This window comes from Paenibacillus sepulcri, from assembly GCF_042647105.1.
GTDB classification, from domain to species: Bacteria; Bacillota; Bacilli; order Paenibacillales; family Paenibacillaceae; genus Paenibacillus_Z; species Paenibacillus_Z sepulcri.
On record NZ_JBHRUP010000001.1, the window covers coordinates 6,937,204 to 7,052,546 of the forward strand.

The following is a 115,343-nucleotide window of genomic DNA, read 5'->3' on the forward strand; positions in this document are numbered from 1 at the left end:
ATTTTATTCCTAGGAAGGGGGAACCGAAAGATGGAATACTCAACTTTCGGAAGACACGTTGCTGTTGACACATGGGGTGTGGATTTTGACCTGCTCAACAACGCGGAATTTTTACAAGCCCAAATGGTGGAGGCTGCTGAAAGCTGCGGCGCTACCGTACTCTCTGTGCAAGGAAAACAATTTGAGCCACAAGGCGCAACCGTTCTTGTACTGCTGTCTGAAAGTCATCTCTCCATTCACACGTATCCTGAGAAAGGTTTTGCTGCTCTCGACTGTTATACGTGCGGAGAAACAGTGGATCCGCAGCTTGCGATCGACTACATGCTGTCTGTTTTGAAACCAACAACGACTCATGCCAAGAAATTGATTCGTGGAATGGGCGAATTGAAGGTTGTAGAACCGGATTTGAAGCAAGTCGAGCTTGTGTAACATTTTCATATGACTTGATCAATGACCACGGAGCTTTCGTGGTCATTTTTAATGCGGTTTTTAATCATGATGCATTCAAACAATTTTCATAATTGCAGGAGTACAGGTTGTCGAACTATGCTATAATAATTGATGATTAAGACGATAATAACTGTAAAGAAAGGCAGGTGAACGCGCATGCACATATTGGTTGTTGGCCTTAATTACCGTACGGCTCCAGTCGAAGTCAGAGAAAAATTTACTTTTACAGACGAGGACCTTCCGGAGGCCCTTAAACAATTACAGCAGACGAACAGCGTCATGGAATGTGTCATTGTTGCGACCTGCAATCGTACTGAATTGTATGCTGTAGTCGATCGTCCGCATTTATGCGGTCATTACATCCGTCATTTTATGGAACAATGGTTTGACATGCCGAGACAACAATTTACGAACGATCTATATATGTATGAAGATGAACGTGCGATTGAGCATTTGTTCCGAGTCACATGCGGACTTGATTCCATGGTGATTGGGGAAACTCAAATTCTGGGTCAGGTGAAGAGTGCTTTTCTGCTTGCCCAGCAGCAGAAGACGACGGGCACGATGTTTAACATGCTGTTCAAACAAGCGGTGACACTGGCCAAAAAGGCGCATTCCGAGACATCAATCGGAGAGGCGGCCGTCTCGGTCAGTTATGCGGCTGTTGAATTGGGCAAACGAATTTTCGGACAATTCAGCGGCAAGACAGTCATGATTATCGGTGCTGGCAAGATGAGCGAACTGACTGCCAAGCATTTGTATGCTAATGGAGTCAGCAGAGTTTTTGTCGTGAACCGGACGTATGATCGTGCTGTAGAGCTTGCGGACAAGTTTAACGGGATTCCCCTATCCTTGACGGATGCGATTCATCGTCTTCATGAGACGGATATTGTCATCAGTTCAACAGGATCCAACGGTTATGTCCTGTCGAGGGCACAGGTGGCGGCCGCCATCAAATCACGCAAGGCGCGTCCCCTTTTTATGATTGATATTGCTGTGCCGCGTGATCTGGATCCTGCAATCGCAGCAGTTGAAAATGTGTTTTTGTATGATATCGATGATCTGGAAGGCATTGTAGAGAGCAATCTGGAGCAGCGCCGTACAGAAGCAGCCAAGATTGAGACCTTCATAGCTGAGGAATTGGATGTATACCGCCAGTGGTACAAGACGCTAGGCGTTGCGCCGCTCATTCGCGCTCTGCAGGACAAAGCAGCGGTTATTCACGAAGAGACCATGGAGAGCCTGACCAACAAGCTCCCTGACCTGGGCGAACGCGAGAAGAAAATTATCCGCAAGCTGACGAAAAGCATAGTGAACCAAATGATGCACGATCCGATTGTCCGTATTAAAGAGATGGCTTCCGAGAAGCATGCTGATGATGCGATGGATTTGTTTGTGAAATTATTCGCATTGGAAGAGGAAATCGCAGAGGCCAAGCTTGAGGAACGCAGATCCACCAAACACCGTGAGGCTGTCTCTTCATCAGAGGGCGCTCATATCTCGTCACTCGGAAAAAATCCTGGAGCGCAGACAGCCTCACGTACAATCGCTGCTGCGACCACTTAATTTTTATATCGAGCGATTGGGATTCAAGTGAACTTGACAGGCGGCGAATAGCCGCCATTTCCTTATCCGGCGATCTCAAGCCGTACTTGTGGAGGCGCCCATGGTTACACAAAATTGGTTATATGATGCAATGCTTTATATCTATGCCCTGAGCCTGCTGTTTTACTTCTCGGATTTCGTTGACCGGAACCGGAGGGCGAAACGAGTGGGAACAGGGCTACTTACTTTCGTTTGGGTGCTGCAGGCGGTATTTCTGGTTCAGCGGATTGCTTCGCATCTGGATATGACCTTTATGAGCCTGTTTGAATATTTATTGCTGTTCTCCTGGCTGCTGGTGACGATATCGCTCGTTATCAGTCAATTTTTCCGGATTGAATTTATTGTTTTCTTCGCGAATGTAATCGGCTTCGCGGTACTGACGCTTAATTTGTTCGGTATCGGCTCAGGAGCATCGCTGGCCCCTTGGGAGCTCGCTAGAGAACTGCTGGTGGTTCATGTCAGCCTGATGATCTGTGCCTTCGCCGCGCTTACGATAAGCGCTATTTTCTCAGGTATGTATTTGTTCCTGCATGGCAGATTGAAAGGAAAGAGGTGGACCAAGAGCGTTCAGCGGCTGCCCAGTTTGGATGTTATGGACCGCTTCATGTTCAGGGCGTCGTTAATCGGTACGCCGCTGCTTACATTGTCTTTGGCGGTTGCGGTTACATCGATTTTGACGGAGGGCAGATATACTCTGCTGCTTGATCCCAAGGTGCTTACATCCTTCGTTGCATTGGCACTCTATATTGCCAACATATTGAGGCATCGATGGTTCAACGGGACAGTCTGGAACAGCGCCCGCTTTAATTTGATCAGCTTTGGCGTTCTGCTGCTTAATCTGTTAATGAATAAGGCCTCTTCTTTTCACGGCTGGTCATAGATTCCTTAAGCCGTATACGCTAAGGAAAGTAGGTTGAACAATTTTGGCTGATTTTTATCCAATGATGGTGAATCTCAAAGAGAAGCTCTGCGTTGTAATCGGAGGGGGAGCTGTCGCGGAGCGCAAGGTGCTGGGACTGCTGGAAGCCGGAGCGGACAGGCTTGTGGTCGTGAGCCCCCTGCTTACTGAGGAGCTTCAACGATTGGCAGAGTTGAGGTCTATCCGGCATAAGCGGAGGGAATACAAGGAAGAGGATTTAGCCGATGCTTTTCTTGTATTCGCAGCTACCGGCAATCGGGCTGTCAATCATTCCATCTCCTTGTCTGCAGCGGGCAGCGGGGTATTGTGCAATGTGGCGGACAAAGCCGAAGAAGGGGCATTTATTACTCCTGCGGTCGTCCGCAGAGGCGATCTGCTGCTGGCTGTGACGAGCGGAGGGGCGAGCCCCTCCCTGATAGCCCGCATCAAGCGGGAGCTGGAAATGAACTATGGGAAAGAGCTGGGAACTGCACTTCCGAAACTGGGCCTTTTGCGTAAACAAACTCTTGAGAAGGAGCCTGATGAGAAACGAAGGCATGCCATTTTAAAGCTTGCGGCGCAGGAGATACTTGCTTATTCGAGAGGAGAATCATCTGCGGCAGAACGCTCTGGTTCTACGGAGGAAGAGATCGGAAGCTGGTTGAACCGGCTTCAGGATATAGCGGAGAAGGAGCATGAGGGATGACATATATCATTGACGGAAAGCGGACTATTGTGGTCGGAACACGGCAAAGCGCGCTGGCTTTGACCCAAACGGGCCAGGTAATCGATCAGCTGCAATCATTATGCGCTCTGCATCAATTGGATTATTCTTTTGAGGTGCGCAAAATTATTACGAAAGGCGACCGCATTCTGGATGTCACGCTGTCCAAGGTGGGTGGAAAAGGTTTGTTTGTGAAAGAAATTGAACAAGCCTTGTTCGACGGGGAGATTGATATTGCCGTTCACAGCATGAAGGATATGCCCTTCGAGCTGCCTGAGGGGCTTATCAATGGCGCCACGCCCAAGCGGGTCGATCCAAGGGATTGTCTGATCAGCAAAAACAATTTCTCGCTGGAGCAGCTTCCACATGGAGCAAAGGTCGGCACCAGCAGTTTAAGACGATCCTGCCAGCTTAAGCACGCCCGTCCCGATCTGCAAATTGAATCAATCAGAGGCAATATTGATTCACGAATCCGCAAGCTCGAGACAGAAGGCTTCGATGCCATCGTTCTGGCGGCTGCGGGGATCAAGAGAATGGGCTGGGAGGACAGGGTATCCTCTTACGTGCCTGCAGAGCTGTCTGTTCCCGCAGTGGGTCAGGGGGCGCTTGGCATTGAGTGCCGCGAGGATGACAAGGAAGTTCGTGATCTGCTCGATTTATTTAATGACCCTATGACGTCATTAGCCGTACGTGCAGAGCGCAGCTTTCTTGGCGCACTGAACGGGGGCTGTCAAATTCCGATCGGAGCCTATGCGACGATTATCGATCAGCAGGAAGCGCAGCAGACTCCTGTTCTTGCGCTTACAGGTATTGTCGGTTCACCGGATGGCGCGATACTGCTGAAAGAAACCATTCATGGGAGTGATCCCGAGAAGCTGGGCAAGGAAGTCGCGGATGCGCTCATAGAGAGAGGTGCAGACCGTATTTTGGCCGAATATGGGGGATGAACGGCATGGAGAAGGCGACAGGGAAGGTTTTTCTCGTAGGAGCAGGTCCCGGAGATCCGAAGCTGATTACAATCCGGGGCATGGAATGTTTGCAGGCATGTGATGTCGTGGTGTACGACCGGTTAGCCAGCCCCCGTTTGCTGAAATATCTTAAGGCAGGCACAAAGAAAGTATATGTGGGAAAGCTTCCCGACCGTCATACGATGAAGCAGGAGGATATCAATCAGCTTCTTGTCGATCTGGCGCTTGAAGGGAAGATTGTCACCAGACTCAAAGGCGGAGACCCCACGATCTTCGGTCGTGTCGGGGAAGAAGCGGAGCTGCTGCAGCAAAATGGCGTTGAGTTCGAAATCATTCCCGGCATTACATCGGCGATTGCCGTACCTGCCTATGCGGGAATCCCTGTTACACACCGGGATCTGGCTTCATCCTTATCTATTATAACGGGGCATGAAAGCCCTGATAAGCTTGACCAGTCGATTTATTGGGATAAAGTGACGAATGCGACAGGCACACTTATTTTTCTTATGGGAGTTGCCAAGATCGGCTATATTGCCGACCAACTCATGAAGCACGGCAAGCCTCCTGAGACTCCTGTGGCGCTGATCCGATGGGGCACCCGGGTCGAACAGCAGACCATCACCGGAACTTTGGAAACGATAGAAGCTGTTGTGAGAGCAGCAGATTTCAAGCCTCCTGCGGTTATTGTCGTAGGTGATGTTGTCCGGCAGCGGGACAAGCTTCAGTGGTATGAACGCAAGCCCTTGTTTGGAACAAGGGTGCTGGTGACAAGAGCGAGAGCGCAAAGCAGCGACCTGGCGGACCGTATTGAGGAATTGGGCGGGGAGCCCTGCGAATTTCCGGTCATTCAGACGCGTGAGCAGAGTTCTGCTGCCGCGGTGCGGGAGGTAGAATCGGCGCTGCTTGCCGAAGAGCGATACGACTGGCTGATGTTCACAAGCGTGAACGGGGTCGAGTATTTTTTTAGCTGGCTGAAAAGATTGGGTATAGATATCCGGCAATTCCATCAGGCCCGAATTGCCGCCGTCGGGCCCAAAACAGCAGAAGCTTTGGAGAAACGCGGTCTGATCGTAGAGTCGCTTCCTGTAAAATTTCAGGCAGAGGGCTTGCTGGACAGCTTGCATGAGGGCTTGCTGCCAGGTCAGCGGGTGCTTCTGCCGCGCGGCGATCTGGCCAGGGAAGTGCTTCCGCGGGAGCTTGCCTTGCGCGGGCTCGTAACTGTGGAAATTGATGTCTACGAAACTGTAATTGAAGATGACCAGGATGAAGATGTTTTGCAGCTGCTGATCAAACGCAAGGTGGATGTCATTACTTTTGCCAGCTCATCAACGGTAACGAATTTAATAACGGTTATGCAGCGCATGGGAGTGGACAATCCGGTAGATCTGCTTCAGAGTGCGGATATTGCCTGCATCGGACCGCTTACGGCCAAGACAGCCGCGGAATCGGGACTGGTCGTGACCATTCAGCCGGAGGATGCGACAATTGACGGTCTCATCGAGGCTATCGCGGCATCGCGCTTAGCCAAACGGGTTCCTGGCGAGTAAGCTTGAAGCCGGGGGACACCGAGTCTTGTTGGCGGCTCGCCAAACCATGAAATGAAGAACTTTGCCATAAACGCCTAAGGAGGTATTATTATGACTTTTCCGATTACGAGACATCGCCGTTTGCGCCGTTCTGCGGGACTGCGCAATATGGTCCGCGAGACGCAGCTGACAGTGAATGATTTTATTTATCCGATTTTTGTTACGTACGGTCAAAATATTAAAGAGGAAATTCCTTCCATGCCTGGTGTTTACCATTTATCACTGGATCAGCTTCAACTGGAAATCGATGCCGTTGTAGCTTCCGGCATACAGTCCATTCTCCTGTTTGGCGTTCCCGAACATAAGGACGCTGTCGGCTCATCCGCCTATGAGCCGGATGGAATTGTCCAGCAGGCCATACGCAGCGTCAAATCCCGAGCACCTCATCTGGTCGTTGTGGCAGACACCTGCCTGTGTCAATTTACAGATCACGGTCACTGCGGCTGCATCCTGCATAATCAGTCGACTGGCGCAGCTGAAGTGGATAATGATGCTTCGCTCGAGCTTTTGGTGAAAACGGCTGTTTCCCAGGCTCAAGCCGGAGCCGATATCATCGCTCCATCCAATATGATGGACGGATTTGTGAGTGCCATTCGGGACGGGCTGGACGAAGCCGGTTTCGAAATGATTCCCATCATGTCCTACTCTGTGAAATATGCCTCGGCCTATTACGGGCCTTTTCGTGAAGCGGCTCATTCAACTCCGCAGTTCGGGGACCGCAAAACCTATCAGATGGATCCGGCAAATGGGCGCGAGGCGCTGCGAGAAGCGGAATCCGATGTTATCGAAGGTGCGGATATGCTGATGGTGAAGCCTGCGCTTGCCTATCTGGATATTCTCCGCCAGCTGAAGGATCATTTTGATTTGCCGGTTGTGGCTTACAATGTAAGTGCGGAATATTCCATGGTTAAGGCCGCAGCTCTCAACGGCTGGATCGACGAGAAGGCGATTGTGCTTGAGACATTAACCGGTATGAAGCGGGCCGGAGCGGATCTGATCATTACCTATCATGCCCTGGATGCTGCACGCTGGCTCAAAGAATAGACGCAATCATACTCTATCGTGAAAATGATAGGATTGCGAACAAATAACAGGTGGTGTGTCGAATTTGAGCGAAAATAATCGGTTTCGCAGGGATGAGCGTTCCAAGGCGGCTTTTGAACAAGCGAAGGTTGTCATTCCCGGAGGTGTAAATTCGCCGGTCAGGGCTTTTCGGTCCGTTGGGCTTACGCCGGTCTATATGGAACGCGGTGAAGGCTATCGCGTCTTTGATATTGACGGGAACAGCTATATCGACTATGTAGGCTCCTGGGGGCCGCTGATCATGGGTCACGCCCATCCGGAAGTCATAGAGGCCATCAAGCGGACGGCTGAGAAGGGGACCAGCTTCGGTGCGCCAACCGAGCTGGAAACCAGAATGGCGGAGCTGGTATGCGAGCGCGTTCCATCAGTTGAAGTGGTGCGTATGGTGAATTCCGGCACAGAGGCGACCATGAGCGCTCTGCGTCTGGCAAGAGGCTACACGAAGCGGAGCAAAATTTTAAAATTCGAAGGCTCTTATCATGGTCATGCCGACAGCCTTCTGATCAAAGCAGGCTCCGGTGTCGCCACGCTGGGTCTGCCTGACAGTCCTGGCGTGCCGGAAAGCGTGGCTTCCCAAACCATTACAGTACCCTATAATGATCTGGATTCGGTAAGGCTCGCTTTCGAGAAGTTTGGCGAGCAAATTGCCTGCATCATTGTTGAACCGATCGCCGGCAATATGGGGGTGGTTCCTCCTCTGCCGGGTTTCCTTGAAGGGCTGCGCGAGGTGACGGAGCAGTATGGGAGCCTGCTTATTTTTGATGAGGTCATGACCGGATTCCGCGTCCACTATCATTGCGCGCAGGGCTTGTACGGCATCACTCCGGATTTGACCTGCCTGGGAAAAGTGATCGGCGGCGGGCTTCCGGTTGGCGCTTATGGCGGCAGACGCGAGTTGATGGAGCTGATGGCCCCGAGCGGCCCAATCTATCAAGCCGGCACATTGTCGGGCAACCCGCTCGCGATGGCGGCGGGATATACGACACTTAGCCTGCTCACGCCGGAGAGATATGAGCATATGGAACGGATGTCGGTCAGATTGCAGGATGGTTTTGAATCCAATGCGCTCAAACATGGAATCGCTTGTACGATTAATCGTGTTGGATCCATGTTGTGCCCATTTTTCACCGACAAGCACATCATCGACTATGACACGGCTAAAACCGCTGATTCGGAACGGTTTAAGGCTTATTTTGGAGCGATGCTGGATTTGGGAGTCAGCGTTGCGCCTTCCCAGTTCGAAGGCATGTTTGTTTCTGCCATCCATGATGAGAATGCCATTGATGCCACGATTGATGCTCATGATGAAGCGCTGCGGCGTTTATAGGAGCGATGGGGCTAATGGATGAATGGACGCAAGGCAGGAGCATCAGACGAAGCGGGGAGTGGCTGGAGCTGCCGGTTCCCGTTCTGGCTGAATGGTCTGAAGAAAAGCAATTGAATATTCCTGTATTGAAGGCCGGGAGCCATCCGCATGCTGTGCGGCAGTGGCTGCTGGCTCTTGCTTTCTTTCCGGACAAATGGGTGAACCGGCTGTTTTCGGTTGGCGGCATTCAGCTGGAAGGCGATGTTGTCCGATTGCATGCCTTTGTACCGGCAAATGTTGAAGCCGATCCACTTTACCGCCTTGCCCAAAAACAGCTCATCGTGAAGACTCATGGGGAAGCCGCTGTCCTGTTTGAGGATGACTGGTGTCTTGTAATGGACAAACCAGCCGGAATGCCGGTCCATGCTTCGGCTCCCGGTCAGCGAGGCACGCTGGACGAGGCCGCTGCCTGTCATTGTCTAAGAGCAGGCGACCCCATGCCGGTCAAGCATATCCATCGCCTGGATGATGATACATCGGGACCTGTGCTGTATGCCAAAAATGACCTCGCCCAGCTGCGTCTGGATGAGTCCATGCGGATTAAACAGATTGGACGCCAGTATGCTGCGCTTGTCCAGGGCTGCATGGGAAATCAACGCGGTACAATAGCTGCACCAATCGGGAAGGACCGCCATCATAAGGCCCGCAGGCGCGTTTCGCCTGCAGGCGATGAGGCTGTCACGCATTATGAGGTACTGGAGACCTTCAAGGAGGCCACCTGGGTACGCCTGACGCTGGAAACAGGACGTACGCATCAAATCCGTGTCCATCTAAGCCATATCGGTCATCCGCTTATCGGCGATGTTCTGTATGGCGGCAGCAGCCGGCTTCTTCCCCATCAGGCGCTGCGGGGCGAGGAACTGGTATTTCAGCATCCTTTTTCCCATTGCACAATCACCGTTCGCTCACCGGAGCCCCCTTGGTTCCGGAATGTCGTCAATCAATTGGGTACTCCATTGAAAATGTAGTCATGCCCGCCTACCCCTCGCCATATAGATAAATAGGGAAGATAGCTATAACCAAGCTATGAGAGGGGAAAGGAGGACGACTAGCGTGTCCAATCCATCGAGCGGTTTACGCTTTGACGTTTACGAACGTGTTCATTTGCCGGATGATGTGGCTGCAATAGACGAGCTCGAAGAGATCGAGCTTGTTCCCCGTATCCAGATTGTTCAGCAGGGTGAACAAGTGCTGCTAAAGGGGCATCTGCTGCTGTCAGGAGTATATCGGGCGCCTGACGGGCTTGAGGGAGATCAAGCGCTGGAGCATATGATTCCAGTGGAAATCACGCTTCCTATGAACCGCATTAACAGACTCGATGACATCGCGGTGGAAATTGATAACTTCGATGTCGATCTGCTATCCGCCAGAACGCTCAATGTAACAGGCGTATTGTCCCTGCTTGGCATTGAAATCGAGCAGAAGCAGGAGCAGGAAGAATGGCGTGAGGAACCTTTTACCGTCGTTCATAAAAGGGAAGATGAAGAACAGCTGCCTTCATGGGGCGCTCCCGTATCACAGCCTTCGCCACCGCGGGTGCAGGAGCCGCCAGCTGGTTTCGACGGCTGGGGCGCTCCCGTATCACAGCCTTCGCCACCGGGAGTGCAGGAGCCGCCAGCTGGTTTCGACGGCTGGGCAGCTCCCGCATCACAGCCTTCGCCACCGCGGGTGCAGGAGCCGCCAGCTGGCTTCGACGGCTGGGCAGCTCCTGTTACGCAAGGATTCAGGGAACCGGCAAACCGCGAGATCGCCGAGCGGGAGGCCGCGAACCGCGAAGCGGCTCTGCGGGAACAGCTTCAGCGTGAAACAGAGGAAGCCGGCAGGGAACAGCGCCGACTGGAAGCCGAGCAGCGGGATGCATTAGCCTTCCAGAAGCTGCGTCAAGCGGATGCCGAGCGGGAAGCGGCTGCACTGCGCGCTGCCCAGCTGGAGGAGGAAGAACGGGAGAGGGCTCTTGAAGAAGAGCGGGAAGACGCCCGCCGCGAAGCTGCCGAATGGGAAGCCTACAGGCTAGAGGCGCTCAGACAGCAGCAGCTTGAAGAGGAAGAGGAAATACTTAATCTCTCCGAGCTGGAAGCGGAAGAGCCTGAGGGTTCTAATCGGGAATCACAGCGTACCGACCAGCAGTTTTCAACATTCCACCCGGCAGCCGAAGAGCAGCCTCCTGACCCGTCTGTTTTTGCAGCGGACAGCCCATTGGGCGCTCAGCCAATCCAGATTGATCCCGTCGCGGCAGAACCTGAGCCTGCTCCCAAGGAAATGCGCGTTGCTTTGGGGATCAAGCCTTCTGATGAAGCGTCCGGACAGCCAGCAGGCAATGTCGGTTTTCGTTCTCTTTTGCAGTCCAGCCTGAGGGAGCAGGAAGCAAGAGCGGTTGCGAAGCAGGATGCGCAAAAGGCGGCGGAAGCGGCAAGTCAGCCAAACGGCGATGAGATCGAATGGAAGAATCTGTTCTTCGGAAGAAGCGCGGACGATCAATCGTTCCGCAGATTGCGCATGTGTATCGTACAGCGCGAAGAAACTCTGGAGACGATAGCGAGCCGCTATCAAATGCAGCCCCGCGAAATCGCTCTCTATAACCGTTTGTCCGACCACAGCATCAATGAAGGCCAGGTTTTATATATTCCATAGCTTCAAACCATGAATCCCTTTGCAGCGGCAATCCGCTCCAGAGGGATTTTTTGCTGTGAACGGCCATAATGGGCCGCCCGTATCCCGCTTTAGGATTGACGAGTGCAAATCATAACGTGTATGATAGAAAAAATAAGGCAATACTTTTAAGTAATAATAACATTGAAGGGGAAGAGTGGCATCAATGCCTTCAGAGAGCGGAACCGGATGGCTGTGAGGTTCTGCAGGATGTTTGCTGCAACTGGTCGCCCCTGAGTTGCTTGGATGAGCGGATTCGTCCGTTAGTTCCAGCCGGTCGCAGCCGTTATCTGTTCGAGGTGTCGCATCAGGGGGAAACCGCTGGTCGAAACAAAGGTGGTACCGCGGAAGCATAACCTTTCGTCCTTTGCAATAAAGGGGCGGAAGGTTTATTTTTATTTGGAAAATAATTGCTCCTTTCATTTCCATTTACAATGTTTAACCATGTTCATATTCACAACCGGAGCAGCGGCCTTCAAGCCGTTACTCAAGTTCCGGTTTGCAAACATAATGGAGGTAAGTAGCCATGTCTGAAAAACAAATGACGACAGAGATGCCGACGACGTATGATCCGAAGGCCTCAGAAGCCAAATGGTACGAATATTGGATGCAGGGAAAATATTTTGAAGCTGGCAAGCGTCCTGATGCTCCGACGTATACCATTGTTATCCCGCCGCCCAATGTAACGGGGATGCTGCATATTGGGCATGCACTGGATTTTACACTCCAGGACATTATGATCCGCACGAAACGGATGCAGGGCTTTGACGCGCTCTGGCTGCCGGGCAGCGACCATGCCGGGATTGCGACACAAACCAAAGTGGAGCAGAAGCTGCGCGAGGAGGGTGTGTCCCGATACGATCTCGGGCGCGAGAAGTTTCTGGAGAAGGTCTGGGAGTGGAAGGAATTATACGCACAGACCATTCATGAGCAGTGGGGCAAAATGGGCTTCTCGCTGGATTATTCGCGCGAACGCTTTACGCTTGATGAAGGACTTTCACGAGCTGTGCGCGAGGTATTCGTAAGACTGTATGAGAAGAAGCTGATCTACCGGGGCAAAAAGATCATCAACTGGGATCCCGTCGCGCGCACAGCGCTTTCGGATATTGAGGTTGAATATAAAGAAGTGAACGGGCATCTCTACCATTTGCAATATCCGCTGAAGGATAAGGGCGGCTTCCTGACCGTTGCTACAACCCGTCCGGAGACGATGCTTGGCGATACCGCTGTTGCTGTTCATCCCGAGGATGACCGCTACAAGCATTTGATTGGGCAGGTGATCGTTCTGCCGATTATCGGCAGGGAAATCCCGATTATCGCTGATGATTATGTAGAGAAGGATTTTGGTTCCGGCGCGGTCAAAATAACGCCTGCCCATGATCCGAATGACTTTGAGGTCGGCCTGCGCCACCAGCTCCCGCAAATTGTTGTCATGGATGAGAGCGGCGTGATGAACGACGAGGCAGGCCCCTACAAGGGAATGGACCGTTCGGAATGCCGCAAGCGCATTGTGGCTGATCTTCAGGCTCAGGGCGTCTGCATAAAAATTGAGGATCATGTCCATCAGGTAGGACACAGCGAGCGCAGCGGCGCCGTTATCGAGCCTTATTTGTCCACGCAATGGTTCGTTTCGATGAAACCCCTTGCAAAGGCGGCGATTGAGGCTCAGCGTGCGGGCAGCGGTGTCCGTTTTGTTCCTGACCGGTTTGAGAAAATTTATCTGCAGTGGATCGAAAATGTCCGTGACTGGTGCATATCCCGCCAATTGTGGTGGGGGCACCGCATACCGGCGTGGTATTGTGAGGATTGCGGAGAACTGCTTGTAGCAAGAGAAGATATTAAAGTTTGCGACAAATGCGGGGGCTCCTCGCTGCGGCAGGATGAGGATGTCCTGGACACCTGGTTCAGCTCGGCGTTATGGCCGTTCTCGACGCTTGGCTGGCCGGAGCAGACCGAGGATCTGAAGCGTTTCTATCCAACCGACGTGCTGGTGACCGGTTATGATATTATTTATTTCTGGGTCGCCCGCATGATCTTTACCGCATTGGAATTCACGGACCAGAAACCGTTCAAGGATGTTCTGATGCATGGTCTTGTTCGCGATGAGAATGGCAGCAAGATGTCCAAATCCAAGGGCAACGGCGTCGATCCGCTCGAAGTGATCGAAAAATACGGCGCTGACGCGATGCGCTTCATGATCTCGACGAGCAGTACGCCTGGTCAGGATTTGCGTTTTCGCTGGGAGAGAGTGGAACAGGCGCGTAATTTCGCGAACAAGATCTGGAACGCGTCCCGTTTTGCGCTGATGAATCTGGAAGGGGTAACGGCTTCAGATATCGATATCAGCGGGAAGCTCGGAACAGCAGATCGCTGGATTCTGCACCGGTTAAATGAAACCTCACGCGATGTTACACGTCTTATAGATAGCTATGAGTTCGGTGAAACCGGAAGATTGCTGACGAATTTCATCTGGGACGACTTATGCGATTGGTACATTGAGTTTGCGAAGCTGAACCTGTACGGCAGCGATCCGGAAGCGAAGCGGGCCACGCAGTCTGTTCTTGCATACGTGCTCGACCGGACGCAGCGGCTGATTCATCCGTTCATGCCTTTCATCAGTGAAGAGATATGGCAGCATCTGCCCCATGAAGGCGAGACGATCACGCTGGCTGCCTGGCCGACATATGATTCGGCGCTGGAAGCGCCTGGAGCCGTTCGCGAGATGGAGCTTCTGATGGAGATTATCCGATCGGTCCGCAATATTCGCGCAGAGGTCAATGTGCCAATGAGCAAGAAAGTCGAGCTGCTCATCAAGCCATCCGGTGAAGCGGAAGCGGGCATTCTCAGCCGCAACGAAGAATTCGTCAGTCGTTTCTGCGGGACATCCTTGCTTGAAATCAGTCTTTCCCAGGAGGCGCCAGATAAAGCAATGACGGCGGTTATTACTGGAGCGGAGCTGTATTTGCCGCTGGCCGGGCTGATTGATATCGACCAGGAGATTGTACGTTTGGAGAAGGAAATTCAGAATTTGACTGGCGAAGTTGAAAGGGTCGAGAAGAAACTGGGCAATGAAGGCTTCGTAGCCAAAGCGCCTGCCAAGGTCATTGATGAAGAACGGGCCAAAATGGCCGATTATGCGGATAAACGGGAAAAAGTGAAAGCAAGACTCGCGGAGCTGCGCGGATAACGATCGTTAACGCCGCTATAGCAGCCTGCGAGCAATTGCTTAGGTTAATGAGGAAGAAGGAAGAACTTTTATGACAGATCAGCTTCTTAAGTCCGCTGACGGCGGACTTGCAACTTATCAGGAAGCACGGGATTGGATAGAAGGATTAGTTGCGTTCGGCATTCGGCCGGGAATGGAACGCATCGAGCTGTTGATGGAACGCTTCGGCCACCCGGAGCGCCGCTTGAAGTTTATTCATGTTGCCGGTACGAACGGCAAGGGCTCCGTCTGTGCTTACCTTACCAGCGTGCTGATTCACTCCGGTTATGATGTGGGGACCTACACGTCTCCTTTCATCACCAAATTCACCAACCGGTTTCAATATAATGGTGTCGATATCCCGGAGGAAACGCTGCTGATGCTGTCCAACAGGCTTAAGCCGCATGTCGAGGAGATTGCGGAATCGGAGCTTGGATCGCCCTCAATGTTCGAGGTTTCAACGGCATTGGCTATACTGTATTATGCGACAGTGGCTTATCCGGATTTTGTAGTTTGGGAGACGGGGCTTGGGGGAAGGCTTGATGTAACGAATATTGTCAATCCCATCGTCTCCATCATCACAAATGTGGGACATGATCATATGGATATTCTGGGTGATACCATTGAAGAGGTCGCCCGGGAGAAAGCAGGGATTATCAAGCCCGGAGTTCCCGTAATAAGCGCCGTCAGTCAGCCGGAGGTCATCGAAATCATCGCTTCCAGGGCCAAGGCTGCAAACAGCACCTTGTATCTGCTCGGTGAGAAATTCAGTGAAACCACACTCAATGTGAAGGAAGACGAGCAGCATTTTCGTTTCAACGGGTTGTTCCGCTCCATTGACGATTTGATGATTACGCTGAATGGTGCGCATCAGCGCGCCAATGCTGCGGTAGCTGTCATGGCGCTGGAGGTTATGCGTCAATACTATGCGCTTGTTATGGATGATGAAGATCTCCGGCAGGGATTGCGCAAGGCAGCCTGGCCCGGACGGCTGGAGATGGTGCTCCAATCTCCCCGACTGCTGGTTGACGGCGCGCACAATCCCGAGGGCGCAGAAACGCTCGCGGACGCACTCCGCAATACGTATACGTATAACCGTCTTCATCTTATGATCGGGATGCTGGCGAACAAGAATCATCCTGACACAATACGGCATATACTACCTCTAGTGGATACGCTCGTGGTAACTGAGCCTGATTTTCGCAAGGCGATGTCGGCCGAAGCATTGGCAAATATCGTTCGGGAGATGAGGGAGAAAATCGGCCGCCCTTTCGAGCTCATCGTGGAACCGAATTGGAAGCAGGCGCTCGCGCGGCTTCAGAAGTTGACCGGTGAAGCCGATTTGGCGGTTGTAACCGGAACGCTCTATTTGATTGCAGACGTCCGCTCTCAATTGCTCTACAATATGGATTCTGAAAAAGGTTGGTGAACCGTCTTTGAATACGGCAGAACACGTTCATTTCATCGGTATCGGCGGTTATGGTATGAGCGCTATCGCTCGGGTCATGCTGGAAATGGGGTACAAGGTGTCAGGTTCCGACGTCGCAGGGCAGGAACTCACCGAGAAGCTTGCGGCTAATGGAGCGCATATCTATATTGGCCATGAGCGGGAGCATGTGAGAGGCGCGGACCTTGTTGTTTACTCTACCGCTTTGTCCCGCGACAATGTGGAGCGCAAAGAAGCAGAGGATTTGAACATTCCGATCCTGCATCGCGCACAAATGCTGGCGAGACTGATGAATAACGGCAAAGGCGTCGCAGTTGCGGGCGCTCATGGCAAAACGACGACTTCATCGATGATCGCACTTGTTATGGAAACATGCGGACTTGATCCCACTTATATTATCGGGGGAGAGATCATTAATGTAGGCACCAATGCAAAGGCCGGAAAGGGAGAGTTTGTAGTAGCGGAGGCCGATGAGAGCGACGGCTCTTTCCTGCAATATCATCCTGCGATTGCTATTGTGACCAACGTTGAGCCTGACCATTTGGAGAACTACGACGGCGATTTCACCAAGCTGAAGGCCGCTTATGTGCAGTTCCTAAGCCAGGTTAAGGAAGACGGGAAAGCGATTATTTGCATTGACGATGAAAACCTTCTGGATATGCTGCCGAATCTGGAAGCCGGTCCGCTTGGCGGATCCGGGATCATCACATATGCGATCGAAAGAGACGACGCCGTATACACAGCAGCGAATATTGAACTCGGCGACCGTAAAGCCTCCTTCGAGTTGACGAAGCATGGCAATAAGCTGGGCAGTATCAACCTGTCCGTTCCGGGGCGGCATAATGTCTACAACGCGATGGCAACTATCATTACTTGTCTGGAGGCAGGTGTGCCTTTCGACGAAATAGCCGCGGCTATCGTCGATTTTCGCGGAGCCAAACGCCGTTTTCAGGTTCTCGGCGAGGTTAATGATATTCTCGTCATTGATGATTACGCCCATCATCCCACTGAGATCCAGGCGACCATCAGTGCGGCAAAATCAACTGGAAAGCGAATTATCGCCGTATTCCAGCCGCAGCGCTATACGAGGACCTTCTTTCTGTTTGAGCAATTCAGCAGGGCTTTCATGGAGGCGGATGAGGTCATTATTACAGACATCTACTCTCCTGCCGGCGAATTGCAGATCGAAGGCGTTCATTCTAAAAAATTGGTCGAGCTCATCGTCAAAAACAGCAATGCGAACACCGCCTATCTGCCAACTAAAGAAGAGGTGCTTGCCGAGCTGTCCGAAAGAGTGTCACCAGGTGACCTTGTCATTACTATGGGTGCCGGAGACATTTGGAAGGTTGCCGATGGACTCGCAAGACTGCTTCGATCAAGGCATCCCTAAGTCCTCTGTGGGACGACAAGTACCTCTTGGCCCTCTGGACATCCGATTCAATTTCGGATGCTGCCAGAGGGCTATTTTTATTTGGGGATGCCTCTCCCCAAATGTTCCCCGGATTCCATTTCCATGGAGTGGAGATGCCCCCTAAATCCCCCGGAGGGGGACCCCAAAGGGTCCCGGCCCTCTGGACACCCGGGTGGGATAACGTTGGCGGGGCGGCGAAGCGGGCAAGCTGCTACGAGGTAGCCACGTTTTTCGTCCCTGACGGGACCCACTCCTACTTTTAGTGCTGATGGCCCCCTAAATCCCCCGGAGGGGGGACCCCAAAGGGTTCCGGCCCTCTGGACACCCGGGTAGGATAACGTTGGCGGAGCGGCGAAGCGGATTAGCTGCTGCGAGGTGGCCTCGTTTTTCGTCCCTGACGGGACCCACTCCTACTTTTAGTGCTGATGGCCCCCTAAATCCCCCGGAGGGGAACCCCAAAGGGTCCCGGCCCTCTGGACACCCGGGTGGGATAACGTTGGCGGAGCGGCGAGCGGACTAGCTGCTACGAGGTGGCGTCGTTTTTCGTCCCTGACGGGACCCACTCTTACTTCTTCTGCGCTTGGGGCACCAGATGTCCCTTCGGGACTGGAATAACGTTTGAGAATCACAGACTCATTTACTCCATTTACGATTACATTCTTCCGATCTTATTTTAATCCCCGATTTAAGAATCCGAGATAATTACAATTCAAATATCAAGGTAAATTCCTCATCAATATGAACCAAATCTTATCAGGGACGAAGTCCATCAGCGGCTTGGGAGCGCATCATGGAAGTGTGCTCCGGGAAGGGGCGAAAACGATCACTGATTGCTGTAACATAAGAGCGTCTCTGCAGCTACGTTCGTTATTCAGGGACGAAGTCCACAGGCGGCTTGGGAGCGCATCATGGAAGTGTGCCCCGGGAAGGGGCGAAAACGATCCCTGCTTGCTGTAACATAAGAGCGTCTCTGCAGCTGCGTTCGTTATTCAGGGACGAAAGTCCACAGGCGACTCGGGAGCGCTACATGGAAGTGTGTCCCGAGAGGGACGAAAACGATCATAGCAGTCAGCGGCATACTAGCGATTCTCTATAACGCCCACGTTAGTCAATTCCGGGTGTCCAGAGGGTCGGAAGACCCTTGGGGTCCCTCCTCAGGAGGGATTTAGGGAGGGGTACTTGTCATAAGTCTCTTAATCTCTTCATACACTATTACTAGAGAAGAGGGAGAAGGAACACAAAGACATTGCTGAAAATAGGGACAAGGAACACAAAGACTTTGTTGAAAACAGGGACAAGGAACACAAAGACATTGTTGAAAATAGGGACAGGATTCACAAAGATATTTGCCTAAGTACCATAGGAAGCGTACTAGAGAATGCGGACAAGGAGAGAGTGATATGAATTCAAAAGCACGCATTACGTACCGTTTTGACAAGCAAAACGGAGCTCGTGAGCAGCGGGAGCCGGATCCGGATTTGCAGGAACGCCCGAACAAGTCCAATGTCGTGCCGATTTTTCAGGAAGAACTTCAATTTTCATCCGATAAGGGAACATGGAACAGCCCGTTCCAAAATGATGCGCATGCGTTGGAGCAGTTGATTCGCGAGACGGATCGTCAAACGGTCAAGGGAGCATCTCAGCCTTCAGCCACGCCTCAGGACTCCAGGAATACAGTAAAACCTGCCGAGCCCGCCCATGCTGACCCGCCACAAACAGTAAAACCTTTAGAAGCGAAGCTTTCGTCCTGGGAGGATGCCTATATGGCATCAACTCCCGTCTATGACGCTCACGATAGTCTGTATCATATGCCGGCAGCGGAGGAGCCGTTCAACGGGAGACCGAAAACAATTCAAGCGCATCAGCCTGAAATTGATCTTGCGGATCTGGACGAGCACGAAAGGAATCCTTCAGTTTCACAGGGCAACCTCAGCTCGTTCAAGACGGCTGCAAATTACCGCCATGGCCGGAATCCATCCTGGTACAAGGTATTTGCATCCGTGACCGGAGCGGTTGTGACCGGAGGATTGTTTGGTTATTTTATATTGGCCCTTTTTGCGGGAGGTCCGCCGTCGACGGAGGATCCTGGGGCCGGAGCGACTGTGCCGACTGTTGAGGTTGGTGCGGGCGCGAACGCCGCAGATAATAAGGACAGTCAAGTCGCGGCGGTTAATTCAAATGGGAGCAACAGCACTTCTGGAAATCAGAGCGGGGCAGCGGCTGGATCATCCAATATCAAAGTCGATATACCTGAAAGCTCCTATTACATGCTGCAGTATGGAGTTTTCAGCAATCAAGAAGGATTGGATGCGGCAGTTCAGGAACTGACGGCAAAAGGGTTGGCGGCTGCATCTTATGCGGATGGTGAAGACTATCGGGTATATGTGGGCATGGCTGCGGATCGAAACGAGGCGCTTGCGCTTGGCCAAACGTTAACCGGAATGGAAGTTTATATCAAACAAATCGATGTACCCGCACTCTCCTCCATACCCTATACCGGCAAGCCTGCAGAAATTGAAGGTTTTTTCAAACAAACGGGCGAGCTTATTCGTCAAATGGATGAGAGCACATTAGAAAAGCTTAATGATGCCTCCACGGGTGAGGCGAGCAGATGGAGCGAGCTTCATCAGCAGTGGGTAAAATCAGCTTCGCTTGTAGAGAAGGGTGTGACAGATGCACAGCAAAAAACGGCGCTGCTCAAGGTTATTCAGCAGGTGAACGCGGCGTCCGCTGCAGCTGGCGAATATGCAAAGAAGCCTTCTGATGCGCATCTGTGGTCAATGCAAAACGCGCTCATGGAAGCGGTGTTTGCCCAAAAAGCCTGGTTTGCTGCTATCGATGGATTGTAAAGCGTTTCGCTGGAGCGTATAATAGAGCAAACGTGTCAAAAAATGGCGAGGGACGATGGAAGATGAAGAAAAATGGATGGATTCTGCTGTTATTCATCTTAATCGGTTTACTGGCGGGCACTTTGGTGGCGCGCTGGCTTACTCCCGTCTCTGGACTATCGTTTCTAACCAAAACCTCCGAAGTTAAGTGGTCGCCAGCTGCAGATTTACTTGTGCTGAGCTACGATTTCACAATCCGCTTAAAGGTAAGCCTGCTCAGTATCATCGGGCTTGTTGCAGCCGTCTGGCTGTACCGCAAAATGTGACAACGCATCAGTAATTAATAGGAGTGCTACTCAAATGGATGCATCCCTTCCTACAAAACAAGTTCGCCAGCTCGTGCTGGCTTCATCATCTCCACGCCGGCGGGATTTGGTCGCATCGCTCGACCTGTCCTTGCCGGTTCTCATTTTGTCGACCGATGCGGATGAACAAACACCTCCGGATTGGTCGCCATCCCGTATTGTCGAGCAGCTCGCACTGCGCAAAGCAAGAGCGGCTGTTCCCATGCTCGGCGGCCATGACGCGGACCGGTCTCTTATTATTGGAGCGGATACGATAGTCGTAGTGGACGGGGACGTTCTGGGGAAGCCTGTCGATGAGCAGGACGCGCTCAGGATGCTGACCAGACTTCAGGGACGGGAACACCATGTTTACACAGGTGTCGCCTGCCTGGAGACTTCCTCAGGGAGGGAGCTTGTCCGTTACCGGATGACCAGGGTTGCCATGAAACCGCTTGATCAGGACCGGATGAAGCGTTATGTGGCGACCGGAGAACCACTGGATAAAGCGGGAAGCTACGCCATACAAGGTCTGGGCGCGACGCTGGTAGACAGGTTGGACGGCTGCTATTTCAATGTCGTGGGCTTGCCGTTATCCCTGCTGTCCGAAATGCTGTCTGCTTTTGGCGTAGAAGTCATTTGATTCAAGCATGATTTGTCAATTCATCCAAGAAGGCAGGAACAGGACATGGAGGCGCAGCAATATGTGCTGAGGGATGTCCCTAACGAAGACCGACCAAGAGAACGCCTGATGACAGTTGGGGCCGAAGCATTAAGTCATGCCGAATTACTGGCTATTTTGTTACGAACGGGAACCAAGAGTGAATCTGCTGTGCTGCTCGCTTCGCGTATTCTGAAAGAATGCGGCAGCTTGTATGGCCTGGTTGACATGAGCATTGATGAACTCACGGCCATTCGCGGTATTGGACCGGCCAAGGCCGTTCAGCTGCGTGCAGGCATTGAACTGGGCAGGCGCCTTGCGCGCAGCCAGCAGAATGAGACTCTGACGATTCGCAAGCCCTCCGATGCGGCTAATTTCATGATGGAGGAACTCCGGTATTTGAAAAAGGAGCACTTCGTCTGTTTATTTTTGAATACCAAAAACCATGTCATCCATCGCGAGACCCTCTCTGTTGGAACCTTGAATGCGTCGCTTGTGCACCCGCGTGAAGTCTTTCGGGCGGCCATTAAGTGCAGCAGCGCATCTATAATATGTTTACATAACCATCCAAGCGGCGACCCTACGCCGAGCCCTGAGGACATTACTTTGACACGCAGGCTGGTGGAGGCGGGCGAACTGGTCGGCATCGATGTGCTTGACCATTTGGTAATAGGTGACAATCGGTTTATCAGTTTGAAGGAGCAAGGTTGTATGTAATATAATATGAGGGATTGCCTTAAGAAGAGAAAGGAAGATTATCATGTTTGGTGGTACAAAGGATTTAGGGATTGACCTGGGAACGGCAAATACGCTTGTATATGTAAAAGGAAAAGGTATTGTCGTAAGAGAACCCTCAGTTGTAGCTCTTCGTACGGATACAAAAACCATTGAAGCTGTTGGCGAGCAAGCCAAAAAAATGATCGGCCGCACACCGGGCAACATCCGGGCGATCCGTCCGATGAAAGACGGCGTTATCGCTGACTTTGAAACAACAGCTACAATGATTAAATATTTTATTCGCCAGGCTCAGAAGCAGCGTTCTTTTTTTCCGCGCCATCCGAATGTCATGGTTTGCGTGCCATCTGGCATTACAGCAGTGGAACAGCGGGCTGTCAAGGAAGCAACGGAGCAGGCGGGAGCCAAGGAAGCTTTCACAATTGAAGAACCTTTCGCAGCGGCTATCGGGGCCGATCTTCCGGTATGGGAGCCTACTGGCAGCATGGTCGTCGATATTGGCGGCGGTACGACCGAAGTGGCGGTTATTTCCCTTGGAGGTATTGTAACAAGCCGTTCGATCCGGATTGCCGGCGATGAAATGGATGAAGCAGTTATCCAATATATCAAGCGCATGTATAACCTCATGATCGGGGAACGGACAGCGGAGCAGCTCAAGATGGAGATCGGTTCGGCGCTGCCGATGGACAAGCCCGAAACCATAGAAATTCGCGGCCGCGACCTTGTGTCCGGACTGCCTAAGACCTTGCCGATTTCCTCCGGTGAAATCACGGAAGCGCTCATGGATACCGTGAATTCGATCGTTGAAGCGGTTAAAGTTACCTTGGAGAAGTGTCCGCCGGAGCTGTCCTCCGATATTATGGATCGTGGAATTGTACTGACCGGAGGAGGCGCGCTGCTGCGCAACCTCGATAAATTGTTGGCCCGTGAAACGGGGATGCCTGTTATTGTTGCGGAGAATCCGCTTGATTGCGTTGCAATAGGAACTGGACGTGCGCTTGATAATATTGATTTATTCAAAACGCGGGGCGGCCCGGTTTCTCGTTCCAAACGATAAAGTCCGGATGGGGAAAACGGATGAGTGGAATGGACGGGTGATAAGAATTGTTTAATTGGATGCGCAATCGACGCATGTTTGTTCTGATGATCATATTTATTATTTTTGTAGCCGTTATGGGCTTTTCGATCGGTGAGCGCAAGAAGCTCACTTGGCCGGAAAATTTTATCCTCGATTCCAGCGCATTTGTACAGGAATGGTTTTACAGGCCCGCAGGCTATATCGCGGGCTTGTTTGAAGATTTATCCAAGCTGCATGACGTATACAAGGAAAATGAAATTCTCCGCGGAATTGCGGCGAATTATGCCAGGGACAGCATCCATTTTAACCAGGTTGAACAAGAAAATGAATCATTGAAAGAGGATTTGAATTTTACCGAGCGGCAGAAGGGCCTGAATAACTATCAATATTTGATTGCGCAGGTTGTATCTGCGAGCAATGATCCTTACGACAAGACGATCCGGATTGATTTGGGTTCCCGGGACGGGATTAAAACAAATATGGTTGTCGTCACGACCAAAGGCCTCGTCGGTCTGGTGAACCGCGTTGATCCATTTTATTCCTCAGTGATGCCGATAACGGATTTGGATGCGAATTCGCTGGATGCCAGTACGAAGCAAATTCCCGCCACGGCACTGAACAAGAAGGATTCCTTTGGCATGATCGAAAGTTACGGTAAGGATACGGGCAAGCTGACGATGAGCAAAATTCCCGAAAAAGATCCCATTGCAAAAGGCGACACGATCATCACTTCCGGGCTTGCCAATGTGTTTCCAAAAGGTTTGATTATCGGAACTGTGGATTCCGTTCAGGTAGGGGATTTTGGTCTGACCCAGACGGCAACGATTACGCCTGCAGCGGATTTTAATCATTTGACGGAAGTATTCGTGGTGAAAATTCCGGATACCGGAGCAGAAACGCAATGAGCATACAACGGATTATCCTTGTGATGCTGCTTTTCTTTATTTCGGAGGGGACGATTTTTTACTGGATTCTGCCGGATGGTCTAGTGGGGCGGGTAGTTCCTCATTTCACACTGGCTTTTGTGCTTTTTGCAGCGATGTACCGGGGCCGCCATTCCGCAGTTATTCTTGGCTTGTCCTTTGGATTGCTGCAGGATCTGGCTTTTTATGGACGAATTATTGGAGTTGAGTCCTTTACGTTCGGGCTTGTGGGATACTTGTCTGGTCTGCTGCTGGAAAATAAAAGAAGTACCCTTCTGATGGCCTTATCCATGGTCGGTTTGTTTACTTTTATAAATGATACGGTTGTCCATTTTATTTACCGCGTCTTCAGACTAACCAGCCTGTCCTATGAATGGGCGATTTTTGATCACATTCTGCCGAGTCTTTTTCTTCAGCTGTTATTTTCCCTGCTCATGTATGTGCCTGCAAGGCGGTGGTTCGAGGGCAGCCTGAAAAAGAATAAAGAAGATGACGATGAAAAATAAGCCCAGGCAGGAATCGGGAGGTCCGAAAAAGAATCGTAATAAGTAGAGAAGGAGGGACGAGCGTGACCGATAAGCAGCATATTACGATCAAAGGCGTTAAAGAAGGATTGGTTTTTCTTCTTGACGACCATTGCGAATTTTCCGTGCTTCTTCAAGAACTGCAGTACAAATTGGAAAAGTCGCATCAACAGCTGCTGACCGGTCCGATCGTTCATGTTCATGTGAAGCTGGGTGCCCGCCTGGCGAACGAGGAGGAGAAGGATCAAATAAGGTCCGTTATCCGCCAGCAAGGCAATCTTATCGTGCAGTCGGTTGAAAGTGATATGCCGGAAGCACCCAGAATTGATGAGGGCAACAATATACGCGTCATGACCGGGATTATCCGCTCCGGGCAAACCGTGGAGCATCATGGCGATTTGCTGCTGATGGGAGATCTGAATCCCGGAGGCTCGCTGCTGTGCACAGGGGATATTTATGTGCTTGGCGCTCTTCGCGGACTCGCCCATGCAGGAACCGGCGGCAAAACGGATGCTATTATTGCAGCTTCTCTGCTCAGACCTACTCAGCTTCGTATTAATGAAGTGATCAGCCGGCCGCCGGATGAGTGGATGACAGGTGATGCAACGATGGAATTCGCTTATTTGAATGAAGGCGCCATGAAGATTGACAAGATGTCGCAGCTGCATCGTTTACGCAGTCATTCTTTTGTTTTTAAGGTATAGGTTTATTGGATTCATTCATGAAGCGAAGAACAATCTTGTTATACCGCCAGGCTTTTAAAAGTCCCAATACTATTCAGGTTTTGGGTCTTAGCGGAGTATATGCTCTGGTACAACGTTACTTAGACTGCCAATTGGAGCCTGGCTTAGCGGTTTGAGGCTTCGATGGTTGCAGCGGGGGAGTGTTAAGCTTGGGAGAAGCGATAGTGGTTACATCAGGGAAAGGCGGAGTCGGAAAAACAACGACCTCGGCCAATTTAGGGACGGCGCTGGCTTTATTGGGCAAAAAAGTTTGCATGGTGGATACCGACATCGGTCTGCGTAATCTGGATGTGGTGATGGGGCTTGAGAACCGGATCATTTATGATTTGATCGATGTTTCCGAAGGCCGCTGCCGATTGAATCAGGCGCTCGTTAAGGACAAACGTTTCGATGAACTCTATATGCTGCCGGCTGCTCAGACCAAGGACAAGAACGATATTACACCCGAGCAGGTAAAAGATATTGTATTGGAGCTGAAGAAGGAGTTCGAGTATGTCGTGATTGATTGTCCTGCAGGGATCGAGCAGGGATTCCGCAATGCCATTTCGGGCGCTGACCGCGCGATTATCATCACCACGCCGGAGAATGCCGCTGTCCGGGATGCGGACAGGGTGATTGGACTTCTTGAACAAAACAAGGTCCCCTCCAAACTGATCATTAACCGGATCCGCGCCAATATGGTGCGGTCGGGTGAAATGCTGGATATCGATGAAATCTGCCAGGTGCTCGCAATCGACTTGCTGGGGATCGTTCCGGACGACGAGAACGTAATACGATCGGCCAATGCGGGTGAACCTACCGTCATGGATCCTTCCTCGCGTGCTGCTATTGCCTATCGCAATATCGCCCGCCGGATGTTAGGCGACATGGTGCCGCTAATGCCGCTTGAGGAAAAGTCGGGAGTCATAAAGCGTTTCCGCAAGTTTCTTGGAATAGGTTGATTGCAAGTGATTGAGCAATCTCTAACCGTTGAGCCGGAGTGAATTGTTCATCCCCCCGGCTCTCTTGGAAGCCGTTCAGCAAAGCTGAACGGTTTATTTGTGTCCGCTGCCCAGTTTTGCCAACAACATAAACAAGCCCGTCTTCTCATATAAATAAGCGAACAAGCTTGATGAGATGGAGGGATTGGCCGTGGATACAAACAATGGTATCCGTCAGCGCCGCCAGGAGCGGATCCGTCGGATAATGAAGCAAAAGCAGAAGCAGGAACAAGCTGTCATGATACCGGTACGCAGCTTCAAGGATGATCAGCCATCACCCGTTATGCCGCTGCCTTTCGAAGAGAAGAACTTTCCGCTCACTGTGCAAATCCCGGAGCAGGGACTTGATCCTGAGCAAATGTGGAAGGCGCAGGCCAATCCATGGGAAAGAACGGGATGGGAGCGTACGCCTCAAAAGGGCATCCGGAACCGGCCGGTTCCGGATGCCCCCGGAGGCGAGCGCCCTCCAGGCAAACCGTTCATCGTCCAGGGACTTTTCATTCAGAGTGCTATCGCCGCTGCGCTTTTCGTTATCGTATTCGCCATGTCCCATCTGGAGACTCCTGCAGCGAAGAAGGGACAGGAAATAGTTACGGCAGCCCTCACGGAACAAATCGATTTCAACCAGGCTGCAACCTGGTACAATCGGATGTTTGCCGGTGCGCCTTCCTTTATTCCGCTGTTCAACGGCGGGGATCAGGGAGAGTCGCAGCTGGCCGAGGGGGAGGTGGCGCTGCCTGTCGTCGCACCGCTTCCAAAGGGAGTAATTATCCGCTCCTTTGCGGAAACCTTAAGCGGAGTCGAGCTTGCCGGCAGCTCCGCGGCTCCGGTACTGACGGCTGAAACAGGCCGGGTTCTGCTTGTATCCGAAGAGAAGGAGACGGGCAAGACCATTGTTGTCCAGCATGCCAACGGACGGATGACGGTCTACGGACGGCTTGGTCAGGTGAAGGTGGCTGTTAATGACTGGGTGGAAGCCGGGGAGTCGCTTGGGGAGCTGCCTGCTGCCCAAGAAGGTGAGCAAAGCTTGTTATTTTTTGCGGTGAAGGAGAAAGGCCGGTACGTCGATCCCGCTGACGTCATCCCGTTTGATTAAGCTGTACGGGATTGCGTGGTCGGTTCATCCGCTTTTTGTACTTGTCATGCTGGCTTCCATTGCAACAGGTTATTTTGTAGAGCTTATCACTCTGTTCGCTATCGTGCTGGTCCATGAAATCGGACATGTCGTTACGGCCAGAGGCTTTGGGTGGACAGTCCGTGAAGTGAAGCTGCTTCCCTTTGGAGGCGTTGCTGAAATCGAAGAAGGGGCCAACCTTCCGGCAAGGGAAGAGGCGATTGTCGCAATTGCCGGTCCGCTGCAGAATGTCTGGATGGGGGTCTTGGCGTGGTTTATGGGTTTCTTAGGCTGGTGGAGCCATGATTGGGCCATTTATGTGATGCAGGCGAATATGATGATCGGGCTTTTTAATTTACTGCCCATTCTGCCCCTTGACGGAGGCAAGCTGCTGCAGGCAGCCCTGAGCAGAATTCAGCCATTTCATCGTACGCTTGTCTGGGGGTCGAGAATTAGTCTGCTCCTCAGCAGCTGCATGATAATAGTTTCGGTTGTTCCCGTATTTCGTCATCCGGGCGGCGGGATTCAGGCGAACTTGCTGGCGGTGGGATTTTTTTTGCTGCTGACGAACTGGACAGCCTATCGGCATATCCCTTTTTTGTTTATCCGCTTTCTGACACATCGGGCGGCAGCCTCTTCAAGATCACTTGAGCATGGGAGCTGGGCGCTTCCCATTATTATCTCAAGGCATCATACAATCGCTTCCGCTTTGCGTTTGTTTAAACGCGACAGCTACCACTTGATTGTCGTCATGGAAGAGCAGGGAAGCATTGTCGCGGTGCTGCCGGAACAGCGGCTGGTGAACGGTTTCCTGGCAGAGGGAAAGGCAGACCGTGCAGTTTTGGAGCTTTTCATGTAAAATATAACCCAGAACACCTACTGGGCAGGTGATAAATCAAGATGAAGCTGATGCTAGTGCATAGTGAAAAGGATAGACTGCAAATCGCAATCGTCGATAAAGGCCGTTTATTGGAATTTTATATGGAAACCAGAGAGATGGACAGCCAACTTGTCGGGAGTATATTTAAAGGAAGAATTGTGAACGTCCTTCCAGGCATGCAGGCGGCGTTTGTGGATATAGGACTTGTCAAGAACGCATTTCTATATATTGACGATGTGCTTCATCCCCATCTGGACCAGCAGCCGAAGGAGAAGCCGACGATCGCTCAGCTTCTGCGGGTCGGTCAGGAGATTCTGGTGCAGGTTGTCAAGGAGCCTCTCGGCGGTAAAGGGGCGCGCGTAACCACACATTTCTCGCTGCCGGGGAGATTTCTCGTGTATATGCCTCATGCCGCCTATGTCGGAGTATCCAAAAAAGTGAAGATGGAGCAGGAGCGGACAAGGCTGCGTTCATTTGGTGAACGTTTCCGCCATTCTGATGAAGGAATTATTCTGCGCACCGCGGCCGAGGGCGAGGCCAGTGACGCGCTGCAGACGGATGTGCAGTTCCTGCGGGAGCTGTGGCAGGGGATCGAGGCCCGTTCGGAGGATACTCCGGTACCCGCGGAGCTTCACCGCGAGGCAGGTCTTGCCCACCGGCTGGTGAGAGATCTGCTTACTGTGGAATTGGACGAGGTTTGGATTGACGATCAGGAATTTTACACCGAGACGGAAGCTTTAATCAGGCAAATGGCGCCTACCATGCAATCCCGGCTGCGGTTCTATGATCAGTCTCACTCCAGTCATTCTTCTGTGGGGCTCATGAACCGCTATCAGGTGAATCATCAGCTGCAGGAGGCATTCGAGCGCCGTATCCGTCTGAGCAGCGGAGGAGATCTGGTCTGGGACGAAACGGAGGCTTTTACCGTGATTGATGTCAATACCGGTAAATTTGTCGGTTCGCGCGATTTGGAAGATACGGTGTTCCAGACGAATATGGAAGCGGCCGAGCAGATTGCCAGATTGCTGCGGCTGCGTGATGTAGGCGGCATTATTATCATTGATTTTATTGATATGGAGCAGGAATCGCACCGTGAACAGATCGCACACCGGCTGGAGAGTTTGCTCAAGCTTGACCGCACCAAATGCCAGGTTGTCGGCTGGACCCGTCTTGGACTGCTGGAGCTGACCCGCAAGAAGGTTCGTGACCATGTCATGAATCAATTGCTGGAGGTCTGTCCGGTTTGCAAGGGCAGGGGCAGAGTGAATATGTCCAGGCCATCAGGTGGCAAGTAAATAAACAGGCAGTTTGATAGCTGGAATGGAATTATATTGTTGCTATTGTGACTTATCCTGTGATAATATATTATGGTGCCTGTAGGAGTGGGATTTTTCCCCTGCAGTCATTTACCGCACAGAACAGGTTGACAAGCCCGGCCGGTTATTGAATCGGAAGGCACCTGCATCAGGCGAGTCTTCGAAAATAAGGAGGTGCACTACATGTTCGCGATTATTGAAACGGGTGGTAAACAATACAAGGTTCAAGAAGGCGATGTTCTTTACATCGAGAAATTGAACGCCGGTGATGGCGAGAGCGTAACGTTCGACCGCGTACTGGCTGTTTCCAATAAAGATGGTCTCGTAACCGGAACTCCCGTTGTTGCTGGAGCTTCTGTTACAGCTACAGTTGAGAGACACGGCAAAGGTCAAAAAATTATCGTTTACAAATACAAGGCGAAGAAAAACTACCGTCGTAAGCAAGGTCATCGTCAGCCGTATACGAAAGTAACGATTGGCTCGATCAAGGCTTAAGTGAGGGCGCAGGGATGATTACGATCACTATTTTGCGGCATTCCGCCGAGAATTCACGTATCGTATCATTTGCGATTGAAGGACATGCGAAGTTTAAGAATCCAGGCAAAGATATCATTTGCGCCGGGGTATCGGCCATTTCGGTCGGTACAGTCAACGCGATTGAGGAGCTTGCGGGCCTGGAGCTTCCAGCTTCCATGGACAATGGGTGGCTGCAGTCTGATATTCCGGAGCAGAGCGATCCCGTTATGAACGAAAGGGTACAGCTGCTGCTGGAATCGATGATTGTTATGCTCAGCACAATCGTAACCTCTTACGGAAAGTACGTTCAGATTCGTCAACTAACTCGGTAACAAAGGAGGGTACAACCATGTTGAAACTGAATCTTCAGTTATTCGCATCGAAGAAGGGTGTAGGTTCCACAAGAAATGGTCGTGACAGCCAATCGAAACGTTTGGGCGCCAAACGCGCAGACGGTCAATTGGTAACGGCGGGCAGCATCTTGTTCCGTCAACGCGGAACCAAAATCCATCCGGGCAATAATGTCGGGATCGGAAAAGATGACACATTATTCGCATTAATCGAAGGCGTTGTGAAGTTTGAACGCTGGGGACGTGTACGTAAGAAAGTTAGCGTATACTCGGTCGAGGCTGCTCCGGTAGCTGCGGCAGTCGAAGCGCAATAATCAAGCTCGCCCCGGTCTGCACGCAGGCCGGGGCTTCCTTTTTTTCCTTAGGCGGCGCCTGGAAGCATATGCTATACTGGTAATGGCTAGGAGAGAACAGGAAAGTAGGATCGGTCCATGAATCGCTTTAACAGGAACAAGTATTATGCAGCCGCGTCATTGATTATCCCAACCGCTGCCGTTCTCGCATGGCGGTTTGAGCCTTGGTTTTTAGCGGGTTTCGTTGTTTGGTTCGTGGCGGCCGGAGCGGTCTGGGCATGGTGTGTACGAAAAGAATTTGCGTTACGGGAAGCCCGGATGATTCATGTACAGCAGACATTATCAATAACAACTTTGAATCATCATCGTCATGACTGGATGAATGATTTGCAGGTTTTATACGGCTATATCAGGATGCAGAAGGCCGAGAAGGCCGTTCAATGTGTGGAGCAAATAAGAGAACGAATGATGACTGAGAGCAAGATCGCCAAGCTCGGCGTTCCATCGCTTGTCACTTTTCTGCAGTCCTTTCGAACGCTGACGAATGCGGTGGAGCTGGATATTGATATTGAGGGTGACCTTAATTTCATGGAATTGGGTATTGACGGTCATCGCGCGGCACAGACTATGCAGGACATTATTGATGCGTACCGGCTCGCGGTTAAACCGGATTCCGGAGATGCGGCTAAGCTGCTGGTCGATCTATCGCTGAACGAGAATACAATGACCGCATCGTTTCATTATGACGGCGGAATGAAGGATACAAACGAATGGAAGCATAAATGTAAACGGGCGATGACAGATTCGCCGCTGAGGGCAGCCGGAGCGGATATAGAACCGGACAATTTGGTGCTCCATGTGGAGCTTGTGAAATAAACGGAGGCTGGGGCATGTTTGTCGACAAAGCAAAGATTTTTGTAAAAGGCGGGGACGGCGGTAACGGTATCGTATCCTACCGCCGGGAGAAATATGTTCCCGAGGGCGGACCGGCCGGCGGAGACGGAGGCCGGGGAGCCGATGTGATTTTTCGCGTGGATGAAGGGCTTCGGACGCTGATGGACTTCCGGTATCAGAAGCATTTCAAGGCGGAGAAGGGCGAACGCGGCAAAGTAAAAAGCATGCATGGAGCCAATGCCGAGCACATGATTGTCCGGATACCGCCAGGCACGATTATTATTAATGACGATACCCAGGAAATTATCGCCGATATGACCCAGCACGGCCAGCAGGTCGTTGTAGCGCGCGGCGGACGTGGCGGACGGGGAAACTGCCGGTTTGCCACCGTAAGCAATCCGGCTCCGGATTTTGCCGAGAACGGAGAAGAAGGCCAGGAGCGCTGGATCGTTCTCGAGTTGAAGGTAATGGCGGATGTTGGACTGGTCGGATTTCCGAGTGTAGGCAAGTCTACGCTGCTCTCGGTCGTTTCGGGGGCGAAGCCGAAGATCGGCGCGTACCATTTTACAACGCTTTCACCGAATCTTGGTGTGGTCGAAGTCGGCGACGGCAGGAGCTTCGTCATGGCGGATCTGCCGGGTTTGATTGAGGGAGCTCATGAAGGTGTGGGACTGGGCCATGATTTTCTGAGACATGTGGAGCGGACGCGTGTTATTGTGCACGTGGTCGATATGTCTGGATCCGAAGGAAGAGATCCATTCGAGGACTGGAATAAGATCAATGAAGAGCTGGCTCTGTATAATCCGCTGCTGGCCAAACGTCCTCAAATCATTGCCGCCAACAAGATGGACATGCCGGATTCACAGGAGCAGCTGGAGCTGTTCCGAGAACAGTTGAGCGGGCTGGACGGCGAGATGGAGTACGAGATCGTTCCGATGTCTTCTCTGACCAAGCAGGGCGTGCAGGAACTGCTCTACAAAGCCGCGGATCTGCTTGAAACTGTACCGGAAATGCCGCTTATCGAAGAGGTCAAGGATGTAGCAGAGCGTAAAGTATATACGCTGGAGCAGCAGGAAGACGAGTCCTTTACCGTCGGCAAGGAAAACGAAGGCTTCTATGTCGAGAGCGCAGCAATCGAGAAATTTATGAGGCGCGTCAATTTGAACACGCATGATGCCGTCATGCGGTTCGCCCGCACACTGCGGAAAATGGGAGTCGACGCCGAGCTGCGTAAAATCGGAGCGAAGGACGGCGACACCGTTCGGATCGGGGATTTCTCATTCGAGTTCTTCGAAGGCAGCGATTATTTCTACGAATAAACGCTTCTCCCGCACTGGCTGATTTGGCATAGAAATGAAGTGGGACAGGAATAAGACGGACCCGGATAATATGCCGGGTCCGTCTTATTTTTGTTGGAAATACAAGAAAATTTAAATTCAGGTCTATACTATGCCAACGTTTCTAGGGGAAGAAGCGTTGTCCCTGAGGACGGCAAAGTTGTTTCTTCTTGTTTAAGAAGACACATACGGGAGCATTAAGCCTCAGGCTTCCCTCTTCTGTCAAATCAGGTATAATAGAAATATTGTGTTCATGGAATTGCCTATTGCCGCTTCGGTGGATATTCGATATAATGTCCACTATAGAAGAACAGATGTCTTTCTTAGGAGGACGGTTAGTGGCGGAACGATATTTTATCGTCCGAGAGGACATTTTGCCTGAGGCGATTGTCAAAACGATTCAGGTCAAAGAGATGCTCCAGCGCGGCGAGGCCGCTACTGTCCATGAAGCGACAGAGCGTGCCGGGCTGAGCAGAAGCGCCTTCTATAAGTACAAGGATGGCGTTCATATGCTGAATCAGCTCGAACGTGAACGGATCGTCACGATCTCCATGGATTTGGATCACCGATCCGGTGTCTTGTCCAAAGTGCTTGGTCTTGTTGCAAGCTCGGAGGGCAATGTGCTGACGATTCACCAGAGCATTCCGCTTCAAGGATTAGCCAATGTAGTAATTTCTGTCGATACTTCGCAGATGGGCGGGACGCTGACGGAGCTTATGACAGCCATTCATGAACAGGATGGCGTCCGCAAAGCGTCGGTCATCGGACAAGGATAGAACGAGTTGATGGAGGAGAAATCATGAAACCGGTAAAAGTGGGACTGCTTGGTCTTGGAACGGTTGGAACGGGTGTTGTTCGGATCGTCGAGGGACATCAGGAGGATTTGCAGAGCCAGGTGGGTTCGCCGATCGTTATTGATAAAATATTGGTGCAAAATGTGAATAAGAGCCGCGCGGTGAATATTGATCCGGGCAAGCTTACAGAGGATCCCTGGGATATTATTCATGATCCGGATATTTCCGTTATTGTCGAGGTCATGGGCGGGATTGAACTGACCAAAGGTTATATTCTCGAAGCATTGGCGAGGGGCAAGCATGTCATTACGGCCAATAAGGATCTGATGGCTCTGCATGGCCCCGAGATTCTGGCCAAAGCGCAGGAGCATGGATGCGATGTGCTCTATGAAGCCAGCGTCGCCGGAGGCATACCGATCATCCGCACGCTCGTCGAGGGTTTTTCTTCTGACCGGATCACAAAAATTATGGGGATTGTCAACGGAACGACCAACTTCATCCTGACCAAAATGACGCAGGAGGGCACTGCGTATACCGAAGCGCTGGCTGAAGCCCAGCAGCTTGGCTATGCCGAAGCGGATCCGACATCAGATGTCGAAGGGCTGGATGCGGCCCGCAAAATGACCATTCTTTCGACACTTGGCTTTCGTGCGAATATTGCACTGGAAGATGTGGATGTGAAGGGAATTTCATCGGTCAGCCGCGAGGATATTTTATATGCGGGCCGGCTTGGATATGTGGTGAAGCTGCTTGGAATTGCAGAGAGCCAGGATGACTTTATCAGCGTCAGCGTGCAGCCGACAATGGTGAAGCATACCCATCCGCTTGCTTCGGTCAATGGCGTCTTTAACGCGGTTTATGTATTTGGCGAAGCCGTCGGCGAAACCATGTTTTATGGCGCCGGAGCAGGAGAACTGCCGACGGCTACATCGATTGTGGCTGATCTGGTGGCTGTCATCAAGAATTTGAAGCTCGGTGTCAACGGCAAACAGGCGCTGCTCTCCTATAAGCAGAAGAAGCTCAAGACCGATGAGCAGATTGCATCGAAGTATTTTATGCTGCTGCATGTCGATGACCGCGCAGGCGTTCTGGCGAAGATCACGCAAGCCTTTGCAGAATGCGAGGTCAGTCTGGAATCGGTGCTTCAGCAGCCCAATGCAAGCATACCCGAAGCGGAAATCATCATTATTACGCATGATGCCAGCAAAGCGGCAGTTCTGAAGGTGCTGGAATCCTTTGAAAGTATGGATGTGGTTAAGACCATCAGGAGCGTTTACCGTGTAGAAGGCTGAGTCAGGCATTTAAGCAAGGAAACTAACTTTGCCGCCCAGGGGGCATCAAAGCCGTTTCTCTATGTATAACCCTTTTTGAAGGAGTATTGACACGCATGAGATACCTTCGTTTGCTTCAGAACGGCAAAGAATATTTGCCTGTAGTCTCGGATTGGGATGTGGTGTACGATGACTGATCGCAAAATAATCGTTAAGGTTCCTGCCAGCACGGCCAATTTGGGTCCAGGTTTCGACACGCTGGGCATGGCGCTTTCCCTCTATTCCTGGCTGGAGATGTCATTGCCCCGAAGCGGCAAGACGGTCATTGAACTGCATGGCGAGGGCTTGGATGGCATTCCGCTGGATAAGTCCAATCTGATTTACAAAGTAGCACAGCTGGTATTCGCAGAGGCAGACATTGAGATTCCGGAGCTGCACATCGCCATGTACAGCGATATTCCGCTTACCAGAGGACTTGGGAGCAGCGCTTCGGCTATCGTCGGAGCCTTGACGGCGGCCAACGCCCTGGTTGGCTTCCCGCTGACGGACGACCGGCTGTTCCAGATCGCGACGAAGCTGGAAGGGCATCCCGATAATGTCGGGGCTTCGCTTTTTGGCGGCATTGTTGTCTCGGCCTGGGACGGAGAGCGGGCGGAGAAGGTTCGCCTTGATCCGCATGGAGATCTTGAGGTCCTGGTAGCCATCCCGGCGTTTCATCTAGCAACGGAAAAAGCCCGTCATGCGCTGCCCGCGCACATACCGCATGCAGATGCAGTCTTCAATGTCGGCAGCAGCTCGCTGCTCGTCGCCGCATTGGCAAGCGGGAAGCTGGAGCTGATCAAGCATGCGATGCGGGACCGGCTGCATCAGCCTTACCGGGCCGCACTAATTCCGGGAATGCAGGAAATACTGATTAAGGCAACAGAGTACGGTGCTCTTGGAGCTGCTCTTAGCGGGGCGGGGCCGACACTGCTGACTCTTGTTGATACTAACAGTCTGCGCAAGGCGGAACTGGAGCAGTTTCTCATTCAGACACTCGGCAGGGCAGGAATCAAGGCGGAGACGATGTGGCTTAAGCCATGTGCGACTGGCCCTGAAATAACCATTCTGCAGGGTGAAGAGAGCGGCGGCTCGCTGCTGGAGCGGATTAAAGGAGAAGTAAGAGCATGATACGAGTTGCGTGTTTGACACAAGGATCAACATCGGATGAGGCGGCGAGATATCTGTTCTCCGGCGTCGAGGTTGATTACAAGTACTTTCGGATTATTGGAGATGTTTTTCTTGCCACAGCCGACGGGACAACCGACTACAGCATTATTCCAATAGAAAATACGATTGACGGCTCCGTAAGCCTACATACCGATTGGCTGATTGATGAGGTGAATCTGCCGATTCAGGCTGAGTGGGTATATCCTTCCATCCAGAATCTGATCGGGCCGCTGGCAGAGCTCTCCGGCGCAGACGGAGTCCTGGATTACAACCGGATTACCAAGGTAATGAGCCATCCTGTTGCCATGGCGCAGTGCCTGCAGTACCTGCGCAAGCATCTTCCGCATGCGGAACTGGAGCATGTGGGAAGCACGGCTGAAGCGGTAAGCATCGTAAGGGAAAATCCGCTAAGCGGATGGGCGGCTATCGGTCAGACGACGGCAGCATGGAACAACGGGCTTGATGTGCTTGAGCGGGGCGTAACCGATCATGACAACAATTTTACACGATTTCTTCTTATAGGCCCGGAGCCGTTGACCAGCAGACAATCGCAGGCATATAAAACAAGTATATTAATTACGCTGCCCGAGGATTATCCTGGTGCGCTTCATCAGGTGCTGTCGGCTTTCGCGTGGCGCAAAATCAATCTTTCCCGCATCGAGTCGCGCCCGACGAAAAAAAAGCTGGGCAATTATTATTTTCTGATCGATATCGAAATGTCATTGGATACCGTGTTGCTTCCATCCGCAATCAGCGAGATTGAGGCAATTGGCTGTCAGGTCCGCACGCTGGGCAGCTATCCCAGTTTCACATATGAAGGCTAATATTCCTGGAGGTGCACACACGCATATGGCAGAGCAAGTTATTTATTTGAATGGAGAATTCGTTACTAAGGAAAATGCAAAGGTATCGGTTTACGATCATGGCTTTCTTTATGGCGATGGAATATTTGAAGGGATTCGCATATATAACGGCAATATTTTCAAATGCAAGGAGCATCTTGACAGGCTGTACGACTCGGCAAAATCCATAATGCTGGATATTCCCCTTTCCTATGAGGAAATGGAACAAGCCTTGGTCGAGACAATCCGGCGCAATGAGTTCCGCGACGGGTATATCCGGCTGGTTGTGTCCCGCGGACCCGGCAATCTGGGGCTTGATCCGAACCGCTGCCCGACCGCATGGGTAATCATCATCGTCGAACAGCTGGCCATTTACCCGCCTGAAGCATACCGCGACGGCCTTGTCTCTGTATCGGTATCGCAGCGCCGCAACATCCCGGATGCGCTCAATCCGAAGATCAAATCGCTCAATTACCTCAATAATATTCTGGTTAAAATCCAGGCTAATCTTGCAGGCGTAGGCGAGGCAATCATGCTGAATGCCCAAGGCTATGTGGCGGAAGGTTCAAGCGACAATATTTTTATTATTAAGAAAGGTGTCGTGTACACGCCGCCCTGCTATGTCGGAGCGCTTGAAGGCATCACCCGCGCAGCCATTATCGAGCTGTGCGATAAACTGGGCTATAAGCTTAAGGAAGAGCCGTTCACGCTTCATGACGTATTTGTGGCCGACGAGGTGTTTTTCACAGGGACGGCTGCTGAAGTTATCGCTGTGCGCGAGGTGGACGGCAGAACGATCGGCTCCGGCAAAGCGGGCCCAATCACAACACATTTGCTTGAAGAATTCCGTAAGATTGTTGAAGTGGATGGCGTAAAAGTATACGAGTAATCATGGTTTTATTAGGGCCTGCTGCGGGATTTTGTCCCGCGACGGGCCAATTTTTTTTTGCTAAAGAGTGTGGCAGCCGCCTATCTCTCGCATAGGATGTAGGGATTGGTGGATGGGCGTTCGCCGCTGCCCATAAACTACAGACCGTGACAGGAGGTAAGTGGCAAGTGAAAATTCATATTGTGAAAAAAGGCGATTCATTATATATGATCGCTCAAAAGTATGGCGTGTCTTTGGAAGACATTGTTGAGCTTAATCCATCCATAACAAACGTAGATATGATTGATGTGGGAATGAAGATTAAAATCCCGGCATCGAAGCCGGAAGACATGGAAATCATGCATCAGCATGAGGTTAAACAAGGGGATACACTTTGGAAGCTGTCCAAAGCCTGGGGCGTTCCGCTGAGCGATATGATTAAAGCCAATCCTCAGCTCAAAAACCCGAACGTTCTGCTGACGGGTGAGATTGTCAACATTCCCAAGACCAGCACTCCGGGTCAAATGCCGCATATGCACGATGAGCATCATGAGGATGCAGGCCATCATCCGCTTCATCCATCTTCGGTGATGCAAGGCGTACAGGGTTTGATGGGGAAGATGTCCACGGCACCCTTCATCGGCAAAAAGCCGACTGGGCAAAAGCCGAGCACGATGCCTGTTCCAACTCCTGTCCCGACACCGGTTCCCATGCCCCTTCCAGAGCCTGCTCCTGCTCCAATGCCTGTTGTGCCAGTGATGGAGAAGCCGAAAACGTACCCGATCCATGTCGAATACGAGAAGCATATCGATTTGTTTCAACAATACGGAGTGCCGGCTACCGAGGTAATGTCATTGTATGATATGCCTAATATGCCGGAGAATGTCTCGCCGGCAATGCAAACTCATGGATACGGCTATCCTATGACTTCCCCGGCAATGTCCGGAGGCTATGGCCATCCAATGACTTCTCCGGCAATGTCCGGAGGCTATGGCTATTCAATGCCAACCGCTGTGAGTCCCGCTGAGATGGGGCCGGCTAATTGGTGTCCGCCTGGGCAGGTGATGGGCTCATCAACACTGCCTTGGGGAGCTCCGGCGCCAATGCCCTACGGACCGATGAGCGGTTACGGGATGGAGAACGAAATGGTATCTCCGGCAATGATGATGCCGCAAGGAGGGGGCTACGGGCAGTATGATCAAACGGCCGTGTCTCCGGCAATGATGATGCCGCAAGGAGGGGGCTACGGGCAGTATGATCAAACGGCCGTATCTCCGGCAATGATGATGCCGCAAGGAGGCGGCTATGGGCAGTATGATCAAACGGCCGTGTCTCCGGCAATGATGATGCCGCAAGGAGGCGGCTATGGGCAGTATGATCAAACGGCCGTATCTCCGGCAATGATGATGCCGCAAGGAGGCGGCTATGGGCAGTATGATCAAACGGCCGTATCTCCGGCAATGATGATGCCGCAAGGAGGGGGCTACGGTCATTATGATCAAACGGCCGTGTCTCCGGCGATGATGGGGCCATATGGAGGTTATCCGTCTGCAACGCTAAGCCAGGCGGAATCACCTTATCCGAGCTATAATTATGTCGGAAATGGCCAGGTGGCAGCCCAGCAGACCACCGGTTCCGGCAAAAAGCCCTGCAACTGCGGCTGCCATGACCGCGATGAGGAGGAGCAGGCCGAAATAAATGAGAGCGTCGAGCAAAGCCAGCCGGCCAAGGTGGCTAAAATCCGCAAGCCCGCTGCCAAGCCAGCAGTCCGGGTATCCCGTAAGGCACAGACCCAGCAAAGACAGAAAAACCGCGGCTCCTACCCATGGATTAACCGATAATTGAATTTAAATATATGGCTCTCTCCGGTCCTCGTTGGACAGGGGAGAGTCTTTTACTAACTGCTTCCGAAGTGAAAAATGTCATGTCCGGTCCGTCTTCTTCATTCTATCAGGGCTTTTGTTTCACAATGTTCCAAGGCGCATATTTCCTGAACAATGGAGGAATACTAGCAGAAAAGTTAAAAGGGGAGTTCCTCCATGATGGAATTCAGCCTGTGGAAGCAGTTGAAGAAGAGAATCCGCCGCCGCCGCCGATCCTTGTGGACGCTTGGCTCTATGCTCGTCCTAGTTAGTATATCGGCACTATCTGAAGACGTTTATGCTGCTAGCCTTCAGGATAGCAGCAGCTCCATGAACATAGCCTGGGTCGATGTCTCCCGAATGCTGCCGGAGATGCATGGAGAGAGTGAATCCTCTCCTGCTGCCAGCAGCAGTGTCATCAAGCTTCTGGCTGAGCATCAGGGGCAGGTGAAGGTTTGGCTGCATCGGACGTATATATGCGGTGAGGAGACGTCTTCACTTGGAACAGCGGATGCCCGAGCCGTTCTTGGGATGCTTAAGCAACACCCTGAATGGACGGCGGTTATAGGTGAAAACAGTTCGGTTGTAATGGAGCAGAGGATGGATGACTTGTCAGAAGATTGCAAAAGCCATGCCTATATTGGAATGGACAAGGATGGCAACCTCACATTATTCGATGGGCCGCCGAAAAAAGAGAAAGTCATGCGGACCTTTTTTCAGCTTGATGTTAACTACATGGAGAGCAGTCTGCCCAAGGAGCGAATGGATGAATTATTGAACGGTATACGGATAAGCGATCTGGACGGATACAACAGCGTGTTGTCCACATTCAGCGACTATGCGCTGGACGAAAGCGAGAAGGTCATGAAGTCCACTTATTGAAATAGAGGTGAAGCAGGACGTGCGTGGGTTGCCGCATGTCCTTTTTTGTGTGCATATAAGATTCCGGTGAAAGACAAAACGCGTGTTCTCATTCCGCTTATCATTTGTTATAATGGGAGGTAGGCAAAAAAGGCCAATTGACTGGCATGAGGAGAGATTAGGCCTTGCGTGTATTAGGAATCGATCCGGGAATCGCCATTGTAGGATTCGGATTCATCGATAAAATAGGACATAAACTTGTTCCCGTCCAGTATGGCTGCATTGAAACCAAGGCGCATACTCCCCAGGAAGAGCGGTTACTGCAGGTGTATGAGTCGACTTGCTCGCTCCTTGACAAATATAAGCCGGATACTGTAGCGGTCGAGAAGCTTTTCTTCAACCGGAATGTGACAACAGCCTTTGCGGTTGGCCAGGCGCGCGGCGTTATCATACTGGCTGCCGCGCAGCGGGGACTGCCGGTTTCTGAATATACACCGCTGCAGGTGAAGCAGGCGGTTGTGGGTTACGGGAAGGCGGAGAAGCGCCAGGTGCAGGAGATGGTCAAGATGCTGCTGAAGCTCAGCGCAATCCCGAAGCCGGATGATGTTGCCGATGCGCTGGCCATCGGAATTTGCCATGCCCATTCATCCGTGCTTACCGCTAAAATTAACGAGGTGACACGCCGATGATCGATTTTGTGAAAGGCCGCGTTGTTCATCTGGATGCTGAATATGTGGTTATTGATGTCCGGGATATCGGATACCGTGTCTATACGCCCAATCCATACGCGTTTGCGGCAGGAGATGAGAGTGTAACGGTTTATACCCATCATCATGTCAGAGAGGATGCTATACTGCTGTTCGGGTTTCAAAGCCGCGAGGAGCAGGCGATGTTTCGCAGGCTCCTTGAGGTTTCCGGAATCGGGCCGCGCGTGGCATTGGGGATCCTCGCAGGAGGAAGACCGGAGACAATTATCGCCGCCATCCAGCAGGAGAATGTAGCGTTTCTGATGAAGCTGCCGGGAATCGGGAAGAAGACGGCGCAGAGGATGATTCTGGACTTGAAGGATAAGCTTGCTTCCGTATCTCCGGGATTCGGCGTTAACGGAGGCTGGTCGCTTGAAGAGGACTTTGCTCCAGCAGGTGCAGGTGAAGGCGGTAAGGTTTGGCAGGAAGCACGTGAAGCTCTTGGTGCGTTGGGCTATACGGCGGCTGAGCTTGACAGGGCCTGGACCTTGCTGCAAGGCACGGCAGTTCCGGACGAGACAGTAGACGCGCTTATGAAAAGAGCGCTGCAGCAGTTGTTTAAAGGTTGAGGGGAAGGAGGCAGGCGCGAATGGATGATCGGATAATTTCCGCTAACCTCATGATGGAAGACCAGGCGGTGGAGCTTAGTTTGCGTCCCCGTTACCTGGCTGAATATATTGGCCAAACGCAGGTCAAGGAAAATTTGAAAGTGTTTATCGAAGCCGCCAAACTGCGCAAGGAAGCGCTCGATCATGTGCTTTTGTATGGTCCCCCGGGGCTTGGCAAGACCACGCTCTCCAATATTATCGCCAATGAGCTTGGAGTAAATTTGCGGACGACGAGCGGCCCTGCGATCGAGCGTCCCGGCGATCTTGCCGCATTGCTTACGAATTTGCAGGAAGGCGATGTGCTGTTTATCGACGAGATCCACCGTCTCCACCGGAGTGTTGAGGAGGTGCTGTACCCGGCGATGGAGGACTTTGCGCTGGATATTATGATCGGCAAGGGACCAAGCGCCCGCTCTGTCCGGCTGGAGCTGCCGCCCTTTACTCTTATTGGCGCCACCACAAGGGCAGGGTTGCTCTCTGCGCCTCTGCGGGACCGGTTCGGAGTGACCAGCCGACTGGAATTCTATAATGTTGATGAGCTTGCTTACATCGTCAACCGCGCTGCGGAAATATTGGGAGTGAGTGTGATTGGCGAGGCGGCCGGGGAGATTGCGACGCGCTCGCGAGGGACGCCGCGTATTGCCAACAGGCTGCTCAAGCGGGTGCGCGATTTTGCCCAGGTGCGCGGGGACGGGATTGTCACCCATGAATTGGCGCAATCCGCACTTGGTCTGATCCAGGTTGATGCGCTGGGGCTTGATCAAATCGATCACAAAATGCTCCGTGCCATGATTTCCAATTATCGCGGCGGTCCGGTGGGTCTTGACACCATTGCCGCTACAATCGGCGAGGAGAGTCAGACGATAGAGGATGTATACGAGCCTTATTTGATGCAAATCGGATTTCTCCAACGTTCTCCGCGCGGCCGCATCGTCACACCGCTCGCTTATCTTCACCTTGGTCTGCCTGTGCCGCAGCGTTTTACAGGTGATGAGGAGAGTTAGCGGCAGCCATAAGCGTGTGTTCGTTCGTATGCCTGCAATGACCCTTTGATATGGAGCATATCGGGTAGTTTGGCTGAAGGAACAAAGGAGGCGGTCTTCTCAAATGGGGAAGCGCGTGAAGGAAAATGAAGGCGAGAGGCTTATCGTTTTGTATGACGGTGTCTGCAATTTGTGCTTGACCAGTGTGCGGCGAATGAAGGAGCTGCGCTCATCGGCGGATTTGAGGTTTATCTCCATCCAATCCCTCGAAGAGAGTGAGGAGGAGATTGCAAGCATTCAATCATTCCCCCGCGAACAACTGCTCTCCAGGCTTCATGTCATTGATCAGGGCGGGGCTGTTTATGCAGGAGCAGATGGTATAGTTCGTATTCTGCGTACTGTCCGTAATTTGAAGTGGGTGGCTCTTCTCTACCGTATACCGGGTATGCGGGGAATGGCTGATTACTTGTACAGATATATTGCTGCAAGACGTTATGACTGGTTTGGCAAAGCAGACGATGGCTGTACGAATGGGTCGTGCACCCTGCCGAGGCGTGAATAAGCATAAGGGGGATGAACGGCATATGAATGTCATGCGTGCAGGCTCTGATAAGAAGGCTGCGGGATCAAAAGGTCCCAAAGCAAGCTACAACTGGGCCGCTACTGCAATGCTTTCAGCACTTGTATTTCTGCTGGTTGCTGCTGCACAGCCTGCTCAGGGAGCGGTTACGTCACTGGATACCATCCGGGTGGGGCTGTTCCTGGATGTTCCGGGCAAATATACGCTGAATACGGCGACAGCCACAGTCTCCTCCGCAGCCCCGATCCAGGTGGGCTTGAGGCAGCCTTCCGGCGTTACGCCATTGTTTCAATCATCCGCTGGAGAGTCGATCCGTTTCACATTGGACGACTATAAGCCGAAGGTGCTTGAGACCGGCGACTTCCAGACGGCGCTCAGTGCCGCCAAACGGTTGAAAGCAATAGGCGGAACACCGCTGCTGACTTCCCTATTCGAAAACAACGGAACAGCATACCAGGTTCTTGAAGGTACATACACAACAGCAGCAGCAGCGCGCACCGCCAGTGAGAAATGGCAGAAGGACGGCACAATCGCTGCTCTGGGAGGACAAGCCAAGCCGGATATCACCGGTCCTCTGCATGCTGAGGCAGGCTCGTTTAACACCCGGGAAGAAGCTGCGGCTGCGGCGAAATCGTTCGGAGCAGCGGGTATTGACGCGTTCGCAGCAATCAAATCTGTTGGAGGCGCAGCGGGTTCCTACACTGTCATTGTCGGTGCTGCTGCTGATTCGGCCGCATTGGACAATATCAAAGCGCAGGCTGCCGCAGCGGATAACGGCTTGCCGCTGACCGCAACCGATCCCGCTGCCGCTTATGTCATTATCCGCAATGATCATACCATCTCGGAAGCGGCCGCCGCGCCTCAGATGCTGTATTCTGTCCCGATGGCCGAATCGAAGTTGTGGTTGTCCACATCAGCCTCCAGCGGAATTAAACTGACAGAACGATACAACCGCAGCTACCGGGGGCAAATTGAGCTGAGCGGAGTCAACAATAAGCTGACCGTTATTAATGAACTGCCCTTTGAACAATATCTGTACGCTGTTGTAGGAGCGGAAATGCCGGCCTCCTGGCCTGCCGAAGCCCTCAAATCGCAAGCGGTGGCTGCCCGCACCTATGCCTTGTTCCAAGGCTTTAAATTTCAGGTTGCGCATGTTGTGGATACGACGCTAAGCCAGGCTTACGGTGGAATTGGTTCGGAGAAGCCCACAACAATTGCCGCAGTGGATGCAACCAAAGGTGAGGTTCTTACGTATAACGGGAGCGTAATCGAAGCTTTGTTCTCTTCCAGCGCAGGCGGACAAACAGCTGACTCCATGGAAATCTGGGGCAATGATGTCGGCTACCTGAAGACAGTACCGAGCCCGGATGAATCCTCCGAGAAGGGACTCAAGCATTGGCAGCGCGCTGTCCTTCCGACAGGAGTGGTCGGTTATATCCGCGAGGATCTGCTGGAAGAGACGGGGGAGAAGAATGCAGCGGGCCAGCCGCTGATGCGGGTGAATGCCGACTCCGTCCAGGTCAGACCCGCCCCATTAGTGGATGAGAAGGCAGCTCCCGTGGCTCAGGTATCCAAAGGTACTTTGGTTACGGTCATTGAGACCGTAACTGAGTCCAACCAGATGTCGTGGATCAGGGGACCCTATACTTCCGACGCGCTGTTGGCGCTCATGAAGGGCAAGGTTCCAACCGCGGTGAGCGGAGCGGTCAAGACGTTCGAAGTGAGCCAGAAAGGTCCATCCGGACGTCCAACCGAGATTCTGGTCAATGGTCAGAAGGTGGATGTGAAAACACCAGACTCCTACCGTTCCGCTTTTGGAGGGCTGCCGAGCACGTTGTTTACCATTGACCAAACCGCGCGCTTAACGATTGCAGGCGCCAGCGGCCGGGTCAGCGAGAGGCCGGCGGAAGGCGGCACGCTTATGGCCGCGGGCAGCTCCCAAACGAAGGAGTTGAGCGGCAATATATTCGTTCTGAACGGTGATGGTACAGTGAGAGCGGCAACCACGGAACCGGCGTTCCGGTTTGTCGGGCACGGAAACGGGCATGGCGTGGGTCTATCGCAATATGGCGCTTTGGGACTTGCGGGATCAGGGTATGACTACAAATATATTTTGCAATACTACTTTAAAGATGTAACGATCATGAAGGAATGAGAAATAACAGATGAATGTAGATGATTTTGATTTTGAACTGCCGGAATCGCTGATTGCCCAGACGCCGCTTGCGGATCGAACCGCTTCCAGGCTGCTGAGCCTCTCTGCCGGGACAGGCGTTATCGGCCATCACCGTTTTGTAGACCTGCTGACGATGCTGGTCCCCGGAGACACCATTATACTTAATGATACGAGAGTAATGCCGGCCAGACTCCTGGGAATCAAGGCGGATACAGGAGCCAAAGCCGAGCTGCTTCTGTTGAAACAACTGGCCGGAGACCGATGGGAGACCTTGGCCAAGCCGGGCAAACGGTTAAAAGTTGGCGCAGAGCTGATTTTTGGCGAAGACAGCCAGGGCCAGCCTCTTTTGAAGGCTACGATTATTGGCGAAGACGACATGGGAGCCAGGATAGTTGAATTTCATTACGCGGGCATCTTTAACGAGCTGCTCGACCGCCTTGGCGAGATGCCGCTGCCGCCGTACATCAAGGAACGGCTGGATGACCGTGAGCGGTATCAGACCGTGTACGCGAAGCATGAAGGCTCAGCCGCCGCTCCTACGGCAGGGCTGCATTTTACGCAATCGCTGCTGGAGCAGATAACGGCAAAAGGCGTTCATATTGCCTATATAACTCTGCATGTCGGACTGGGCACGTTTCGGCCTATGTCGGTGGAACGAATCGAAGAGCATACGATGCATTCGGAATATTATGAATTGAGCGAGGAGACAGCTGCTGTGCTGCAGGCGGCGCGTGATCGCGGCAGCCGGATAATAGCGGTGGGGACTACCTCGGCCCGGACGCTGGAAACGGTGGCCAGCCGCTTTGAGGGAGGACCGATACGCGAGAGCAGCGGATGGACGGATATTTTCATTTATCCCGGTTATACGTTCAAGCTTGTCAACGCGCTGCTGACCAATTTTCACCTGCCGAAGTCAACGCTTGTCATGCTGGTCAGTGCGCTCGCAGGGCGTGAGGCGGTGATGAGAGCCTATCAGGAAGCAATTGATCGAGAATATCGCTTTTTCAGCTTTGGCGATGCGATGTTTATCTACTAGGAATGGACGAGAGCAAATTGGCGATTACTTACGAATTGATTAAAACCTGCAAGCAGTCCGGAGCCAGACTCGGAAGGGTGCACACTCCCCATGGAGTCATTGAGACACCGGCATTTATGCCGGTTGGCACTCAGGCAACGGTCAAGACGATGAGTCCTGAAGAACTGAAGCAGATGGATGCCCATATTATACTGAGCAATACCTATCACTTGTTTATTCGCCCAGGACATGAAATTGTGAAGAAAGCCGGCGGATTGCATAAGTTTATGAACTGGGACCGGCCTATTTTGACAGACAGCGGCGGATTTCAGGTATTTAGTTTGAGCAACATGCGTAAAATCAAGGAAGAGGGTGTGGAGTTTCGCTCCCATCTGAACGGGGACAAGCTGTTTCTCTCTCCGGAGAAAGCGATGGAAATCCAAAATGCTCTGGGCTCCGATATTATGATGGCTTTCGACGAGTGTGCTCCTTATCCAGCCGAATATGATTATGTGAAGAAATCGCTGGAACGGACCACCCGCTGGGCGGAGCGTTGCCTGGAGTCCCATGCAAGACCTCAGGACCAGGGTCTTTTCGCTATTGTTCAGGGCGGCATGTTTGAAGATTTGCGGCGCCAAAGCGCGACCGAGTTGACTTCCATGGATTTCCCGGGGTATGCTATTGGTGGGCTTAGCGTTGGAGAACCGAAGGATATGATGTATAACGTGCTTGAATGTACGGTTCCGCTGCTTCCAGCCGGGAAACCCCGTTATTTGATGGGAGTAGGCTCACCGGATGCTCTCATTGACGGTGCGATCCGCGGAATTGATATGTTCGATTGCGTTCTGCCGACCCGTATTGCGCGTAATGGTACAACCATGACAAGCAGTGGAAGACTTGTTATACGAAATGCCAAGTATGCCGAGGATTTTGGGCCGCTGGATCCGGAATGTTCCTGCTACACCTGTAAGAATTATTCCCGCGCATACATACGCCATCTTATCAAGGCGGAGGAAACGTTCGGTATCCGGCTTACGACGATCCACAATTTGCATTTTCTACTGCAGCTCATGAGGGACGTTCGCCAAGCAATTATGGAAGACCGGCTGCTCGATTTCCGGGAGACCTTCTTTGCTCAATACGGTCTGTTTGAGAACACCAAAGGATTTTAAGGAAAGGGGTGAAAGAAAATGACAGGATTAACATCTATTCTGCCATTTGTACTGATGTTTGCGGTTTTTTATTTTCTCCTTATCCGTCCACAGCAGCGCAAATCCAAACAACGCAGCAACATGCTGAGCCAATTAAAGAAAGGCGATAAAATCGTCACGATTGGCGGCATGCACGGAACGGTCTTGGAACTTAGCGATGATATCGTGGTATTGCGTGTAAATGACGCGACAAAAATTACCTTTGACCGCAGTGCGGTGAATAACATTGTAACCGCAAGCGCACCAGTCTCACTTGATAAGAAAGAAGAGTCAGCTACATAAATAAACAGCCTTCTTGTCAATAAAAGGCCGGCATCTGAAGAGGTTTCTTGCCTCTATCAGCTGCCGGCCTTTTCAATTGGAATTAAGAGATTCAAATGAATATATTCCAGTGGGCGTGGGAAGATCTTAGGATTCCAGAGTGATAAAATACCAATGGCTTTCCGGATGAATGGGAATTTGCGAGACGATGTTAAGTCCGCTGACATGAGCCAAATCCGTGAGCTCTTCCCGGGTCGGTATCGGAAACGGTTTCTGCTGGGCAGGCGTGAGACTGTTGAAGGCATCTGAAAATATTTTACCGCCGGAGGCTGCATGAAGCGGAGTGATGATGGATACCGAGCCGTCTCCAGCCAGAAATCCGCTTACCTTCTCAAGCATCCATTTGCGGTCCCGGGGTTTGACCTGATGCAGAACGTTATTCAGCATGACCAGATCTACCGGCTCTTTGGGACCCTTCCAGCTGCGAAAATCTCCCTGCACCAGTTCAATTCTGCCATGGTACTGACGTCTTGTTCCTTTTAGGGACTTGCCAATTAAAGAACGATTTTGCTCGATCCCTATTAATTTAAGTCTTCTGTCCCTTTTAGCCAGTTTTTTCAGATAGGTGGCACGGCCGCAGCCGATGTCCAGAATGGTTTTGGCTCCCTGCCTGCGCACCCATTGCAAGATTTTTGGGTAGGCGAGGGTCTCCAGCAGAGAGGAAAAAGAAGTCGATAATGATTGGGAATATGTATGTGTGCTGTTAGAAGAGGCTGTCAACAGGTCCGGGAAGCGCAGCAGCGTCGGAATGTGGATCTCCATCATTTCCTCCAGCCAGTGTCCTATCGATTCGTTGCTTTCGCTTGAAGCATACTGCCGCATGATGGAGCTTGTCATATAGATATCCCCGGTTTTATGCAAATGCCCGACTTCAACCCCCACATCAGCCCACTGCTGAAGCAGCAGAGGATCCAGCCCATAGCGTTCGGCAATATGGGCAATGGTGCCACCCTGAGAGAACCGGTCAAACAGCTGGGCGGTATAGCCAACATAAGCATGCCAGCTCGAGATAAAGGAGGTATTTTGTTTTGCCCATTTTTTGGCCTGAAAATGGCGGTTCCATTCAATTATGTGCTCTATCATGAGAGCACCTCCCATTGTGCGTTCTTTTGTTCGATGCAGGAGAGCATCATAGAAATAAATACCGCCATTTAGCCGAGTTGAAACGGGGACTGAAGTAGGGGAAGTACAGTTTCTTCAGGAATTCCTGGAAGTCAAAACAAAAAACACGCTCCGGCTGCAAGAGCCGGGCGTGCGGTGAAGAATGTGTTGGGAAATCAGTTAAGTTTCATTCCTCACGAACGAAACTGACATTTGCGGATCCTTGTGCTGGCGAAGCCTCGGGTCTTCTTTTGCGATTTTTGGATGGATCTTTGAACGGACTGAACTTCATGCCGAGCGTCGAGGCCGCAAGGCCAAGTAGCAAACCCCCGCACATATCGATGAGCCAGTGTATACCCAGGTAGAAAATCGCAAAGATCACGACAACCGCACTGATGCTGCAGAACCAGGCCCAGCGTTTGTTGCCTGAGCGTATAGCCAGAATGGCAAGCGTTACGGATATGGAGGTGTGCAGGCTTGGGAAGCAATTATTTATTCCGGATAAAGCCCGGTATTCCGTCTCGAAGTGTGGAAAAGCGTCAAGCATCAAAAACTGCACAGTCGGATCATGCGCCCAAACCTCATTGACAGGGAAATATAAATAAAACGGGATAGCTACAAGATAGTTCAGCATGATCGCGTAGCATAACGCGTAGAACATGCGCCGGGTTTTTTCCTGATACGTATAAAGACCGATTGAAGTGATGAGCAGCGCTTGAAATACAACGACATACATCATCGCCAGTACAGTCGTCAAAATATCATTTTTAAAAAAATGCTGCAGGTTGCCCACAAAATGACCTTCGATTGATTGAAAAAAAGTAGCGAAATCATGAGTGTTTATCATATTTTGTTCGATAGAAAGCTCATATTTATTGAAAAATAAAATGAGCATCATTGCTGCAAAATGAAGCAGGTATTTGCGGTTCGTCGCCAGCTCTTTCAGAAATAATCCGCCGATGCGGAGCGGGTTGCTCAAAGAACCATACCCCAATAAAATGACAACCACAATCGTGGTGTAGATGGCAACGGTTGTCATATTGTTGAACAGAATCATCGTATTTACTTCCCCCCAAAAAACCGGTTTCTATGGCTGCGATTCAGTATAGCATATTTTAAGGGGGAGACCGCATGTTCAAAAACTGTTCACGAATTGGATGTATTCGCTCAGGAGCGTTTGGCATTTACGCCTACCATTCCGCCGACCATGCCGCACAGAAGCGTTTCCAGAAGCATGATCAAGGTTCGTCCGCTGACTCCCGTATTGGAAGCCATGAAGCTGATAAACAGCACCAGCACCGCATAGAAAAGACCCAGCATCCCGCCTGAATACCAGCCGCGGCGTCCGGATCTCCGGCCTGATACGAAGCCGCCGGCTAGGGCTGCGCAGCCATGGACGATCATACTGTAGGAAGGCAGCTCGCTTTCCTGCATGCTGCCCCATCTTAACAATGCCGACAGCAGCAGGGCTCCGGCAGCCAGCCAGATCCCCGCATACAGAAGTCCCGAGAGCATGGGCGATTTCATATGCACATTAGGAACATTTTTCATTGGATTCATTCCGTGCAGCCTCCTTAAGAATTATAGCGATGCTTTCCTTCCACGGATGACATGCTGCCAGAGAATCATTTTATACCCGGGAAGGACAGGTTAAAACTTTTCGTTACTAAACATATGGTCAAGCTGACAAGAATAGTACAAGTCGAGCGGTAATATTCCAATTGTGGCAAAGAAGATTCCATGGGGCAGAATTTGGGGCAGGAGATGAATATAACCAACCCTTTTGGACGTATGACCCCGCACATGGAAGGTGACAATACTCCTTAGAACTTTGGGAGGACGTGATCTGATGGACCTCTGGATTCTTGCGCTCCGTACCGTTTTGATTTATTTTGTGGTCTTTCTGACCTTGCGTTTCATGGGGAAAAGAGAGATCGGCCGGTTGTCAGTCTTTGATCTTGTGATCTCTGTCATGATCGCGGAAATTGCGGTCATTGTCATTGAAGACACGTCAAGACCGATGATGGAAGGCTTGCTTCCGATGGCCGTACTGGTCATAATCCAGATTGGAATTGCGTTAATCACCCTGAAAAGCCACACGCTTCGCACATGGTTTGATGGTAAGCCCTCGGTCGTTATTCAGGGAGGCAAGCTGGATCGCGAGGCCATGAAAAAGCAGCGATACAATCTGGATGATCTCATGCTGCAGCTTCGGGAAAATCAGATATCTTCCGTTGCCGATGTTGAATTCGCGCTTCTTGAACCAAGCGGCAAATTATCCGTCATCGAAAAAGAGAATCCGCAGCCGGATGAACCGGATGCCAACAACCGGCAAGATTCCGAATGGGCCAAAAAATCAACGCCGCCGAAGCCTTTTCCCAAAAATTTCAGATTCGAATCCCTGCCTGTTGCCTTGATCATGGACGGCAAGCTGCAAACCGATAATTTGGAGCGTATGGGCAAAGACCGTTTCTGGCTTAATAATCAACTGCGCCAGAATGGCGTGTATGATATGAAGAAAATATTTCTCTGCACCATTGACCACAATGGCAAGCTGTATATCGATGACGGCCGCAAATAAGGACCGTTCTTTCTCTCCCCGGATGAGAAGGAGCGATCCTTTTTTCTGCCCATTCCTCTTTAGGATTTAGATATTATTTAGCGGAACCACCTTCCGATCAGGGGGAGCCGGGCGGCATCGTAACGGTCAATAATGCGAAGCTTAACCATTAGAATCAAATATACCAAAACGCCCAGGAGGCAGGCTGCGGTCATGTTTTGCCATAATGCTGGCAGGGTTTGTTGATTCATCATCCAGAGGGAGACAGCCCCCATGATAACCATTGCCGCTCCGACCTTCAGGAAGTCCATAATGTTCATCCGGAATTTGACAAAACGCATAACACTGAATGCATGAAGCAAAGTGACCAGCACGATATTGATATTGATGGCGATCAGAGCGCCATAGATGCCAAGCTCAGGGTCAGAAGCTAATTTGATAATAAGGAGAAGCTTGACCACTGCGCCAATGAATGTATTCATAAGAGCTGTACCTGGCTTCTCCAGCGCCTGGAGCGCAGCCTGGAGCGGAGCCTGCATGTAAATAAAGAGACCGATTGGCGCCATCCACTTGAGCATGGGGGCAATTTCCGCATGATTGTACAGCAGCCGGCAGATCGGTTCGGCGAACAGAGCCATCACCACGACGAAGGGGGCGCCAGTGACCAGGGCCAGCCGCATCGATTGGTGAAGCCGCTTATGGATTGTCGTCCAATCTCCTTTGGCTGCTGCTTCAGAAAGCGAGGGAATCAGAGAAACAGCCAGCGAGTAAGTAAGCGCCGTCGGCAGAAGCAGGATAGGGATGATCATTCCCTGCAGGGCGCCATACTGGGCAGTTGCAATGCCGGTTGCGATACCCGCGGCTGCGAGCGCACGAGCGGTGAAAATGGATTCGAGCAGGTAGGAAAAGGAGCCGATCATTCTGCTTGCCGTCACGGGGACGGACAGATTGATGAGGCGCCGCAGAATTGGTTTTTGACTATCGCTGCCCATTATTGGCTGGCCGGGCTGATAGGCGGCTTCCAGACTGTCTGCCGCTTCATGCTGCGGGGCGGAGGATTGCCGGCGCTTGTCCCGGACATATTGCCAGACTAGTACCGCCAATCCCATAATTTCACCAGCAACGACGCCGATCATGGCGCCTGCCGCCGCCCATGCCAGACCGTAAGGAAGCAGCCAGCTTGCAAACAGGAGTACAAAAACAATACGGAAAATCGTTTCGACGGTCGTGGAAATCGCGGTTGGAATCATATTTTGTTTGCCTTGAAAATAGCCCCTGTATACGGAAGAAATCCCGATTATGAGAAGGAGGGGGGTCATCATGAGAAAGGTCTGATAAACGCGCTGGTCCGTCATCAAATGCTTGACCATCCATGGGGTAAGCAGAATAAAGGAGACTGTCAGCACGCAGGACAGAGAAACCACCAGTCCCATTGCCGTCCGGAAAATTTGTTTTACGCGTCTATGATCGCCTTGTGACTCCGCCTCGGCAATCCATTTGGCGATTGCCAGGGGAATCCCGCCTGTTATAAGGGTAAGAAGCACGATCAGGAAAGGGTAACCGAGCTGGTATAGGCCCACGCCCTCCGCTCCGATGATTCGCGGCAGCGCAATACGGGGAATGAACGCAAGTATGCGATTCACGACTCCGGCAGCCAGCAGGATAAGAGCCCCTTTGATAAACGTTTGCTTGGTCACGGTCGTTCCCTCTTTCCTCCACGATTAATGGACGTGCTCAAGTGAATGACAGCATGCAGACGCTAACCTGTCCTGTCTTCATGTTTATGCGAGGCATGTCCGTTTCCATGCAGCCAATTTTGAACCTGCAGCAGGAATCCAGGGGCAGGCGGCGAATATAAGGAGCAGCAGAGAAAGAAAGCAGGAAGTGCGAAAGGAGTTGTTCCCTTGACAACGGAGAATAATCTTTTATTGACCGATGACGATAAGCCGATGACAAGTGAAGAATGGGTGAGCTCGATTGAATCGCTGTGTCAGAGCAAAGCGGAAGAGTTCAGGCTTGTGGGCTACGAATATGTTTCTGGCAAGGATATATGGGAATGTGTCAGTGAGAAATACGCCAAGACCGGAGAACCGATGATGCACCAGGTGGTAAATGACATTTTGTCGCTCAAGGTAACGAAATTCATGAACTTTATGACCATCAGCGCCTATAAAGGAACCCATTTTTAAAAGAGGGGCTCTTTTTTTTTGACTCGTTTTTGCACCATCGTTATAATAGGAATATTGACATGAGAATTTAAGGGGGAACTAAGGGTATTATGAACCGTCGTCTGCTAGCATTTGTGCTCATCGTCGTCGTATCCGTCGGCGTCGTAGCAGCAACTAGCCCTATGATCATTGACAAGGTCAGGCTGGGTCTTGATCTGAAGGGTGGATTCGAAATTCTGTACGAGGCACAACCGATTGAAGCAGGTGGAAAGGTTACCAAAGAGTCCTTGACCGAGACAGCCAAAAGTCTCGAACAGCGTGCAAACGCAACGGGGGTTGCTGAGCCTGACGTAACAACTGAAGGTTCAAACCGGATTCGCGTCAAGATTGCAGGAGTCACCGATGAGAATAAAGTGCGTGATATTCTCAAGAAACCGGCTGAGCTTACCTTCCGCAGTGCCCGCGGCTGTGCTGACGACGCAGGCTATTGCAAGGTGGAGCTTCAAGGGAACGAGTTCAAACAAAATGGGGCGGATATCCGCCAAACCAATTTGAACCAGTATGAGATATCCATAAAGATGAAGGATAAAAGCAAATTTGCCGAGATAACCAGAGAAATTTCGAAGCTTTCTCCAAAAAATCAATTGGCCATTTATTTGGATGATACAGAGCTATCAGCGCCTAACGTCGCACAGGAAATCAACAGCGATGAAGCTGTTATAACCGGTGATTACACCCGTGAGGAAGCAACCGATCTGAAGAATACAATCAACCTTGGCGCACTTCCGCTTAAATTGACGGAGAAATATACCCAGAGCGTAGGGGCGACCTTGGGCAAACTTTCCTTGCAGGAAACATTGTTTGCCGGTGCGCTCGGAACGGTACTTATCCTGCTGTTTATGATGATTTTTTACCGTCTGCCTGGAATTATTGCCAGTGTGTCGATCGTGGTGTTCATCTGGCTTTTGCTCCTGTGCTTCAACTTGATTAATGCGACACTTACTCTGCCTGGTATTGCCGCCTTTATATTGGGAATCGGGATGGCGGTCGACGCCAACATAATTATGGCGGAACGGATCAAGGAGGAAATGCGCAGCGGCAAGAGCATCATGTCCTCGCATAAGGCCGGTTCCAAAAACTCTTTCCGGACCATTATTGATGCGCACGTAACGACAGGGATTGCAGGGATCGTGCTTTATTTCCTTGGGACAGGCGCTGTCAAAGGCTTTGCGATCATTCTCATCCTGACCATTATTGTGAGTATACTGTCCAACGTGTTCATCTCCCGCTTTCTCCTTTCCCTGCTTATTCGCAGTAACTTGGTGAAAAAACCGGGATATTTCGGAGTCAAGGAGGAGGATATCCGTGCGCTTTAATAAATTTGGTCATGATTCGAACATCAAGTTCGATTTTGTAAAAAGATCGCGTTACTTCTTTATCTTTTCGATTGCCATCACGATATTGGGAATCGCTATGCTCGGCATTTTTGGAATGAATTACGGGGTTGATTTTCGTGCAGGCTCCAGTGTCGATATCGCCGTCAAGAAGGATATGAGTGGACAAAAGGAAGCCATCGAGAAGTTCCTTGCGGATAACGGCCTGGGTCAACCGGCCATAACCGTTGGAGCCAGCCGTGTAACCATGCGCTTTGACACCGTTCTTGACGACGCCAAGGAAAGAACGCTTAAAGATGGCTTTGCTGCGAATTTTGACAAGGATGCATCCGCCGAGGTGAATACGGTTGATGTTGAAATTGCCAAAGAACTGGAACGCAATGCATTAATTGCGATGCTCGTTGCAAGTTTGGGTATCGTGATCTATGTAAGCATCCGTTTTGAATGGCGCTTTGCGCTCGCGGCGATTGTCGCCCTGATGCATGACGCCTTCATCGTAATCAGTGTGTTCTCGATTCTGCAGCTGGAAGTGAATTTGCCGTTCATCGTTGCGGTATTGACCATTATCGGTTACTCCATTAACGATACGATCGTCATATTTGACCGTGTGCGCGAGAATTTACGTTTTGCCAAGATCAAGAAGCCGTCCGATCTGGACGAGCTGGTTAATGCCAGCGTAGGGCAGACGTTCACGCGGTCCATTAATACGGTATTGACTGTTGCGGTCGCTGCAATTTGTTTGTTGATATTCGGCAGTGAAGCCATCAAACTGTTCTCACTGGCCATTCTCATTGGACTTGTCAGCGGAGCATATTCTTCGATCTTTATCGCAAGCCCGCTCTGGCTGGTGCTGAAGAAGAAACAAAAACCAAAAACAGCGGTAAAAACGCCAGCCGCTTCATAAGATTATAAGGATTCAATTATTATGATGGCTTAGGAGGCCTCCATGACAGCGAATCAACGTTACGCTAAGGCGGAATCAGCGGCATGGACCGGACTTCTCGGTAATGTCTGCATCGCGGCGGTGAAAGGTGGAATCGGTGCGCAAACAGGCAGTAAAGCATTGCTTGCCGATGCATGCCGCTCCGCCTCCGACGCTGCTTCATCATTTGTCTCTCTTACCGGTATCAGGCGCAGCAGGAGGCTTGGCGCACCCGATGCTCCGGTACCGGCCCTGCAAGGAAAAACCGAGGCAGCATCCGGTGTGATGGCTTCGATATTACTGATGATTGTCGGATTGGAAATCGGTATATCCGCCATCAAATCAATCGCCGACGGGGTGGACAAGGGGCCGGGCTGGCCTGCCGTTACAACAGTCGTGCTTGCTTTTGTCATAAAGGAGCTGTTCTTCCCGATTAAAGAACGCCGTACTGATTTTTATGCTTCATTGGCTGCTCTCGTGGGAACAGGGGCGGCAGCCCTCGGCAAGCCGCTCGATCTGCCGGTGCTCTATTATTTTGATCCCGCGTCATCGCTTATTATTGTGGTGATTGTGTTCTCCAGCGGTTACCGTGTAGCTTCAGCTTCCGTATTGAAAAGCCATTCAAGTGAGATCGAGCCTGCGGATCTGAATGAATTCAAAGCCGCGATTCAGCGGATTGAAGGCGTAATTGCAGTTGAGGAGCTTCGTGTCCGGGAGCATGGGCATTATGTTGTCGGGGACATCGTAATTAGCGTTAATCCGCGCATCTCGGTTCTAGAAGGCAACGAGATTGCCAAGCGGGTCAAATACTTCTTGATGAAGCGGTTCAGTCATGTTACGGATGTATCGGTACATGTTGAGCCCTATGACCCGGGTTATCCATACAAATCCAATCACGATCCGAACCAGGACCATATTCCGACGCTGTTGCAGTAGCAGCAGCGTTTTTTTTGAGCTTATAGCGATTATTTCAGTCCTGGTGAAAGGAGGTGTGCATTCTGATCAGATCCAAAACACGTTGGACTGTCGCAAAGATTGACGATGAAGGAGAGGAACGCGCCGCCATATTGGCCCGTGAATTATCCTTGTCACCATTGGTCGCAAGACTGCTTGTTCAAAGGGGTTTAGCTGGTGTTGATGCCGCGCGTCAGTTTCTTTATGGCGGTTTAGAGGACCTGCATGATCCATTTCTGCTGAAGGGGATGGAACAAGCCGTTAAGCGCATCAGGCAGGCGGAGGAACGAAATGAGTATATCCGAATATTTGGCGACTATGACGCGGATGGAGTTTCCTCCACTGCGCTGATGACCTTTTTGTTCCGCAGAATGGGACTGAAGTTCGACTCTTACATACCGCACCGTACCCTGGAGGGGTATGGGCTGAATGCAAAAGCGATTGATCTTGCCGCTGAAGCGGGGGTTAAGCTGATTGTGACAGTGGATACTGGAATCAGCGCCGTTGAACAAATCAATCACGCCAATTCGCTGGGGATCGATGTTATTGTGACGGATCACCACGAGCCGCCGCATGTGCTGCCGGATGCATGGTCATTAATCAATCCCAAGCAGGAGGACTGCTCCTACCCGTTTAAGGGCTTGGCAGGTGTAGGCGTGGCGTTCAAGCTGGCACAGGCGCTGCTGGGCGAACCGCCGGTGGAATGGTGCGATGTTGTCGCGCTTGGTACCGTCGCGGATTTAATGCCGCTCACGGATGAAAACCGGGTATTGGTGCGTCTTGGTCTGCAGGAGCTGCGCAAAGGGGATAAGCCGGGCTTCCGTGCTCTTGCGGACGCGGCGGGCATCAAGCTTGCTGCTGTCAATTCTACAGACATTGGTTTTGGAATGGCGCCGCGGATCAACGCGGCGGGCCGTCTGGACCATGCGCATCGGGCATTGAACCTGCTTACCGCTTCGGATGACGAGACAGCGGCAGAGGCTGCTTTTACACTGGATACCTTGAACCGTGAGAGGCAGCTTATCGTGGAAACCATTGTGAAGGAAGCCGAGCAGCAGTGGGAGGACAAGCGCAGCTTAGCCGCTGAAGCGGGGCAGAAGGAGCCGTCTGTCATCGTGCTGGCTTCCGAAGGCTGGAATGTCGGTGTTGTAGGAATTGTAGCGTCCAAGCTGATTGATCGATTCTACAAGCCAACACTTATTCTGAGCATCGACAAGGAAAGCAGGATGTGTAAGGGCTCTGCCAGGTCGATTGCCGGATATGATTTGCATGCCGCGCTGACACGATGCGATGAGCTGCTGGACCATTATGGCGGCCATCAGGCGGCAGCTGGCATGAGCCTGCATGCAGACAATCTGGAGCTGCTGGAGTCGCGTCTGTGCCAACTGGCGGATGAATGGCTCACGGAGGAAGACTGGATCCCGGGAACCTTGATTGATATGCCGTGCACAATCAAAGATGCTTCCATGGATGTACTGGAGCAGCTTGGACAGCTTGAGCCGTTCGGAAATGGCAATATGGCCCCTAAGCTGCTTCTGCAAGGGGCGAAGCTTGCGGACCGGCGGGCCATTGGCAGGGAGAGCAAGCATTTGAAGCTGTCGCTGAGCGGCGACGGGAAGCTGCTGGATGCGGTCGGTTTTGGCTTCGGCAAGCACTTGGATAAGCTCTCCGATGACGCTGAGCTAGAACTGGTTGGCGAGCTTTCCATCAATGAATGGAATGGCGAACGCCGGGTGCAGTTCATGGTTGGCGATATGCGGGTGCCGCATATTCAGCTTTTTGATCGCCGTGGACAAGCCGGCAGCGATTCGTTCTCAGCTTTGCTCAAGCTGATCAAGGATGACGATCTGGAATCTGTCCTGGTCCTGATTCCGTCGCCGGTATGGCTTGAGGCCGTCAGGGAATCGGAATCCGCGGCTCTCCCGGATGGCCTTCGGATGGTCACTTATGAAGATGCTGCAGAAGCTAGCTGGTATTGCTCCAAATTGATTATTCTGGGGAGGCCGCCTTCTGCAGATAAGCTCGCTTCCTCCATTAAGGCTTGCCAAGGGATTGAAAGGGTCTACGCCATGTACAGCGAATCCTTTAACGGTTATGAAGACAAGCCAGGCAGCAAAGCGAAATCTGCCGCATCGCGTCAGGACAAGCAAAAAAAACCTGAAACTGCAGCCGTACAGCCATTCTCCCATACGGACCGCAAGAATTTCGGCCACCTGTACCAGACCCTTCGTCGCGTATGTCCAATCAACGAGGATGGCGCAGCGGATCGGCTGTCTGTCATGATGGGCTGGAAGAAAGCGTCTGCCGCTTTCATGTTGAAGGTGTTTCTGGAGCTGGAGCTGATCCATACAGAGAACAATGAGCTCCGGCTTGTCGCCGATCCCGTCAAAAGAGAGCTTGCTCATTCTCGAACATATCGTGATGCGCTGCGGCGGGAGAAGACGGAGCAGATTTTGTTCGCAGAAACCAAAGAGCTTGCCGGCTGGATTATTGAGCAGGCGGAGGAAGCTTTACCGTTATCCATAATAAAAGGAGTGGGCGTTTCATGAATTTTAAGGATTATATTCGGATTATTCCCGATTTTCCACAGCCGGGCATTCGATTTAAGGATATTACAACACTGATAAACAATGGTCCTGTTTACTGCGCGGTTATCGATGCCCTGAAGCAGGCGGTGGCAGACAAGCAGATTGATCTGATTGCCGGACCGGAAGCCCGCGGCTTTATTGTAGGTGCGCCGCTAGCGGTTGCGCTTGGCGTTGGATTCGTACCGATTCGTAAAAGCGGCAAGCTTCCGGGTGAGGTGGTAGAAGCCGATTATGATCTTGAGTATGGCAAAGACAAGCTGGCGATTCACAAGGACGCCATCCAGCCTGGCCAGAGAGTGCTTATCGCAGATGATCTGCTCGCTACGGGAGGAACGATTGCAACGACACTCAATCTGATCGATCAGCTTGGCGGACAAGTAATCGGAGCGGCCTTCCTGATCGAGCTTGGTTATCTGGACGGCCGCAGCAAGCTTGGCGACCTGGATATTTTCTCATTGATGACCTATTGATTCCTTCGAACAGATGGTAAGAAAAAACACCGGAATGATCATGTTCCGGTGTTTTTTCTCAATTTATTAAGTTCATTCCGTATCATTTTATAAGACTTTCTTCTCATCTATCAACAGTGAGAGTTGACCTTGCTTTTTGTTTTGTGAATGGGGAGAAGGTCGCGCTTTGACCGGCTGCATGAGGTATGCCGCATCCTGCTAGTGTATGAAGGGCCTATGTCAGGTCCGGTGGCTCGCTTCACAAGAGGGGCAAGAGTGCCGCCAATGGCTGCCATAGTTGACGCTGAGCCCTGACAGGGGGCATAATAAGGGGAAATAGAAGTCGGGAAGGGACGTTTCATGGGCATCGAGCAGTTACTCAAAATAGCTTCCACCTATATGAAGGAACAGGATTTGCAAAAAATTCAGGAAGCTTATGATTTTGCAGATCAAGCCCATCACGGGCAGGTTCGTAAATCAGGTGAGCCCTATATCCTGCATCCTGTTGCAGTTGCGGAAATTCTCGTCAATATGCAGATGGATGTATTGTCGATAATAGCGGCTCTCCTTCATGATGTGGTCGAGGATACGACCGTCCCGTTGGAAGAGGTCAGGTCCCGGTTTGGCGAGCCATGCGCGGCGGTTGTGGACGGTCTGACCAAGCTGGAGAAGATCCAGTTCCGCTCCAAGGAAGAGCAGCAGAACGAGAATTACCGGAAAATGTTTGTCGCGATGGCGCAGGATATCCGTGTCATTCTTATTAAACTTGCTGACCGGCTTCATAATATGCGCACACTCAAATATCAGTCAGAGGAAGCGCAGCGGCGCATCGCCTATGAGACGCTTGAGATTTTCTGTCCGATCGCGAACCGTCTTGGTATTTCTGCCATCAAGTGGGAAATGGAAGATATCGCGCTGCGTTATTTGAATCCCCAGCAGTATTACCGGATTGCCAATCTGATGAAGAAGAAACGCACGGAGCGGGAGCAGTATATCGCCGACGTCATCGGACGGATCACCGAGAAGCTCGAGGAAATGAATATCGAAGGCGATATATCCGGCAGGCCCAAGCATATTTACAGCATTTATAAAAAAATGACGACGAGAAGCAAGCAGTTCAACGAAATCTACGATCTGCTCGCCATCCGTATTATTGTGGATAATATCAAGGATTGTTATGCCACACTCGGTATTATTCATACGCTTTGGAAGCCGATGCCTGGCCGCTTCAAGGATTATATCGCGATGCCCAAAGCCAATATGTATCAGTCGCTCCATACGACAGTGATCGGACCGACAGGGGAGCCTACGGAGGTGCAGATCAGAACGTGGGACATGCACCGCACATCCGAATTCGGGATTGCCGCCCACTGGGCCTACAAGGAAGGGACCGTAGTGCCAGGCGGCTATTTCGAGGATAAAATGACGCTGTTCCGTGAAATTATCGAGCTACAGCATGAGGCCAGCGACGCATCGGAATTTGTCGAATCCCTGAAGATGGATTTCTTTTCCGATCTTGTTTTTGTATTTACCCCAAAAGGGGAAGTCTTTGAGCTGCCGGCAGGTGCGGTACCGCTGGATTTCGCTTATCGGGTTCATACGGAGGTCGGCAACCGTACGATCGGAGCCAAGGTCAACGGACGAATCGTCCCGCTTGACTACAAGCTGAAGACCGGTGACATCGTTGAGATTCTCACCTCGAAGCATTCCTACGGCCCCAGTCAGGACTGGATCAAAATCGCCCAATCCTCTCATGCCCGCAGTAAAATCAAGCAGTGGTTCAAGAAAGAGCGCCGCGAAGAGAATGTGGAGAAAGGCCGTGACATGCTCGAGCGCGAGCTGAAACGTCTGGGGCTGGAGCCTCCGGCATGGCTCAGCGATTCGCAGCTGCAGGAAGCTGCCGCCAAATTCACCTTTAACGATATCGACGATATGCTGTCCGCGATCGGTTTCGGCGGCATCACTGCTGCCCAGATTGTAACCAAGCTGACGGAAAAGATGCGCAAAGAAGCAGAAGAAGCCAATCAAATTGAATTGACGAATGAGAAGAAGGATGTCAAGACCGCACCGGCGCAGCGCAAGACTCGGCCCACCCATGGTGTTACGGTCAAAGGCCTGGATAATTTGCTCGTTCGATTTGCGCGCTGCTGCAATCCGATCCCCGGAGACGATATTATCGGATATATCACCCGGGGCCGCGGCGTATCCGTACACCGGGCAGATTGCCAGAACATTCCACTCGGTGAAGGCGGCGAGGAAGCGGGACGCGTTATTGAAGTGGAGTGGGAGCAGTCCATTGAGGCCAACTATAGTGTGGATATTGAAATTACCGGTCATGACCGCCGCGGCTTGCTGAATGAAGTGCTGCAGGCCGTGTCGGAGAGCAAAACCAATATTTCCGCGGTGTCCGGACGTTCTGACAAGAACAAGCTGGCCATGATCCACATGACCATCCTGATCCGTAATCTGGAACATTTGCAGTCTGTTGTGGAGAAGATCAAGCGTGTGAAGGATGTGTATTCGGTCCATCGGATCATGCAATAGGTAATGGAGAGGGTTATAGACATATGAGAGTCGTTGTGCAGCGCAGCAAGCATGCGGCCGTAACCATCGATGGCGAGACGGTCGGCTCCATCGAGCAAGGTTTTGTCCTGTTGGTAGGTCTTACGCATGAAGATACCGAAAACGATGTCCGCTGGATGGCTGATAAAATTGCGGGCTTGCGGATTTTTGAAGATAACAGCGATAAAATGAATTTATCCATTCTTGATGCCGGAGGGTCCATTTTATCGGTTTCCCAGTTCACTTTGTACGGCGATTGCCGAAAGGGCAGGCGTCCCAATTTCATGGCTGCGGCCAAGCCGGAGCTGGCCGAAGTGCTGTATTTAAACTTTAACGAGGTGCTGCGGTCCAGTGGGCTTCATGTGGAGACGGGGCGTTTTGGGGCAATGATGGATGTCTCTCTGGTCAATTGGGGTCCGGTCACTCTTTTATTGGACAGCAGGCAATAAGGGAGTCAGGAAGAGAATTTATTCCAAACCGGCCGGACACGGCTTAATTCCGGGCGCATGGGCAACACTAGTAACCATATAAGCTTAAAAAGGCGATGCAGCGGGAATGGAGAATTCATAACCCGGCTGCGGTTTTTTCCTTGAGACTTGGCGACAGATCTTTTTATCTGCCGCCTTACGGACTCTGGACGACTTTTTAAGTAAATGGGTGAAAAGGGGTTTGCCGCCATGCACCAGTCGCGTAAGGAGCAAGGTATGGAACGATCCTCCAGGAGACTGCTTCAGGCGGACCGCCGGGAAGCATTGATCTTCTCGGAGCTTGAGGAGGAGATCGCTGCCGAATGGATGGGCGGGGCAGTGGCTCCACGCCGAGAAACTCAGGGCGAGCACGGCAGTTGAGGATGTGCAAAGAGAGGAGAGGCCGTAGCTGAAGTGAGGCCTCTTTCTCGTCTTGTGCGGGGAATGTTGTGATTTTTTCTCTAATCAAACATTGCTTGCATCTCCATGTAGGTAATTTTTTTGGGCTGTCGAGCATGGTTGTGAAGTGTGAAAGGAAACGCTTTTAATTTTGTAATGAAAATGTAACTTATTTTCAATGTTCCTATAACATGTTGAACCTATAATAAAGGTCGACCCCCTTTTTTGAATATATTATTGATGGACCTACAACATTGTTTGTAGGTTTTTTTCTTTGTATATCCCTCCCTATATCTTTCGAACCCTCCCTATATCCCTCCAGAGGAGGGACCCCAAGGGCCGCCGGCCCTCTGGACTCCCGGAATGAATAACGTTGGCGGCACAGAGAAACGCATGGAAGTTACTTCTCACCATGGATCGTTTTCGTCCCTCGCGGGACACACTTCCTTTCTTTGCTCCCAAGGCGCCTGGTGGACTGCGTCCCATAATAACGTTGGTGTGACAGAGCCGGTTTTTAAGTGATGTTTAAATTTGATAAGTTTACTTTTCAATCTTCAGTAACGTAAACGTGAAAGTTTAATAGTTGCATGCATGCACCTCTGAACCCCAAACGTTATCCCAGTCCCAAAGGGACACCAGGCGCCTCGAGCGCAGAAAAAGTAAAAGTGGGTCCCGTCAGGGACGAAAGCTAGAAACCATAATAGTCTTATGATGCGCCCTCTGTTCCCCAAACGTTATTCCAGTCCCAAAGGGACACCAGGTGCCCGAGCGCAGAAAAAGTAAAAGTGGGTCCCGTTAGGGACGAAAAATGAGGCGAACTCGCAGCAGCTAACCTGCTTGGCAGCATCGCCAACGTTATTCCAGTCCAAAAGGGACACCAGGTGCCACCAGCGCAGAAAAAGTAAAAGTGGGTCCCGTCAGGGACGAAAAACGAGGAAACCTCGCAGCAGCTAACCCGCTTGGCAGCATCGCCAACGTTATTCTGCCGGGAGTCCAGAGGGCCGGAACCCTTTGGGGTCCCCCTCCGGGGGATTTAGGGGGCATCCCCCTTGACAGCCCCCATTCCCATCGCTACAATGATTGTTATATTGTGTCGATCCAGTGATGGGACCGCGTCGTTCAACCCGCACCAATTCAGAGAGGGATTCCTTGGCTGCAAGAATCCTCGGCGTGCATGAACGAACAGACTTCCCGGAGGACAATCGGTGAACCGCAAACGGACTGCATCAGTTCCGTTGCACATTAGCCGATCTGCGTAATCGGGCGTTAACCGGGTAAAGCGAATCAATGCCGTGCTTGCTGGCGGTCTGGATTCGAAATGTGGGTGGTACCACGGAAGCTTCGTTTATCGCAGCTCTCGTCCCTTTTGCCTTATTTGATAAGGCAGGGGCGGGAGCTTTTTTGGCCTTATAGAGCGTAGAATCATCACACACGTATCTAGTCCAATAAGGTACAAGGGGAAGAGGGCTATCTGCCCGGAAGCCGTTGCAGCCGGGTTTTCCCCATCAGATGCAATTGAATTGGTATTTGCGAAGGAAGGGCCATTATAAGAAGGAGGGGTTAACGATGGGGTTTCAGAAGCCGCCTGGAACGCAGGATTTTTTGCCTGGTTCTGTAGAGAGATGGCAATTTGTAGAGAGCAAAGCACGCGATATTTGCCGACGGTTTAATTTCCGGGAAATCCGTACACCGATTATTGAAGCGACAGAATTGTTTCAACGGGGTGTGGGAGAAGCGACGGATATTGTAGAGAAAGAGATGTACACATTCACGGACCGCGGCAACCGCAGCATCACGCTCCGCCCGGAAGGTACCGCAGGCGCAGTACGGGCTTTTGTCGAGAACAAGCTGTATGGGGAACCGGATTTGACGAAGCTGTATTACATCGGCCCGATGTTCCGCTATGAACGCCAGCAGGCAGGCCGCTACCGCCAGTTTCACCAGTTCGGCGTAGAAGCGCTGGGTGCGGTTGATCCTGCTCTCGATGCGGAAGTCATTGGGCTGGGCTATATGTTCTATAAGGAAATTGGCCTTAGCGGAGTGACCGTGGAAATCAACTCCGTTGGAACGCCTGCTGTTCGTGCCGCATTTCGCGGTGAGCTGCTCGGCTTCCTGAATCCGATTCGCGGGCTGCTGTGCAAGGATTGCCAGGCCCGGATCGACCGCAATCCGCTGCGTGTGCTGGACTGCAAAGAGGACCAGCATCTTTTTGAAGGCGCCCCGTCCATTCTGGACAGCCTGGATGAGGAGAGCAGGACGCATTTTGAGGGTTTGCAGCGCAGCCTGACTGATATGGATATCCCGTTCACGATCAATTCCCGGCTTGTGCGCGGACTTGATTATTATACGCACACCGCATTCGAATACAAGGCTGCAGGCATCGGCGCTATCGATACCGTAGGCGGCGGCGGCCGATATAACGGACTGGTTGCCGATATCGGCGGTCCTGATCAGCCGGGCGTCGGACTAGGGCTTGGTTTGGAACGTGCAGTGCTTCTGCTTGAAGCGCAGGGTGTGGAGCTTGAGAATTTGAACGGGGTCGATGTCTACCTGGTTGCGCTCGGCGAAGCGGCAGAACGCGAGCTGACGAAGGTGCTGCAGCAGCTGCGCCTGCGCGGCATTGCGGCAGAACGCGACTATCAGGGGAGGAAAATGAAGGCCCAGATGAAATCAGCGGACCGCCTGCAGGTACGCTACACCGCGATACTGGGCGATGACGAGCTGGCCAAGGGCGAGATTGCTCTGAAGGATATGACAAGCGGCGAGCAGCGCTTCGTTCCGCTTGACCGGCTGGCCGATGAAATTCTGGGGTAACGACAGTTTTTTTCTTAATGTACGATCCGGATTTGTGTATGGCCAAAAATACGAACACACCTTAAAAGGAGTCGAATCTAATCATGATGTTGAAAACTCATTCTTGCGGCTTGTTAACGAAAACGGAAGTAGGCCAGACCGTTACATTGAACGGCTGGGTACAGCGCCGGCGCGACCTCGGCGGCGTGTTGTTCATTGATCTTCGCGACCGTACAGGCATTGTGCAAATCGTCTTCAACCCGGATTTCTCCGGAGATGCGCTGGCTGTTGCAGACCGCGCGCGCAATGAATATGTACTGGCTGTCAAAGGTCAGGTAGTCGAACGCGATGCGGAAACGGTCAATGCGAATATTGCAACAGGTGAAATTGAAATCCGCGTCACGGAAATCGAAATCATGAACGCGGCCAAAACGCCTCCATTCCCTATTGAGGATGGCGTGGAAGTGGATGAGTCGGTACGTTTGAAATACCGCTATCTGGATCTTCGCCGTCCGGAAATGCAAAGAACGCTTCAGCTTCGCTCCAAAGCGGCCAAAATATTCCGCGACTTCCTGGATGGAGAAGGCTTTATCGATGTGGAAACGCCGATCTTGACCAAAAGCACGCCGGAAGGCGCGCGTGATTATCTGGTGCCAAGCCGCGTACATGCCGGCGAATTCTTCGCGCTCCCGCAGTCGCCGCAAATCTTCAAGCAGCTTCTGATGGTCAGCGGACTTGAGCGTTATTATCAGATCGCCCGCTGCTTCCGCGATGAGGATCTGCGCGCCGACCGTCAGCCTGAATTTACGCAGGTGGACATCGAGACCTCCTTCCTGTCGCAGGAGCAGCTGCTTGAGCTGATGGAGAAGCTGGTTATCCGGCTGCTTAAGGAAACCGTACAGGTCGACATTCAAGCCCCTTTCCAGCAAATTACCTATGCCGATGCCATGAACAAATACGGCTCGGATAAGCCTGACCTGCGTTTCGGCCTGGAGATGGAAGATATCACGGATATCGTGAGCACCAGCGATGTTAAAGTATTCGCAAGCGTAGCGGCAAGCGGCGGCGTTGTAAAGGCACTCAATGCCAAGGGCTGTGCCAGCTGGAGCCGCAAGGAGCTGGATGACCTCCAGCCGTTTGCATCGCGTTACGGCGGCAAAGGCCTGGCTTGGGTAACGGTCAAGGAAGGCGAATGGCGTGGACCAATCGTGAAATTTTTCAAGCCGGAGGAAATCGCTTCGCTTACCGAGCGTCTTGGCGTGGAAGAAGGCGACTTGCTGCTGTTCTCGGCCGATAAGAAGAAAGTGGTCGCCGATGTGCTTGGCAATTTGCGCCTGAAGATCGGCAAGGATCTGGGCCTGATTGATGAGTCGGCCTTCAAATTCGCTTGGGTTGTGGATTTCCCGCTGCTTGGCTGGGATGAAGATTCCAAACGTTTCGTGGCCGAACATCATCCGTTCACCCGTCCGAACGAGGAGGATCTGGCATTGTTCGACACGGATCCGGGTCAAATCCGCGCGCAAGCGTACGATCTGGTGCTCAATGGATATGAAGTGGGCGGGGGCTCCATGCGTATTTACAAACGCGAGGTACAGGAGCTAATGTTCAAGGCGCTTGGCTTCTCTTCCGAAGAAGCGCATGAGAAGTTCGGCTTCCTGCTGGATGCATTTGATTATGGAACGCCGCCGCACGGAGGAATCGCTTTTGGCTTCGACCGTCTGGTGATGCTGCTTTCCGGCCGTACTAATTTGCGCGAGACGATAGCTTTTCCAAAAACGGCAAGTGCAACCGATCTGATGGTCGATGCCCCATCCGAGGTCGATTTGTCACAGCTGCAGCAGCTTCATATTCGCACGCTTCCCAAGCCGGTAAAACAGACGGAAGCCGCAGCAGCCGCTGCCGGAACGCCAGCTGAGTAGACTTGCGAGAAGGCTGTCCATTTAACATAGACCTCGTGTAAACAAGGACGGATCGATCCCGGTACGGCTGGAGCGTTCCCCCCGGGTTACCCGGCGGGGATGCACGCCTATAAGACAGAAGTATCGTACTGAGAGGCTGTCCTTGCTTATGCAGGACTTTTAGGAGGTGCTGTACCATATGCTACATCAATTTTCGCGTACGGAGCTTGCTATCGGCCCTGAGGGCCTTGAGATCATGAAGCGGAGCACTGTCGCCGTGCTTGGCATTGGGGGAGTAGGCTCCATTGCCGCAGAGGCGCTGGCCAGAACCGGTGTGGGCCGTATTATCCTGATTGACAAGGATGTTGTGGATATCACGAACATCAACCGGCAAATTCATGCGCTCACAACTACAGTGGGCCAGCCCAAGGCCGATCTCATGCGGGAGCGGATCAAGCTGATCAATCCGGATTGCGATGCGATTTCGCTCAGGATGTTTTATACCGAAGAGACCTATGAGAAGCTGTTCGAATATGAGCTCGATTATGTGGTCGACGCGTCCGACACCATTTCGTATAAAATCCATCTCATCAAGCAATGTCTGGAACGTAAAATTCCGATTATTTCAAGCATGGGCGCCGCCAACAAAATGGATCCGACGAAGTTCCAGGTGGCGGACATTTCCAAAACGTCCATGGATCCCATAGCCCGCGTCGTTCGCACGAAGCTGCGCAAGGACGGGATCAAAAAAGGCGTAAAGGTCGTGTTCTCGACAGAGGCGCCGCAGAAGCCGCGTGAGGATGTTACGCAGCGGATCGTGCCCGATAATGCGCCGGAAATTCGCAAGGCTCAGCAGCCGCCGGCCAGCAATGCATTTGTTCCTCCGGTGGCGGGTCTTATCATGGTTAGTGTCGTTGTTAAAGATTTGTTACAATCAGGAGGACAAACACCGTGAACGCAGCCTTAGTGAATAAATTACGTCTTTCTCTGGATATGCGGGCTTTGATTCTGGAGCCGCCTTCTCCTGATTATTTGGAGGAGCTGAGCGTCAGCGGGGAATCGGTCGCCTATGATCCCAAGCTGGCCGGCTCTTACGATTTTGTACTGTTGTTTGCCCCCAGTATTGCCGATTTGAATGAGCATGCACCTATTGTCATGGAGGCGGCCAAAGATGACGGCATGGTCTGGATCTGCTATCCAAAAGGCACGTCCAAGATCAAAACGGATCTTAACCGCGACCGCGGCTGGAATGTGCTGAAATCGGCAGGCTGGGAAGGGGTATCGTTAGTTTCGCTTGATGATACCTGGACCGCTATGCGCTTCCGTTCACCGGTAAAGCCCAAGCCCAAGAGTTCCGGCAAGCGTCCGGAAAAGAGAAAGATCAGCGCTGCCCCTTCACAGGATGCTCCGGCAGTGGACAAGCAGGAATAATCAAATACCGCGAATAAAGAACCGTTTCAGTGAAATCATGAGATATGATGACATTGATGCGGTTTTTTTTGTGCATATCAACAAAAGTTGCCTTTGACAAACTTTTTTGTGGGTGTACAATGAAATGAGGAAACAATCCAAAAGCATTGGCATACATGTAGGGAGTAGATATTGGATGACATCGAGAGGTGAGGGCAAGATGAATGAATCAGCACCCGTTGTAAAAGAAACAGGCTGGCGGAATGAACGGGTTTCGTCATCGCTTCCGGAAGTATACCGTTCCATGAAAATACCGAAGAATGGATCATGGTTTCGTAAATTTCTTGCCTTTGCAGGTCCCGGCTACCTGGTGGCTGTCGGATATATGGACCCCGGCAACTGGGCAACGGATATAGCAGGCGGCTCCATGTTTGGATACACGCTGTTATCGGTTATTTTACTATCCAATCTCATGGCGATTTTGCTGCAGGCGCTTGCCGGGAAGCTTGGAATTGTTACGGGCAGGGATTTGGCTCAGGCTTGTAAGGATCATTACAGCAAACCGGTTGCGATGATGCTGTGGGTTCTGTGTGAGCTCGCTATTGCCGCATGCGACTTGGCTGAAGTTATCGGTTCTGCGATCGCGCTCAACCTGCTGTTCGGTATTCCATTGATCGTCGGTATTATGATTACGGTCGTTGATGTTCTGCTTATTCTTTTGCTGCAAAATAAAGGTTTCCGATATATAGAAGCTCTAGTTATTACGCTGATCGTTACTATAGGGGGCTGTTTCCTGGTTGAATTATTTCTGTCAAAACCCGAAATCAGCGGCGTACTGAAAGGCTTCATCCCAAGCAGTGAAATTATTACCGATCCGAAAATGCTGTACATCGCCATTGGGATACTAGGCGCGACAGTCATGCCGCATAACCTGTATCTGCATTCTTCCATCGTCCAGACGCGCCAGTTTGAACAAACGACGCTGGGTAAACGTCAAGCCATTAAATATTCGACCTGGGATTCGACGATAGCCTTGTTTTTCGCACTGTTCATCAATGCGGCTATCCTGATCGTTGCCTCGGCGACCTTTCACACTTCGGGTAATACCGGCATCGCAGAGATTGATGATGCCTACCATATGCTGGCTCCGCTTCTGGGTACGACCGCCGCAAGCGTCTTGTTCGGAGTAGCGCTTCTGGCGGCAGGCCAGAACTCGACGCTGACGGGAACGCTGGCCGGTCAGATCGTAATGGAAGGCTTCCTGAATATTCGCCTCAAAGCTTGGCTGAGGCGCCTGATCACGAGGCTGATCGCCATCATTCCGGCCGTTATCGTCACCATGCTGTACGGTGAAGAAGGAACGATGGATCTTCTGATCCTCAGTCAGGTTATCCTGTCGCTTCAATTATCATTCGCCGTCATTCCGCTTGTTAAGTTCACAAGCGACAAGCTGAAGATGGGGGAGTTCGCCAATCCGCTGTGGCTCAAAATTCTGGCATGGGTTGTGGCGGTCGTGATCGCGGTATTGAATATTTACCTGCTCGTCCAGACTTTTCGTGGATAAGAGCCGGATATCGTAAATGTTAAAGCAAACGGCAGTTCTCCGTTGATGTTGGCCCCCCTTTACAGGGCAGGGCTCCTTCACGGAGAGCTGTTTTGTTTTATCCAAGGAAAGAATCTGACTCATGCGCAGCTTAGTCAGTTTGACTTAGAGAGATGCCTGCCGGGTAGCGAACATTTGTGCTTGTATGTTATGATGACAGTATTATACAGACATAGATGATTCCAGGGGCGAATCTTGCAAAGGTAGTGTTATGAATGGATTTATTCAATTATCAGGAAACGACGGATTCCTCCAAAGCCAAGCTGTTGGCAGACAGGATGCGACCGCAAACCATCGACGAATATATCGGACAGGAACAGATAGTCGGCCGGGGCAAGCTGCTTCGGCGGGCAATCGAGGCGGATCAGGTATCCTCGATTCTGCTGTATGGACCGCCGGGCTGCGGCAAGACCACGCTAGCCCATATTATCTCCCGGAGAACACAAGGGGAGTTTGTCAAGCTGAATGCAGTGGATGCTACGGTCAAGGATGTTCGTGCGGTTATAGAGGAAGCCAGGTTGAACAAGTCCATGTATGGGCGTAAAACCATTTTGTTTTTGGACGAGGTGCACCGCTTCAATTCCTCCAGGCAGGATGCCTTGCTGCCGGCTGTCGAGCAGGGTGTCATTGTATTCATAGGAGCAACGACGGAAAATCCGTTTCATTATGTGAACGGAGCGCTTTTGTCGCGATCCACCTTGTTCCAGCTGGAGGCACTGACCCGTGAGGATGCGCTTGAAGCAATGCGGCGGGCGCTGGCTGACAAGGAGAAGGGCCTGGGCTTTATGGATCTGCATGTAGAGGAAGAGGCGCTGCAGCATATTGCGAACAAGGCAGGGGGCGATATCCGAAGAGCGCTAAATGCCATCGAGCTCGCAGCCGTAACAACGCCTTCGGAGCAGGATGGTTCCGTACGGATTACGCTTGAAGTGGCGGAAGAATCAATCCGGATGCCGACCATCAGAGCGGATGAATCCACGCAGTACGATGTGCTCTCGGCTTTCCACAAAAGCGTCAGGGGCTCCAGCGATGCGGCGCTCTTCTGGTTCCTGTATGCGGTCGAGAAGCTTGGAATGGACCCTATGACTTTCATCAGGCGGCTTATTGTCGCCTGCAGCGAAGATATCGGACTTGCCAATCCGCAGGCTATGGTTCAGGCGGTTACAGCTATGGATGCCTATCACAAGATCGGCTGGCCGGAGGCCAAATACAATATTGCGCAGGCCATTCTTTTCGCGGTCGAGAGTCCCAAATCGAATGCTGCGGCGGTGGCCATCGGCAATGTCATGAATGCCATTGAGGCGGCAGGCTCGGCAGAAGTTCCGCTTCATCTGAGGGATGCCCATTACAGCGGCGCACAGCAGCTTGGCCATGTTGGTTATCAATATCCGCATAATTTTCCCGGGCATTATGTCAAACAGCAGTATCTGCCTGATAAAATCCGCAATAAAACGTTTTACGAGGCTACCCAGCAGGGAATGGAAGATAAAATCAGACAGAATCAAGAGCGTCGAAATGGGCGCTAAACGACGAGTTTCTTTATAAAAGTAAGCAAGAGCAAGTAAAATGTGCATAAAGGTCAACCTTTACCGAATATTCATTACTATAGACTCGAAAATGACCACATGCAGCATTCACCACGTTTGACGTAAAGTTAGCATTCGACTAATCTTAGATTATAAACTTTTATTATAATTTTCATGGCCAGAAGGAGGTGCACCTGTCGTTGCTACCGTCGTTCCTTACAAGCGACAAGCGGCAGACAGGGAATCGTTGAATAGTGACCCGTTACCCATATTGTGGAGTGGTGTTTTGATTTTGTTGCTTGTCTTTTTGAATGGTTTTTTCGTAGCTGCCGAATTTGCAATGGTGAAGGTGAGAAGCAGCCGAATCGACACACTCGTACAAGACGGCAATCGCCGTGCGCGTTTTGCCTCGATGTTGACAAACAATCTGGATGCGTATTTGTCCGCTTGTCAGCTTGGCATTACGCTCGCTTCGCTCGGTCTCGGGTGGATTGGAGAACCGGCGCTCAAGCACTTTATTGAGCCGATTATGCTTAAACTGGGCTCCAATGAGACGGTAATCTCTACGGTTTCATTTGCAATTGCATTCTCCATCATCACGTTTTTGCATATCGTGCTTGGTGAGCTTGCTCCAAAAACAATCGCCATCCGCAAGTCGGAAGATGTGACAATGTGGACTGCCATGCCGCTCATCGTTTTCCGCAAAATTATGTTCCCGTTCATATGGTTCTTAAATGGCACTGCCAACTGGATGCTGACACGGATCGGTATTGAACCTGCTTCCGAGCATACCTTGGCGCATACGGAGGAAGAAATCCGTATCTTGATGAAAGAAAGCCACAAATCCGGGCTTATTGATAATACAGAGCTCGCACTCGTTGATAACATATTTGATTTTGCCGAGACGAATGCCAGAGAAATCATGATTCCAAGGACCGAGATGGTATGCTTGTATGCCAATTTCTCCTTTGATGACAATCAGGCAATCGCACTCAAGGAGATGCATACCCGCTATCCCGTATGTGATGGTGACAAAGATAATATTATCGGTTTCGTGCATATTAAAGACATGCTGAAAGTGACGACGGCTCCGGGCATTTCGGATCTTCGCCAGATTACCCGCCCAATGACAACAGTGCCCGAATCCATGCAGATCAGTACACTCTTAAAGCTGATGCAGAAGAAAAAGACGCAGATCGCCATCCTGATTGACGAATATGGCGGTACATCGGGACTTGTGACGCTGGAAGATATCATGGAGGAAATCGTCGGGGAAATTCAGGATGAATTCGATGAGGAACGTCCGGATGTTGAACGCAAGGATGAATATTCCCATTCCGTAAGCGGGATGATGCTGATTGAAGAAGTCAACAGCTACTTCGGCATCGATATTGAAAGCGATGATTACGATACGATAGGCGGATGGATGTATGCACAGATTGAGATACCGCCGACTCGTGATCAAATGGTGTATCACCCCGACGGCTATGAGTTCATCATTGAAGAAACAGACCATTTACGTGTATCGCGAATTTTAATTCGCAAACGATCGGAAGAAGCGTTTAATCCTGTACAGGAGCTTCAAGTCGATACCGGTTAATATAAAAAAATAAGGGATTGTCCCCGTCATGAATCATGATGGAGGCAATCCCTTTTTTGGCTTTATAGCATTAACTCTGCGAACCAGAGGATGGCAGGAGCCTGCTTTAAGTTCATCTTCAAGATTTAATCCTGATGAACCTGGTCTATTGTGCCGCCGCCCAGACAGATATCGCCATCGTAGAATACGACGGCCTGCCCAGGGGTGATCGCTTTTTGCGGGCTGTCAAATACAACTTCACCGGTCAAGCCGTCGCTGCTCAGCGTCAGGGTGACGCCTTGATCCGGCTGACGGTAACGGAATTTGGCGGTACAGCGGACAGCGCCCTCCGGCTTCACATTGGCGATCCAGTTGATGCCTGTGGCGGTAAGCGATTTTGAGTACAAGCTGGCATGCTTGTCTCCTTGCACGACATACAATATATTTTCGCTCAGATCCTTGGCTGCGACAAACCAGGGTTCTCCGTTTCCGGAGCCGCCGATGCCAAGTCCCTGACGCTGGCCCAATGTGTAGTACATCAAGCCATCATGACGTCCCTTCGTTTCACCGCTTTCGATATCTACCATTACTCCAGGCTTGGCCGGCAGGTAGCCGCTCAGAAACTCCTTGAAGTTGCGCTCCCCGATAAAACAAACACCGGTGCTGTCCTTCTTCTTGGCCGTTGCAAGCCCGAATTCCTCCGCAATTCTTCTCACTTCCGGTTTGGGCAGATGCCCGATAGGGAACATCGCTTTAGCCAGCTGCTGCTGGCTCAATGCGTGCAGGAAATAGGTTTGATCTTTATTGCCATCGATACCGCGCAGCAGGCGCGATTCTCCATTGTCCAGCTGTTCAAGCCGTGCATAATGACCCGTGGCCAGATAATTGGCGCCCAGATCCAGTGCTTTTTGAAGAAATTCACCGAATTTGATTTCACGGTTGCACATGACATCCGGATTCGGCGTGCGTCCGCGCCTGTATTCGTCCAGAAAATAAGCAAATACCTTATCCTGATAGGCTTGTTCAAAATTGACGGTATAATAAGGAATACCGATCTGATCGCAGACGCGCCTTACATCTTCGGCATCATCCTCTGCTGTGCAGTGGCCGAATTCGTCTGTATCATCCCAGTTCTTCATGAATATGCCGATCACATCATAGCCTTGCTGCTTGAGCAGTAGGGCAGTGACGGATGAATCCACACCGCCGGACATGCCGACAACTACGCGAATTTGACTGTTACTCATCCTTGATTCACCACCTTGATTATTACAATGAGCGGGTACATTCTGTTATATTGAAAAGAAGGTTTGCTCATAAGTTTCTTTATTGTAGCATAATTTGATAAACTTTTTCATGAAGTAGTCAAGCTTTTTTCCCCTAAAGCGCATTTCGTATGTTAACATATATATGATATGGGAATACCATGATTTAGAAGTGTATAGAACAACCTACCTTAAATACAGATATATTTCAAATGAAGAAGAGGTGTCGAAGTTGAAGATTTCAACTAAAGGACGTTACGGATTGACCATTATGATGGAGCTTTCCAATAAATTCGGGGAAGGCCCCACATCACTGAAAAGCATTGCGGAGCGAAATAATTTATCGGAGCATTACCTGGAGCAGTTGATTGCGCCGCTGCGGAATGCGGGGCTTGTCAAAAGCATCCGCGGCGCATATGGCGGCTATATTCTCTCCAAGGAACCGGAATCCATTACTTCCGGCGATGTGATCCGGATACTGGAAGGGCCGATTTCTCCGGTTGATTTTACAGAAGAAGACGACCCTGCCAAGCGGGATCTGTGGCTTCGCATCCGGGACAGCATTGCTGAGGTGCTGGATTCTACCACTCTTGCGGATCTGATCTCCTATAAAGAGAATGGTGAAATCGATTCTTACATGTTTTATATCTAAGAATGAAAGCATGGTTTGGCGGGATAATGTCAAGGCCCGAAAGGCCGGTAAGGGTGAAGGAACGATGGCTTTAATTTATTTGGATCACGCAGCAACAACACCTCTCCATCCTGAGGTGGCCAAGGCCATGATGGAGGTTTATACGGGTGAACCCGGCAACGCGTCGAGTATTCATCATTTTGGCCGTGCGGCGCGTCAGCGGCTCAATCATGCACGGGATATTATTGCATCAGCGGTGGGCTGCCAGCCTTCGGAGCTCGTTTTTACTTCCGGCGGCACGGAGAGCGACAATACCGCTATCACGGGTGCGGCAAGAGCAGGCAAGCTTAAAGGAAAAACACATATCATTACATCGGCAGTGGAGCATCATGCGGTGCTGCATACCTGCGAGGCATTAGTGAAGGAAGGATTTCAGTTAACCGTCCTTCCGGTCGATTCGGATGGCCGCGTATCTCCCCTGGATGTGGAGAAGGCGATCACTGCAGAGACAGCGCTTATTAGTGTGATGTATGCCAACAATGAAACCGGAACCGTACAGCCCATCGAGGAAATTGGCGAAATTGCCCGTTCGCGAGGGGTTCTCTTTCATGTGGACGCCATTCAGGCGCTTTCTTTGCTTCCGATCGATCTGAAGGGTATGCCGGTCGACTTGATGAGCTTCTCAGCCCATAAGATTAACGGACCGCAGGGAGTCGGTGCTTTGTATGTTTCCAAACGGACATCCATCATGCCTTTGCTATATGGCGGTTTGCAGGAAAGAAAACGGCGTGCAGGTACCGAAAATGTGGCCGGAATCGTAGGTTTCGCCAAATCGATTGAACATTCTGTGAATTCATGGCAGGAAAAGAAACTTTTTATGGACGAGCTTCGTTATAAATGGATAGATAGTATGCGCAGGATAGTCGGCTCTGAGCGATTGATCATTAATGGCCACGATACGCTGAGAGTACCGCATATTATTAATGTCAGCTTTATCGGTTTGAATACGGAGACGATGCTGATGAACCTGGATTTGGAAGGGATCGCAGCGTCAAGCGGCTCAGCCTGTACTGCGGGAGCACTCGAGCCGTCTCATGTGCTGGAAGCTATGGCTTTGCCGCCGGAGAGATTATCGTCTGCCGTGCGTTTCAGCTTTGGTTTGGGGAATACTTTGGAGGAACTTGAGATTGCGGCAAAAAAAGTTGAAACTTTTTACAACCGCATCCGTACTAATGCCTAGGAGGCCTCCAAACCCTTTGATCCGATTACAGCATATGATTGGACTTCCTGTTATTGAAGTCAGCAAAGGCAAGCATGTAGGCTATGTAAAAGACGTCTGGTTTAACGAACATTGGCAGCTTGATGGAATAGTGCTCGATGCCGGGAGGCGGTTCTTATCCGCCATGAAGACCGTGCGCTGGAGTGAGGTTCTGATCTGCGGCGGTGACGCCGTTCTCGTCATGAATGAGGCATCGGTCCGCAAGAAGGAAACCGTTGAGGTTCAGCGGACTTTTCACACCGGGCTTGTCCATTTGAAGGATTTGCCGATCGTTACGGACCTCGGCGAGCAGCTTGGCCGGGTATCGGATGTTTATTTTGAGGATTTACTGGGTACACAAATAGTAGGCTATGAGTTGACAGATGGGTTTATAGCGGATTTGATGGAAGGCCGCAAGTGGCTGCCCGCTCCGCGCGATGCTGATCTTGTCCTGCTCGGGGAAAATGCGATTATCGTTCCGGCCGGCATTGAGGCATTTATGGAGCCGGTCGCCGCTTCTGATTCGGATATAGGGAGAAATGAAACATGAGATGCCCAAACTGCAACTCGAAAGATATCGGGAAAATCGGATCCCACCAGTATTACTGCTGGGGTTGCTTCATTGAATTGACAGTCAATGGCGATAAAATGTCTGTCTTTCAAGTGGAAGAGGATGGCACGTTAAGCTCGCTCGACGATTTGTTTTTTGAAGAGGAAATTCCTCAGATTCATGCAAATTAATAAGGTTCTGCAAGAAGAAACGCCTGATGGACGTCCTATGGCGGCTCAGCGAGTTGAAACGATTATAAATTCTATAGGTTTTTAAAAAAAGGCGGCCGAAAGCCCGTCTTTTTTTTGTGGACTTTTTTGGCTAAACCCGCCAAGCGGTGATTGGAATTAAATGGCACTCCGCAATTACAAAGGATGAATTCCCTGCCTTGTACATATACTGTACGGAAGAACGATTCTGGACAGGTTCCTAAGGGTCGTGCGGGGGGACGAGTATGGAGCGCTTTACTAACAACCGCTTTTTTGCTTGGCTCATATATCTGATTTTGGGGCTGATTTCTTTATATTTACTCCTGTTGGTGAAGCCGATCATCGTGCACATCTACGGATTTCTCAAAGCCGTTCTGGCTCCTTTTCTCATTGCCATGATTGTTTCGTACGTGTTGAATCCGATCGTGAATTTACTTAATGAACGGAAAGTGCCGAGAACGATGGCGGTGCTGCTGATTTACGCTGTGTTCTGCGCTTCGCTTACGGTAGTGCTTATCAATGCGATCCCGATGTTTCTGGAGCAGCTGCAGGAGCTTAATCAGCATATGCCGGATTTGACGATGCGTGCGCAGAGCCTGGTAAATGATTTGAACAATACATCATTTCTGCCGGAAAGCATCCGCAGCGGGATCAATAACTCGTTGTATAAGCTGGAGAAACAATCATCCGATGCGATTTTTGATTTTGTCAATAATATCGGGGCGATGCTCAATGTCATCTTTATCGCATTCATTATCCCATTTCTGGCCTTTTATATTATGAAGGATTTCAATGTCTTCGAGCGCACGGTGCTGACTTATGTGCCCAGAACCCACCGCAACCATGCTGTAAGACTTATCAAGGATATTGACAATGCACTTGGCAGCTATATCCGTGGGCAATTTCTCGTTTGTCTGATTGTCGGCATTCTGGCCTATATCGGTTACTGGATCATCGGGATGCCCTATCCGCTGCTTCTTGCAAGCGTGGTGGCGATTACGAATATTATTCCTTATCTCGGACCGTTCTTCGGCGCGGCGCCGGCGCTAGTCATGGCATCCACCATATCGATGAAAATGGTGCTGATGGTCGTTATTGTCAATACCGCCTGCCAAATCCTTGAGAGCAACGTCGTATCCCCCCAGGTCGTAGGCAGAACGCTGCATATGCATCCATTGTCGATTATTTTTGCCCTCCTGGTTGGGGGTGAACTGGCGGGCATGGTGGGGATGATTCTGGCGGTGCCGATTTTTGCGGCCCTGAAGGTCGTCGTTCAGCATATATTCGCCTATTATGTGCGCCGAAAGACCATTTGACAGCAGGCCTGCTGTGTCGCTATACTAAATGCAAATAAGTCAATTGCATGACTGCCAAAGCGTGGATGAAACTATAGTAGGCTGTAGCCCGCCAATCAGAGAAAGAATTTCTTCGCAGATTGCTTGCATGAAGAGCAATACTGCGTCGGCTGAGAGAATTCTATTGGCGAAGAACCGCTGAATGCTGGTTTCGGAGTGTGAAAGAACTTCACCGGTTGGGCCCGTTAACGCCCGCTTAAGGAGATTGCCCATATTGGGATTACCGGTCGGAAGAGATTTCTTCCCTGCTGGTGTTCGTGGCAATAACCAGGGTGGTACCGCGAATGATTCGTCCCTGTTTTTAGGGGGCGTTTTTTTTATTTTCAATTTATGATGGAGGTTGATTCTTTATGAAAGCCAGTGAGATCCGTTCCAAATGGCTCGCTTTCTTCGAAAGCAAAGGCCATAAAATCGAACCAAGCGCATCGCTCGTACCGCATAATGATCCTTCCCTATTGTGGATTAATGCCGGAATGGCCCCGCTTAAATCGTATTTCGACGGCCGTGTCATTCCGGATAATCCGAGAATCGCCAATTCCCAGAAATGCATCCGCACCAATGATATCGAGAATGTGGGCAAAACGCGCCGGCATCATACGTTTTTTGAAATGCTGGGCAATTTCTCGATCGGCGATTATTTCAAGGAAGAGGTTATAACCTGGGCCTGGGAATTTCTGACGAGCCCCGAGTGGATTGGCTTTGAGCCGGATCGCTTGTCGGTAACGGTATATCCCGAAGACGAGGAAGCCTTCCGTTACTGGAATGAGAAGATTGGTCTGCCTGCAGAGCGGATCTACAAGCTGGATGAGAACTTCTGGGATATCGGCGAGGGACCATGCGGCCCTTGTACAGAAATCTTCTATGACCGCGGGGACAAATACGGCGATCTGAGTGATCCCGAATGCTGGCCTGGCGGGGAGAATGAGCGTTTCCTGGAAGTGTGGAACCTTGTTTTCTCACAATTCAACCATAACAAGGACGGCAGTTATACGCCGCTCCCGAACAAAAACATCGATACCGGTGCAGGGCTGGAACGCTTCGCATCGATCCTTCAGGATGTGGATTCCAATTTTGACACGGATCTGTTCCGTCCGATTATCAATCAGACCTGCCAGATTGCCGGCGATTCCGTTCGTTATGGGGCCAATGTGGAGCATGATATCGCATTAAAGGTTATTGCCGATCACATCCGTACAGTTGCTTTTGCCGTAGGAGATGGCGTTCTTCCGTCAAATGAAGGACGCGGTTATATTATCCGCCGCTTGCTGCGCCGTGCGGTCCGCTATGGCAAATCGCTGGGCGTAGACCGGCCTTTCCTGCATGAACTGGTCGCAGTAGTAGGCGATATCATGGGTGTCTACTACCCCGAAGTTGTTGAGAAACGTGAATTCATCGAGAAGGTCATCCGCACGGAAGAGGAGCGTTTCCACGAAACGCTGTCGGATGGTCTTGCGCTGCTGGATGAACTCGTACGAACGGCCATGACGGCCGGCCAGAAGGAAATCAATGGTCCGGATGCATTCAAGCTGTATGATACCTACGGATTTCCGTTTGATTTGACCGAGGATTATGCGTCAGAACAGGGCATGACGGTAGATCGCGAAGGCTTCGACACAGCAATGGAAGCGCAGCGCGACAGGGCGAGGTCAGCGCGACAGGATACGGGCAGCATGAATGTGCAGGGCGGTCCGCTTGCGAATTTCACCGAGAAATCGGAATTCATCGGCTATGATGAGCTGACAGCCGAAGGGGCAACGGTGATTGCCATCGTCAGCGGCCAGGAGTCGGTAAGCGAGGCCGGTGAAGGCAGTCGTGTTCTTGTGCTGCTTGACCAAACGCCTTTCTATGCAGAAAGCGGAGGACAGGTCGGCGACCATGGGATGATTACAGGAAGCGACTTTACGCTGATTGTCGAGGATGTAACCAAAGCGCCGCATGGACAACCGGTTCATCACGCCCTTGTTACAAGCGGAACGCTGCGTGTCGGCGATCGTGTTCAAGCCGCTGTCAGCAGACAAACGCGTGAAGCGACCGTTAAGAATCACACCGCAACTCATTTGCTGCACCGCGCTCTTAAAGATGTTCTTGGCGAGCATGTCAATCAGGCGGGATCTCTCGTCGAGCCTGAGCGCCTGCGCTTTGACTTCTCCCATTTCGGCAGCATCAGCGCCGAGGAGCTGAGCGATATTGAACGCCGTGTTAATGAACAAATCTGGATCGGAACGCCGCTGCAGATCGATTATAAATCGCTGGCCGAAGCCAGGGCAATGGGAGCTATGGCACTCTTTGGCGAGAAGTATGGCGATGTCGTGCGTGTTGTGCGCGTCGGAGAATACAGCCTTGAACTATGCGGCGGCTGTCATGTTGCCAATACGGCGCAGATTGGGCTGTTCAAGCTGGTGGGCGAAAGCGGAATCGGCTCAGGTGTACGCCGGATCGAAGCGGTTACCGGCCGCCATGCCTATTTATATGTAGAGAGCCAGCTGGATCTGCTCAAGCAATCTGCCGGATTGCTGAAATCGAATATGAATGAAGTGCCAAGACGGATTGAAGCATTGAACGCGCAAGTGAAGGAGCTTGGCCGGGAAAATGAATCGCTTCAAAGCAAGCTTGGCCGCATTGAAGCAGGCTCTCTGGAATCGCAGGCGAAGACTGTGAACGGGGTTACGGTTCTGACGAGTCAGGTCAATGCGCCGTCCATGGATGCGCTGCGCGGCATTGTGGATGAGCTCAGAGCAAAGCTCGGCGAAGCCGTGATCGTTCTTGGAGCCCTTTCAGAGGACAAGGTCAATCTGGTGGCAGCGGTATCTCCTGAGCTTGTCAAACAGGGCTACAATGCCGGAAAAATCATTAAAGCGGCAGCGGCAGCTTGCGGCGGAGGCGGGGGCGGACGCCCTGATATGGCCCAGGCTGGCGGCAAAGATCCGTCTAAATTAGGAGAAGCGCTGCAAATTGCGCAAGAACTGGTTCTATCCCAGGGAAATGTGATATGATTAGCTATATTACCGTTTTTAAGCGACTTGGAAAGTGAGGTGCTGGCGATGAGTTCCATGGACAAGACAATGAAATTCGACGTGAAGGCGGAGGGACCCGAGACTTCTTCAGAAGAGATACTGCTGTCTGTTTACGATGCTCTGCAGGAGAAGGATTACAATCCGATCAACCAGATTGTCGGCTATCTGTTGTCCGGAGATCCCGCGTACATTCCGCGGCATAACAACGCCAGAAGTCTAATTCGCCGAAAAGAAAGAGACGAGCTTATTGAAGAACTCGTACGCTCGTATTTAAGCAAGCATCGTACGTAATTTTCAATGAAAGAGGTCATCTGGCGTATGCGTCTTATGGGATTGGATTACGGCGACCGCAGAATCGGAGTTGCCGTCAGTGACGCATTCGGCTGGACTGCTCAAGGACTCGGTATTGTCGAGAAGCGTCGCGACAATAGTGAAATCAATGCGATTGAAAGTCTGGTCCGTGAGCATGAAGTAAGCGAAATTGTGGTCGGTTTACCGAAAAACATGAATGGAACCATCGGTCCGCGTGGCGAAATTTGCATCGCATTCGCACAAACATTGCAGCAAAAGCTAAATGTACCCGTTCACCTATGGGACGAACGTCTGACAACCGTCGTGGCAGAAAGAACCTTGCTCGAAGCGGATGTCAGCCGGAAGAAGCGAAAGTTAGTGGTGGACAAAATGGCGGCAGCGCTCATTTTGCAAAATTATCTCGATTCTAAAACGAAAAGGTGAGGGTAACGATGACAAAGGACGACATGCAGTACGAAGAGCCGGAAATCATCTACATTCCAGATGAAGAAGGCAACGAGGAAGAATTCGAGGTTGTCATGAAGTTTGAGGTAGACGGTTCCGATCAGAAATATATGATGGTTGTTCCATTGAATGCAGATTCCGACGAGGATTCGGAAGAAGCTGAAGAGGTTTACGCTTTCCGTTATGAAGAAGAAGGCGATGATCTGAAGCTGTATACGATCGAGGACGAAGAAGAGTGGAATATGGTTGAAGAAACCTTTAATACACTTCTTGCCGAAATCGAAGAGAGCGAAGGCTAAGAATTATTTTCTCCTGAAGAAAGGTGTGCATAATCGGTGTCCACTGTCGAGAGAATTTCCGTCCTGAAGGCTGTTTACGGACAGGAAGTCGAGTTGGTCGGCGAGGACGGACAGACAGAATCGCTGAGAATTGTAGCTGAGTTCCGTGTTGGCGGTTCAGATTATGCGGGTCTGCAATCCGCTCTCATGCGAAAGTCGGATGAAGTAGCATTCTTCCGAATTCTTACTGGCGGTTCAGAGCCGTCACTGGAGTCCATCGAGGATGATGAGGAATGGGAAGCTGCTGCAGAAGCTTATGACGACTTGTTGTTTGACGGGGATCAGCAGCCGTAGCTTAGCCCAACTCAATTGGTTATCAGAGTATGATAACTGAAATAATAAGAAGAAGATGGTAAAATTTCTTCATATAGATTAGATCAGGGATGATCAGCCGAAGCTGAAGCTGTCTCTGATGCTTCAAGGATGGGGGCGGCGCAAGGCCGTCCTTTTCCGCGATTTCATTATAATGGAGGATATATCCTTGGATCGATCAGACCAGCAGCCGGTGAGTGAGAAGCCGGTAAACAATAATAATCGCCCAGCAGGACCAAGACGTGGACGAATAACCCTATGGGTCATACTTACACTGTTAGGCTTAATTATTGTTATAACAGCCAGTATTGCATTCTACATATGGAATGGCCTGCGCCCTGCCTCAAAAGGTGAAGCCAAACAGATCGAGCTCAAAAAAGGAATGTCTCCGTTTAATTTTGCCGATACTCTCGAAGAAGAGGGAATTATTCGGAATGCCTTTCTTTTCAAATATTATCTGCGTTTCAAGGATGAGGGCCCGCGGTTTCAAGCTGGCGTGTACGCCTTGAATCCCGGCATGGACAAGGATGCGATTATTGCTGCCTTGAATGCGGGAGCGATATTGGAGAAGGAAACGATCCGATTTACCATCCCGGAGGGCTTTACGATTGAGCAAATCGCCGATACCTTAAGCAAAGACGGCTATGTGGACCGGGAGGCGTTCCTCAAGCTGGCTGATACTGATCGGACCTGGGGGGATGCCGAGGCTGTGAGGGATATCCCTAAGGACAGCAAGCAGATGAAGCATCGCCTGGAAGGGTACTTGTTCCCGGAAACTTACGAGATGGAGAAAGGCAGCGACGCAGAGGCGATCATTACCCGTATGCTGGGAGAGCTGGATCACAAGCTGGATTCGCTTCCGGAGAACTGGGAAGAGACGCTTGCCGAGCGTAAAATCGATTTTCATTCTCTGATGACCATTGCTTCTCTGGTTGAGCGTGAGGTTGTGGTGGAGAAAGAACGGCCAATCGTGGCTGGAATTATCTATAACCGGATTGCCGAAGGCATGCCTCTGCAAATTGATGCTACCGTACAATATTCCCTTCCTGCACCCAAAGAGCGGCTGCTGGAAGAGGATACCCAAGTGGATAGTCCCTATAATACGTACCGGATTAAAGGCCTGCCGCCAGGTCCGATTGCTTCGCCAAGCCTCAAATCGATTGAGGCTGCCCTGCTGCCGGAGAAAACGGATTATCTTTATTATGTGACCAAAAAAGACGGCAGCCATGAGCATTTGTTCGGCCGCACCCTGAAAGAGCATAATCAAAATATAGCCAAAAGCAATGAGACGGCGAAACAGGGAGGGTAGACAATGACAACGAAACCCGAGCTGCTCACAGTCGCCGCTTCATTGGAAGAGGTGGAGCGGCTGATTGAAGCGGGATCAGATGCATTTGTGCTTGGTGAATCCCGATATGGCCTGCGGTTGCCGGGCGAATTCAATGCTGCGGCTATGGCCGACGCGGTCAGGATAGCGCACCCCAAGGGTGTTGCTGTCTATGCGGCTCTTAACAATGTTATGGATAATGCGACAGTAGAAACGCTGCCTGACTATATCCAGGCTTTATCAGCTGCTGGCGTGGATGGCATTGTATTCGGAGATCCTGCTGTTCTGATGGCTGCGCGCATGGCTGCTCCTCACTTGAAGCTTCATTGGAATGCGGAAATGACTTCAACCAATTATGAGACGGCTAATTATTGGGGACGCCGCGGCGCTGTAAGGGTAGTGCTTGCACGCGAGCTGAATATGGAGCAGGTGCTGGAAGCCAAGGCGCACACGAAGCTGCAGGTTCAGGTGCAGGTTCATGGTTTAACGAATATTTATCATTCCAAGAGGCCGCTTGTGCAGAATTATTTGGATCATCAGGGACAATCGGTGAATGCCGGCGAAGTGGATGGGGATATGCCAGGAGGAACTGCGCATGGCACGTATGAGGACGGTTTGTATTTGATTGAAGTCGAACGGCCGGACGAACGCTTTCCCATTTATGAGGATGCGAACGGGACGCATATCATGAGCTCGGATGATATCTGCATGATTGAAAATCTGCATGAACTCATGGAAGCCGGGATTGACAGTTTTAAGATTGAGGGACTGCTTAAATCAGCCAAGTACAACGAGACCGTCGTACGCAGCTACCGTGCCGCTATCGATGCTTATTTTGAGAGTCCGGCAGACTATTCCTTTCAGGAGGAATGGCTTGATGCAATCAAGGCTGTGCAAGATCCCGAGCGCGAGCTGTCTTACGGCTTTTTCTATAAAGAACAGGTGTATTAAAGTATAAATCGATAACGATTATTCAGGAGGTGAAACCGTGACGACCCTAACATCGCCGAGTTTAACCGGTAAACGTCATCGGCTCGCCAAACCCGAGCTGCTGGCGCCGGCAGGGAATTTGGAAAAGCTTAAATTTGCCGTTCACTATGGAGCAGACGCCGTATATATTGGCGGCCAGAAGTATGGTCTGCGGTCGGGAGCCGGCAATTTCAGCTTTGAAGAAATGAAGGAAGGCGTCGAATTTGCCGCACGCTATGGAGCGAAGGTATTCGTAGCTACAAATATTTATGCCCACAATGAGGATATTGCAGGCTTGGAGGATTATCTTCAAAATCTCCAGAAAGCCGGAATTGCGGCCATCATTGCTGCTGATCCCGTCATTATTGAAACGGCACAGCGAGTAGCTCCCAAGCTGGAGGTGCATCTGAGCACCCAGCAATCTACGCTGAATTGGCAGGCTGTCCAATTTTGGAAAGATGAGGGACTGCCGCGCGTGGTGCTTGCCCGCGAAACAAGCCTGGAGGAAATCGCTCAGATCAAGGCTCATGTGGATATTGAGATAGAGGCTTTCATCCATGGGGCCATGTGCTCTTCATTCTCGGGCCGCTGCGTGCTATCCAATCATTTCACAGACAGAGATTCCAACAGGGGCGGCTGCTCCCAGTCCTGCCGCTGGAAATATGATATTTTTGAGGAAGACAGGCCGATGTTCGGTGCCGATGAAGACAAATTCACCATGGGCTCCAAGGACCTGTGCATGCTGTCAGACATTCCAGATTTAATTGAAGCGGGCATCGACAGCTTCAAAATAGAAGGCCGGATGAAAAGTGTTCACTATGTCGCTACGGTCGTTAATGCTTACAGGCAGGCTATCGATTCCTATATGGCTGACCCGGAGCATTATATAATGAAGCAAGAGTGGCTGGATGATTTAAACAAGGCGGCCAACCGTCCGCTCAACACCGGTTTTTTCTTTGACACGCCTGGTGCGGAGGATCATATTTATGAGCCGGAGGAAAAGGCGGCTCCGTATGATTTTGCCGGCGTTGTTCTGTCCTACGATTCTTCTACAAGGCTTGCCATTGTCCAGCAGCGCAATCATTTCAAGCCTGGACAAGAAGTGGAGTTCTTTGGCCCGCAGGGCACCTTTTTCAAGCAGATCGTCGGTCCAATTGCCGATGAAGCGGGAACAACGCTAGATGCGGCGCGCCATCCGCTGCAATCTATCGTAATGAAGACCGAGCATCCGGTCAAGCCGATGGATATGATGCGCAAACGGGTACGCGTAAATTAGGTTCCTTCATAAGACTAAAGTCATGCGCCTTTCCGGTGAACTTTCACCAGGAAAGGTTTTTTTATGAATTTTTGATGAAATCGGCTAACAATGATGGCCTTCATTACCGATATATAGGATATTGATTTCCGCCAAATTGTGAGGAAAGGCTTGGGACGTTAGGAGGATTCAGCACATAAATTAATTTTTTTCGTATTTTCTTACATATAACCATGGCAGCGAACGACTCATTAACACAGACGTACGAGCACAATTGCAAACAAACATTATATCAGGTGGTGTCTGGTCGATGAAATGGACGAACAAGGACAAGAAAGCAAACACGGAAGAAAAGAAAAAGGATGCGAAGGCGCTTTACAGTTCGTCTGTAAAAAGTTTGAAGAACTTTCAATTTACAAGTCCGCTTAAGTCAGTGGGAACCAAGCTGTTTCTAATTATTTTCAGTGCGATTCTGGTATGTGTGCTGTTTGTCGGATTATTTTCTTATTCCACGTCGAAGTCGATAATCAAGAAGAAGGTATCCGAGTCGAGCTCAGTTGCACTCTCTCAATCCAAGGGCAAACTGGATCTTATGTTCGGCAACTATGAAGATTTGACAATGCAAATTATGCTGGACAAAACAGTACAGGAAAACCTGCAGATGCTTGACGCTTCAAAAGAAGCATACGAGAAATTTGATGCCATGAAAAAACTGACCGATACAATTCAAACCTATGTTATCGGCAACAGTACGATTGTAGGAGCATCAATCATTCCAATCAAGGCAGGAGAAACAAGTATCACGGTTGGCGGAAGCTCAATAAATGCAGAAGAAGCTCAAAAGTCGGATTGGATGCAGCAAATTGTTGACGGGGATGGCAAGCTTATATGGCTGCCCACCAAAGTGAAAGGCTACAGCGGCTCTTTGACAGAACCGTCGTTTGCGCTTAGCCGAGTGCTGAAAAATACCGTAACCAACCAAGGCAATTATATTGTCGTGGTCGAGATATTCCTGAAACAAATCACTAAACAGATGGAAGATTTGCAGCTCGGCGACAACAGTGAAATTACCATCGTGAGCAGTACAAACAAAATTATCTATAGTGATGATCCGGAACTGCTGGAGAAGGACTCTCTGGTCGTTCTTCCTACGGAAGGGAAGAATGCAGCGGATGGATCGATGCAGGTGGATGATAAGAACGGGAATGAAGTTTTGGCTATGTATCATCAATTCGATACGATGAATTGGAAGCTGCTTGGTACGGTGCCTGTGAAGGAACTGGTAAAAGACGCAGCCGCAATCCGCAACTGGACCTGGATAATTGCCGCAATATCTGCTGTTATTGCCGCTGGTATTGGATTCCTGGTCATCCGTATGGTAGCTATTCCGCTCGGCAGACTCCGCAATTTGATGAATGAAGGGGAGAACGGGAATTTATTTGTACGGTCGAATGTAAAGTCACAGGATGAAATCGGCCAATTATCACAAAGCTTCAATCAAATGATGGCGCAGATCACGACGCTTGTTAATCAAACCACGCAGTCAGCGCAGGATGTACTCAGCACTGCCAGCGAATTGACCGATGCGTCGAAGAAAACGGCTGTATCTGCCAAGGAAATTGCGGTAGCGACTGAGGAAATTGCCAATGGAGCCACAAGCCTTGCGATGGAGGCGGAGAAAGGCAGCGACCTGACAACCGAGATCAGCAACCAGATGAAGGAAGTCATGGATGCCAATCAACAGATGGGCACTTCTGCCGCTGAGGTTGAGAATGCCAGTCGTCAAGGGACGGTTTATATGAACAGTCTCATTGAGAAAACGGGCCAAACAGAAGAAATGACCCGATCAATGGTTGAGAAGGTTGATCGTCTCAAAGAAAGCACGTCATCGATTCGTAAGATTCTGGACGTCTTGAACAATATATCCAAACAGACGAATATCCTGTCCCTCAATGCAACCATTGAGGCAGCTCGTGCAGGGGCGGCAGGAAGAGGCTTTATGGTGGTGGCTGACGAAATCCGCAAGCTTGCAGATCAATCCCGCCAATCCATTGATGTGGTCGGACAATTTACCGATACTATCCAGAAAGAAATTGATGAGACGGTTAATGTGCTTTCCGATGCCTACCCGATCTTCCAGGAACAGATTGGTTCCGTTAAAGAAGCGAATCAGATTTTCTTAACGGTTCAGAGCCAGATGGGTCAGTTCGTTGACCGCCTCAGCTCCGTCACGGAGTCGATTATGGTATTGGATCGATCACAGCTTGTTTTGTCGGAAGCAATGGGAAATGTCAGCGCGGTTGCCGAAGAATCATCTGCAACTTCCGAGGAAGTGGCCTCCCTCAGCAATGAACAGACGAATATCAGCGAAGGGCTTGTCGGACTTTCAGATAAGCTTCAGACTGTTTCGACTGGCTTAAAGGAGACATTATCCCGTTTCCGTACAGAAGAACGATAGAACGAAACTTGATGAACATTGCCGGGCATGAGAATGCCCGGTTTTTTTGCATGGGGATTGCACTTCTCCTCTTAGCCGCATTATTAGTGTGGCAAAAGTATTCCTTGCCAGGCTTATGAGGGAGTGACGCGGCAAAGGCTAAGAACGCATTCACTGATTCGTATAAAATAAAAGAGGCGGGGATGATTCCCCGCCTCTTAGCTTCCTTTTGCGATATTAATCTCTGCTTTGTGTGAAGATCATAATATATTTCAATAACTCAAGCAGAGAGATGAGGGCGGCTGCAACATAGGTCAATGCAGCGGCGTTCAGCACCTTGGCAACGCCCCGCTCTTCATCGTTCGTAATAAAGCCTTCCGCAATCATCAAGTCCCGTGCTCTGTTGCTGGCATTATACTCAACCGGCAGTGTAATGAGCTGGAAAGCGACGGCGCAGGTGAAGAATATAATCCCCAGGCCGATAAGTCCGCTTGCCTGGAACAGGAATCCGGCAATCAGCATAAAAGGTGCGACTCCGGAAGCGAATCTGACGACCGGGAAGATACGGTGGCGAACGACGAGCATCGGATAATGCTGCTGATGCTGTATGGCATGACCGACCTCGTGACAAGCCACAGAAACGGCCGAGATGGAGTTCTCGTAATAGACGGGCTCCGACAACCGTACAACCCGGTGGATCGGATCGTAGTGATCGGAGAGCCTTCCTGGTACAGGCTCAACAGGCACATCATGCAGGCCGTTCGCATCGAGCATTCTTCTGGCGGCGTCATAGCCGGTCATCCCGCTCATCGTTCTCACCTCAGCCCAGCGGTTAAACGTTCCTTTAACCCGGAACTGAGCCCAAAGCGACAAACCGAAGGCAATGATGATCAGAAAGTCCATGGGATGAAAAAAAAGCATCTGAAGTCCCTCCATTATTTAATTTTACATTAGTCCGCCCTTGTTCAGGAGCAGCACCAATGCCTCTACACAAGCCGCTGTTTGCGGCACAAGCCGTTTGAAGACCTGCTTGGCCTGCTGGGGCTTCATCTGGCTCAAAACCGGCTCAAGCTCCTTTACTTCGCGCTGCAGCTGTTCCAGATGGAGCTGCAGGTCTGTAAGCTTGCTCGAAACCTGCTCTTCGGATGAAACCTTGCGCCACACGTTAATATTTTCTTTGATTTCATCAAGCGAATATTTATCTTTCTTCATTTGTACAATACGTTTGAGGCGAATTAAGGTTTCATCACTGTATAAGCGGTAATTTTTGGCTGAACGCGTCTCTGGCTGAATCAATCCAATCGAAGTATAGAAATCGATTGTGCGAGGGCTGACGTCGGCCAGTTTTGAAAGCATGCCAATACGGTACAAAGATTTTTCCGCCAACATTCTCACCTTCTTTCATTAATTGCACGAACACAAGGGATCTGTATAAATGGACAAATTGCCTTCCTATCCAAGCTTACCTTATTAGTATATGATACAGAATCTATAACCATACAGTCAAACGTAATGCTTTCAAAATTGTTAATTGTTTAGAATATGCCTCATAATCCTCACTGATTTTTAAGATTTTACAAACAAATTCAGAGTTGACAAATAAGAGTTTCTAATGGAAAAGGCGAAGGATAAACCCTTTAATAGATGATTTTGGAGTTGAAATTGTGAAAAAACTTAACATTCGGGTCTTTGGAAGTAACGAATGTTTGATTTTTTTGTAGAAATTCGAAAAACCGTATTGTCAAAATGAGCACTTCTGACTATAATGACATTAAGTCTTTCCAAGCATGTCAAGAAACATTACACATTTAGGGAGTGGTCGTCATGGTTAAGAAGTTGGTCTTATCGATTGCTGCGTTATCTTTGGTCTTCCCCGCAATGGCATTTGCGGAAGATCCTACTCCGGCAACGCTGAGTCTGGGAATTAACACGGTCTGGATTCTGGTTGCAGCAGTTCTCGTTATTCTTATGCAAGGCGGCTTCATTCTGCTGGAAGCAGGATCGACCCGGATGAAAAATGCCGGGCACGTAGCAGGTAAAACAATTTTCACAGTAGGTCTTTGTTCCCTGGTATTCTGGGCAGTAGGTTATGGTTTGATCTTCGGAGGAGACAACGTCGATCATGCAATCAATAATTTTATCGGCTCAGGCAATTTCTTCTTTAACCCATCTGTTGTGGGAGATTCGACCAGCGAAGCTTATCCTTCGAGCGTATTCTTCCTATTCCAATTGGCGTTTGCAGCTATTTCGCTGACCATCGCATGGGGCGGATTCGCGGAACGCGCGAAATTATCGGCATATCTCGTATTCACGATTTTGTTTACCGCATTAATTTATCCTGTTGTCGCTCACTGGATCTGGGGCGGCGGCTGGTTGGCCAAGGACGGCGCACAAGATTATGCCGGTTCGACGGTCGTCCATTTAACAGGTGCGCTTGCAGCTTTCGCAGCAACAGTGCTGCTTAAACCGCGTATCGGAAAGTTCAACAAAGACGGTTCCGCTAACGAAATCCTCGGTCATAACCAAGTATTCAGTTCACTTGCTGTACTGCTTCTATGGGTCGGCTGGTTTGGTTTCAATGCAGGTTCGGCTCTTACAGTCGGCGAAGGATTCTTTGGTTATGTGGCATTCAATACACAACTCGGCGCGGCAGCTGGTGCAGTAGCAGCGCTTCTGATCTCATGGCTGGTTAACGGCAAAGCTGACATCTCCACGATGTTGAACGGTGCGCTTGCCGGACTCGTTGCCATCACAGCATCTTGTGCGTTCGTTGATCCATGGGCAGCAGTTGTTATTGGTCTGGTTGCAGGTGTGCTTGTATTCTACAGTGCAAAATTCTTTGAGAAAATCAAAGTGGACGATCCGATTTATGCCATGTCTGTTCACGGCGCCGCAGGTGTTTGGGGTACGCTGGCTAACGGTATCTTCGCTACAAAAGCACTGGCTGAGCAAGTTGGCGTTGGTGAAGGCGGTTTGATCGATACAGGCAGCTGGCATCAACTGTGGGTTCAATTCGAATCCGTTGTTGTCTGCGGTGCTTATGCGCTTGGCGCATCGTTCCTGCTGCTCGGTATTATGAAGCTTGTTATGGGCTTCCGTGTTACGGAAGAACAAGAGATTATCGGACTTGATCTTTCCGAGCATGGTACTTACGGTTACCCTGAGCAAATGAAAAAAGCTCAACAAAGCCTGTAATCCAAATCATAAGCTTTCATACTGGCCAGGGGAGAGGGATGCATGAGCGATTCGATTTATGCTCAGCTGCTGGCGCTCATCGGTACCGCTGATGATGTGAAGACGCTGCGCGGCTTGCGGGATCAAATCCACGAGCAAATGGAAGCTCTGCTCTCGGAACAAACGGTCGAACAATTTTATACCGATTTAAATGAGGTGCATGACGCTTTTATCAAGCGTGCAATTATCCTCTCGGAAGCGCAAATGGCACGGCTGGGGCATGGAACCCCACCCGTGCTTTACGCTTATTTATTGTTCGGCAGCGGGGGCAGAGAGGAACAGACGTTATCCAGTGATCAGGATAGCGGTATTGTTTACGAAGATCCGGAGGATGAACGCCTTCAGGAGAAAGTATCGCTCTATTTTAAAATATTCTCCGAAACCATAGTCGATTTGCTGCAGCAGCTTGGTTATCCGCCATGTGAAGGCAAAGTTATCAGCTCGAACTCCGAGTGGCGTCAATCACTGACCGAATGGAGGTCCAGATTGAAGGAATGGTTCACGGAACCAAACTGGGGACGTGTAAGATATTTGCTCATCATTGCCGACAGCCGGCTGATTTATGGAGATTCGGAGTTAATGACCGTATTCCAAAATCAATTTTATGCCGATTTGCTGGATAACCCGGCTATCGTGAGAAGCATGCTGAATAACACGATGCGCCACAAAATGCTGGTAGGTGTATTCGGTCAGCTGCTTAAAGAGCAGTATGGCGAGGATGCGGGCAGTCTGGATATCAAATACGGTGCCTACATCCCAATGGTCAATGCCATCCGGCTCATGAGCATCCGCAGCAATATCAGGACAACCTCAACGCTTGAGCGGATTCAGGCACTGCTGCTGAGCGGAGATTTCACGCAGCAGGATGCCGATTTATATTCCGGGGCTTTCCGGTTGGTTCTGCGTATTCGGTTAATGACGACAGAGCGTCAGGAAGATGGATTGTATGCCAATAATGGCAAGCTTGCAGGCAGCAAAATGACCAAGGAGCTAACCGATGAGCTCAAAATTGCTTTGCGCCTGGGGAAGAAATTGCAGCGGCGAGTTTATAAAGAGACGATGAGCGGGCTATAGGGGAGGCGAAAGGGGATACCATGAAGGAGCAAAAAGGCGTCGGACGGATGTGGCATTTGTATAAAATGGGCGGCATTACGCCGGCGATCGCTTCAATGATGGGTGCTCAAAACGCCCAGCAGATGGCCTTTATACGTTCCATGTCCAAGGAGCAGCGGAAAGAATCCATCCTGGATCAATCACTGAAAGAGATGGAAGTGGTCGTATTTGATTTGGAGACTACGGGCTTCTACCCTGCCAATGGCGATGAGATTCTGTCGGTGGGTGCTGTAACCTTAAGAGGGGAAACCATTCTGGAGGAGCGGTCCTTCTATACACTTGTAAACCCGGGACGCAAAGTTCCCAGACACATAACCGAGCTGACAGGCATTACGAATGAAATGGCGGAGAGTGCGCCGGATTTGATGCAGGTTCTCCATGATTTTATGGAATTTGTGGGTAAAAGAATGCTGATTGCCCATGCCAGCGGCCATGACAGGCAATTTCTGAACGCGGCACTGTGGCGGACCTCCAAGGTAAATCTGACCCATCGGGTGCTGGATACGATGATGGTGGCCAAATGGCTGGAGCCGCGACGAGAAGGCTATGGCCTTGATGAGCTGCTTGAGGATAGCGGCATTCGCATCACGCAGCGGCATCATGCTCTTGAGGATTCCATCATGACCGCGCAGCTGTGGCTTGTTTATTTGAAGCGGATATTCTCACGTAATGTGGTGACACTCGGCGACCTTTATGCCTATCTAAGCAAGCATTAATGGATAAAGTGAAATTCCGTTAACACCAAAAGCGCTTATGACAGGACATGTCTGTTCCGCCAGCGAAACTATCCAATAGGATGCGGCTTTCCCGTGCTGCAAACCCCGTAGATCCGCATCTGACGGAAGGGGGGGCGAGGCAGGGTGCGAATGATAGAAACCGACAAGCGATTGTCGGTTTTTTTGTATGCGGTACATCGTCCGGACCCATTCATGGGGATCAAAGGAAAAAGTGCTTAATGGTTCCCCCGCAGCATTGCGAATGGGATGGACAGCATTCACGCGGACAATGCCGTCGCTTGTTCCTTGCAAGGGCTCTCTTATGGAGCCTGTGAGAACACCGCATGCCTCGTGGGGGTAAGCTGACAAAGAGGATTCGATCAGTTGAATTCGAGCCTCTCGAGTTATCTGGGCCAAACTGAAGCGGATAGAGAGTGTATTCCCTGATTGCTGTTTATCCCGATTGTCCACGCCAATCCGCCTCCTGGTCCTGTTTGGACCATTATACCGTAGATGGAAGCCTGGCTGTAGCACCGCGAATAAGCAATTTAAAATCTTATCCTCCAACCTTTTGGGGCGGTTTTACAAATGCCAGAATAAGAAATAAGCCGGCAAGAGAGAGCCCGGAGACGACTCCAAAGAGCAGCGTATCCGACCGGTCCGCCATCCAGCTGAATATCGGGGGGCCAAAGGCAACGCCCAGAAACCTCAGACTGCTATATAATGAAGTAACCATGCCGCGATGAGATTTGTCCACCGAGCCGGTTATCAGCGTATTCAGGCAGGGAAGCAGGAGACCGGTTCCAATGCTGCTCAGGGTGGCGAAGCCGATCAGGGCGTAAATATTATTGTGCAGAAAAGCACAGGCGCCAAGCGCCGCGCACATCAGAGCAAGCCCGATCAGCATCAGCCACCGCATGAGCGTCCCGTTGTTTTTGATTGCACGGCCGGTCAAGTAGGCTGTCGCCACCAGGCCAAGCAGCGGGATGGCAAGGACGCCGCCCTTGGCGACACCGTCTATGGAGTAAGGCGGCTTTTCCAGCAGATCGGACAACCGGAACAATACTCCGAATAAGATGAACAGGCCAAGGGAACCGGCGACGAAGGCGGATGTCAGCCATCGTCCCTTTTCACGAAACACCTTGACCGTATCGGAAATATACTGCTTAAGCGTCGAGCTTTCCTTATCGCTGGCTGGTTCCTTGATCATTACCTTGACAGCCAGGAAGGAAGCCGCACAGAAGACAGGAAAGGCAAACAACGGCGCATACCATATAATGAGAGCAAGCAAGGAACCAAGTATCGGGCTGATCACTTTGCCTGCTCCGTTGGAGGCTTCAATTAAACCCAGCGCCTCGCTCTCATCGCCATCCTTATATTTGTCTCCGACCAATGCCATGGCAATCGGGGCTGTTCCGGCGGCTCCTATGCCCTGCAAAGCCCTTGCGGCTATCAGGAAACCATATGAATGCATCAGGGCGGCAATGCCCGCTCCAATCCCGGCAAGGCCGTATAAGGCGAGGGAAGGGAGCATAACGGCCTTGCGGGAGTAGCGGTCCGATAAAAAACCGGCAGCAGGAATAATGATTCCGGCGGATACCGAGAATAGGGTTATAACCAGACTGGCCTGAAAGCTGGATATATTAAGTTTGGTCTCCATGTCAGGAAGAATCGGCACAAGCATGGAATTGCCCAGAACCAGAACGAGCGGAACTGAGGATAATGCAGCATATTCCCGCCATTTTCCACTGCCTTTTGACTTATTGTCAGATGCAGCGCCGCCTTCGGAAGATGCAAGTTCGGTAGTGCGCATTGGGGTAATGAATTTAGTGGCGGCTCCGGATTTGGTTTTATTCACGATTGTCTACACTCCCATGGTATCTGATGTAGTGGTAATGTGCCCCCCGACTTGAGCTTCCATTCTCCAGCATGGTAACATATAGGGAGCTTAAGAGTCCGCAGGGCGAGGGAAACACAATAGAAAAGCTCACCTGGACAGACTGCGGGACAACTTTTTACAGAAGGAAAGAAGGCTTATGATGAGACGGACATGGATATTGCTCACGGTTGTACTTGTGCTGGCAGGAATCGCAGTGTATCAAAATAAAAGCAAGCAAAGTGAAGCTTTGGCTGCGTCGGCAGACATGCTGCCCAAGCCCGGATTCACTGCGCCAACGCTTGAACTGCCCGATTTGAACGACAATAAAGTTGCGATCGGCGGAAAACAGGACAAATTGGTTTTAATCAATTTCTGGGCGTCGTGGTGTTATCCTTGCGAATTGGAGGCGCCTGACATGGAAGAGCTGTCACAGGCATACGGCGGCCGCGTCGATTTGTATGGCATTAATGCGACAAGCTATGACAAGGAACGGCAGGCGCGCGAATTTGTGGACGAGCAGAAGCTCACCTTCCCGATTCTCATGGACCGTGACGGGAATGCGACGGATCTCTACAAGGTATCGTCTTTTCCGACAAGCTTGTTGATCGATAGTCAAGGGATTGTACGGGAGCGGATTACAGGCGTCATTTCCAGGCAGGAATGGCAGGAACGGATTGACAAATGGCTGAAGGTGGAAGACGATCAGAAGGCTGCGGCCTGATAAAAAATGGACATGCCGGATGGGTTTGAGACCCGTAGGGCATGTCCATTAATTGTTTGAGGGCTATAAAACGGTCGTTTAATGGTTCACAAGACCAAGGCTTGCGCGCGGCTGGTCCTGATTGCCATCTACCTTGGCCATATTCATCATGGCATAGCGTATGCTGTCCACGAGAGCTTCCCAGCTGGCTTCAATAACATTGCTCGACACGCCCACCGTGTTCCAGGTGTTTTTGAAATCGGTGGATTCGATAAGCACCCGAACCTTGGCGGCGGTGGCATCCTTCTCATCAATGACGCGCACCTTGTAGTCAGCCAGATGAATGTTGTTGATGCTTGGGTAAAATTGGACCAGCGCTTTACGGAGCGCATTATCCAGAGCGTTCACAGGTCCATTGCCTTCGGCGGCGGTGTATACGGTTTGGCCTTCCACGTTAACCTTGACGATGGCTTCCGCATTCATGCTGCCATTGTTTTTTTCCACAAGCATCTTCAGCGATTCCAGCTTGAACAGCTCTTTCATCTCGCCGAAGGCGTCACGAAGGAGCAGCTCCAGGGAGGCATCGGCTCCCTCAAATTGATAGCCCTGATGCTCCAGTTCCTTGATCCGTTCCATAATCTGTTTTGTTTTCTCGTTATTGGCGTTCACATCAAGACCAAGCTCCTGCGCCTTGGAAATGATATTGCTTTGTCCGGCAAGCTCCGATACGAGAATGCGCTGCTTGTTGCCGACAAGACCCGGCTGAATATGCTCGTAGGTTTTGGAATCCTTCATAATCGCCGATACATGAATGCCGCCTTTATGGGCGAATGCCGCATTTCCTACATAAGGCTGGCCCACCGGCATATGCACATTGGCAATTTCGCTTATGTAGCGGGCTGTGGTCGTTAATGACTCAAGCTGCTCGTCTGCGATACAGCGATAGTCCATTTTGATTTGCAGATTCGGGATGATGGAGCACAGATTGGCATTGCCGCAGCGCTCACCATATCCGTTAATTGTACCTTGAATTTGACGTGCGCCCGCCTGCACGGCCGCAAGCGTATTGGCGACGGCTAGCTCGCAATCGTTATGGGTGTGGATGCCAAGCGGGGCAGTAAGCTCGGCGCGGACGCGGCTGACGATATCGTGAATTTCCGTAGGCAGTGTACCGCCATTGGTGTCGCACAGCACAATCCAATCTGCGCCGGCATCCTGAGCCTTGCGCAGCACGGAGAGGGCATACTCCGGATTATTTTTGTATCCATCAAAGAAATGCTCGGCATCAAAAATCGCTTCTACTTGATTTCTCTTGAGAAAGGCGAAGGAGTCATAAATCATGGACAAATTTTCTTCAAGTGTTGTTTGGAGTGCGGTATGGACATGGAAATCCCACGATTTGCCGACCAGCGTTGCCGCCGGTACGCCGGATTCCACGATTCGCAGCAGATTGCTGTCCTGCTCCGCCACACTGTTCTTGCGCCGCGTGCTCCCGAAAGCGGTTAGCTTGGCATTCAGCTTCAAAGCCTTGACACGCTGGAAAAACTCAATATCCTTGCTGTTGCTTCCAGGATTGCCGCCTTCAATATAATGAACGCCAAGCGTATCGAGCTTCTGGGCGATTTTTAATTTGTCGTCCGCTGACAGGCTGATACCTTCGCCTTGCGTACCGTCACGCAGCGTCGTATCGAAAACCGAGATAATGTTGGTCATTGCTTGGACGCCCTCCTCTATCCATACTTTGAAAAGTCATAATTTCATATTATAGCATAAGACCTGATGGCTGTCGCTAAACGAGGTCCTGTCGGGATTGTCATTTTAATAGCGGTTTTTGTGGTATGCTAGAAACAATCGAAGCTTTTACATATTCATATAGGAGGTGCGGAAGCTATGAAGACTTGGTTGGCGTCTATTAGCTTGGAGCAGACGGCACCAGGGCTTGTTTTAAGTCTATGTGCGGTTAAAACCGAATATGAAACAAGCCGGTGAAGATCAGGAAGTCAGAAAAAACCGTATCATCATTCACCTGGATATGAACGCATTTTATTGTTCGGTTCATGAGGCGGAGGAACCAGGCATTTATAAAGGAAAGCCGACGGCAGTTGCCGGCAGTGTAGAGCAGCGCAGAGGGATTATCGTGACGTCCTCCTATACAGCGAGGCAGAAGGGCGTCAAAACCGGAATGACCGTAAGGCAGGGCCTGCAGCTGTGCCCGGAGATGATTCTGATCAAACCCGATTTTGAACTGTACCGCAAGTACTCACGCGGATTTATGTCGGTTGCCAGTCAATACACGCCGCTCTTGGAAGCAACCTCGATTGATGAATGCTATCTGGACATTACAGGGTCGTCGGCTTTCGGGGAACCGCTCGATATTGCCCGGGATATTCAGCACCGGATCCAAACCGAATGGAATCTGCCCTGCTCAATCGGCGTTGCGCCTAACAAATTGCTCGCCAAAATGGCTTCGGATATGCACAAACCCAATGGGATGACAGTTTTGCGGATACGTGATGTGCCGCGTCTGCTTTGGCATAAGCCTTGTGACTCGCTGTTTGGAATAGGGCGCAAAACAGGCGAGAAGCTGAAAAAATTGAATATCCATACAATCGGTCAGCTCGCGGCGGCGGAAGAGGCCATGCTGGTAAAGCATTTCGGTGTGGCAGGCTCTTGGATGAAGTCGGCCGCGCACGGATATGATTATTCTCCGGTGAATGCTGTCAGAGAACAGAATAAATCTATCGGGCATACAACGACACTTCCGCAAGATGTAACCAAGCGGCAGGAGGCGCATCGCATCCTGCTGAATCTGGCCGATCAGACAGCCAGAAGAATGCGCCGCCAGAAGCTGGTGGCGGCCACGATCCAAGTCGTTATCCGCAAACCGGACATGACGACAGTTAACCGCTCCGTAACACTCCATGTTCCGACGGATACAACGGGTGAGATCCATCTCGAAGCCTGCAAGCTGTTCGACAAGCATTGGCGCGAAGGCGACCCCGTACGGCTGCTTGGTGTGACGCTGCAGAATTTGACATCACGGAGTGAGACCGCTATGCAGCTTGATCTTTTCAGCTACGAAGAGCAGCCCCGCAAGGAAGCCCTGACGCGGGCAATGGACCTGCTTCGCGACAAGTTCGGAGAGGATGCGGTGCTTACGGCAGGCATGCTTGGCGATGACCCGTCCGCACTAATCCGGAACAAGCGAATTCGTGGGACATCCTTGCAAACAGACGAGCATATGTTATATAGTGATGAGTAAGGACTGTTCATTACGTTTATATGCAACAATGGTTACGCGCTTACAAAACTAAGCTGATGCATGCGAACTTTTTTGCAGAATTCGTTCCTGCGTGCATGCATAACACTTTTGGGAGGGTATACGATGTCTAAATTCACTTGGGTTGAAAAAGATACGTGCATTGCTTGCGGAGCATGTGGAGCAACGGCACCGGATATTTATGATTACGACGATGAAGGTCTGGCTGAAGTGATTTTCGATGGTGACGCAAATAAAGGAAATACGGAGATTCCTGAGGATTTATATGATGATTTGCAGGATGCGGCAGACGGCTGCCCTACCGATTCTATCAAAGTCGCAGACGTACCTTTCAATATGTAATACCAAAAGCGTATAGCCTGAGCATAGCGCGTGTAATATGGAAGAGTCCCGCTTCTTGTGCTGACAAGGGCGGGATTCTTTTTTGAAATATAAGAAAGCATAGAATTCCATAAACCTTTGCTTATATTTTTGGGGATGTAACTAACTTTGTTGCCAAAAAGATGGCGAAGCCGGTTCTTCTTGCGTTTCGGCTTATTTTTTATTGCTTTTTTGCGCTAATTTATAAAAAAATATTAAATTTAGGGCCGTCCGATTCCAAATCGGGCGGCCTTTTGCCGATATAGTACTTAGCTCGGATTCCAGGGAGGGATGGCTATGGAGCAGCAGGACGATATGGCGTATTTGAAGCGTTATGTACAAAACCATCCCGATAATCGCATGGCATGGTACCTGTTAGGCAAACAGTATGTGATTGAAGAAAAAGAAGCGAAAGCGAATTATTGCTTTCTCAAGGCAGGCAGCATATATGAAGCATTTGAGCGCAAACAGCATCCGCTTGCCAATGAGCCGCAGCAGCTGATTGCCCAGTGGAACCGCCGCCGGCGCATGAAGCAGCTGGTTATCCGTTCATTGATTGCGCTGCTGCTCCTATTGGGCGCTGTTCTGACTGATCCTTTTGCCGATGGGCCAAGCAGCCGGGATGAACAAGCTGCTGATCAGAATGCGGGGGTTGATGATTGGCCGGCCGGCTCTGAAGAGAATTCCGGTCCGGATGTCCGGGTGGCATTCGTAAAGCCTGCCGACAGCAGCGGTCTGGGGAAGGCGATGGGCGTACTGATGGAAGGAGGGGAGAAGTCGGCCGATCTCGGACTTGCCGTGATGCTGGAGCAGGACGACAGCTGGCGGAAATGGACGGGCAATACCCGCATGCTGCTGTCAACCAAGCGGCAGGGAGAAGGACAAGCCTTCAATGTCAGTCTTCACGATGCGATAGCTTGTAATTGCCAGCCAAGCGATGCTGCCGGAGCCAAACAGGCTTATGGAAGCTGGAGCAAGCAGCAGGAGCAGCGTTGGACGCTGACCAGCGCGATTGAACAGTACCGGGAGCTGTTTAAACATTGGCCAAACAAACTTGAGGATATGGTGCGCCCCTATCCGAACAATGTCCTGTCCGGCGAAACTTCATTAATGAGGAAGCTGTTCCCGGATATTCTACAGAGGCAAAAGGCGGCAGCAGCTGCCCGGGGCGATTCCGCCGGGAACGGATCAGGCGGCGCAGAGTCGAATGGTAATGAAAGGTCAAGTGCAGCGGCGCAAATGGAGCTTCCGGATAAACCGCTGTCCATTATCGTCGATCAAGAGAATCGCACGCTGGCCGTCGTGAGCGGGGATGTTATCATCCGCAGCTATAACGTGGGCCTTGGCGGCGAGAAGACGCCTTCAGGAAGCTTTTATATAAGTGAGAAGGTCAAGAATCCGAACGGGCGCGATGACGGCGAGTTTGGAAGCAGGGGAATGACGCTGTCCGGAACGCGTTATGCCATTCATGGAACGGATGAGCCTCAAAGCATCGGCAAGGATGAATCGCATGGCTGTGTACGGATGAACAAGGAGGATGTGGAGGAGCTGTTCGATCTTGTGCCACTTGGGACCAAGGTGGAGATCAAGAGCGGGGTTCTGCCTGCAGATGCTCCCAAGCCGGCTGCAGAGCGCTTCAGCTTGCAGCCGATGCAGGATGAAACGAATCCGGAAGTCGTGTACCGCTGGCTGAACTAATTAATTCTCGAATACGAGCAGAAGCGCGACTGCAGCGACGATCACAACGATAACGGCACCGATCCACAGCAGCGCCTTCTTGTTAACCTCTTCTTTTGGTTTGGTTTTTAGAATGGGCGGTTTCTTCTTGGTTTGGCTCACGTGGATCAACCTTTCTCTTATAGGTAATAGGATGTGATCTCATTGTATCCGTTTTCCTGATAGCCCGCAATAACGACAAAGACAGTATAAATGCCCGCTCGTGCTGCTGATGGCCTGAGCCGGGCTCTTTCTTTTTTTAGTTGAACACGTTAAAATGTTGCGTAGAGCTAACATGATGAACGGAGTGAAGAAGTTGTTGTATAAAGTAGCCAAACCAATTCTGTTTCGGATGGATCCGGAAAAAGCCCATCATCTCGTTATAGACGGTCTGCATTCCGCGGGCCGGGTTCCCGGAATCCCGGCTATGATGCGGTCGCTGTACGGAGTCAAGGAATGCCCGGAGCTTGCCGTGGATGTATTCGGTCTACATTTCCCCCATCCGGTAGGGCTGGCAGCCGGCCTGGATAAGAACGCGAAAGCGGTGGATATGTTTGCCAATATGGGCTTCGGCTTTGCTGAGGTGGGTACGGTGACCCCCAAAGGACAAGCAGGCAATGAACTCCCCAGATTGTTCCGCCTGCCGCCCGACGAGGCGCTCGTGAACCGGATGGGATTCAATAACGAGGGAACGGCGGCAATGGCGCAGCGGCTCGCTGACGGGAAGAAGAGGAGCATTCCGATTGCCGTCAATATCGGTAAAAATAAATCAACGCCTAATGAGCTGGCGCATGAGGATTACCGCGCCTGCATTAAAGCGTTATATACGTACGGCGATTTCTTCGTTGTCAATATAAGCTCGCCGAATACACCTGACCTTCGCGCCCTGCAGCATGGCGATGAGCTGAGGCTGCTGCTTTCCACCGTTATGGAGGAGATGCGTTCTCAGGCCAAGGCAAACGGCGGGGCCGTGAAGCCGGTGCTGGTCAAGATTGCGCCGGACATGACGAACGAGCAGCTCGCATATACCGTGGAGACCATTGCGGCGAGCGGTGTGAACGGGATTATAGCATCGAATACGACGCTCAGCCGGGAGGGGCTCCGGCATCCGCACGCGAGCGAAACCGGCGGCCTCAGCGGCAGGCCGCTGAAGGAACGTTCCACGGAGGTCATACGCAAAGTGTATAGGCTGACTGGCGGCAAACTGCCCATTATTGGTTCTGGCGGCATCTTTACCGCGGACGATGCATACGATAAAATTCGCGCCGGAGCCAGTTTGGTCGAAATCTATACGGCGTATATTTACCGTGGGCCGGTGCTGCTGCGGGAGCTGACTTATGGAATGAAAGCACTCTTGCACAGAGACGGATATCATACGATCGCCGATGCAGTCGGTGCGGATCATAGATAACAGACAGGAGGCGGCTGGATGGACGGTAGAGATTGGGGGCTGTTTTTACAGCCCTATGAGCAGGCTGTTGAGGAATTGAAGGTGAAATTCAAGACGCTTCGTACAGAGCTGAAAACAAGAGAGACCTACGCGCCGATCGAGTTTGTAACCGGACGGGTGAAACGGATCTCAAGCATTCTGGAGAAGGCGAAGCGTCTGAATGTTCCCATGGAAAGCATCGAAACGGGCATTGAGGATATCGCGGGAATCCGCATCATGTGCCAATTCGTCGATGATATTCATCGTGTGGCGCAGTTGATCCGCAACCGCAAGGATCTAACCTTGGTGTTTGAGAAGGATTATGTCACGAATTTCAAAGACAGCGGCTATCGCAGCTTTCATATGATTGTAGAATATCCTGTCCAGACGGCAATCGGCCTTAAAATCGTGCTGGCAGAGGTGCAAATCCGGACACTCGCGATGAATTTCTGGGCAACAATCGAGCATTCCCTTAACTATAAATATAAAGAAAGCTTGCCTGACGATGTGCGGACCCGGCTCAAGACAGCGGCCGAAGCCGCAGCGGTGCTGGATTCGGAGATGTCGAGCATCCGCAAGGAGATTCTGGATGCCCAGCGCGATTTCGAAGAAAAATCAAATATGGTCTCGAGTGTGCTGAGCGATATCCAGGACCTGTATTTCTTCCACAGGGTCAGAGAAGCCGTCCAATTCCAGCTGCGGTTCAACGAGCTGTGGGAGAAAGAAGACGGTTATGCCATCCGCATGCTCGCTGATGAAATCCGTACAGCGCTGATCAAGGTCAAGAAGAGCGGAGGCTCGTAGATTGGTCGGCAGGGAGCAGGAACGGTATGATGAGCGTTTCGTTCATTTTATCGTGCTTTTCAATATGGACGAGGATTACTTTGAATGCCATGAGGTGATGGAGGAGATGTGGCTTGAAGAAGGGCGGAATACGTTGTATCAAGGCCTTCTTCAGGCTGCAGTCGGTCTGCATCATTGGCGCAATGATAATTACTCGGGCGCTGTGAAGCTGTTCACGCAAGCGGAGAATAAGCTTGCTTCATACCCGGATGTTCTGATGGGACTGGATTTGGGAATGCTCCGTCAAGACATGGCCCGCGTTCTTGCGCCGCTCCATTCCTGGGTGAACCGGATGGTTGACGAGGGCAATCGAGCCTCTGAAGCCGCCGGTGAAACAGTTCTGACGAAGCCTGGACCCGAGCTTGCGGGGCCCCCTCCGTTCGCAGCTTTTCGGCTGCTTGTACAGGATGATGAGCTTCGCCGGCTTGTCGGGGCGATGTCTCAGATTCCGCTGGAGCAGCGCCTGCATGCGGAGGATGAGCTATGAGCGTCATGAACCCGAATTGCCGGCTTGCCGGCACAATCATATCCACCCGGGATAATAACCGTCTGCCGCTGGCCTGCTCCGGATAGGGGGGGCGAAGCGGCTCAGGCGGTTTATTTTAAATATGGGGATCTGAGGGAAGAAATCTGCCTCGCAGCAGCCATTTGTTCCTACTTGGACGGATTTTCCTGGAAAAAGCAGTTGGTGAAGCCGGGCGCTGTATAATACAATATGTTAATGACTACAAAGGTAAAAATATGCTTTGCTTTTAGATGAACGAGAGAAACGGCAGGAGGGGTTTTGGCAAGTGGGCATCATGCTGCCGCAATCGTTTACGGATAAAATGAAAATCATGCTGCAGGGCGAATATGACGATTTTATTGCTTCTTATGAACGGCCGCGCAAATTCGGACTGCGGGTAAACGGATTAAAGCTGACGGCGGCGGCTTTTGCCGAGCTATCGCTGCTTTCGGATAGATTGACACGTGTTCCCTGGGAACAGGGGGCGTTCTATTATGAAGAAGCCGACCGCCCGGGCAAGCACCCGCATTATCATGCGGGGCTTTACTATATTCAGGAACCCAGCGCAATGGTGCCCGCGGAGCTGCTCGGCGTTCTGCCTGGCGAATGCGTGCTGGATTTATGCGCGGCTCCCGGGGGCAAGTCGACCCAGCTGGCGGCCAAGCTGCAGGGCAGCGGCGTGCTGGTAGCCAACGACAATGCCAGGGAACGGACGAAGGCGCTCGCCAAAAATATCGAGCTGGCCGGAGTACGGAATGCGGTTATTCTGAACGAGGAACCAGGGAGGCTTGCGGAGGTATTCGAGGGATGGTTCGACCGCATTCTGGTGGATGCCCCCTGCTCGGGAGAGGGAATGTTCCGTAAGGACGAATCGATGATTGCCGAGTGGGAACGTCATTCAGTGGAACGCTGCAGCGTCATGCAGCGGGATATTCTCGTTCATGCGAGCCGGATGCTGGCGCCGGGAGGCACTCTGGTCTATTCGACATGCACGTTCTCGCCTGAAGAAAACGAAGCCCAAATCGCCGCTTTATTGATTGCGGAGCCGCTGCTGGAGATTGTCCCCATTGAGCTTGCCCATGGTTGGGCGGCAGGCAGACCGGATTGGATCGGATTGAGCGCTGCCGAGGCTGTTGGTGCCGTTAATGATACAGATCCTGACATGGAACGGATAGCCGGAAGAAACCTGCTTATCGGCCAGCTCGGAGAGAACGCCGAAGCGGGCCGTGCGCGGTTGGCAAGCATTTCGGGTACGGTCCGGCTGTGGCCGCATTTGACCGGAGGCGAAGGGCATTATGCAGCGGTCCTGTACAAACGCAAACCGGTTGATGCTGATGAGCAGACAAGTGACGGCGGGCGAAGCGGTGCCGTAGGTGCGGAGCCTGAACGTCATGGAGGGAAGTCAAGCCACGGCGGGCAGCTGAAGCGGACTGCAGCCAGCAAAGCTGGGATTAATGAACAAGAGAAGTCAGGTTATCCGCAAAGGCCTGTCCACGAGGAACGGTATTCCGGGGCGAAGCGTCAGGCTAACGGAGCGCAAGACAGCAGAGGACAAGGTCATGCTGATGAGCGCAGCCGTAAAAAAGCCCATAGCCGTCAGGGCAGCCATCCTCAGGACAGCGTCAGAATTCATGCCGGGGAGAAGGGCCTCCGCGGCGGAAGGGCGGACAAAACAGGCGGCATAAGCTATGGGGGAAAAGTCGCGCGGGACGACAAGCGCGCTTCCGCCCACAAGGGGAGCAGCAGCCCCGGAACGGCTCCGGATGCCGCGGCGTCCTGGGGGAAATTCGCGGCCGAGCAGCTGATCGGCGCGGAGCAGTGGACCGGCGAGCTGGTTGCTTACGGCTCGCGTGTCTATTTGCAGCCGCCGGGCATGCCTTCGCTCGGCGGATTGCGGGTCGTGCGGGCCGGCTGGTACATCGGCGAAGCCGGCCCGCACCGGTTTGAGCCGTCGCAGGCGCTGGCCCTGGGACTGCGGCGCGGGGAAGCGGCGCTGAGTCTGCGGCTGGGCGCGGATGATGAAGCGACGCTCCGGTATTTGAAGGGCGAGACGCTGCATATCGATGCAGAGCGTCTGGTTCGGGCCGGGGAGCCGGATGGCCGGTCCGATGCGCGGGACGGAGATCCGCACGAACTGGAGCATAGTACGCCGGCTGGAGCCGCGGCAAAGGGTTATGTGCTGGTTTGCGCGGATGATTTTCCCATTGGATGGGGCAAGGTTGGCGGAGAAGGCTGGCTCAAGAATGAGCTGCCTGCCGGTTGGAGGTTGATATAAGTGGCAAAGAAGATGAGGCTCGACAAGCTGCTGGCCAATATGGGCTGCGGCTCGCGAAGCGAAGTGAAAATAGCGATTAAACAGGGGCGCGTGAGCGTGGATGGCGTCCGTGCCAAAGATCACGGTCTCACGCTTGATCCGGAAACGGCGGTTGTCCTGTTCGATGACGAGAAGGTTGTGTACCAGGAAGTGATCTACGTGATGCTGAACAAGCCGCAGGGGGTCATTTCGGCAACGGAGGACAAATGGGATCAAACCGTAATCGAGCTGCTTGATCCGGTGGATCGGGTGCTTCAGCCATTTCCTGTCGGTCGGCTTGACAAGGATACGGAGGGACTGCTGCTGCTGACCAATGACGGCCGTCTGGCTCATGAGCTGCTGTCGCCGCGCAAGCATGTGCCCAAAACGTACGAGGCTGTCGTGCTGGGGGATGTCACCCGGGAGGATGTGGATGCTTTTGCCGCGGGAGTTGCTTTGGACGACGGGTATCAGACGATGCCTGCAGAGCTTCATATAACCGGCAAAGAAGCCGCGGGAGAGGGAGCAGTGCACAGCCGAATTTCACTGACGATCCATGAAGGCAAATTTCATCAGGTTAAGCGGATGTTTGAATCCGTGGGCAAAAAAGTCATCTACCTGAAACGGGTAGCCATGGGGCCGCTCGCGCTCGATCCGGCTTTGTCCCTTGGTGAGTACCGTCCGCTTACGGAAACGGAGCTGGAGCAGCTCATGTTGATTAAAGAGGCGAAGGTCAAGAACAGCTAGACGTATTTGCTGTGCATAAATTAAGCCTGTTTGTTGAGGCAAACAACCGTGATTTAGTGAAGGGCAGGTAAGGACAGGATGTCGATTCAGTATGATTTGATTGCGCTTGATGTGGACGGAACGCTTCTCACAGACGGTCATGTACTGACTCCGGCCGTGCGTGACGCGGTGCGGGAGGCAGCCTCCCGCGGAGCGGAGATCGTGCTGTGCACGGGACGGGGGCCGACCAATGCGCTGCCGGTACTCGCTGAGCTTGGTCTCTCGGGTACGATGATTACGCATAATGGAGCTGCGACGGTCGATGCGGACCGCAGAGAGGTGATTCATCAATATGCGATATCCGGCACTGAGCTTGCCCGTTTCCGGGAGTACTGCCTGCAGGGCGGCTATCATTTTGATATAAACACGGCGTTTGATCTGATGATTGAAGGCATCACCACGGAAGCGGAGGCCATGTACGGACGCTATGAGGTGAAGCCGGTTTGGCGGGATAGCGCCGCAGCTCTGCCGGAGGGTCTAGTAAAGTTTACGGTATTTGGCAGCGCGGTGGAGATGGACAGGATCGAGGCGGACTGGAGTTTGTGGAAGGACGGACTAAAGCCGATACGCAGCGGAGAATATTTTATTGATGTACAGCATCCGGAAGCCGGCAAAGGCACGGCGCTTACCCAGCTTGCGCATGTGCGCGGCATCGACAGCAGCCGGGTGATGGCTATCGGTAATTATTATAACGATATCGACATGCTGACCTTCGCGGGACTTGGCGTTGCGATGGCCAATTCGCCCGAGGCGGTTAAGGCAGCTGCGAACGCGGTGACGTTCTCCAATGAAGAAGATGGTGTCGCATATGCCCTGCGTACTTATGCCTGGTGATGAGGCTTTGTAGGGAATGCAAAACCGCCTGAGGGAACTCCCTCAGGCGGTTTTATTCTTAACTGTAAGGAAGTCTGCCTTTCCGTCATATGTATTTCTGGAATGAAGAAGCTTGATGCGCCGCCCAAGGACGGCGCCAGCTCTTCTTGTGCGCAAACGGGATTGATCCGTACAGGATTCGGCAGGTTAAGATGACCAGCAGAATGAACAAGACCAATATTGCGCCGGCCGAAGTGAAACCTCCGTATCCTCCGACAGCTCCGGACAAGCAAATTTCTCCCTGAAAAGATAATTCCGGCACCGTTTCTTCTGGTCATTCATGATGATCTTCGGTACTCGGTATACAGTATAGTATGAAGAAAACCGGCATGCGACTGGACAGCTGCCCAGGCTGCGGCCATATTTGGGCATATGCCCTGCTGTGACACGCAGAGACTGCCGCTCAATTATGGAAGGCAGCTGCCGGGGAGTGTCGGGAGCTGGCGTGCTGGTGTCCCCTAGGTGAAGCGCCGCAGTCCTTTGGGCAGGTGGTTCTTGATCTGGCCGCCGCTGGCTTTGCCCCAGCCAAGCGAGAGGCCGTCTACGGCTATGAGGCCCCAGCCGGTGCTGCCCTCCTGTGCGGGAAGGGTCTCTCCGCGCAGGAAGGCGGCGATCTCCGGCGCCTCGGGCCGGTAGCTCTGCATCCATGCGGCGGCGCCAGCCGGGACTGCCATAGCCAGAGCATGCGCCGGCTCCAGGCGGTTCTTGCGCACGTCGCCCAGGTGCAGGCCGGGGCGGGGGACCTTGAGACCGTTAAGGTCCCCAGCCCCGATGGGGCTTGTGCTGCCGCTTGCCGGATGCGGCAGCCAATAGAGGGCGTCGCCGAAGCGAAGCGGCTCGCCTGGCCCCAGCGTCCATCCGCCGGGCAGCGCTGTTTCGGCGAAGGCGCGCATGAGCGCCATATCCGCTTCGAGGCCGCTGGTTCCCGCTGCGGTGTGATTCCGGCGGCGCTCACGCTTTGACTTGCCCGGGTGCTGCTCCGCGGCAGACGGGCTGTCGCCAGCATCTCCAGCAAACGCGGGGGAAGAAGTCCCGGCTTTTTGGAGCACAGCGACAAAATGGCCTTCTCCCCGTTCTATATGCGGCCATATGCGTTCCAGTCGCATAACGCTGAACGCCGGATATTTGGAACAGAAGGCGGCAATCGTCTCTTCATTCTCCAGACGGTTAAAGGTGCAGGTTGAATAAACCAGCCTTCCTCCGGGCTTCAGCAGAATGGCGGCATGATCCAGAATATCCGCCTGCCTGGCCGCGCACATGGCAACATGCGCCACCGACCATTCGCTGATGGCCGTTTCATCCTTGCGGAACATGCCTTCGCCCGAGCATGGGGCGTCCAGCATAATCCGGTCGAACAGCCCCGGAAACCGGCGGGATAACTCATCGGGGGCGGCGCTTGTCACGATAGCGTTGGCAATGCCGCAGCGCTCCACATTTTCACTTAATATTTTGGCTCTGGCGGGATGGATCTCATTCGCGATCAGAACGCCCTGACCGGCCATTTTTCCGGCGATCTGGGTCGTTTTGCCGCCTGGAGCAGCAGCCAGATCAAGAATAAGCTCGCCTGGTTGAGGGTCAAGCAGCTCCGCGGCCGTCATCGCCGAGGGCTCCTGGATATAATAAAGTCCGGCCATGTGGTAAGGATGCTTGCCGGGCCTTGACGCTTCTTCATAATAATAGCCGGTTCCGCACCATGGGACAGGCTCCAGCCTGAACTGCCGGACAGCTTCCGCAAGCAGCGGCTGCCCGGCAGCGGGCTTGAGCGGATTGATCCGCAGGCCGAAGGTCCGGGAGGCGTTGTAGCTCTGGAGAAAGGCTTCCATATCATGGGGCAGAAGCTGGCGCATTTGATGGATGAAAGCATCCGGGAGTGTGACGGGCACGGTATTTTAGCTCCTTTTCAGCAGAGATGGCAGGCTGGGCAATACAATGCAGATTATTATACCATAAAGAGGCGAATGGACAGCCTGATACGGCAATCTATTCATGCTATAATTTGATATAAAGCTATCAACAAAAAGGAGTGCCTATGAGAATATCGATTGAACTGGTTCCAAGACAAGCGGAGCATTTGCAGCAGGAGCTTCAATTTATCAAAACCCATTTTCCATCCGTCAATACGGTCAATATACCGGATTTACTCAGGCTGAGCATCCGCAGCTGGGAAGGCACAGCCATATCCAAACCCTATTTTGAGAACAGTATCCCGCATATAAGGGCTATTGATTTTGATCCTGATGTTCCTATGAAGCTATTAGAAGAGCTGCACCGCAATCGCATTTCAGAGATTCTCGTCATTACCGGCGACGCGCCGCAGGATATGAGCCGTGCCGTTTATCCGACCACCAGCATCGAGTTGATCAGGAAGATCAAGGCCGCAAGCCCCGAGACCCGGATTTATGCCGCATTGGATCCCTATCGAAGCGATGTGCAGGCCGAATATGAGTATGCGCAGCGAAAACTCGACGCGGGAGCTGACGGATTTTTCACACAGCCTTTTTTTGATCTTCGCATGATGGACAAGTACCTGAAGCTGCTGGAGCCTGTTGATACCTTCTGGGGAGTATCGCCCGTAACGTCTGTGAAGTCCAGAAATTACTGGGAGGTTAAAAATAAAGCTCTCTTCCCTGCGGATTTCGAGCCTACGCTGGAATGGAATATTGCGTTTGGCCGCAAGGCGCTGGATTATGCTTATGGCAGTGGCAGCAATATCTACTTCATGCCGATCAAAAACGATATTGCCGCTTATTTAACGGGGATTTTTCAATAAAAGCTGGAACATAAAGGAGGAACATTCATGTCGTCAGATTCCATCAAAAAACAGGTACAGCAGCAGTTCGGCAAAAACGCCGAAAAGTATATCACAAGTCCGCTTCATGCCAAAGGCGAGGATTTGGCGCAGCTGGTTGCCGCATCCAATGCCAATAAGCAGATGAACGTACTGGATATTGCAACAGGCGGGGGACATGTGGCCAAAGCGCTCGCTCCATTGGTGCATCATGTGATTGCCTATGATTTGACGGAGGATATGCTCAATACCGCAGCTGCGTTTATCCGCAGCGATGGACATGCCAATGTTGATTTCGTTGCGGGGGATGCGGAGGCGCTGCCTTTTGACGAGCATTCCTTTGATTTGGTCACCTGCCGGATCGCCGCTCATCACTTTGCCGATGTGGGAGCTTTTTTGGCGGAAGCGCTTAGGGTCGTAAGGCCAGGTGGAAGGCTGCTGCTGATTGACAATATTACGCCGGAGAACGACGCGTTCGATCAATTCTATAACCGGATCGAGAAGCACAGAGACGCAAGCCATGTGCGCGCCTATAAAAAATCCGAATGGATCCGTATGATCGAAACGACGGGATTCCGGATTGAAGGGCTGACGTGTTTTCCGAAAACGTTTGATTATCGTTCCTGGTGCGAGAGATCCGGGTTGCCGGAAGACGAACGGGCTGCGCTGGCAGCGTCCATGCTTCAGGCCGAGCCGCAGGTGATTGATTATTTCTCGATCACCAGGGATGAAGCTGGAGAACTGGTCAGCTTTACAGGGGAGTCGGCTTTATTTCAGGCTGTGAAGGGGAAATAGAGAAATTAACGAAATATGAAATTTTTGATGACCATGTCCGTATAGAGCATACGGGTGGTCATTTTTTTTGATAACAGGACCAGCCGGTTGATGCACAGGGATTCATAGGAGATAATGAGAGCGTGAGAGAAACGGTCGGATTTGTGCTGGAAGCGGGTAAATAAAGGAAACCGGAAATGACAGGGGAGGACAAGCAATGATCAAATTGAACAGCTTTATCCGATTGTGTATCGCGATCCTTCTGGTGATAGGGATCATTTATTTGGGATCGCGGGTGGATTTTATTTTCAAGCCCGTCCTGTCTCTATTCAGCATTATCATTGTTCCGTTGATGCTATCGGTGTTTTTCTATTATTTGCTCCGGCCGCTTGTAAACATGATGGAACGCTATAAAATAAACCGGGCGCTGTCGATCCTGCTGATCTACCTGGTTGTTGCCATCGTTCTGGTAGGTTTCAGCATCGGGGTATGGCCTTCCCTGCGGACGCAGCTTGTGAATCTGGTTGATAATGCGCCAACCCTGTTCAATACGCTCAGCGAGCAGGTGGAGAAGCTGGAGAAGAACGGATTTATCGGAAATCTGTTCCCTGGGGACCTTAGCCCGCTCAACCGGTTAACCGATTTTCTGAACAAAGGTTTTGGCGTGCTGACGGATTATTTCACGAGCCTGTTCTCGATCATTTCCAATTTCGCCATCATCCTGTTTATCTTCCCGATCATTTTGTTCTATATGCTGAAGGAAGGCGGGAATTTCGGGCGCAAAATTGTCAGCTTTATGCCAAAACGGTTTCGAGATGAAGGAAACGAGGTTATGGACGAAATCGACAATGCGCTAAGTGGTTTTATCGTGGGCAGAGTGATCGTGAATCTGTCTTTGGGTGTTCTGATGTATTGCGGTTTTCTCATTATCGGGCTGCCTTATGCTTTGCTGCTGACCGTAGTGGCTGTTATTTTGAATTTCATTCCATTTGTCGGTGCGATTCTCTCGGCGGTTCCGATTGTCATTATCGGGTTTATAGAATCGCCTACGACGGCAATCTGGGCGCTTATTATTATTCTGGTGGCACAGCAAATCCAGGATAATCTGATTGCTCCGTATGTTTTTGGCAAACAGCTGGATATCCATCCTCTGACGACGATCATCCTTGCTTTGGTGGGAGGAGATATGGCCGGAATTATTGGGATTCTGCTTATTATACCGATTTACATGATTCTCAAGATCATTGTAACGAAGGTCTATCAGCTGTTCTTCAAGCAGAGCTGGGAGAATGCGTAGCTTGGATCGGGACATCGGGACACTTGCAAGAAGCGTGAAATGACATGAAGTTAGAAACGCGGATATGAATATGATGAATGCAGCCGAATCATAAGCAAGAATAAATAACGGGATATGAGACTTGCACGTCTCTGTATCCCGTTATTTTTCTATGGCAGATCTGCTGCGAGGATTGTCTATTAACAGACGGTTACCAAATAATGTATTCTATAAATATGCAGCGGACCTGCCATATCCAATGGATTTGTAAAATCGCCGGCACTCCTTGTATCAAGGGCAGCAATCCGGCATGAATGTCCCACAAAGAGTTAAGAATGCCATATTGCATCTTGATTTGCAACAAGTATAAGATTGTAGGACATTGATGTCCTAATGGCTATCATCATCGAAGAGAGGGGGAGGCGCATCATGCTTCTTTTGAAAATTGACGGATGAATAAAGTCTCTTTGCGCTTCA

104 protein-coding genes are annotated in these 115,343 nt (G+C 51.3%); 92 read left to right on the forward strand and 12 right to left on the reverse strand.

What is annotated here, in order from left to right; all coding sequences use genetic code 11:
* Positions 1-30 precede the first annotated feature (30 nt).
* The 45 genes from speD to yajC all read left to right on the forward strand — a co-directional run bounded on the left by speD (position 31) and on the right by yajC (position 48,213).
* Complete coding sequence (gene speD / locus ACFOLF_RS30115; RefSeq protein WP_210045632.1) at positions 31-429, forward strand: adenosylmethionine decarboxylase; 399 nt, start codon at positions 31-33, stop codon at positions 427-429.
* A 177-nt stretch (positions 430-606) separates the two neighbouring features.
* Positions 607-2,016, forward strand: coding sequence for a glutamyl-tRNA reductase (gene hemA, locus ACFOLF_RS30120; protein WP_210045633.1), 1,410 nt, complete (start codon positions 607-609; stop codon positions 2,014-2,016).
* Between the two features lie 100 nt (positions 2,017-2,116).
* Positions 2,117-2,935: a cytochrome C assembly family protein gene (locus ACFOLF_RS30125; protein WP_210045634.1), complete on the forward strand. Its 819-nt coding sequence runs from the start codon at positions 2,117-2,119 to the stop codon at positions 2,933-2,935.
* Positions 2,936-2,978: 43 nt separating this feature from the next.
* Positions 2,979-3,659, forward strand: a complete 681-nt coding sequence (locus tag ACFOLF_RS30130; protein WP_210045635.1) for a precorrin-2 dehydrogenase/sirohydrochlorin ferrochelatase family protein — start codon at positions 2,979-2,981, stop codon at positions 3,657-3,659.
* Positions 3,656-4,624: a hydroxymethylbilane synthase gene (gene hemC, locus ACFOLF_RS30135; protein ID WP_210045636.1), complete on the forward strand. Its 969-nt coding sequence runs from the start codon at positions 3,656-3,658 to the stop codon at positions 4,622-4,624. Before ACFOLF_RS30130 ends, hemC begins: the two co-directional genes overlap by 4 nt.
* Before the next feature lie 5 nt (positions 4,625-4,629).
* Entirely contained in the window at positions 4,630-6,192 is a 1,563-nt protein-coding gene (gene cobA, locus ACFOLF_RS30140) for a uroporphyrinogen-III C-methyltransferase (RefSeq protein WP_210045637.1), read from the forward strand.
* Positions 6,193-6,282: 90 nt separating this feature from the next.
* The gene (gene hemB, locus ACFOLF_RS30145) at positions 6,283-7,275 is read left to right on the forward strand and encodes a porphobilinogen synthase (RefSeq protein ID WP_210045638.1); all 993 of its coding nucleotides are present in this window, start codon (positions 6,283-6,285) and stop codon (positions 7,273-7,275) included.
* Positions 7,276-7,339: 64 nt separating this feature from the next.
* Complete coding sequence (hemL, locus tag ACFOLF_RS30150; protein ID WP_210045639.1) at positions 7,340-8,641, forward strand: glutamate-1-semialdehyde 2,1-aminomutase; 1,302 nt, start codon at positions 7,340-7,342, stop codon at positions 8,639-8,641.
* Positions 8,642-8,655: 14 nt separating this feature from the next.
* The gene (locus ACFOLF_RS30155; protein ID WP_210045640.1) at positions 8,656-9,648 is read left to right on the forward strand and encodes an RluA family pseudouridine synthase; all 993 of its coding nucleotides are present in this window, start codon (positions 8,656-8,658) and stop codon (positions 9,646-9,648) included.
* 85 nt (positions 9,649-9,733) lie between these two features.
* Complete coding sequence (locus ACFOLF_RS30160) at positions 9,734-11,311, forward strand: LysM peptidoglycan-binding domain-containing protein (protein ID WP_210045641.1); 1,578 nt, start codon at positions 9,734-9,736, stop codon at positions 11,309-11,311.
* A gap of 544 nt (positions 11,312-11,855) precedes the next feature.
* Positions 11,856-14,516, forward strand: a complete 2,661-nt coding sequence (locus ACFOLF_RS30165) for a valine--tRNA ligase (RefSeq protein ID WP_210045642.1) — start codon at positions 11,856-11,858, stop codon at positions 14,514-14,516.
* Positions 14,517-14,586: 70 nt separating this feature from the next.
* The gene (locus ACFOLF_RS30170; RefSeq protein WP_210045643.1) at positions 14,587-15,963 is read left to right on the forward strand and encodes a bifunctional folylpolyglutamate synthase/dihydrofolate synthase; all 1,377 of its coding nucleotides are present in this window, start codon (positions 14,587-14,589) and stop codon (positions 15,961-15,963) included.
* Positions 15,964-15,970: 7 nt separating this feature from the next.
* Positions 15,971-17,371 (forward strand): UDP-N-acetylmuramate--L-alanine ligase, encoded by a 1,401-nt coding sequence (murC, locus tag ACFOLF_RS30175; protein WP_210045644.1) that lies wholly within the window; start codon positions 15,971-15,973, stop codon positions 17,369-17,371.
* Positions 17,372-18,792: 1,421 nt separating this feature from the next.
* Positions 18,793-20,241 (forward strand): SPOR domain-containing protein, encoded by a 1,449-nt coding sequence (locus tag ACFOLF_RS30180; protein ID WP_210045645.1) that lies wholly within the window; start codon positions 18,793-18,795, stop codon positions 20,239-20,241.
* Positions 20,242-20,303: 62 nt separating this feature from the next.
* Entirely contained in the window at positions 20,304-20,546 is a 243-nt protein-coding gene (locus ACFOLF_RS30185) for a DUF4321 domain-containing protein (RefSeq protein ID WP_210045646.1), read from the forward strand.
* 34 nt (positions 20,547-20,580) lie between these two features.
* On the forward strand, positions 20,581-21,204 hold the full coding sequence (locus tag ACFOLF_RS30190; protein ID WP_210045647.1) for a Maf family protein: 624 nt from the start codon (positions 20,581-20,583) through the stop codon (positions 21,202-21,204).
* 45 nt (positions 21,205-21,249) lie between these two features.
* A complete protein-coding gene (gene radC / locus ACFOLF_RS30195) occupies positions 21,250-21,939 on the forward strand; it encodes a RadC family protein (protein WP_210045648.1) in 690 nt (229 codons plus the stop codon).
* Positions 21,940-21,982: 43 nt separating this feature from the next.
* On the forward strand, positions 21,983-23,014 hold the full coding sequence (locus ACFOLF_RS30200; protein ID WP_210045649.1) for a rod shape-determining protein: 1,032 nt from the start codon (positions 21,983-21,985) through the stop codon (positions 23,012-23,014).
* Between the two features lie 47 nt (positions 23,015-23,061).
* Positions 23,062-23,940, forward strand: a complete 879-nt coding sequence (gene mreC, locus ACFOLF_RS30205; protein ID WP_379113743.1) for a rod shape-determining protein MreC — start codon at positions 23,062-23,064, stop codon at positions 23,938-23,940.
* Positions 23,937-24,464 carry a rod shape-determining protein MreD gene (gene mreD, locus ACFOLF_RS30210; protein WP_210045650.1) on the forward strand — a complete coding sequence of 176 codons (528 nt, stop codon included), beginning with the start codon at positions 23,937-23,939 and terminating at the stop codon, positions 24,462-24,464. Before mreC ends, mreD begins: the two co-directional genes overlap by 4 nt.
* A gap of 62 nt (positions 24,465-24,526) precedes the next feature.
* Entirely contained in the window at positions 24,527-25,186 is a 660-nt protein-coding gene (locus ACFOLF_RS30215; protein WP_210045651.1) for a septum site-determining protein MinC, read from the forward strand.
* Between the two features lie 188 nt (positions 25,187-25,374).
* Positions 25,375-26,166, forward strand: a complete 792-nt coding sequence (gene minD / locus ACFOLF_RS30220; protein ID WP_210045652.1) for a septum site-determining protein MinD — start codon at positions 25,375-25,377, stop codon at positions 26,164-26,166.
* A gap of 190 nt (positions 26,167-26,356) precedes the next feature.
* On the forward strand, positions 26,357-27,301 hold the full coding sequence (locus ACFOLF_RS30225; protein WP_210045653.1) for a peptidoglycan DD-metalloendopeptidase family protein: 945 nt from the start codon (positions 26,357-26,359) through the stop codon (positions 27,299-27,301).
* A complete protein-coding gene (locus ACFOLF_RS30230) occupies positions 27,294-28,178 on the forward strand; it encodes a site-2 protease family protein (RefSeq protein ID WP_210045654.1) in 885 nt (294 codons plus the stop codon). Before ACFOLF_RS30225 ends, ACFOLF_RS30230 begins: the two co-directional genes overlap by 8 nt.
* 41 nt (positions 28,179-28,219) lie before the next feature.
* Complete coding sequence (locus ACFOLF_RS30235; RefSeq protein ID WP_210045655.1) at positions 28,220-29,494, forward strand: Rne/Rng family ribonuclease; 1,275 nt, start codon at positions 28,220-28,222, stop codon at positions 29,492-29,494.
* A gap of 204 nt (positions 29,495-29,698) precedes the next feature.
* Positions 29,699-30,010: a 50S ribosomal protein L21 gene (gene rplU / locus ACFOLF_RS30240; RefSeq protein WP_210045656.1), complete on the forward strand. Its 312-nt coding sequence runs from the start codon at positions 29,699-29,701 to the stop codon at positions 30,008-30,010.
* Between the two features lie 14 nt (positions 30,011-30,024).
* Entirely contained in the window at positions 30,025-30,363 is a 339-nt protein-coding gene (locus ACFOLF_RS30245; RefSeq protein WP_210045657.1) for a ribosomal-processing cysteine protease Prp, read from the forward strand.
* 17 nt (positions 30,364-30,380) lie between these two features.
* Positions 30,381-30,695, forward strand: a complete 315-nt coding sequence (gene rpmA / locus ACFOLF_RS30250; RefSeq protein ID WP_210045658.1) for a 50S ribosomal protein L27 — start codon at positions 30,381-30,383, stop codon at positions 30,693-30,695.
* Positions 30,696-30,812: 117 nt separating this feature from the next.
* Positions 30,813-31,550 carry a Spo0B domain-containing protein gene (locus ACFOLF_RS30255; RefSeq protein WP_210045659.1) on the forward strand — a complete coding sequence of 246 codons (738 nt, stop codon included), beginning with the start codon at positions 30,813-30,815 and terminating at the stop codon, positions 31,548-31,550.
* Between the two features lie 14 nt (positions 31,551-31,564).
* Positions 31,565-32,887 carry a GTPase ObgE gene (obgE, locus tag ACFOLF_RS30260; RefSeq protein ID WP_210045660.1) on the forward strand — a complete coding sequence of 441 codons (1,323 nt, stop codon included), beginning with the start codon at positions 31,565-31,567 and terminating at the stop codon, positions 32,885-32,887.
* 356 nt (positions 32,888-33,243) lie between these two features.
* Positions 33,244-33,681, forward strand: coding sequence for an ACT domain-containing protein (locus tag ACFOLF_RS30265; protein WP_210045661.1), 438 nt, complete (start codon positions 33,244-33,246; stop codon positions 33,679-33,681).
* 23 nt (positions 33,682-33,704) lie between these two features.
* Entirely contained in the window at positions 33,705-34,991 is a 1,287-nt protein-coding gene (locus ACFOLF_RS30270; RefSeq protein WP_210045662.1) for a homoserine dehydrogenase, read from the forward strand.
* A gap of 168 nt (positions 34,992-35,159) precedes the next feature.
* Positions 35,160-36,140 carry a homoserine kinase gene (gene thrB, locus ACFOLF_RS30275; RefSeq protein WP_210045663.1) on the forward strand — a complete coding sequence of 327 codons (981 nt, stop codon included), beginning with the start codon at positions 35,160-35,162 and terminating at the stop codon, positions 36,138-36,140.
* Positions 36,137-37,003, forward strand: a complete 867-nt coding sequence (gene pheA / locus ACFOLF_RS30280) for a prephenate dehydratase (RefSeq protein WP_210045664.1) — start codon at positions 36,137-36,139, stop codon at positions 37,001-37,003. Before thrB ends, pheA begins: the two co-directional genes overlap by 4 nt.
* A 25-nt stretch (positions 37,004-37,028) precedes the next feature.
* Positions 37,029-37,910: a branched-chain-amino-acid transaminase gene (gene ilvE / locus ACFOLF_RS30285; protein ID WP_210045665.1), complete on the forward strand. Its 882-nt coding sequence runs from the start codon at positions 37,029-37,031 to the stop codon at positions 37,908-37,910.
* A 167-nt stretch (positions 37,911-38,077) separates the two neighbouring features.
* Entirely contained in the window at positions 38,078-39,730 is a 1,653-nt protein-coding gene (locus ACFOLF_RS30290; protein WP_210045666.1) for a LysM peptidoglycan-binding domain-containing protein, read from the forward strand.
* Positions 39,731-39,928: 198 nt separating this feature from the next.
* On the forward strand, positions 39,929-40,633 hold the full coding sequence (locus ACFOLF_RS30295) for a BofC C-terminal domain-containing protein (RefSeq protein ID WP_210045667.1): 705 nt from the start codon (positions 39,929-39,931) through the stop codon (positions 40,631-40,633).
* Positions 40,634-40,797: 164 nt separating this feature from the next.
* Positions 40,798-41,301 (forward strand): crossover junction endodeoxyribonuclease RuvC, encoded by a 504-nt coding sequence (gene ruvC, locus ACFOLF_RS30300; protein ID WP_210045668.1) that lies wholly within the window; start codon positions 40,798-40,800, stop codon positions 41,299-41,301.
* Positions 41,298-41,927: a Holliday junction branch migration protein RuvA gene (gene ruvA, locus ACFOLF_RS30305; RefSeq protein ID WP_210045669.1), complete on the forward strand. Its 630-nt coding sequence runs from the start codon at positions 41,298-41,300 to the stop codon at positions 41,925-41,927. The genes ruvC and ruvA overlap by 4 nt, the downstream gene beginning before the upstream one ends.
* 20 nt (positions 41,928-41,947) lie before the next feature.
* Positions 41,948-42,970 carry a Holliday junction branch migration DNA helicase RuvB gene (gene ruvB / locus ACFOLF_RS30310; RefSeq protein WP_210045670.1) on the forward strand — a complete coding sequence of 341 codons (1,023 nt, stop codon included), beginning with the start codon at positions 41,948-41,950 and terminating at the stop codon, positions 42,968-42,970.
* Between the two features lie 103 nt (positions 42,971-43,073).
* On the forward strand, positions 43,074-43,511 hold the full coding sequence (locus tag ACFOLF_RS30315) for a thiol-disulfide oxidoreductase DCC family protein (protein WP_210045671.1): 438 nt from the start codon (positions 43,074-43,076) through the stop codon (positions 43,509-43,511).
* Positions 43,512-43,533: 22 nt separating this feature from the next.
* Positions 43,534-45,684, forward strand: coding sequence for a SpoIID/LytB domain-containing protein (locus ACFOLF_RS30320; RefSeq protein ID WP_379113737.1), 2,151 nt, complete (start codon positions 43,534-43,536; stop codon positions 45,682-45,684).
* Between the two features lie 10 nt (positions 45,685-45,694).
* Positions 45,695-46,741, forward strand: coding sequence for a tRNA preQ1(34) S-adenosylmethionine ribosyltransferase-isomerase QueA (gene queA / locus ACFOLF_RS30325; protein ID WP_210045672.1), 1,047 nt, complete (start codon positions 45,695-45,697; stop codon positions 46,739-46,741).
* A 2-nt stretch (positions 46,742-46,743) separates the two neighbouring features.
* Complete coding sequence (gene tgt, locus ACFOLF_RS30330) at positions 46,744-47,892, forward strand: tRNA guanosine(34) transglycosylase Tgt (protein WP_210045673.1); 1,149 nt, start codon at positions 46,744-46,746, stop codon at positions 47,890-47,892.
* A gap of 18 nt (positions 47,893-47,910) precedes the next feature.
* Positions 47,911-48,213: a preprotein translocase subunit YajC gene (gene yajC, locus ACFOLF_RS30335; RefSeq protein ID WP_210045674.1), complete on the forward strand. Its 303-nt coding sequence runs from the start codon at positions 47,911-47,913 to the stop codon at positions 48,211-48,213.
* A 126-nt stretch (positions 48,214-48,339) separates the two neighbouring features.
* Here yajC and ACFOLF_RS30340 read toward each other — a convergent pair whose 3' ends face one another.
* From ACFOLF_RS30340 to ACFOLF_RS30350, 3 genes are all read right to left on the reverse strand, one after another.
* The gene (locus tag ACFOLF_RS30340; RefSeq protein WP_210045675.1) at positions 48,340-49,335 is read right to left on the reverse strand and encodes a class I SAM-dependent methyltransferase; all 996 of its coding nucleotides are present in this window, start codon (positions 49,333-49,335) and stop codon (positions 48,340-48,342) included.
* Between the two features lie 205 nt (positions 49,336-49,540).
* Entirely contained in the window at positions 49,541-50,410 is an 870-nt protein-coding gene (locus tag ACFOLF_RS30345; RefSeq protein ID WP_210045676.1) for a phosphatase PAP2 family protein, read from the reverse strand.
* A 110-nt stretch (positions 50,411-50,520) separates the two neighbouring features.
* A complete protein-coding gene (locus tag ACFOLF_RS30350) occupies positions 50,521-50,913 on the reverse strand; it encodes a TIGR04086 family membrane protein (protein ID WP_210045677.1) in 393 nt (130 codons plus the stop codon).
* Between the two features lie 289 nt (positions 50,914-51,202).
* Here ACFOLF_RS30350 and ACFOLF_RS30355 point away from each other — a divergent pair, with 289 nt between their 5' ends.
* Positions 51,203-51,934 carry a YetF domain-containing protein gene (locus tag ACFOLF_RS30355; protein ID WP_210045678.1) on the forward strand — a complete coding sequence of 244 codons (732 nt, stop codon included), beginning with the start codon at positions 51,203-51,205 and terminating at the stop codon, positions 51,932-51,934.
* 77 nt (positions 51,935-52,011) lie between these two features.
* Here the strand turns inward: ACFOLF_RS30355 and spoVB are convergent, their stop codons facing one another.
* The gene (gene spoVB, locus ACFOLF_RS30360; RefSeq protein WP_210045679.1) at positions 52,012-53,610 is read right to left on the reverse strand and encodes a stage V sporulation protein B; all 1,599 of its coding nucleotides are present in this window, start codon (positions 53,608-53,610) and stop codon (positions 52,012-52,014) included.
* Between the two features lie 252 nt (positions 53,611-53,862).
* On the opposite strand from spoVB, the gene ACFOLF_RS30365 reads away from it, so the two are divergent.
* The 16 genes from ACFOLF_RS30365 to ACFOLF_RS30440 all read left to right on the forward strand — a co-directional run bounded on the left by ACFOLF_RS30365 (position 53,863) and on the right by ACFOLF_RS30440 (position 74,646).
* Positions 53,863-54,102 (forward strand): post-transcriptional regulator, encoded by a 240-nt coding sequence (locus ACFOLF_RS30365; protein ID WP_210045737.1) that lies wholly within the window; start codon positions 53,863-53,865, stop codon positions 54,100-54,102.
* A gap of 89 nt (positions 54,103-54,191) precedes the next feature.
* On the forward strand, positions 54,192-55,457 hold the full coding sequence (secD, locus tag ACFOLF_RS30370) for a protein translocase subunit SecD (protein ID WP_210045680.1): 1,266 nt from the start codon (positions 54,192-54,194) through the stop codon (positions 55,455-55,457).
* Complete coding sequence (gene secF, locus ACFOLF_RS30375; protein ID WP_379113733.1) at positions 55,447-56,379, forward strand: protein translocase subunit SecF; 933 nt, start codon at positions 55,447-55,449, stop codon at positions 56,377-56,379. The genes secD and secF overlap by 11 nt, the downstream gene beginning before the upstream one ends.
* A gap of 42 nt (positions 56,380-56,421) precedes the next feature.
* Positions 56,422-57,333 (forward strand): cation diffusion facilitator family transporter, encoded by a 912-nt coding sequence (locus ACFOLF_RS30380; RefSeq protein WP_210045681.1) that lies wholly within the window; start codon positions 56,422-56,424, stop codon positions 57,331-57,333.
* 53 nt (positions 57,334-57,386) lie between these two features.
* Positions 57,387-59,900, forward strand: coding sequence for a single-stranded-DNA-specific exonuclease RecJ (gene recJ, locus ACFOLF_RS30385; RefSeq protein ID WP_379113731.1), 2,514 nt, complete (start codon positions 57,387-57,389; stop codon positions 59,898-59,900).
* Positions 59,897-60,409: an adenine phosphoribosyltransferase gene (locus ACFOLF_RS30390; RefSeq protein ID WP_210045682.1), complete on the forward strand. Its 513-nt coding sequence runs from the start codon at positions 59,897-59,899 to the stop codon at positions 60,407-60,409. The genes recJ and ACFOLF_RS30390 overlap by 4 nt, the downstream gene beginning before the upstream one ends.
* Positions 60,410-60,748: 339 nt before the next feature.
* Positions 60,749-62,932, forward strand: coding sequence for a RelA/SpoT family protein (locus ACFOLF_RS30395; protein WP_210045683.1), 2,184 nt, complete (start codon positions 60,749-60,751; stop codon positions 62,930-62,932).
* A gap of 23 nt (positions 62,933-62,955) precedes the next feature.
* Positions 62,956-63,399, forward strand: a complete 444-nt coding sequence (gene dtd / locus ACFOLF_RS30400; protein WP_210045684.1) for a D-aminoacyl-tRNA deacylase — start codon at positions 62,956-62,958, stop codon at positions 63,397-63,399.
* A gap of 228 nt (positions 63,400-63,627) precedes the next feature.
* A complete protein-coding gene (locus ACFOLF_RS30405) occupies positions 63,628-63,798 on the forward strand; it encodes a hypothetical protein (RefSeq protein ID WP_210045685.1) in 171 nt (56 codons plus the stop codon).
* Positions 63,799-65,382: 1,584 nt separating this feature from the next.
* Positions 65,383-66,630 carry a histidine--tRNA ligase gene (hisS, locus tag ACFOLF_RS30410; RefSeq protein ID WP_210045686.1) on the forward strand — a complete coding sequence of 416 codons (1,248 nt, stop codon included), beginning with the start codon at positions 65,383-65,385 and terminating at the stop codon, positions 66,628-66,630.
* 83 nt (positions 66,631-66,713) lie between these two features.
* Positions 66,714-68,528, forward strand: coding sequence for an aspartate--tRNA ligase (aspS, locus tag ACFOLF_RS30415; protein WP_210045687.1), 1,815 nt, complete (start codon positions 66,714-66,716; stop codon positions 68,526-68,528).
* A 178-nt stretch (positions 68,529-68,706) separates the two neighbouring features.
* Positions 68,707-69,462, forward strand: coding sequence for a tRNA threonylcarbamoyladenosine dehydratase (locus tag ACFOLF_RS30420; RefSeq protein WP_210045688.1), 756 nt, complete (start codon positions 68,707-68,709; stop codon positions 69,460-69,462).
* Positions 69,459-69,938, forward strand: coding sequence for a hypothetical protein (locus ACFOLF_RS30425; RefSeq protein ID WP_210045689.1), 480 nt, complete (start codon positions 69,459-69,461; stop codon positions 69,936-69,938). The genes ACFOLF_RS30420 and ACFOLF_RS30425 overlap by 4 nt, the downstream gene beginning before the upstream one ends.
* 199 nt (positions 69,939-70,137) lie before the next feature.
* Positions 70,138-71,481, forward strand: coding sequence for an Nramp family divalent metal transporter (locus tag ACFOLF_RS30430; RefSeq protein ID WP_210045740.1), 1,344 nt, complete (start codon positions 70,138-70,140; stop codon positions 71,479-71,481).
* A gap of 254 nt (positions 71,482-71,735) precedes the next feature.
* The gene (locus ACFOLF_RS30435) at positions 71,736-73,046 is read left to right on the forward strand and encodes a replication-associated recombination protein A (RefSeq protein WP_210045690.1); all 1,311 of its coding nucleotides are present in this window, start codon (positions 71,736-71,738) and stop codon (positions 73,044-73,046) included.
* A gap of 247 nt (positions 73,047-73,293) precedes the next feature.
* The gene (locus tag ACFOLF_RS30440; RefSeq protein WP_210045691.1) at positions 73,294-74,646 is read left to right on the forward strand and encodes a hemolysin family protein; all 1,353 of its coding nucleotides are present in this window, start codon (positions 73,294-73,296) and stop codon (positions 74,644-74,646) included.
* 125 nt (positions 74,647-74,771) lie between these two features.
* Here the strand turns inward: ACFOLF_RS30440 and mnmA are convergent, their stop codons facing one another.
* The gene (mnmA, locus tag ACFOLF_RS30445) at positions 74,772-75,872 is read right to left on the reverse strand and encodes a tRNA 2-thiouridine(34) synthase MnmA (protein ID WP_210045692.1); all 1,101 of its coding nucleotides are present in this window, start codon (positions 75,870-75,872) and stop codon (positions 74,772-74,774) included.
* Positions 75,873-76,122: 250 nt separating this feature from the next.
* Here mnmA and cymR point away from each other — a divergent pair, with 250 nt between their 5' ends.
* The 14 genes from cymR (at position 76,123) to ACFOLF_RS30515 (ending at position 90,322) form a co-directional block, all read left to right on the forward strand.
* Entirely contained in the window at positions 76,123-76,542 is a 420-nt protein-coding gene (gene cymR, locus ACFOLF_RS30450; protein WP_210045693.1) for a cysteine metabolism transcriptional regulator CymR, read from the forward strand.
* Between the two features lie 64 nt (positions 76,543-76,606).
* Positions 76,607-77,761: a cysteine desulfurase family protein gene (locus ACFOLF_RS30455; protein ID WP_210045694.1), complete on the forward strand. Its 1,155-nt coding sequence runs from the start codon at positions 76,607-76,609 to the stop codon at positions 77,759-77,761.
* Between the two features lie 16 nt (positions 77,762-77,777).
* Complete coding sequence (locus ACFOLF_RS30460; protein WP_210045695.1) at positions 77,778-78,329, forward strand: PRC-barrel domain-containing protein; 552 nt, start codon at positions 77,778-77,780, stop codon at positions 78,327-78,329.
* On the forward strand, positions 78,326-78,520 hold the full coding sequence (locus tag ACFOLF_RS30465) for a hypothetical protein (protein ID WP_210045696.1): 195 nt from the start codon (positions 78,326-78,328) through the stop codon (positions 78,518-78,520). Before ACFOLF_RS30460 ends, ACFOLF_RS30465 begins: the two co-directional genes overlap by 4 nt.
* 263 nt (positions 78,521-78,783) lie before the next feature.
* Positions 78,784-79,854 (forward strand): AI-2E family transporter, encoded by a 1,071-nt coding sequence (locus ACFOLF_RS30470; protein ID WP_210045697.1) that lies wholly within the window; start codon positions 78,784-78,786, stop codon positions 79,852-79,854.
* Between the two features lie 389 nt (positions 79,855-80,243).
* Entirely contained in the window at positions 80,244-82,886 is a 2,643-nt protein-coding gene (alaS, locus tag ACFOLF_RS30475; protein WP_210045698.1) for an alanine--tRNA ligase, read from the forward strand.
* A 48-nt stretch (positions 82,887-82,934) separates the two neighbouring features.
* Positions 82,935-83,198 (forward strand): IreB family regulatory phosphoprotein, encoded by a 264-nt coding sequence (locus tag ACFOLF_RS30480; RefSeq protein WP_210045699.1) that lies wholly within the window; start codon positions 82,935-82,937, stop codon positions 83,196-83,198.
* Positions 83,199-83,225: 27 nt separating this feature from the next.
* Positions 83,226-83,642 (forward strand): Holliday junction resolvase RuvX, encoded by a 417-nt coding sequence (gene ruvX, locus ACFOLF_RS30485; RefSeq protein WP_210045700.1) that lies wholly within the window; start codon positions 83,226-83,228, stop codon positions 83,640-83,642.
* 8 nt (positions 83,643-83,650) lie between these two features.
* Positions 83,651-83,962, forward strand: coding sequence for a DUF1292 domain-containing protein (locus tag ACFOLF_RS30490; protein WP_210045701.1), 312 nt, complete (start codon positions 83,651-83,653; stop codon positions 83,960-83,962).
* A 36-nt stretch (positions 83,963-83,998) separates the two neighbouring features.
* Positions 83,999-84,295, forward strand: coding sequence for a DUF1292 domain-containing protein (locus ACFOLF_RS30495; protein WP_210045702.1), 297 nt, complete (start codon positions 83,999-84,001; stop codon positions 84,293-84,295).
* Between the two features lie 187 nt (positions 84,296-84,482).
* Positions 84,483-85,622 carry an endolytic transglycosylase MltG gene (gene mltG, locus ACFOLF_RS30500; RefSeq protein WP_379113729.1) on the forward strand — a complete coding sequence of 380 codons (1,140 nt, stop codon included), beginning with the start codon at positions 84,483-84,485 and terminating at the stop codon, positions 85,620-85,622.
* A gap of 3 nt (positions 85,623-85,625) precedes the next feature.
* A complete protein-coding gene (locus ACFOLF_RS30505) occupies positions 85,626-86,591 on the forward strand; it encodes a peptidase U32 family protein (protein ID WP_210045703.1) in 966 nt (321 codons plus the stop codon).
* A gap of 37 nt (positions 86,592-86,628) precedes the next feature.
* Entirely contained in the window at positions 86,629-87,885 is a 1,257-nt protein-coding gene (locus tag ACFOLF_RS30510) for a peptidase U32 family protein (protein WP_210045704.1), read from the forward strand.
* A gap of 289 nt (positions 87,886-88,174) precedes the next feature.
* Positions 88,175-90,322, forward strand: coding sequence for a methyl-accepting chemotaxis protein (locus ACFOLF_RS30515; RefSeq protein WP_210045705.1), 2,148 nt, complete (start codon positions 88,175-88,177; stop codon positions 90,320-90,322).
* Positions 90,323-90,538: 216 nt separating this feature from the next.
* Here the strand turns inward: ACFOLF_RS30515 and ACFOLF_RS30520 are convergent, their stop codons facing one another.
* Together ACFOLF_RS30520 and ACFOLF_RS30525 are read right to left on the reverse strand one after the other, a co-directional pair.
* Positions 90,539-91,222 (reverse strand): zinc metallopeptidase, encoded by a 684-nt coding sequence (locus ACFOLF_RS30520; RefSeq protein ID WP_210045706.1) that lies wholly within the window; start codon positions 91,220-91,222, stop codon positions 90,539-90,541.
* Positions 91,223-91,246: 24 nt separating this feature from the next.
* The gene (locus tag ACFOLF_RS30525) at positions 91,247-91,690 is read right to left on the reverse strand and encodes a MerR family transcriptional regulator (protein ID WP_210045707.1); all 444 of its coding nucleotides are present in this window, start codon (positions 91,688-91,690) and stop codon (positions 91,247-91,249) included.
* 435 nt (positions 91,691-92,125) lie between these two features.
* Between ACFOLF_RS30525 and ACFOLF_RS30530 the strand changes: the two genes are divergently transcribed.
* From ACFOLF_RS30530 to ACFOLF_RS30540, 3 genes are read left to right on the forward strand one after another with little or no spacing between them, the layout of a single operon-like run.
* A complete protein-coding gene (locus tag ACFOLF_RS30530; protein WP_210045708.1) occupies positions 92,126-93,496 on the forward strand; it encodes an ammonium transporter in 1,371 nt (456 codons plus the stop codon).
* A gap of 42 nt (positions 93,497-93,538) precedes the next feature.
* A complete protein-coding gene (locus ACFOLF_RS30535; RefSeq protein ID WP_210045709.1) occupies positions 93,539-94,609 on the forward strand; it encodes a DUF294 nucleotidyltransferase-like domain-containing protein in 1,071 nt (356 codons plus the stop codon).
* Positions 94,610-94,629: 20 nt separating this feature from the next.
* Positions 94,630-95,364, forward strand: a complete 735-nt coding sequence (locus ACFOLF_RS30540) for an exonuclease domain-containing protein (protein ID WP_210045710.1) — start codon at positions 94,630-94,632, stop codon at positions 95,362-95,364.
* Here the strand turns inward: ACFOLF_RS30540 and ACFOLF_RS30545 are convergent.
* Positions 95,350-95,898: a Mov34/MPN/PAD-1 family protein gene (locus ACFOLF_RS30545; RefSeq protein ID WP_379219647.1), complete on the reverse strand. Its 549-nt coding sequence runs from the start codon at positions 95,896-95,898 to the stop codon at positions 95,350-95,352. The two genes, ACFOLF_RS30540 and ACFOLF_RS30545, sit on opposite strands and share 15 nt — an antisense overlap.
* Positions 95,899-95,920: 22 nt before the next feature.
* A complete protein-coding gene (locus tag ACFOLF_RS30550; protein WP_210045742.1) occupies positions 95,921-97,177 on the reverse strand; it encodes an MFS transporter in 1,257 nt (418 codons plus the stop codon).
* 223 nt (positions 97,178-97,400) lie between these two features.
* Here ACFOLF_RS30550 and ACFOLF_RS30555 point away from each other — a divergent pair, with 223 nt between their 5' ends.
* Positions 97,401-97,964, forward strand: a complete 564-nt coding sequence (locus tag ACFOLF_RS30555; protein WP_379113727.1) for a TlpA family protein disulfide reductase — start codon at positions 97,401-97,403, stop codon at positions 97,962-97,964.
* 78 nt (positions 97,965-98,042) lie between these two features.
* On the opposite strand, the gene cimA is transcribed toward ACFOLF_RS30555, so the two are convergent.
* Positions 98,043-99,656, reverse strand: coding sequence for a citramalate synthase (gene cimA / locus ACFOLF_RS30560; protein ID WP_210045712.1), 1,614 nt, complete (start codon positions 99,654-99,656; stop codon positions 98,043-98,045).
* A gap of 259 nt (positions 99,657-99,915) precedes the next feature.
* Here cimA and ACFOLF_RS30565 point away from each other — a divergent pair, with 259 nt between their 5' ends.
* From ACFOLF_RS30565 to ACFOLF_RS30575, 3 genes are all read left to right on the forward strand, one after another.
* Positions 99,916-101,205: a DNA polymerase IV gene (locus tag ACFOLF_RS30565; RefSeq protein ID WP_210045713.1), complete on the forward strand. Its 1,290-nt coding sequence runs from the start codon at positions 99,916-99,918 to the stop codon at positions 101,203-101,205.
* A 123-nt stretch (positions 101,206-101,328) separates the two neighbouring features.
* The gene (locus ACFOLF_RS30570; RefSeq protein WP_210045714.1) at positions 101,329-101,565 is read left to right on the forward strand and encodes a ferredoxin; all 237 of its coding nucleotides are present in this window, start codon (positions 101,329-101,331) and stop codon (positions 101,563-101,565) included.
* A 315-nt stretch (positions 101,566-101,880) separates the two neighbouring features.
* A complete protein-coding gene (locus ACFOLF_RS30575) occupies positions 101,881-103,281 on the forward strand; it encodes a L,D-transpeptidase (protein ID WP_210045715.1) in 1,401 nt (466 codons plus the stop codon).
* On the opposite strand, the gene ACFOLF_RS30580 is transcribed toward ACFOLF_RS30575, so the two are convergent.
* The gene (locus tag ACFOLF_RS30580; RefSeq protein WP_210045716.1) at positions 103,282-103,422 is read right to left on the reverse strand and encodes a hypothetical protein; all 141 of its coding nucleotides are present in this window, start codon (positions 103,420-103,422) and stop codon (positions 103,282-103,284) included. It lies immediately after the preceding gene.
* A 193-nt stretch (positions 103,423-103,615) separates the two neighbouring features.
* Between ACFOLF_RS30580 and ACFOLF_RS30585 the strand changes: the two genes are divergently transcribed.
* From ACFOLF_RS30585 to ACFOLF_RS30610, 6 genes are all read left to right on the forward strand, one after another.
* The gene (locus ACFOLF_RS30585; RefSeq protein WP_210045744.1) at positions 103,616-104,710 is read left to right on the forward strand and encodes a quinone-dependent dihydroorotate dehydrogenase; all 1,095 of its coding nucleotides are present in this window, start codon (positions 103,616-103,618) and stop codon (positions 104,708-104,710) included.
* 18 nt (positions 104,711-104,728) lie between these two features.
* Positions 104,729-105,532, forward strand: a complete 804-nt coding sequence (locus tag ACFOLF_RS30590; protein ID WP_210045717.1) for a GTP pyrophosphokinase — start codon at positions 104,729-104,731, stop codon at positions 105,530-105,532.
* A 1-nt stretch (position 105,533) separates the two neighbouring features.
* Positions 105,534-106,058 (forward strand): DUF309 domain-containing protein, encoded by a 525-nt coding sequence (locus ACFOLF_RS30595; protein WP_379113725.1) that lies wholly within the window; start codon positions 105,534-105,536, stop codon positions 106,056-106,058.
* 313 nt (positions 106,059-106,371) lie between these two features.
* A complete protein-coding gene (locus ACFOLF_RS30600; RefSeq protein WP_379113751.1) occupies positions 106,372-108,351 on the forward strand; it encodes an RsmB/NOP family class I SAM-dependent RNA methyltransferase in 1,980 nt (659 codons plus the stop codon).
* Positions 108,352-109,116 carry a pseudouridine synthase gene (locus ACFOLF_RS30605; RefSeq protein WP_379113723.1) on the forward strand — a complete coding sequence of 255 codons (765 nt, stop codon included), beginning with the start codon at positions 108,352-108,354 and terminating at the stop codon, positions 109,114-109,116.
* Positions 109,117-109,194: 78 nt separating this feature from the next.
* On the forward strand, positions 109,195-109,989 hold the full coding sequence (locus tag ACFOLF_RS30610) for a Cof-type HAD-IIB family hydrolase (protein WP_379113721.1): 795 nt from the start codon (positions 109,195-109,197) through the stop codon (positions 109,987-109,989).
* A gap of 497 nt (positions 109,990-110,486) precedes the next feature.
* Here ACFOLF_RS30610 and ACFOLF_RS30615 read toward each other — a convergent pair whose 3' ends face one another.
* Complete coding sequence (locus tag ACFOLF_RS30615) at positions 110,487-111,911, reverse strand: RsmF rRNA methyltransferase first C-terminal domain-containing protein (protein WP_210045719.1); 1,425 nt, start codon at positions 111,909-111,911, stop codon at positions 110,487-110,489.
* 146 nt (positions 111,912-112,057) lie between these two features.
* Between ACFOLF_RS30615 and ACFOLF_RS30620 the strand changes: the two genes are divergently transcribed.
* The 3 genes from ACFOLF_RS30620 to ACFOLF_RS30630 all read left to right on the forward strand — a co-directional run bounded on the left by ACFOLF_RS30620 (position 112,058) and on the right by ACFOLF_RS30630 (position 114,887).
* The gene (locus ACFOLF_RS30620; RefSeq protein ID WP_210045720.1) at positions 112,058-112,798 is read left to right on the forward strand and encodes a methylenetetrahydrofolate reductase; all 741 of its coding nucleotides are present in this window, start codon (positions 112,058-112,060) and stop codon (positions 112,796-112,798) included.
* Positions 112,799-112,825: 27 nt separating this feature from the next.
* The gene (locus tag ACFOLF_RS30625) at positions 112,826-113,611 is read left to right on the forward strand and encodes a class I SAM-dependent methyltransferase (RefSeq protein ID WP_210045721.1); all 786 of its coding nucleotides are present in this window, start codon (positions 112,826-112,828) and stop codon (positions 113,609-113,611) included.
* 196 nt (positions 113,612-113,807) lie between these two features.
* Positions 113,808-114,887: an AI-2E family transporter gene (locus ACFOLF_RS30630; RefSeq protein WP_210045722.1), complete on the forward strand. Its 1,080-nt coding sequence runs from the start codon at positions 113,808-113,810 to the stop codon at positions 114,885-114,887.
* The last annotated feature ends 456 nt before the right edge of the window (positions 114,888-115,343 follow it).

Coding starts and splice junctions, on each gene's coding strand:
- ACFOLF_RS30395 (WP_210045683.1), top strand. CDS start 60,749: ATGGGCATCGAGCAGTTACTCAAAATAGCTTCCACCTATATGAAGGAA.
- ACFOLF_RS30365 (WP_210045737.1), top strand. CDS start 53,863: ATGACAAGTGAAGAATGGGTGAGCTCGATTGAATCGCTGTGTCAGAGC.
- ACFOLF_RS30470 (WP_210045697.1), top strand. CDS start 78,784: ATGGAGCGCTTTACTAACAACCGCTTTTTTGCTTGGCTCATATATCTG.
- rpmA (WP_210045658.1), top strand. CDS start 30,381: ATGTTGAAACTGAATCTTCAGTTATTCGCATCGAAGAAGGGTGTAGGT.
- ACFOLF_RS30270 (WP_210045662.1), top strand. CDS start 33,705: ATGAAACCGGTAAAAGTGGGACTGCTTGGTCTTGGAACGGTTGGAACG.
- ACFOLF_RS30125 (WP_210045634.1), top strand. CDS start 2,117: ATGGTTACACAAAATTGGTTATATGATGCAATGCTTTATATCTATGCC.
- ACFOLF_RS30535 (WP_210045709.1), top strand. CDS start 93,539: ATGAGCGATTCGATTTATGCTCAGCTGCTGGCGCTCATCGGTACCGCT.
- queA (WP_210045672.1), top strand. CDS start 45,695: ATGAATGTAGATGATTTTGATTTTGAACTGCCGGAATCGCTGATTGCC.
- ACFOLF_RS30480 (WP_210045699.1), top strand. CDS start 82,935: ATGAGTTCCATGGACAAGACAATGAAATTCGACGTGAAGGCGGAGGGA.
- ACFOLF_RS30600 (WP_379113751.1), top strand. CDS start 106,372: ATGCTGCCGCAATCGTTTACGGATAAAATGAAAATCATGCTGCAGGGC.
- ACFOLF_RS30520 (WP_210045706.1), bottom strand. CDS start 91,222: ATGCTTTTTTTTCATCCCATGGACTTTCTGATCATCATTGCCTTCGGT.
- thrB (WP_210045663.1), top strand. CDS start 35,160: ATGACTGATCGCAAAATAATCGTTAAGGTTCCTGCCAGCACGGCCAAT.
- ACFOLF_RS30430 (WP_210045740.1), top strand. CDS start 70,138: ATGAATGAATCAGCACCCGTTGTAAAAGAAACAGGCTGGCGGAATGAA.
- ACFOLF_RS30200 (WP_210045649.1), top strand. CDS start 21,983: ATGTTTGGTGGTACAAAGGATTTAGGGATTGACCTGGGAACGGCAAAT.
- ACFOLF_RS30435 (WP_210045690.1), top strand. CDS start 71,736: ATGGATTTATTCAATTATCAGGAAACGACGGATTCCTCCAAAGCCAAG.
- ACFOLF_RS30320 (WP_379113737.1), top strand. CDS start 43,534: ATGAATGTCATGCGTGCAGGCTCTGATAAGAAGGCTGCGGGATCAAAA.
- aspS (WP_210045687.1), top strand. CDS start 66,714: ATGATGTTGAAAACTCATTCTTGCGGCTTGTTAACGAAAACGGAAGTA.
- ACFOLF_RS30575 (WP_210045715.1), top strand. CDS start 101,881: ATGGAGCAGCAGGACGATATGGCGTATTTGAAGCGTTATGTACAAAAC.
- ACFOLF_RS30515 (WP_210045705.1), top strand. CDS start 88,175: ATGAAATGGACGAACAAGGACAAGAAAGCAAACACGGAAGAAAAGAAA.
- ACFOLF_RS30630 (WP_210045722.1), top strand. CDS start 113,808: ATGATCAAATTGAACAGCTTTATCCGATTGTGTATCGCGATCCTTCTG.
- ilvE (WP_210045665.1), top strand. CDS start 37,029: ATGGCAGAGCAAGTTATTTATTTGAATGGAGAATTCGTTACTAAGGAA.
- dtd (WP_210045684.1), top strand. CDS start 62,956: ATGAGAGTCGTTGTGCAGCGCAGCAAGCATGCGGCCGTAACCATCGAT.
- ruvX (WP_210045700.1), top strand. CDS start 83,226: ATGCGTCTTATGGGATTGGATTACGGCGACCGCAGAATCGGAGTTGCC.
- ACFOLF_RS30530 (WP_210045708.1), top strand. CDS start 92,126: ATGGTTAAGAAGTTGGTCTTATCGATTGCTGCGTTATCTTTGGTCTTC.
- ACFOLF_RS30420 (WP_210045688.1), top strand. CDS start 68,707: ATGCTACATCAATTTTCGCGTACGGAGCTTGCTATCGGCCCTGAGGGC.
- ACFOLF_RS30380 (WP_210045681.1), top strand. CDS start 56,422: ATGACAGCGAATCAACGTTACGCTAAGGCGGAATCAGCGGCATGGACC.
- hemC (WP_210045636.1), top strand. CDS start 3,656: ATGACATATATCATTGACGGAAAGCGGACTATTGTGGTCGGAACACGG.
- alaS (WP_210045698.1), top strand. CDS start 80,244: ATGAAAGCCAGTGAGATCCGTTCCAAATGGCTCGCTTTCTTCGAAAGC.
- ACFOLF_RS30490 (WP_210045701.1), top strand. CDS start 83,651: ATGACAAAGGACGACATGCAGTACGAAGAGCCGGAAATCATCTACATT.
- radC (WP_210045648.1), top strand. CDS start 21,250: ATGGAGGCGCAGCAATATGTGCTGAGGGATGTCCCTAACGAAGACCGA.
- ACFOLF_RS30505 (WP_210045703.1), top strand. CDS start 85,626: ATGACAACGAAACCCGAGCTGCTCACAGTCGCCGCTTCATTGGAAGAG.
- tgt (WP_210045673.1), top strand. CDS start 46,744: ATGGACGAGAGCAAATTGGCGATTACTTACGAATTGATTAAAACCTGC.
- ACFOLF_RS30170 (WP_210045643.1), top strand. CDS start 14,587: ATGACAGATCAGCTTCTTAAGTCCGCTGACGGCGGACTTGCAACTTAT.
- ACFOLF_RS30185 (WP_210045646.1), top strand. CDS start 20,304: ATGAAGAAAAATGGATGGATTCTGCTGTTATTCATCTTAATCGGTTTA.
- yajC (WP_210045674.1), top strand. CDS start 47,911: ATGACAGGATTAACATCTATTCTGCCATTTGTACTGATGTTTGCGGTT.
- ruvB (WP_210045670.1), top strand. CDS start 41,948: ATGGATGATCGGATAATTTCCGCTAACCTCATGATGGAAGACCAGGCG.
- ACFOLF_RS30340 (WP_210045675.1), bottom strand. CDS start 49,335: ATGATAGAGCACATAATTGAATGGAACCGCCATTTTCAGGCCAAAAAA.
- hisS (WP_210045686.1), top strand. CDS start 65,383: ATGGGGTTTCAGAAGCCGCCTGGAACGCAGGATTTTTTGCCTGGTTCT.
- obgE (WP_210045660.1), top strand. CDS start 31,565: ATGTTTGTCGACAAAGCAAAGATTTTTGTAAAAGGCGGGGACGGCGGT.
- ACFOLF_RS30315 (WP_210045671.1), top strand. CDS start 43,074: ATGGGGAAGCGCGTGAAGGAAAATGAAGGCGAGAGGCTTATCGTTTTG.
- mnmA (WP_210045692.1), bottom strand. CDS start 75,872: ATGAGTAACAGTCAAATTCGCGTAGTTGTCGGCATGTCCGGCGGTGTG.
- pheA (WP_210045664.1), top strand. CDS start 36,137: ATGATACGAGTTGCGTGTTTGACACAAGGATCAACATCGGATGAGGCG.
- ACFOLF_RS30165 (WP_210045642.1), top strand. CDS start 11,856: ATGTCTGAAAAACAAATGACGACAGAGATGCCGACGACGTATGATCCG.
- ACFOLF_RS30345 (WP_210045676.1), bottom strand. CDS start 50,410: ATGATTCTGTTCAACAATATGACAACCGTTGCCATCTACACCACGATT.
- ACFOLF_RS30235 (WP_210045655.1), top strand. CDS start 28,220: ATGAAGCTGATGCTAGTGCATAGTGAAAAGGATAGACTGCAAATCGCA.
- speD (WP_210045632.1), top strand. CDS start 31: ATGGAATACTCAACTTTCGGAAGACACGTTGCTGTTGACACATGGGGT.
- ACFOLF_RS30405 (WP_210045685.1), top strand. CDS start 63,628: ATGCACCAGTCGCGTAAGGAGCAAGGTATGGAACGATCCTCCAGGAGA.
- hemB (WP_210045638.1), top strand. CDS start 6,283: ATGACTTTTCCGATTACGAGACATCGCCGTTTGCGCCGTTCTGCGGGA.
- ACFOLF_RS30255 (WP_210045659.1), top strand. CDS start 30,813: ATGAATCGCTTTAACAGGAACAAGTATTATGCAGCCGCGTCATTGATT.
- ACFOLF_RS30390 (WP_210045682.1), top strand. CDS start 59,897: ATGAATTTTAAGGATTATATTCGGATTATTCCCGATTTTCCACAGCCG.
- ACFOLF_RS30155 (WP_210045640.1), top strand. CDS start 8,656: ATGGATGAATGGACGCAAGGCAGGAGCATCAGACGAAGCGGGGAGTGG.
- ACFOLF_RS30455 (WP_210045694.1), top strand. CDS start 76,607: ATGGCTTTAATTTATTTGGATCACGCAGCAACAACACCTCTCCATCCT.
- ACFOLF_RS30550 (WP_210045742.1), bottom strand. CDS start 97,177: ATGCGCACTACCGAACTTGCATCTTCCGAAGGCGGCGCTGCATCTGAC.
- ACFOLF_RS30180 (WP_210045645.1), top strand. CDS start 18,793: ATGAATTCAAAAGCACGCATTACGTACCGTTTTGACAAGCAAAACGGA.
- ACFOLF_RS30465 (WP_210045696.1), top strand. CDS start 78,326: ATGAGATGCCCAAACTGCAACTCGAAAGATATCGGGAAAATCGGATCC.
- ACFOLF_RS30555 (WP_379113727.1), top strand. CDS start 97,401: ATGATGAGACGGACATGGATATTGCTCACGGTTGTACTTGTGCTGGCA.
- ACFOLF_RS30590 (WP_210045717.1), top strand. CDS start 104,729: ATGGACGGTAGAGATTGGGGGCTGTTTTTACAGCCCTATGAGCAGGCT.
- cobA (WP_210045637.1), top strand. CDS start 4,630: ATGGAGAAGGCGACAGGGAAGGTTTTTCTCGTAGGAGCAGGTCCCGGA.
- ACFOLF_RS30245 (WP_210045657.1), top strand. CDS start 30,025: ATGATTACGATCACTATTTTGCGGCATTCCGCCGAGAATTCACGTATC.
- ACFOLF_RS30610 (WP_379113721.1), top strand. CDS start 109,195: ATGTCGATTCAGTATGATTTGATTGCGCTTGATGTGGACGGAACGCTT.
- cimA (WP_210045712.1), bottom strand. CDS start 99,656: ATGACCAACATTATCTCGGTTTTCGATACGACGCTGCGTGACGGTACG.
- ACFOLF_RS30565 (WP_210045713.1), top strand. CDS start 99,916: ATGAAACAAGCCGGTGAAGATCAGGAAGTCAGAAAAAACCGTATCATC.
- ACFOLF_RS30355 (WP_210045678.1), top strand. CDS start 51,203: ATGGACCTCTGGATTCTTGCGCTCCGTACCGTTTTGATTTATTTTGTG.
- ACFOLF_RS30525 (WP_210045707.1), bottom strand. CDS start 91,690: ATGTTGGCGGAAAAATCTTTGTACCGTATTGGCATGCTTTCAAAACTG.
- hemA (WP_210045633.1), top strand. CDS start 607: ATGCACATATTGGTTGTTGGCCTTAATTACCGTACGGCTCCAGTCGAA.
- ACFOLF_RS30620 (WP_210045720.1), top strand. CDS start 112,058: ATGAGAATATCGATTGAACTGGTTCCAAGACAAGCGGAGCATTTGCAG.
- rplU (WP_210045656.1), top strand. CDS start 29,699: ATGTTCGCGATTATTGAAACGGGTGGTAAACAATACAAGGTTCAAGAA.
- ACFOLF_RS30295 (WP_210045667.1), top strand. CDS start 39,929: ATGATGGAATTCAGCCTGTGGAAGCAGTTGAAGAAGAGAATCCGCCGC.
- secD (WP_210045680.1), top strand. CDS start 54,192: ATGAACCGTCGTCTGCTAGCATTTGTGCTCATCGTCGTCGTATCCGTC.
- mreD (WP_210045650.1), top strand. CDS start 23,937: ATGAGCATACAACGGATTATCCTTGTGATGCTGCTTTTCTTTATTTCG.
- ruvA (WP_210045669.1), top strand. CDS start 41,298: ATGATCGATTTTGTGAAAGGCCGCGTTGTTCATCTGGATGCTGAATAT.
- ACFOLF_RS30190 (WP_210045647.1), top strand. CDS start 20,581: ATGGATGCATCCCTTCCTACAAAACAAGTTCGCCAGCTCGTGCTGGCT.
- ACFOLF_RS30350 (WP_210045677.1), bottom strand. CDS start 50,913: ATGAATCCAATGAAAAATGTTCCTAATGTGCATATGAAATCGCCCATG.
- ACFOLF_RS30540 (WP_210045710.1), top strand. CDS start 94,630: ATGAAGGAGCAAAAAGGCGTCGGACGGATGTGGCATTTGTATAAAATG.
- ACFOLF_RS30625 (WP_210045721.1), top strand. CDS start 112,826: ATGTCGTCAGATTCCATCAAAAAACAGGTACAGCAGCAGTTCGGCAAA.
- ACFOLF_RS30570 (WP_210045714.1), top strand. CDS start 101,329: ATGTCTAAATTCACTTGGGTTGAAAAAGATACGTGCATTGCTTGCGGA.